The organism is Anoxybacillus sp. ST4 (assembly GCF_019448545.1).
In the GTDB taxonomy this organism is placed as follows: domain Bacteria; phylum Bacillota; class Bacilli; order Bacillales; family Anoxybacillaceae; genus Anoxybacillus; species Anoxybacillus pushchinoensis.
This window is the reverse complement of record NZ_JAHZOE010000001.1, coordinates 1-113,560: the sequence shown is the minus strand read 5'-3', so window position 1 is coordinate 113,560 and position 113,560 is coordinate 1. Positions and strand designations below refer to the sequence as shown.

Below are 113,560 nucleotides of genomic sequence, written 5' to 3'. Positions count from 1 at the left end.
AAATGAAGCTGTATGAACAAACGGGAGTACAATTCATTCGTATGAATGAACATACGATTCATATTCCATCTCTTTTACGTGAACTTGGTAAGCGCAACGTCATGTCCATGTTCGTTGAAGGTGGAGCGCATGTGCACGGAAGCTTTTTATCTTCTCGCTCTGTTCAACAAGTCATCGCTTATGTCGCCCCGACGTTGATCGGTGGCAACGAAGCCCCTTCGGCAATCGGTGGGGAAGGTTTTGGTCGGATGATGGATGCGCTTCGCTTGCAAGTGAAACATGTTGAAATGATCGGATCGGATATTAAAATCGTTGCTAAAGGATGATCGCCATGTTTACAGGAATTATTGAAGAAATAGGAACCATTCAACAAATGAAACAAACAGGTGATGCGATCGTTTTTACGATCGGAGCGCATAAAGTGCTACAAGATGTGCAGCTCGGTGACAGCATTGCAGTGAACGGTGTTTGTTTAACTGTCACATCGTTTACAAATCGCTTCTTTACAGTTGATGTCATGCCGGAGACGGTGCGTGCAACGTCATTAAAAACGCTGACGGTAGGAGCGAAAGTCAATTTAGAACGGGCGATGGCGGCGAACGGTCGCTTTGGCGGTCACTTCGTTTCTGGGCATGTCGATGGTGTCGGACGTATCGTTCGCAAACAACCTGTCGCTAACGCGGTGTATTATGACATTGAAGTGCCGGGTCATTTGCGCAAATACATGATTTTAAAAGGTTCTGTTGCGGTTGACGGCACAAGTTTAACGATTTTCGGTTTAACGGATCGAACGTTTACGATTTCACTCATTCCGCATACGCGAGAAGCGACGATTTTAGGGGCAAAAAAGGTTGGCGATATCGTCAATATTGAATGTGACATCATTGGTAAGTATGTAGAACAGTTCGTTGCCGGTAAGCATGACGGGTTGACGTTGCAATTTTTGCAAGAGCACGGATATAAGGAGTGAGCGAAATGTTTCATACAATTGAAGAGGCGATTTATGATTTAATGCAAGGAAAAATTATTATCGTTTGTGATGATGAAGATCGTGAAAACGAAGGTGATTTTGTGGCGCTTGCAGAAAAAGCAACGCCGGAAGTGATCAACTTTATGATTACGCACGGTCGCGGTCTCGTTTGTGTACCGATTACAGAAGAATTGGCCGATCGGCTCGATTTAGCACCGATGGTCAATCATAATACAGATGCGCACGGCACAGCGTTTACCGTCAGCATCGACCATAAAGCAACGACGACAGGCATTAGCGCGTTTGAGCGCTCGTTGACGATTCAAGAAATGTTAAATCCAGAAGCGAAAGCAAGCGATTTTAAAAGACCAGGGCATATTTTTCCGCTTGTGGCGAAAAAAGGTGGCGTGTTGCGGCGGGCAGGTCATACGGAAGCCGCTGTAGACTTAGCGCGTCTTTGTGGGGCAAAGCCGGCAGGAGTCATTTGTGAAATTATAAAAGATGATGGGACGATGGCGCGTGTGCCTGATTTAAAACAAATAGCGGAAAAATTTGATATGAAAATGATTACGATTAAAGATTTAATCGCATATCGCAATCGGAAAGAAAAATTGATTAAACGTGAAGTGGAAATTTCGTTGCCGACCGATTTTGGCGAGTTCAAAGTGATTGGATATTCCAACACGTTAGACGGTAAGGAACATATCGCAATTGTGAAGGGAGAAATCATTCCAGATGAGCCAGTGCTCGTGCGCGTCCATTCGGAATGCTTAACAGGGGACGTGTTCGGTTCGCATCGTTGCGATTGTGGTCCTCAACTTCATGCAGCGTTAGCGCAAATTGAAGAAGAAGGTCGTGGAGTGTTGTTATATATGCGCCAAGAAGGTCGCGGCATCGGCTTGTTAAACAAATTGCGCGCATATAAGTTGCAAGAGCAAGGCTATGATACGGTCGAGGCAAACGAAAAGCTCGGCTTCGCCCCAGACTTGCGCGACTATGGAATTGGCGCGCAAATTTTAAAAGATTTAGGTGTGACAAAAATGCGCTTATTGACGAACAATCCGCGCAAAATTACTGGGTTAAAAGGATACGGATTAGAAGTTGTTGAGCGCGTTCCGCTACAAATGCCAGCGAAGCGCCATAACGAGCGCTATTTGCGGACAAAATACGAAAAACTAGGACATATGTTGCATTTTTAAGGAGGAGAATGGCATGAACGTATATGAAGGAAATTTAGTTGGAACAGGGTTGAAAGTCGGAATCGTCGTTGCGAGATTTAATGAGTTTATTACAAGCAAGCTGCTCGGTGGTGCGCTCGATGGCTTGAAACGTCACGGGGTAACGGAACATGATATCGACGTCGCTTGGGTGCCAGGAGCGTTTGAAATTCCGCTTGTAGCGAAAAAAATGGCAGAGTCGAAAAAATATGATGCAGTGATTACACTTGGTGCAGTTATTCGCGGGGCAACGAGCCATTACGATTACGTATGTAATGAAGTGGCGAAAGGAACGTCCCATGCTGCCCTTTCTTCAGGCGTACCGGTCATTTTTGGGGTGCTGACGACAGATACGATTGAACAGGCAATTGAACGGGCTGGGACGAAAGCAGGAAATAAAGGATGGGAGGCAGCATTAAGCGCCATCGAAATGGCGAATGTGATGCGTACATTTTCTTAAGTAAGTAAATAGCCAATATATGCTCGCGATAAAAAAGGTTTAAAAAAGCGACAAGACCGTTTATAATAGCAATAGCGAGTAAACAATAAGTCTTGTCGATAATGAGGGATTCATATGCTAGTTCGCTATCGAAAAAACTATGAGAAAATTGCCATGGGTCTTTTGTCGTTTATGCCAAACGAAAAAGACTTAAAGCAGCTTCAACAAACGATGAAAAATTATGAGACAAACGACGATTGGCAGCTGTTTCTATGGAAAGAAGGAGAAGATTTTATCGGCATTATCGGTGCGATTGTGCGCGAACATGCGGTTGAAGTGCAACATATTAGCGTTAATCCGTCCCATCGCCATCAAGGAATTGGGAAGCAAATGGTGAAAGCGTTAAAAGAATTGTATCCAAATCAGACGTTATGTGCCAATGACATGACCGCTCCATTTTTGGATAAATGTGAACAATGACAGGGATCAACGTCCCTGTCTTTTTTGTTTTTGCCGTTCTCGCTCAGCGATGACGTCGCTTCGGTCGCGCAACATATGTTTATGGATGATATATTCGTTTGACATGTCGCTTTTTTCTCCCCATATTAGCCCTTTTTGTTCGCATTGTCGTTGGCATATATGTAAGAGCGAACGATCGACAATAGGTAAACAAGCACTTTCATACGTCTCCCTATTATCCATTCGTCTTATATATGTATGAATGAGAGCTAGCAGTTGCTCAGCATGAATGCCTAGCGATTCGTACGCCAGCTTTTCTTTTTCACATGCGTTTACCGCTTTCGTTAACATTCGTCTTGCTCCGGCGATATTTCCTCGGCGATAATGGTACATTCCGACAGCGAGCTGAATAAGCCCGATCCATACTTGTTCATTCGTTCGTTTCCAATGTTCTTCTAACACTTCATGGCATTCAAAATAATCGCGCGTCGCGTGAAAGTGAAGCAAATAGTCGATATATGCCTTCGGATACAATATAATGCCCCCTTTTTTTCGTATGCTTATCTGTATTATACTATTAGTTATGAATAAAGGTGGGATTGATGTGCACTATCATGTGAAACTAGACCAATTTGAAGGGCCGCTTGATTTATTGCTCCATTTAATTCATCGGTATGAAATTGATATTTATGATATTCCTGTTGCACAAATTACGGAGCAGTATATGGCTTATATTCATGCGATGAAAGAATTGCAGCTCGATGTAGCGAGCGAGTATTTAGTGATGGCAGCAACACTCATTGAAATGAAAAGCAAAATGTTGTTACCGAAACATGAGGATACACTGGAAGACGACATATTTATTCCAGAAGAAGATCCGCGTGAACAATTAATGCAACAGTTAATTGAGTATAAAAAGTTTAAAGAAGCGGCGAAACAGTTGCGCGGGCGAGAAGAAGAGCGCGCGCTTTTATTTACGAAGCCGCCAAGCGATTTAACCGCTTATGCGAAAAACGGTGCGCCGCTTGCTCTCGATGTCGATGTATACGATATGCTTGGGGCGCTGGCGAAGTTGTTGCGGCGCAAAAAGTTACAAAAGCCGCTTCATACGAAAGTAGCACGTCAAGAAATTCCGATCGGACAGCGGATGGAAGAGATTTTACACATATTGAAAAGTGGAGAGCGAATGAACTTTTACGATTTATTTCCGTATGACGATCGCGAGCAAATTGTCGTGACGTTTTTGGCGTTGCTTGAACTGATGAAACGAAACGAAATCATTGTCGAGCAAGAAAACAATTTTGCTGATTTATACATTCGACGAAAAGGTGATTGAGATGAATGAATTCGCAGTAATTGAGGCGTTATTGTTCGCGGCAGGTGAAGAAGGATTGACGTATAAGCAATTAGCTGATGTACTCGATGTAGAGGAAGAGCGAGTATATGAGCTTATTCAACGAGCAAAAGATATGTATGATGCGGATGAGCGCGGGATTATGATCGTGGAAATGGCAGGAACGCTTCAGCTTGCAACGAAAAAACAATGTGCGCCGTATTTACAAAAGCTTGTCGAGTCACCAACGACATCATCGTTGTCGCAAGCTGCGCTTGAAACGTTAGCGATCATCGCGTACCGTCAACCGATTACGCGCGCAGAAATTGAGCACATTCGCGGCGTCAAAAGCGACAAGCCGCTTCAAACACTGTTAGGAAAAGCGTTAATTAGAGAAGTAGGTCGCGCAGAAGGAACAGGTCGTCCAATTTTATACGGGACAACGAAAGAGTTTTTAGATTACTTTGGCTTAAAAACATTAGACGAACTTCCACCTCTCCCAGAATGGGACGAGCAAGAGGAAGAACGCGAAGCTGACCTATTTTTCGAACGTCTTAACGAACAACTGCAAGAAGCAGGCGAACAGCGGTGACTGAACTTGAAAAAACAGGTATCTTTGTGTGCCTGTTTTTTCTTTTTTATAGGAATGATAAAATTTTTCGCATGATTCATAATTTATGGTAAAATAAATGTAGCTTCGTTGTTGAAAAAAAGGGGTGTATTGTTTGTGAAAATTATTTCTTGTCATGGCTATGAACTGCAAAAAGCACAGCCGAATACGTCGGAAGATTTTTTTAACCGTTCGGAAGTGACGTTTGTTGACGACGATGGAACAGAGCGAACGTTGCATGTGCTATATGTTCGTTATTTTGATGAACGTTTTTTTGAATGGACGCCTTATGAACAAGATCCTGTATTTCAAGCAAGCGGGAAAGATGTATATTTTAAAGATATTGTCGCGCTCGTCTGTTTGCTCGTCGATCCATCACTTCGGACGCGAAAACGTGTATATGTAAGTGAGGAAGAAGAGCTTCGTCGCTATTTTTCAACGATCGACTTCGCCAAACTGCCGGAAGTTTTTGAGTCGCTTGCGAAGCAACAAGCGTACGATGTGAAATCACCGCTTTTATTTATTGCGCAACCGTAAAGGGAGGATGCATATGGGTAACACTATTGTTTTGAATCAAACGAAGCAAGTCGAGCAATTGTTGAGTCGCATTGTCAAGCAAATTACTCGTTATTTAAACGAAACGACGATTGAACAAATGCAGGTGGAATGTGCGGGCGATCGTCATTATTATGAAGGGGTGCTTTCGGATTTACGCCGTTTAGCCGTATATGGTGAAGAGGGGATTGACGCATGTCGCATCGTCCTTCAAGAAGAGCCGTTTCGAAAAGCTGCCGCGGAACAAGCGTTATACAAAATTTATCATTCATGTGTGGCAGAATTTTTTACGCCAAAACGCGATTTATGGTATGAAGATAGCCGTTCTGCATACACGGGGAGACATTCAATTAAATTGCGGCAACGTGCCCCTCAATCGTTGCAACAATTACTTCATTCCATCGAAGCCGACTTTCAAACGATGCGTGAAGAGCTTGAATTTTATGAAACAGACTACCGAACAAAAATGATTCAATCACAATAAAGAAGCTGCGAGTGTCAGCTTCTTTTTTATTGCATATGATGCCGAAGGAGGTGTGTTTGTATGCGACAATATATTTATAACGTGCAAGCCTGGCTTGAACGTGTAAAGCCATTTGTAAATGAAGAGGCGGTTGAGCAATTAAAGGTGGAACTCGAACGGGGAGATGTCGCGCGCATTCATGAGCAAGTAACAAACATATATGAACAATTACAGCGCAAGCGCGTACCCATTGGGGGACATACGCTACCTAGGTTACCGTATGCGTACAACGCATTAGAGCCGTATATTGCTGAAGAGATTATGCGTTTGCATCACGAAAAACATCATCAAAGTTATGTTGACGGTTTAAATCGTGCGGAGAAAATGATGCAACAGGCGCGCGAAAAAAATGACTATGCGTTATTAAAACATTGGGAACGGGAAGCTGCGTTTCATGGTTCAGGACATTATTTGCACACAATTTTTTGGAACAATATGAAACCTCGGGGTGGCGGACGCCCGACAGGGGAACTACTTCAACAAATCGAACGTGATTTTGGGAGCTTTGAAGCGTTTCAACGACATTTTACAGAAGCGGCAAAACAAGTAGAAGGAAGCGGATGGGTGCTCCTCGTTTGGTCGCCGTTTGCAGGGCGATTAGAAATTTTACAAACCGAAAAACATCAACATGGGACACAATGGACGACTGTTCCGCTTCTCGTATTAGATGTATGGGAACATGCATATTATTTGCAATATAAAAACGATCGCGCGACGTACGTCCAACAATGGTGGAATGTTGTCAACTGGGATGATGTCCAACGGCGATTGGCAAGAGCGAAAGACCGCGTCATGTAGCGGTCTTTTTGTCATACATCATTGACTGGCGCATACACTTGTACAAAACGGACAAAGGGATGAGAGTGTATGCGACGGCAATGGTTCATATGGATGATCGTGCTTTGTTTTTTTTGTTCGCTTTTTCCGAATGAAGCAAAAGCGATGTCGGTTAGTGCGAAAAGCGCGATTTTAATGGAACAAACGACAGGACGAGTGCTATTTGAAAAAGATGCCCATACGAAACGACGCATTGCGAGCATTACAAAAATTATGACAGCCATTTTAGCAATCGAATCGGGAAAATGGGAAGAGCTTGTGACGGTAAGTGAACGGGCAGTTCGCACAGAAGGGTCCTCTATTTATTTGAAACAAGGGGAGAAAATTGCGCTCAAACATTTAGTATATGGGCTTATGCTTCGTTCTGGAAATGATGCAGCGGTGGCGATCGCTGAGCACGTGGGTGGCAGCGTTGAAGGGTTCGTCTTTTTAATGAACGAAAAAGCAGCGGAAATCGGGATGACAAATACACAATTTGCGAATCCGCACGGGTTAGATGATGCCGAAAACCATTATTCCACTGCGTATGATATGGCGCTACTTATGCGATATGCAATGCAAAATGAACAATTTCGCGAAGTGTCGGGAACGAAATTGTATCGTGCCCCAAATCCGACGGAAGATTGGGATCGGGTTTGGCGTAACAAAAATAAGCTATTGACGCATTTATATGAATATTGCACAGGTGGAAAAACAGGCTATACGAAGCGGGCGAAGCGCACATTAGTGACAACTGCTTCAAAAGATGGTCTTGAACTGATTGCAGTCACCATTAACGCAGGGGATGATTGGAACGATCATATTGCTATGTATGAGCACGGATTTGCGAACTATGAACTTGTGACGATTAAAGCAACTACGATCGTTCAAGATATAAAAGATCCTTTCTATGGTGATCATCTATTCGTTGTGCGTGATTTTATATATCCGATTACAAAAAAAGAGGGGCAGTTGCTTCGTTTAGAGCGAAAATTGCTTCGTCCACAAGAGCGCTGGAAAGAGACAGGCGTGCCGTCTGTCGTTGGAAGGGCTGAGCTATACATCGGAAACGAAAAAGTTGACGACACCCCTATTTTTTATAAGCAGGAAAAGAAAAAGCGTTCTTTTTTTGATTGGCTGTTAGGGGTGGACAGCGATGGTTAATCTCATTTGGGTTGCGCTTTTAATCATTGGGCTCGTATTCGCTACGATAAACGGCACGATCAAAGATGTGAATGAGGCGATGTTTCAAGGGGCGAAAGAAGCGGTGACAATTAGCATTGGGCTTATTAGCGTGCTCGTTTTTTGGCTCGGTTTAATGAAAATTGCCGAACAGTCTGGGCTACTTTCGTTTTTTGCCCGTTTGTTTCGACCAATTGCCAAAAAAATTTTTCCGGAAGTGCCGCCTGACCACACTGCGCTCGGGTATATATTATCGAACATGATCGCAAATATGTTTGGGCTCGGCAATGCTGCGACTCCCCTTGGCATTAAAGCGATGGAGCAATTGAAGCAATTAAACGGTCGAACAGACGAACCGAGCCGTTCGATGATCACGTTTGTCGCTTTAAATACGGCAAGCATTACACTTATTCCGGCAACGGTCATATCGATTCGAATGACATATCAATCCGCTTCTCCCGGGGAAATTATCGGCACAACGTTTGTTGCCTCGCTTATTGCGACTATATCAGCCATTATGATCGACCGTGCATTTTACATACGGAGGCGTAAAAAAGGAGGGTTGTGATGCACGTTATTCAATTTTTGTCGTTTTGGCTTATTCCAACGTTAATTGCGTGCATTTTGTTGCACGGAACGTACAAGCGTGTACCGACGTATGAAGCGTTTGTTGAAGGGGGAAAGGAAGGGATTCAAATCGCCTTTTCTCTCATTCCGTATTTAGTCGGTATGCTCGTTGCTGTTTCTGTTTTTCGCGCTTCCGGTGCGCTTGAATTTTTCATGTCGTACATGAAACCGCTCATCGCGCCTATTGGTTTGCCGCCTGAAGTCGTACCGCTTGCGCTCATTCGTCCGATCTCAGGCACCGCTTCGCTCGGAATCGTTACTGATTTAATCGCGACGTATGGTCCAGACTCATTTATCGGGCGATTAGCCTCTACGATTCAAGGAAGTACAGAAACGACGTTATACGTGCTCACCGTTTACTTCGGTGCTGTCGGCATACGCAAAATGGGCGATGCATTAAAAGTCGGCCTGCTTGCGGACTTTGTTAGCTTTATTGTATCATTTGTTGTTGTATTATGGATGTTTGGAAAGTGAAGCGGTCCATTGCGATCGCTTTTTCTTATTTTTGAACTCCTGTACCGAATATGGTAAAACTATATAGTGAGGTGAATGAAATGGAACGATTACAGAAAGTAATTGCTCATGCTGGCATCGCATCGCGAAGAAAAGCAGAGCAATTGATCGTCGAAGGAAAAGTGAAAGTAAATGGAAAAGTTGTGACGGAACTTGGGGTGAAAGTTAGTCCACAAGATCGCATTGAAGTGGATGGCATTCCGCTCGAACGCGAAGAGCCGGTATATTATTTGTTATACAAGCCGCGCGGTGTAATTTGTAGCGTAAAGGATGAAAAGGGAAGAAAAGTAGTGACCGACTTTTTCAAACATGTAAACAAGCGCATTTATCCGATCGGACGGTTAGATTACGATACGTCTGGATTGTTGCTGCTGACAAACGATGGGGAGTTTGCTAATTTATTAATGCACCCGCGCTATGAAATTGAAAAAGTGTACATTGCAAAAGTAAAAGGCATCCCAGCACGTGAAAAAGTGAAACAGCTTGAAAAAGGTGTTGCGCTAGAAGATGGGGTAACAGCGCCAGCGAAAGCGAAAGTATTGTCAATTGACAAACGGAAACAGACGGCGATCGTTGAACTTCGCATTCATGAAGGGAGAAATCGTCAAGTGCGCCGCATGTTCGAAGCGATCGGACATCCTGTTTTAAAGTTAAAGCGGGAACGTTATGCGTTTTTAGACTTGAAAGGGATGAATCCGGGAGATTATCGAGAACTGTCGCCGCATGAAGTGAAGCAATTGCGTGCGCTTGCATTAGCTGGTTCGCCGTACGTATCATAATTTTGTCACATTTTGTTCAAATAATTTTCATTATTTATATAGTGGTAACTTGTATAATGAGGTTGATGAAAACGGTTTATAGGAGAGTTGGCGATGAAAGAAAAGCGATTTTGGCTTCGAACAGTCATTTTAGCCATCATGCTCGCGGCTATTGGTTATACGATTTATTCGAACGTTTTTGTCGAGAAAAGAGCAATTCAAGTAGGCGATTCGGCGCCAGACTTCGTACTTACCGACTTAAACGGCAACAAAATTCAACTATCCGATTATCGTGGAAAAGGTGTATTTTTAAACTTTTGGGGAACGTGGTGCAAACCGTGTGAAAAAGAAATGCCGTATATCAATAGCCAATACAATGTATACAAAAATGAAGGAGTAGAAGTGATTGCGGTTAACGTAGGGGAAGCGAAAGTAACAGTACAAACGTTCGTTGATCGCTTTCAGCTGACGTTTCCAGTCGTCATCGATCAGCAAGATCAAGTCATGAATGCATACAACATCGGTCCGTTGCCAGCGACATTTTTAATTGACAAAGAAGGCAAAATTGTAGATATCATTACAGGGACGATGACGGAAGAGGATGTAAAAAAATATATGGAACGAATTAAGCCGTAAGGGGTTTTCGACATGGAACAAGTAAAATGTGAATGCGGGCACGTGAATCCGATTGGTACAGTTCTTTGCGAAGCATGTGGTAAGCCGTTAGAAGAAGTGCCAATGTTATTGGACATGCGTTATGAAGGAAGCGCTCGCCGTTCGCAAACGTACAACCAAACGATTGTTGATAAAATATGGAACTTCTTTTCGTCTGTTAAAGTTGGGGTTTGGCTTATCGTTATTACGTTAGTCGCTTCGGCCATCGGCACAATTTATCCGCAACAAATGTACATTCCGCCAACAGTGTCGCCAGCTGAATATTATGAGGAGCAGTACGGTTGGCTCGGGAAATGGTATTACGCGCTAGGATTTCACGATTTATATAGCTCATGGTGGTATATGTTGCTTATAGCGCTCATTGGTGTATCGCTCGTCATTTGTAGTTTAGACCGTGTTGTACCGCTATATCGGGCGTTAAACAATCAGCGGGTGACGAGAAATGAACAATTTTTACAACGCCAACGTCTATTTAGCCGTTCACAAGTGAAAGACTACGAAAATGCTTTACCTCGCGTGGTCGATCGGTTAACGAAACGGGGCTATCGTATTCGTGAAGAGGATGGAAATATTTTGGCCGAAAAAGGCCGCTTCTCCCGTTGGGGACCGTACGTCAACCATATTGGGCTTATCGTTTTTTTAATTGGCGCGATGCTTCGCTTCGTTCCAGGAATGTATGTCGACGAAAACATGTGGATTCGTGAAGGTGAAATAAAAGAAATTCCGGGAACGAATGGGAAATATTTTTTAGAAAACAAAACATTTATTTTTGAAGTATACGAGAAAGAAAAGGAAAAAGAGGCGTTTCAAGCTGCCATTGACCGTGTCGGTAGCGGAATGATGGCGAAAAACTATCAAACAGATGTGGTGCTATATGAGCGTGTTGGCCCGGTTGTTGCCGGTGAAGAGCCGAAGTTAAAAAAAATAAAAAGCTTTTCCATTCGTGTCAACGAGCCGCTCAAACACGACCACTATGCATTGTACCAAGTGGACTTTAAACTGAATGAGCTAAAAAGTATGTCGTTCCATTTGACAGATAAACAAACGGCCAAGTCTTTTGGGACGATTACAGTTGATTTAATCCAACCGGAGAAAGAATATGATCTTGGCAACGGTTATAAAGTACAACTATTAAGCTACTTTCCAGATTTTTATTTTGATGAAAATGGAAATCCGAATACGCGCTCGAAAGTGCCAAACAACCCGGCGTTTGTATTTAAAATGTTTGCCCCAGATCGTCCGAAAGGGGAAGTCAGTTTTACTGCTATTCGTCAAACGATCGAACCGTTCGGTGATAACAAGTATAAAATGGCGTTTGCTGGTGCTGACACACGACATGTATCGGCGTTAACCGTCCGTCGTGATTTTACGCTCTGGATTTTAGGTATCGGGGGCACCATTTTTATGATTGGCCTTATACAAGGAATGTATTGGAACCACCGGCGTGTATGGATTCAGCGGATCAACGAAGATGTGCTTATTGCAGCACATACGAACAAAAACTGGTTTGGATTAAAAAAGGAGCTTGAAAGAATATTTAACGATACACCGTTTGTCATGCCAATCGATCAATTGGACAAGCGGTCATAAGGGGGGAACATCGTGGTTCAGCTAAGCAGCACGTTACTGTACGTTGCATTTGTTCTTTATTTAGTCGCAACATTCTTCTTTGGGGGCGCGATTCGTCCTAAAAAGAGAGAAGGAGTAGACCGTTGGGCAACGCTCGGAATTTTTGTAACGATCGTTGGGTTTCTCGCTCAGCTTGGTTATTTCATCACGCGCTGGATCGCAGCCGGACATGCACCTGTCAGCAACTTATTCGAATTTACGACGTTTTTTGGCATGATGCTTGTTGGCGCGTTTATTGTCATTTATTTTATTTATAAAACGAGTTTACTCGGCTTATTTACTTTGCCAATCGCCATTTTAGTGATCGCGTATGCAAGCATGTTTCCAAGGGAAATCTCTCCGCTCATCCCAGCTTTACAAAGCGATTGGTTGCATATTCATGTCATAACCGCAGCAGTTGGCGAGGCCATTTTAGCTATTAGCTTTGCAGCGGGGCTCATTTATTTAATTCGAGTAGTCGATCAGTCGAAAGCGAGCAAACGTACGTTTTGGCTAGAGTTTGTGTTATTTTTCTTAATTAGCACGCTCGGTTTTGTTATCGTAACTACATCGTTTCGTGTGGCTGGTTATGAAGCTACGTTTGAATGGATTGACAAAAATGGACAGCAAAGTGAAATGGTGTACCACATGCCAGCGCTTGTCGGCCCGCATGAAGGGGTGTTAAAAACGGAAGGACGGATGGAACCGTTCGTTCATATGCCTGCAATTATTAATGCTCGCAAATTAAATACAGTGATTTGGTCATTGTTTGCAGGTGGTGTATTATATGGATTGCTTCGCCTTTTCTTACGCAAACGTATTGCAGCCGCATTGCAGCCGCTTGTGAAAAACGTAAATTTGGACTTAGTTGATGAAATTAGTTATCGTTCTGTGGCGATCGGCTTCCCTGTATTCACGCTTGGTGCGCTTATTTTTGCGATGATTTGGGCACAAATTGCATGGACGCGCTTTTGGGGTTGGGATCCGAAAGAAGTATGGGCGCTCATCACATGGTTGTTTTATGCAGCGTTTCTACATTTACGATTGTCAAAAGGTTGGCATGGCGAGCGGTCCGCATGGCTTGCGGTCATTGGATTTGCGATCATTATGTTTAACTTAATAGCGGTAAACTTAGTGATTGCAGGCCTACACTCTTATGCTGCGTCTTAACGCCTTCATAAAGAAGGCGTTTTTTTTATGAGGAGTAGAAAAAAGTATGGCAGTTTTGTACAATAGTGAACGAGGAGGGAATGACATCATGGAGAAGGAAATTAAAATTTTAGTTGTCGATGACGAAGAGCGCATTCGTCGTTTGCTTCGTATGTATTTAGAACGTGAGCAATATATGATCGATGAAGCAGAAAACGGTGAAGAAGCGCTAGCATTAGCGCTTGACAATGATTATGACTTGATTTTGCTTGACCTTATGTTACCTGGAAAAGACGGTATTGAAGTGTGCAAACAGTTGCGTGAGAAAAAAGCGACACCCGTCATTATGTTAACAGCGAAGGGAGAGGAAGCTAATCGCGTGCAAGGATTTGAAGCAGGAACGGACGATTATATCGTTAAGCCGTTTAGCCCGCGTGAAGTGGTGCTCCGCGTGAAAGCGCTGCTTCGCCGTACAGCGAACTCTCCATATGTAACAACGGATACGACAGCACGAGATGTGCTCGTATTTCCTCATTTAACAATTGACCATGATGCGCATCGGGTGACAGCAGATGGGCATGAAGTTAGCTTAACTCCGAAAGAGTACGAGTTGCTTCATTTTTTAGCGAAGTCACCAGATAAAGTGTTTGATCGCGAGCAATTGTTAAAAGAAGTATGGCATTACGAATTTTTTGGTGATTTACGAACAGTTGATACGCATGTCAAACGGTTGCGCGAAAAGTTAAATAAAGTATCGCCAGCAGCAGCGAAAATGATCGTCACCGTTTGGGGCGTTGGGTACAAATTTGAGGTCGTGAATGAATGATGGCACTATGGCGTAGTGTAGTCGGCAAATTATGGCTGACAATTTTATTGCTTGTTGCTTTCGTCCTCTTTATTTTAACCATTTTGTTGCTAAGTTTTTTTGAAAAATATTATTTGGAAAAAACGGGAGAGCAACTCACTCAACAAGCAGTAAAAGTTGCCCGCGTCGTCGCCGAGCATGATGAGCAGTTTGCTCGCTCAATTGCATGGACGATGGTTGATGATGTATCCAAACTAATGATTATTATTGACGATCGTCATTATTGGTACTCACCAAATGAACAGCTCGTTGATTTGCCGCTTTCGTTTGTTCAACAAGATAAGCAGTTGTCGCGCGTATTTGATGGAAAGAAAGTAGTGAAACGGGCGATGATGCCAAACGAAACGATGCGAAATCGGGTTTATAACGAGTTGTTTATTGTTGGTGTGCCGCTTCGCACATCTGATGGAAACGGTGCTGTGTTCGTATATCAATCGCTAAAAGCTGTAGAAGAAACGACAAAACAAACGACGAAGTTTATTTTTCTTGCTGCATTTATTGCTATTGTGTTAACGACGGTATTTGCCTTTTTCTTATCGACAAGAATTACGGCACCGCTTAGAAAAATGAGACAAGTCGCGTTTGAAATGGCGCGCGGAAAATTCGATTCCAAAGTGCCGATCGTCACCCATGATGAAATTGGGGAACTGGCTATGGCGTTTAACCAGATGGGTCGGCAATTACAATTTCATATTAATGCGTTAAATCAAGAAAAAGAGCAACTAGCGAGCATTTTAAGTAGCATGGCAGACGGGGTGATTACACTTAATCGAAATGGCGAAGTGCTTGTTACGAATCCGCCTGCCGACCGCTTTTTGCAAGCTTGGTATTATGAACAAGGGAATCGTGAAGACTTGCTGCCGCTTCCTCCCCAAGTGAATGAACTGTTTACAAAGGCCATCATGGAGGAGAAAGAACAAGCAGCAGAAATTGCTTTACAAGGTCGCAATTGGGTCATTGTTATGACGCCGTTGTACAATGGCAAAGTGATTCGCGGGGCGGTTGCAGTGCTTCGAGATATGACAGAAGAACGCCGGCTCGATAAGTTGCGCAAAGATTTTATCGCCAACGTCTCGCATGAGTTGCGAACGCCAATCGCCATGTTGCAAGGGTATAGTGAAGCCATTGTCGACGACATCGCGGCGACAGATGAAGAAAAGAAAGAATTGGCAAAAGTCATTTATGATGAATCGTTGCGCATGGGTCGCCTCGTTAACGACTTGCTTGATTTAGCGCGTATGGAAGCAGGACATTTAACGCTTCATAAAGAGCGCGTGCCGCTTCGTTCATACACCGAGCGCATCATTCATAAGTTTCAAGCGTTAGCGAAAGAAAAAGGAGTTCGCTTGCTCGTGGACATAAATGAAGAATTTGTCGTGTTGCTTGACCCTGACCGTATCGAACAAGTGCTGACGAATTTAATTGATAATGCTCTTCGTCACACAGATGACGGTGGGGAAGTTCGTGTCATAGTCGATGGGGACGAAGAGGCGGTGCGCATTTCTGTTCGAGACTCAGGCTCTGGCATTGCTGAAGAAGATTTGCCGTTCGTGTTTGAGCGCTTTTACAAAGCGGATAAAGCACGTACACGCGGTCGCTCTGGCACAGGATTAGGTCTTGCGATTGCGAAAAACATCGTTGAGGCGCATAAAGGAACGATCGCCGTTCATAGTAAGCTCGGCGAAGGAACGATGTTTACATTTACACTTCCATTGAAATAGAAAATTTTTGTTGTCATAAGCGATGTTTTCGGCTATGATAGAAACGTAAAAATTGTTCGACAATTGTATACGTTCGTTGCAAAAAGGTGTCGAATGGGAAACCTAGTAGACTTAATAGGGAATCTGGTGCAAGTCCAGAACTGTCCCCGCAACTGTAAATGCTGACGAAATGAAGGACGCCACTGTACAATTCGTATGGGAAGGCTTCAAAGTAGGATGACGCATAAGTCAGTAGACCTGCCTTTTTGCATCGTCATTCGCGTCTTCGGGGAGTGAGACGTCGAAACGACAAAGGTGACGGTTGTCTTTTGTTGTTTCCAGCTCATTCCATTCGGGGTGAGCTTTTTATTTTTATATACATAAAGAGGGGGAAAAACGATGAAAAAGTGGAAACAGTATGTATGGCTTTTGGTGCTCGTGCTGACGCTCGGATTAGCGGCGTGCGCGAATAACGCAGAGCCGGCAAAAGAGACAAAGCAAGAGGAGAAAGTAGCGGAGGTCGCATTTCCTGTCACAGTAAAAGATGCGTTTGGTGACGTGACGATTGAAAAGGAGCCAGCGAAGATCGTTTCGCTTATCCCGAGCAATACAGAAATTGCGTATGCGTTAGGACTTGGTGACAAAATCGTTGGTGTAAGCGATTTTGATAACTATCCGGAAGATGTGAAAAATAAAGAAAAAATCGGCGACATGGAGTTTAATGTTGAAAAAATTATCGCACTTCAGCCGGACGTTGTGCTTGCACACGCGTCAAGTGCACATAACTCTGAAGAAGGATTAAAACAATTGAAAGATGCGGGCATTACAGTCATTGTTGTGCCAAATGCTACATCGTTGAATGACGTGTATGCTTCCATTGAACTAATCGGTAAAGCGACAGGGAAAACGAAAGAAGCATCGGACGTTGTGAAACAAATGAAGCAAAAAATCGATGCCATTGCTGAAAAAGCAAAAGAGGTGAAAGAAGAAGCAACCGTTTGGATCGAAGTCTCGCCTGCACCAGAAATTTATACAGCTGGAAAAGGAACATTTATGGATGAAATGTTAGCGATCATTCATGCGAAAAATGCGGCAGGTGATCAAGAAGGATGGCCGATGTTTACAGAAGAAGATGCAGTGGCGTTAAACCCGGATGTCATTATTACGACGTACGGTTATTACACGCCGAACGCAGTTGAGCAAGTGCTCGCTCGCCCAGCATGGAAAGACGTCCCTGCCATTAAAAATAAACGCGTATATGACGTCAATTCGGATTTAGTTTCTCGTCCAGGACCACGTTTAGCTGAAGGGGTCGAAGAAATTGCCAAAGCCGTTTATCCAGACATTTTTCAATAATTACATCGTTGCATCAATCATTGCGATAGCTGCCATATTGTTAGGGATATCGATTGGATCACAATCGATTCCCTTTTCTTCTATATGGGGGACATTGATTCATACACCGACAGTGCCTGCCACCGATTCGCAAATCATTGTTTCGATTCGTCTACCGAGGGTTGTGCTCGCTTTTCTCATCGGAGCAGCTTTAGCTATAGCGGGCGTTGCTTTTCAAGGACTATTGAAAAACGTTTTGGCTGACCCGTACACGATCGGTGTCTCATCTGGGGCAGCTGTCGGAGCGGTCATCGTTTTTTTCTTTCACCTTTATCTGCCGTTTCTTGGGCGTTTTACGTTGCCGATTGTTAGCGTTATTTTTGCACTCATCACATTGTTGTTCGTTTTGTTGTTCGCTCGTCTTGCCGAGCCAAATATGGCAATGGAGACGATTGTTTTAATTGGTATTATGATGAACGCTTTTTTCGGTTCGCTCATTTCGCTCATGGTTGCCCTAAGTGGAGAAGAGCTACGTCAAGTCATCGGCTGGCTTATGGGGAGCGTAGCGATGCGCGGTTGGTCGTACGTTTCCTTGTTTTTTCCGTTTTTCGTGATCGGTTCTATCGGTCTATTTGTTCACACTCGCGAGCTAAACGCATTTTCGTTTGGGGAACAAGCAGCTGCAAGCATTGGCGTGCATGTGTTACAGCGCAAACTATTTATTTTGTTGAGCGCATCGCTACTTACAGGAGCAGCTGTGGCAGTATCAGGAACGATCGGGTTTGTTGGTCTTGTCATCCCTCATATGACGCGTCTCATTTGTGGAGCTAATCATAAAAGATTATTGCCGCTTTCTTTTTTGTATGGGGGAACGTTTCTCGTATTAGCAGATTTAGTTGCGCGAACGATCGTTGCCCCGCGGGAGTTGCCGATTGGAGTCATCACATCATTTATTGGCGCACCATTGTTTGCAATATTGTTATTTAAAAGTTTAAGACGGAAGACGTGATCGATATGATAGATGTAAAGCACGTTTCGTATCAATATGGGGAAAAAAAAGTGTTGGAAGATGTTTCGTTTACCGTTTATGAAGGGGAGTTTTTCGGTATGTTAGGACCGAACGGAAGCGGGAAAACGACGCTAATGAAACTGATGAGCCGTGAACTTCCTTTGCAACAAGGGGATATGTTTGTTTACGGTCAACCGATTCAGACGTATAAACCGAGACAATATGCAAAGCTCGTTGCGACGTTACCTCAACATACAGATATTTCGTTTGGTTATACAGTAAAAGAAATGGCTGAACTCGGTCGTTATCCTTATCAGTCATCGCTTTTGCCGCGCTGGACAAACGAGGATGAACAAACTGTTACTGAAGCGATTCATTCCGTTACATTGACGCATAAACAACATGTACGGTTAGAACAATTAAGCGGAGGGGAACGGCAACGCGCTGCACTCGCACGGTCGTTAGCGCAACAACCACGCGTATTGCTTTTAGATGAACCGACGAACCATATGGATGTGGCGCAGCAGTTTAAGTTGCTCAATTTATTAAAACAATCAGGGCTTACCGTTGTAGCTATTTTTCATGATATAAATATTGCCTCGCTTTATTGCGACCGACTTCTTTTATTGAAAGATGGAAAAGCTGTTGCATGCGGAACGCCGCGGGAATTGTTGAGCGAATCAATGATTGAGTGCGTATTTGAAACAAAAATGAAACGTCACGAACACCCGGTTTTACCGAAGCCGCTCGTCACATTCGTTCCATTTTCTATGCCGCATATAGACGAGGGATTATGGCACGTCAAAGAACACGAAACGATGCTCGTCGTAGAGACAGCTAAGCCGTTTAAAGTGCTTTCATCTGCCCTTGTTGGCGGCGGTATACGTTGGGCGACGACGTTCGTCAATCGGCATGTTCCGCTTGATTATCGTTGTGACGATGCCGAGCAGGAGATGATTCAATTTTTGAGGCAACACGGTTTTGATGAGCAATGGACGGTCGGAATGATGACCGCTGTCGATGTGAAAGATGTGGCGTTTTCATTTGTTGATGAAGATATTCGGTTGTTTGTTGCGGTGACCGCTGGAGTTGGAAATGCGGTAGATAGTGCAAATGCTTGGCGGCGTACAGATGTAGTCGCTTCTCCAGGGACGATTAATACGTTCGTTTTTATCGATGGTCATTTATCAGAAGCTGCGTTCGTGCAAGCGCTAATGACTGCAACAGAAGCAAAAGCAAAAGCGTTGTATGATAAACAAGTCGTCGATCCGCAAACGAATACGATCGCGACAGGAACATCAACCGATTCTATTGCCATCGCCGCTTCTCAACAAGGAACATGTTATGCATACGCTGGAACGATTACACCGATCGGTAAACAGCTTGCACGTGCAGTATATGAAGCAACGCAAACAGCTATTGACCGCTATCGAAAGCGAAAGGGGGAAAGCCGATGACGCACGTATGGGCTGTGATCATGGCCCTTTTGCTTGATCGGCGATTTGCTGACCCTCATCGTTTTCATCCGGTATGTTGGATTGGATGGTGGATTGCTTATATTGATCGCCATTGGAATAAAGGAAGATGTCGCAAATGGAAGGGAGTAGGGGCATCATTTATCGTTTGCGCGTTGACGTTTATCGTTAGCTATGCAGTTATCGTTATTTCGTATCGACTGTCGACAATATTTGGTGTTTTCATGGAAGCGCTTATCATTTTTACTTCTATTGCCCCGACAAGCTTAGCAAAAGCGGCATATGATGTGCTCCGTCCATTAGAAAGGGGCGACATAAACGAAGCAAGAAAAAAAGTAGGAATGATCGTTGGACGCGACACCGAGGCGCTACAAGAAGAAGAAATTGTGCGAGCATGTGTTGAGACAGTTGCAGAAAATACGAGTGACGGAGTGACAGCACCATTGTTTTACGCGTTCATTGGCGGTGGAGCTTTCGCAATGTTGTATCGGGCGGTAAATACGTGCGATTCGATGCTCGGATATAAAAATGAACGGTATGCCCAATTTGGCTGGGCTTCAGCCCGTTTAGACGACGCGTTCAATTACGTTCCTGCGCGACTGACAGCGTGTGTGATGTTGCTTATTCATCGCGCAAACATACGCATGTGGAAACTATTATTTCGCGATGCTCGCAACCATCCAAGCCCAAATAGCGGATGGTGCGAGGCAGCGATGGCTGCCCTATTAGGTGTTCAACTCGGAGGGGTGAATACATACAACGGGGTCATATCCGTTCGTCCAACGATTGGCGATGCATCCGTTCCGTTGAAATGTGAGCATATTAAGCAAGCGGTGGCGATAATGAGACGTACAACAATAGCTTTTACGATCGGGGGGAGTTTGCTTGCAGTTGCCTGCACATGGGGCTAATCCGCGTCGTTTATACGAAGCGATGCACATGGATATGCCGAGTTCGTATATCGATTTTAGCGTAAATGTGAATCCGTTCCCGCTTCCAGACGAATATATGCCAACCGAACAACAATGGGTTCGCTGGATGAGCGTATACCCTGAAGAGCGAAGCGAAACGCTTCGAGCAATCATTGCCGAACGAGAACATGTAACGCGCTCCAACGTATTTGTCGGCAATGGTGCTGCAGAATGCATTTATTTGCTTGCTCAACAGTTTGCTAAAAAACATATCGGTATCATCGAGCCGACGTTTTCAGAATATGAGCGCGCATGCGAGACGTACGGTTGTACGATCCATTCGTTTTTGTTAGATGAACATGGACAACCGCCAATTGATCAAATCATTGAGTGCTTATCGTCTTTACACGCACTATTTCTTTGCCATCCGAACAACCCGACGGGGACGGTCTGGCCAAAAGAAACGATGTATGCTTTGTTGAAAGCCGCACACGATGAAAAAGTATTTGTCATTGTCGATGAAGCTTTTTACGATTTTTGGCTTGATGGCTATTCCGTTTCGTATGATTTGCCTATGTTTGACCACTTAATTGTATTGCGCTCGTTAACGAAAATGTATCGATTGCCAGGTGTACGGCTCGGTTATGTGCTCGCACATGAATATGTCATAAAAAAGATGATGGAAAAGCAGCCACCGTGGAGCGTCAATACGGTCGCGCAACAACTAGGCGAACGACTGTTGCGAGATGATGAGTTTGTGCGCCGAACAAAAGTGCATATCGCATCGGAAAGAGATCGGCTATTTACGCAATTTGCTAAACTTGGATACATTCATTCTCCGTCTGTTGTAAACTTTTACATATTGCAAGATGAGACGATGACGCTTTTTCCATTTCTTTTGCAACATGGCATTGTTGCGCGTCATACGTTGAACTTTCGCGGGCTTGCCGGGAAATATATTCGTCTCGCCGTTCGAACGAAAGAAGAAAATGACCGCTTACTTTCTTATTTAAGAAGGTGGAATACGTGATCGTATTTATTAGCGGTGGGGTGCGTAGCGGTAAATCTTCCTTTGCGGAACAATGTGCCAAAACGATCGCACAAGAAACATGCTCACTTCATTATATCGCGACAGCGATGCGTACCGATAAGGAAATGGAAGCGCGCATTGCCCATCATCAACACGAGCGGCAATACGATCGATGGCAAACGTGGGAACAACCGTATGATCTTGATGTGCTCCTTCCTATTTTTTCTGAGCGTCATGTCGTTTTGCTTGATTGTTTAACGAATTTATGGGCAAATGAGTTATTTCGCGATGACGAATGGAACGTACATGTAAAAGTGCCGCGCATCGCCCAGCAAATAAAACAATTAGGCGAAAAAGTGAAAGCGCTCATTGTTGTGAGCAACGAACTATTTTGCGATGGTGTGCCGCATGAGCGAGGGACGTATGCATATATGCACGGACTCGGTTTGCTTCATCAACACATTGCGGCATGGAGCGATGTGGCTATATTGATGAAATACGGTTTGCCGATCGTAAAGAAAGGAAGATGGCCATGTGGCGCGGAATCATATTAGCGGTACAGTTTTTAACTGTTCTCCCGCTACGAATGCAAGTGGACTGGAATGAACGAACAGGTCGCATAGCTGTGTTGTCGTTTCCGCTCGTCGGTGCAATGATTGGGGCACTTCTCGTTGCCCAACATGCGTTATTATTCGGTCACATTTCTTTGCTCGTTTTATCATTTTTACTATTATTTTCATCTATCTTTTTGTCAGGTGGATTGCATGCGGACGGCTGGATGGATTGTAGCGATGCATATTTTTCGTATCGCGATCAACAACGACGTCTCGAAATTATGAGCGATTCGCGCGTCGGAGCGTTTGCGGTGCTCTCGCTTTTCTTTTTGCTCGGCTTTCGTTTCATTTTTATGTTTGAAACGATCGCACATTTCTCGCTATTTTCTCTTTTTTGCCTTCCGCTCCTTTCGCGTCTCGGGATGACGTTGCTTTTATTGACTGCGCCGCTCGCGAAACAAACCGGAATGGCATCATCTTTTCGTCAACATGTTGACCGTCGCTTTGTGCCGTTTGTTGCTATGTATGGGGGTGTTTGCTTATTTTCGCGTGAGACGCTCGTTTTGTTTTTGGCGCTTATGTTGTTTTATGTGATAGCGAAAGCGTTTGTCGTAAAACAGTTTGGTGGAGTAACTGGCGATGTGTTAGGAGCGTTTATTGAAGGGAGCGAAACGTTTTTATGGTTCGTCATGTGGCTATTACATGCATTCGCCATTTTGTAACGAAGGAAAATGAGGAGAAACGATATATCGGATGGACGAATGTACCGATTGTGAAAAAGCCGAATGTGTCGCACTCGCTACACGCCGATGTCGTGATTACAAGCGACTTGCTTCGTTGTCGACAAACAGCTCATCTTCTTTTTCCTCATGCTTTAATCGAATGTTCGTATCGTTGGCGCGAATTGAATTTTGGCGATTTTGAAGGAAAAACGTACGCCGAGTTACAGACGGTCGAGTCATATTGGCGATGGATAGATGATCCCATTCACCATTCACCACCAAATGGCGAATCGTTTCGCCATTTTCAAGGGCGTATCGAACGAGCGATCGATGATCTCATTAGCCGCTCGGCTTCTCATATTGTCGTTGTGACGCATGGGGGAGTCATACGTTACTTATTGTCGCAGTACGCTCCTAAAACACGTCCGTTTTGGGAATGGCACGTTCCGTTTGATGAAGGAGTAACACTTTACAATACGAACGAGCGATGGAAGGAGAGAAAACGATGCATTTCGTTAGCGGCGGTGCGTTTCAAGGAAAGCGAAAATGGGTAAACGCATATTATTCACTCACGCATACCCCGCATATTTGGCATTGCGCATATGAACGACCACTTCCGCCTCCCCATGATGAAAAAACGGCGTCTGTTGTTGTGCTAGAAGGAATAGAACAATGGATTCGCGAAAGGTTTCTTCCTTACACAGATGAGCAAAAAAAAGCGATGATGTCGTATGTGCACGCATGGGAGCAATGGGAAAAAGAAGGGGAGCGGACGGTCGTTTGGATCGGATGCGATATCGGACAAGGGATCGTCCCGATTGAGGCACATGAACGAGCGTGGCGAGATGCGGTCGGTTGGTCGTATCAACAATTGGCGCGCATATGCAGCCGTGTTGATTACGTATGGTGTGGGATAAATGAACAAATAAAATAGGGGTGGTTCATATGAAATTGTACACAAAAACAGGAGATCAAGGGCAAACAAGTTTAGTTGGTGGGAGAGTCGATAAAAATCATGTGCGTGTCGAGGCGTATGGAACGATTGACGAAGCAAATTCGGTCATCGGTTGGGCGATGACATTATTACAAGATGAACAGTTTCGCGATATTTATCAAGAATTACAGCGCATTCAACATGAATTGTTTGATTGTGGCGGCGATTTAGCCATCGTTGGCGAGAAAATGCCATACAAAGTAAAGCCCGATATGGTCGCGTTTTTAGAGGAACGTATCGATGTATATATTCAGCAAGCACCGCCGCTTGAACGATTTATTTTACCAGGGGGGTCCCCGCAAGCTGCGGCGCTGCATATGGCGCGTACGGTGACGAGACGGGCGGAACGTTGCGTTGTCGCGCTTATGAAGCAAGAAAAAACGAACGACGTCGTTTTGCAATATATGAATCGTCTATCGGACTATTTATTCGCTGTTGCACGCGTCGTGAACGCCCGTTTACATGTAAAGGACGTAGAATATGAACGAAGCGCCATTGTGTTTCGTGACAAAGGGGAGAAGAAAGGGGAATGATGATGCGTCGACTTACTTTTCTTGTTATGTTTGTTAGTTTATCTGTTATCGGTTCGCTCATTAAAATCCCGTTTACGATCGGAAGCATCGCGTTAGATAGTGCGCCTGCCGTTGTTGCTGCATTTTTACTTGGCCCAACGGCAGCCGCGCTCGTAGCGTGTATTGGTCATATTGTATCTGCGCTATTTGGTGGATTTCCACTCGGACCTTTTCATTTGCTTATCGCGTGCGAAATGGCCGCCCTTCTATATATCGTCGGTTTGCTCATTAAGAAGGGTTGGCTCGTTCGCAGCTATATATGCTTTTTTGTAGGGAACGCATGTATCGCCCCTTTACCTTTCGTATGGATCATTAGCCCGGCGTTTGTATTGTCTATTTTTCCGTCGCTCGCATTCGCTACTGCAGTCAATTTAGCGATTGCTGTCGTTGTTTCAAAAGCGTTGCAACGTGTATGGGGGGAGCGGCATGCGTGACGTATTATGTGTGCCGCTTGACGAAAAGACGGAGCTTGTTTTTGCGGCGGATTGTTCCGGGGGAATCGGCTTAAAGCAACATGATGTTGTTCAAGTACCGTACGATGTTGTCGGTTATTATGGGGCTCGCGTAGCGCTCATGGAACTCATGAGTATCGGTGCGATCCCGAAAGCGTTCATCATGCAAAATTTTGTGTCTGACGATGTATGGGGCGCGCTCATTTCAGGAATTGAACAAGCGATGAGGGAGCTGCAATTGTCTCTACCGATCGTAGGAAGTAGTGAATCGAATATGCCGCTTATGCAATCGGCTGTTGGCTTTGTCGTTGCTGGAACGGTAACAATAGATCGTAAAAAAATAGGTGTAACGCCATATGATGCTTGTTGGGCGGTCGTCGGTGAGCCACTCGTTGGCGAAGACGTTATGAAAAGAAAAAATCGTGTGTTGCCGCTTTCGCTTTTTCGCGAACTTTTACAATTAGATGGTGTGTATGAAATCGTCCCAATCGGTTCAAAGGGGATCTACTATGAATGGAAACTCGTTTGCGGCGATCGTCCTATTCATTGTTCTTTACCGCTCCATGCGTCTGCTGGTCCAGCGACATGTGTATTAATCAGTTATGATCGAAAACAAGAGTCGTTGTTGCGGTCAATCGCTCAAACGCTTTTTTATCCAATTGTAAATAAATTGTAAACTATCGTTTCCCGTTGTTCTAACCGTTCATATTTTCGCATACAACATATATGGTTATCGTGAACGGGAGGGAATGTACGATGGAAGATATGTTGAAGCGTGTGCTTGTTGTTGTTGGTATGGCAGCTTGTATTCATTTATTGTTTCTCGTTGGTTTAAACAACTAGAAAAAGAGAGCAATGTGCTATATAATGTAGAACAATACGAGAGGGGGAGAGAATGATGTTAACAGATTACCATAATCATTTAGAGCGTGGGACGTTGACGCTCGATTATTTAAAGCAATTTACGGACGAAGCAGCGCGAAAAGGCATTGAGCATTTCGGCATCTCCGAGCATGCGTATCACTTTTATCAGACGAAAAACATTTTATCTAACCCGTGGATTGAGGAGCGCCGCTATTATGATATGGCTGATTATGTTCGGCTGTTTCACGAAGCGTGGGATGCGGGAATAGATGTAAAAATGTCGATTGAAATGGACTACACGCCGGGGAAGCATGACGAAATGGCGCAATTTATTCGCGCTTACGATTTTGATTATGTCATTGGTTCAATCCATTGGGTTGATGACTTCGGTATTGATTTAGCCGAGTTTCGAAAAGAATGGGATCGTCGTGACGTATACGATACATATCGAAAATATTTTGATCAAGTTGTTACGCTAGCCGAATCTAATTTATTTGACATTATAGGTCATTTAGATTTAGTGAAAATTTTTAAATATGTACCGGAAGATGAGGAGTTTTTGCTTGAACAATACGATCGTGCAACAACAGCTCTAGCAAACTGTAAAACGTGCGTGGAAATTAGTACGGCAGGATTGCGGAAACCTGTCGGGGAACTGTATCCTGATCCGCGCCTGTTGCAAATGTGTTACGACAAAGGTATTCCGATTGTCCTATCTTCTGATGCGCACGTTCCGCAAGATGTCGGCGCTGATTATGACAAAGCGGTTGCCCTTGCTAAAAAGGTCGGTTATACCGAAATTATGACATTTTCGAAAGGGGAACGGAAGGCCGTTCCGCTTGGATAAAAAAGGTTCAGCCTGATAGCTGAACCTTTTATACTTCCAATCTTTTTACAACATCAATATCTTCAATGCTCTCAAGCGTGTCAACGAGTGCATCATCAAGCGGTTTATCGAGCGAAAGCATCATAATCGCTTTCCCCCCTGCTTCTTGACGACCAACTTGCATCGTAGCGATGTTTACTTGGTGGTCGCCTAAAATATTTCCGACTTTTCCGATCATTCCTGGCTTGTCGTGATGTTGAATGTACAATAAATGTCCTTCTGGGGCAAAGTCGATCGCAAAACCGTTAAAATGGACGATACGATCTCCATAATGGGCGATATGCGTTCCTTTCATCGTAAACGTTTTGTTCTCACCATATACTGTCAATGCAATACTATTGTTATAGTCGTTTCCGTTTGCTGAAAATTTTTCGCTAAAAGCAATGCCTCGTTCTTTTGCAATCATCGCGGCGTTCACTTCATTGACCGTTGAAGCTACGCGCGGTTTTAAAAATCCGGCAAGTAAGCTGCGCGTAATAAATGTCGTTTCTAAATCAGCAACGGAGCCGGAATACGTAATAGCAATTTCTTGAACAGGTTCACTCATATATTGCGACGCAAGTATGCCCATTTTTCGGGCAAGTGTGTAAAACGCTTGAATTTTTTCATACACATCTTTTGAAAGCGTCGGTAAGTTAATAGATGACGTAACGGGTTTACCTTGTAAAAATTTTAATACTTCTTCAGCCACTTGTGTTGCTACGTTTACTTGCGCCTCCACAGTAGACGCTCCAAGGTGCGGAGTGACAATGACGTTATCGAACGAAAGAAGCGGATGATCCCCCGGTGGTTCTTGTTCAAATACATCGAGGGCAACCCCGGCCACATGTTTATTTTCTAAAAATGGGATGAGCGCCTGTTCATCAATGATTCCCCCGCGGGCGCAGTTAATTAAGTACACTCCTTTTTTTGTTTTTGCTAAATTTTTTGGGCCGAGAAGTCCTTTCGTTTCTTTTGTCAGCGGCGTATGTACAGTAATGATGTCCGCCTGTGCAAGCAGCTCATCGAGCGTACACACATCCACGCCAATTTTTTCTGCTCGTGCCTTCGTTAAAAATGGATCGTAGACGTGAACGTGCATACCAAACGCACGAGCCCGTTTCGCCACTTCTGAACCGATGCGCCCAAAGCCGATAATGCCTAAATGTTTTCCGAACAACTCGACACCGACGAAAGCGGAACGATTCCATTCGCGTGATTTCACGGAGATGTGCGCTTGTGGAATGCGACGCACTAACGAAGCCATCATCGCAAATGTATGTTCCGCTGTAGAAATTGTATTGCCGTTTGGAGCGTTAATAACGACGACGCCGTATCGTGTCGCTGCATCGACATCAATGTTGTCAACTCCGACTCCAGCACGCCCAACAATTTTTAAATTCGGCATTTTTTGAAGTAACTGTTCTGTTACTTTCGTTGCGCTACGAACGAGCAAGGCATCAAATTGGTGAAGTTCTTCTTCTACTTCGTTTACCTTTTTTTGCACTACTTCAATAGTTGGATCAGCAAGGAGAGGCGCGAGACCTTCTTCGCTCATTGCATCTGATACTAAAATGCGCACCACAAATATTCGCTCCTTTCAAATAACAAGTTTTTAAATTTCTGATAATTTAACATAACGATATACAAGTGTCAATAACTTTCGGAAAGGTCATACAAATGAAAGCGTTTTTATATATAAACGTTCGGAAAAAAGACAAAAAGCTGGCATATGGCCAGCTTAGAAAATGAAAATTATTTATTTTGCTCGTTGTAACGTGCAATGCATTCGTCAATAAGCTTCGCAGCCGCTTCCGCACCTTCCCACGTGCCGATTTCTGTTTTCTTTCCTTCTAAGTCTTTGTAGCGTTCGAAGAAATGAGCAATTTCTTTTAGTTTATGCTGTGGAAGATCTTCAAGGCTGCGCACATCAGCGAAGCGAGGATCATCAACAGGAACGCCGATTAATTTCGCATCTTCTTCGCCGCCGTCAACCATATTCAAGTAACCGAGCACACGCGTTTCGATGACGCAACCAGGGAATGTTGGATTTGTTACGATAACTAAAATATCAAGCGGATCGCCATCTAACGCAAGCGTATTTTCTAAATAACCATATTCCGCAGGATAAAACATTGGCGAATATAACACGCGATCAAGCTTAAATACACCGCGCTCTTTGTCATATTCGTATTTGTTTTGGCTTCCTGTTGGAATTTCAATAAACGCTTCAACAACTTTGTTTTCAAACGCCATGCCAAATTCCTCCTTCTTCAATTATGTATACTTTTTTATTATAGTCGATTGGACAAGTTGTGACAACGATAGAGGAAAAGAAAAGGGCAAGCTTCACATGAAGTTTGCCCCTCGTTGTTTTTATTCGAACTTATTTGGATCGCCGTCAAATGGCTCGTCCGCAACTTTGATTGAGTCTGTTGGACAGCCTTCAAACGCGTCCATCATATCATCAATGAGGACGTCCGGCACTTCAACGATTCCTTGGTTGTCGTCTAATGTGACGTACGCAATACCTTCATCATCGTAGTCATAAATGTCTGGTGCAGCTGCCCCACAAGCACCACAGGCGATACATGTTTCTTTGTCAACAATTGTGTACTTTGGCATACAATGACCCTCCTTAATTATATGGAACCAATCGCTTCATATGAAACGTTGGAAACGTATTCCTCACACTTTTATAATAAATGTGTTCCGGTAACTTTTCAATAAAAAACTCCATTGAAAATGCTTATCAGTACATAGTTTCCCCTCACACCTTCTCGCTTAATCTGGTAAAATGAAAGAGAAAATGGAGTGAATGTTTCATGTTGCAACATATCGTTTTATTTTGTATCGATCGTTTTCGCGGCGAACGGTCTATTGCCGCGATTGATCATTTGCTCAATGGAAAAAAAACAGCGCAAACGTTACAAGATAGTAAGTGGTACAACGTTAGCCGGCTGTTTGGAACAGTGCCGATTGATCGTTCTCGTTTGCTTCATATTGCGCGTCAATTAGAAGCGAACGGATGGATTTACGAAGTGGACGAGCATATATATCGTATAACCTCAAGCGGAAAAGAGGAGCTTCGTTATTTTGTCTTTCCTCCTCACGTGGACGGATGGAAATATATGAACGAGTCTTCATTATTTTGGAAGCGATTTTCTTTGCTTATTCAAACGGTCACAAACGTTATTTATCGCACGCCGTTTGAGCCTGTACATCGCGATGAGCGCATTCAATCATTTGTGAAGCGCTGGCTATTTCAACATAAACATATGCAGGCGCTCGTTCGGTCGTTATATGAAGAAATGTATGGGCTACTCAGCCGTGTAGAAGAGAAAGAAGCAAACATTTTTGTTTGGCGTTTGACGACCCGTGATCGCATCGGATGGACGAACGAACAAATTGCCTACGCTATAAAAGAAGAAGATGTAGCCGTATGGCTATCGTTTCAAAACGTTTTGCATTTTATACTTGGGACGATAGAAAAAGAAAAGGAAACGTTTCCGCTTTTATATTCCTTGCGTGAACAAAAACAAATACCATTGACAACGTCAGCTAAAAAAACATGGGACTTATTAAAAAAAGGGTATGGTCTGGAACAAATTGCGCAGCTACGCCGATTGAAAAAAGGAACAATCGAAGATCACATTGTAGAAATCGCGACATATGTTCCATCTTTCGTTACAACGCCTTTTTTGGAAGAAAATAAACGTAAACGCATTATTCAGCAAGCATATCAATTACAAACAAACAAATTGCGGGCGATAAAAGAGGCGCTTCCTGATGTGTCTTATTTTGAAATTCGCCTCGCATTAGCAAGATGGGAGAAGGAAGATGTTTGACGTATTAAAGGAGCGATTCGGTTACGATTCATTTCGCACAGGACAGAAAGAAATTATTGAAGATGTGCTTAACGGATGGGATTGTGTTGCTATGCTTCCGACTGGGGGAGGGAAATCGCTTTGTTATCAGCTCCCTGGCTACATATTAGAAGGTAGCGTGTTAATTATTTCTCCGCTTGTGTCACTTATGGAAGACCAAGTGCAGCAGTTGCGAAACCGTGGTGAAAAACGGGTGGTGGCGCTCAATCGGTTTCTTTCTTATCGCGAAAAACAAGACGTATTGCGCGAATTAGCATCGTACCGTTTTATTTACGCTTCCCCAGAAATTTTACAGTCTCCTATGCTTATTGAAGCGTTAGCGCGTATACGTCTTTCGTTGTTTGTTGTAGATGAGGCGCATTGTATTTCGCAATGGGGGCACGATTTTCGCCCTGATTTTTTAAAGCTCGGTCTTCTTCGGGAGATGTTCGGCGATCCTCCTTGCTTAGCATTAACAGCAACAGCTACCCGTCAAGTCGTTGAAGATATTGTGAAGACGTTAAACCTTAAGCATGTAAAACATCATATATATCCGCTCGATCGTCCAAATATTTGTTTATACGTCCAATACGTTCATACTGTTGAAGAGAAAATCGAGGCGTTGAAAGAGCTCGTCGCCTCGTTGCCTAAGCCGGGCATTGTGTACGTATCGAGTCGTCACTGGGCAGAAGCGTTAGCGCAAACGTTACACGGAGAGTACCGTGTAAGTTATTATCACGGTGGGATGGATGGTGAACAGCGCCTTCTCATCCAACAGCAGTTCGTTTACGATCAGCTAGATGTTATTTGTTGCACAAATGCTTTCGGTATGGGCATTAATAAATCTAACGTTCGCTTCGTTATACATTTTCATTTACCGACACAGCCGGAAGCATATTGGCAAGAAATCGGACGCGCTGGGCGAGATGGAAACGAAAGCATAGCCGTATTATTATATGCCCCAGGTGATGAACAGCTCGGACAAGCGATGATCGATATAGAATTCCCAACGATAGAGCAAATTGTATATGCGCTGCACGCTTTACGAAGTGAACAAAAAGAGACGGGATTAACAGACGTACAACAACGTCTCCTTTTATATTGGCTAGAACAAATGGATACTCAAGAAGATGTGAACATATTAGCAAAGCAACTGTATGTTCATATCGAACAAAGAAAAAAAGAGAAAATGAACAAATGGATATTTATGCAACAATGGGTGAACGAACAAACATGTCGTCGACGTGCGATGCTTTCCTATTTTGAACAACAACCACTTCCGAATGAACGTTGTTGTGACCGATGCGGCGCCCATATATACGTAAATGCTCCCACAACACATATTCAACCTATCCAGTTGCGTCCATGGCGCGAAGAGCTTCGTTCAATGTTTGCGATAAAGGTGGAGACGGAATGATTAAAAAACAAATGGATATGGCTAGTCAAATAAGCGAGCGGGAAATTGTATATCATTTATATATCACACAAGCGCTTATTTTTCTCATTGCATTAGCATTAGGTTCATATTTATTTACACGAGATACATTCATGGCGATATGGCAATGGGATGTTCGGGAAATATTATTATATGGTGGTGGATGCGCCGCACTCGTTCTTTTTGTCGATTTTTTACTTATTCGCTATGCTCCTGAACATTGGTATGATGATGGAGGAATTAATGAAAAATTATTCCGTTCTCGCTCAGTCCCACATATTTTTATGATGACCGCGGTCATTGCGTTTTGTGAAGAACTGCTGTTTCGCGGTGTCATTCAGACGCATGCTGGCTTGTTTTTTGCGAGTGCTATTTTTGGTTTATTGCATATTCGCTATTGGCGAAAGTGGCTTCTTCTTATTGCTGTCGTTAGTTTAAGTTTTTGGATTGGATTCGTATATGAGTGGACAAACAACTTATGGGTGACGATTTTTGCCCACTTTCTCATTGATTTTATTTTAGCGTTACACATCCGGTATCGTGTGGAAGAGGTGAAAGGCGATGCGTGAAGATCAAGCAGAAAATTTACGTAAAAAAATGGAGAATATAAGTAATCAACAAGAGAGCAATGAATTTCATTTGCCACCGCGTAGCCAAGTGCATAATAAAAAGAAGAAAACAAAATGGAAAATCAAACATCCGCTCGTTCGCATACTTGCTCTTTTTTTCATTTTGTTACCTATTGCGATTTATAGCATGTATCACCTAGTTGATAAACGACCGATTCAAGTAGTTACGATTGATGGCGAAAGCTACGAAACGGTTGATGTCGATCAACAAAAAGAAAAAGCTCCGCCACGAAAGCCGCTTGAAAATGAAGCGAAAGAGGAGGAGCGTGCGCCGGATGAAGCGGAGTCGTCATTTACTTATCACACCGTACAAGAAAACGAGACGCTATACAGTATTGCGATGAAATATTATGGAAATGAAAAAGGGATGGACCTTATTAAAGAATGGAACAATTTAACGAGTACGAAGCTGCAAAAAGGTCAAGTGTTAAAAATCCCGAATATGAGTGGAAAATAGGTATACGACCCTACCGATGGACATACAATTGTAATAAAACGTGATCGGTAGGGGTGGCTATGATTTTCCCGATAGATTTAGATGAAGTGACGAAGGTTATTTTACAGCGCATAATTGCTCATAAAAAAGAATGGATCGATATGGAAAAAAGAATGAAATGGGCACTTATTTTGTTTTTGTTTTCTCTTATTTTGTTCGGATTATATACATATCAAACTATTTTTATTCCGAACCATACATCGATACAACGAATGATTGGGGCAATCATTCATGATGAACGCATGCTTTCGTTTGTCGCATTCGTTAGTTCGGTTGGGTGGCTTGTTTCGTTTTATAAAAAGAAAAGCGAAAAAGCAGAACAAGATTTTCATGCTCTTCGTTGCGAATTTATTCAAAAAAGTAGCGAATTGCTTCAAGAAGAGGCGTGGAAAAAACGACATCTCCTTTTTACGTGGATGAAGGAAACGTACGATATTCAACTTTATCATGAAAACAAGTGAACACACTCTCGCTCATTTCATATGCTAATGGCGGGAGGGAGTATAAAATGTGGCTTTCTTTATTAATCGGGTTCGTATGTGGATATTTTATGATTGCTTGGACGCCGATGGTGGAACCGTTCGTGTTTGAAGTGTTTTTGACGGATATGATTTTTGATCCGTTAAAAACATTTTTTGCGCTCGTCAGCTTTTTTATCGGTTTTATCGCTAACGGTGTGTTAATTCGCACTGCCGTTTGGCATACGTGGCAAGCATGGCGAAAAGAAGCAACGGGTCGAAAAGAACAATTTTTGTCATACGGTGTGTTGCTCATATTTATTGTATTAGCAATGATTGATGTGAAAAAAACAGCAATCTTTTTCCTCTTTTCTTTTTTATATGGTATGATGGCCATGAGTGCATATAAAGAAAGGGAAATTTGAGATGGTATATGTTGTAGCAGCGTTTGTCGGGGTCATTATAATATATATGTGGATCGAAGCGCATCGCAATCGTGTTATTTTTCATTCGTTATCGTTTCCCACGTTTCCAAAAAGCTTTTCTCGCTTGCGAATCTTTTTTATCTCTGATATTCATCGTCGTCGCGTATCCGAAACATTCATTGACTCATTGAAAGGAAAAGTCGATCTCGTCATCATTGGTGGCGATTTAACGGAAAAAGGAGTCCCGTTTTCACGCGTCAAACGAAATATTGAGTTGTTCAAGCAGCTCGGCCCTGTTTATTTTGTTTGGGGAAACAATGATTATGAAGTAGACTACCATGAATTAGATGCGCTATTGCTTGAGAACGGTGTGAAAATATTAGATAATACAGCGGTCATATTTGAAAGTGAACAAGGTGATCGGGTTGCTTTGCTTGGTGTAGACGATATGAATCAAGAAAGGGAGCGGCTTGATCTTGCTTTAGAAGACGCAGGAGATGTAAACTTTCGCATCGTTGTCAGCCACGATCCGCGTATCATTCAAAAAATAGCACCAGAACATCACATTGCCCTCGTTTTAAGCGGGCATACACACGGCGGGCAAATTCGCTTCGGTCCATTTGGTTTGTATGAAAAAGGACGTTTACAAAACGTAAATGGCACGATGTTGCTAGTTAGCAATGGATACGGAACAACGACGCTTCCCCTTCGGTTAGGAGCGCGAGCAGAAACACACGTAATCGAGCTAAAACATAAAAAAGGTTAAGCAAAACTTATACAAATTTTACACACCTCCTTCATATCCGCTATAATGTTGACAGAATGACGCGAGATATGGAGGATTTTGTATGTCAACGCAAGAAGGAAAATATAATGTAAAAGCCGTATCGAATATGTTAGGGGTGCAACCTGGGACGTTGCGTGCGTGGGAACGCCGTTATCAAATTATCGCGCCACCGCGCAATGAAGCTGGCCACCGATTATATACAGAGGAACAAGTGCAAATATTAAAATGGCTCGTTGATAAAGTGAATCAAGGGTTCACGATTAGCCAGGCGATTTCCCTTCTAGAACAACGCCATACAGATGTGCGCGTCGAGGCGGAAGATCACGTCTCCGCCCTTCGTGAACGATTGTTGCAGGCGCTTTTATCGTTTCAAGAATGGACGGCACATGAGTTGCTAAATGAGGCATTTAGTTTATATACGGTTGAAAAAGTTGCGCTCGACTTATTAACCCCGCTTCTTGTGCGAATTGGGGACTTATGGGAACATGGTAAAATTACGAGCGCACACGAACATTTCGCCACCGCTTTTTTACGTTCACGTCTCGGTATGGCGTTTTCTATGCTTCCAATTAATCGATTGTTACCGAAAACGATTTCGGTATGCGGACCGAACGAATGGCACGAGCTCGGATTATTTATTTTTACATTATATTTACGGAGAAGGGGATACGAAACGATTTATTTAGGGGCTAGTGTTGACCAACGCGATTTACCGATCGTTATTAACGAAGTGAAGCCTGCTTGCATCTTTTTGTCTTGCACGTTGCAGCAAAATGTCGCAGCGACATTACAACTTGTTGATGAATTGAAACAAACATGCCCTCATATTCGTATTGGAGTTGGAGGACGGGCGTTCGATGAAGTTGATGAACAAATAAAAACGAAGTATGGTGACCATCTCCTTGGACAGTCAAAAGAACAATGGGATGAATGGTTAAAATCCAATGAAAAATACTTGTCTAAAAGGGAGAAAACGATGTAAACTCATTAGTAATATGATGAACGTTTTTACACGTTTATCATATGCTAACAGTAAAGTCTGTGTAGGTAAGGAGGGATGTTTATGCGGCTTGAACGCTTAAACTACAATAAGATTAAAATATTCCTCACATTTGACGATTTAGTCGAGCGCGGTTTAACGAAGGAAGATTTATGGAAAGATACGTTTAAAGTGCATGAACTATTTCGTGATATGATTGAGGAAGCAAGTGAGGAGCTCGGCTTTGAAATTAACGGGTCGGTCGCTGTTGAAGTGTACTCTTTACCGGCACAGGGCATGGTCGTGATCGTAACGAGCGAAGGTGAGATGACAGATGAGGAAGACGAGTTTAGCGATGATTATATTGAAATGCAAGTCACGCTAGATGAAAGCGACGATATATTTTTTGAATTTCAAACGTTTGAAGACGTCATTCAATTAGCTACGCGTCTTTATTCGCTCGGTTGTCATGGCGGCTCGCTTTACAGTTATGAAGGGCGCTTTTATTTACATTTCGCTGAATCTATCATTCCAACGGACGACTTTGTTGCGATTTTAGCGGAATATGGAAGTCCGTCTACATTAACGATTTATCGTGTCGAAGAGTACGGCAAAAAATTGATTGCACATGAAGCGATTGCCGAGCTATATAAATATTTTGTTCAAAAATAACCTTCGCGAAGTAAGCGAAGGTTTTATTTTTAAAACGGGTAAGATAGGTTGTTTTCTTTTGACCATGCACGAATGAAATACTCTCGATTTTGAAACTTATGGAATGACTCGTTATGAACAGACGGGAATACGCGCTCAACGGATAAATGTTGCGTTCGGTGCGCAAGTAAAGCTTGGCGCACTTTTTTTGCTTCCTCTTCCGTGAATGTGAAGACGATGTCGATGTTTTCTATCGGATCGCCAAAGCGATCAGGTCGGCCGACAACAGTTACGTAATACAATTGTTCGACAATATGATCCATCGCTGTCACCGCTCGATATGTCGCCCGTTGAATCGCTTGATGGTCTCGATGCCCAGAGATACCGTGCGGTGGGAACGTAACGACAACAGTTGGTTTATATCGTTCAATGATGTGACAAATGTCCCGAACGAGTGGCTCCTCATATTCAGGTAACTTTCCATCGGGATATGTACCAGTAATGAGATGATCGACACCTAAAATGTTCGCTGCTTGCTCTAATTCCTTTTTGCGCACTTGCGGTAGCTGCTCTTTTGTGCAAACAGGTGGGTTTCCACATTTCCCTGCATCACCAAGCGTCGCGCTGTATACGATCGTTTCCACATCGTCTCGTTTCGCTAACGAGGCAAGCAATCCCCCAACAGTAAACGTCTCGTCGTCAGGATGTGCAAAGGAAAATAAAATGCGTTTTTTCATCTCTTTCGCCCCTTTCTGTCGTACGTCCATTATATCGCTTTCGTTTTCTTATGTGAATGATCGATTTTTTGAAAACGATTACAAAAAATCGATAAAAACTTCTTTGCATATGCGCATAGAAGGTGTATACTATGACATGAAAGGCGGACAATATTTTACAAAAGGTTATGGGAGGTTTACAAATGGTAGCCGAAAAGCATACCAATGATGAAAAACATGATGTTTTACGAGCGACGCAAATCGTCATACATAGAGCGCTTGAAAAGCTCGGATATCCTGAAGAGGTGTATGAGCTGTTAAAAGAGCCGTTGCGCATGTTAACGGTCAAAATTCCGGTGCGCATGGACGATGGCTCAGTAAAAGTGTTTACTGGCTACCGTGCACAGCATAATGATGCGGTCGGTCCAACTAAAGGGGGTATTCGCTTTCATCCGAACGTCACAGAGCGTGAAGTGAAAGCACTTTCTATTTGGATGAGTTTAAAATGTGGCATTGTTGATTTGCCGTACGGTGGTGGAAAAGGTGGAATTGTGTGCGATCCACGTACGATGTCGTTTCGTGAGTTAGAGCGACTTAGCCGAGGCTACGTTCGCGCCATTAGTCAAATTGTTGGTCCAACAAAAGATATCCCTGCGCCTGATGTGTTTACAAACTCACAAATTATGGCGTGGATGATGGATGAATATAGCCGCATTGACGAATTTAACTCACCGGGATTCATTACAGGAAAACCGCTAGTGTTGGGCGGTTCACACGGTCGTGAAACAGCAACAGCTAAAGGGGTTACCATTTGCATTCGTGAAGCGGCGAAAAAGCGCGGCATCGACTTGAAAGGCGCGCGTGTTGTTGTGCAAGGGTTCGGTAATGCCGGAAGCTATTTAGCGAAGTTTATGCACGATGCAGGGGCGAAGGTGATTGGCATTTCCGATGCGTATGGCGGTTTATACGATCCGAACGGTTTAGATATTGATTATTTATTAGATCGTCGCGACAGCTTTGGTACCGTGACGAAGCTGTTTAAAAATACAATTACAAACAAAGAGTTGCTTGAACTAGATTGTGATATTTTAGTTCCAGCTGCCATCGAAAATCAAATTACAGAAGAAAATGCGCATAACATTAAAGCAAAAATTGTCGTTGAAGCGGCAAACGGCCCAACGACGCTAGAAGCGACAGAAATTTTAACAGAGCGAGGCGTATTGATCGTTCCGGACGTTCTTGCAAGTGCTGGTGGGGTGACTGTTTCTTACTTTGAATGGGTGCAAAACAACCAAGGTTATTATTGGACGGAGGAAGAAGTAGAAGAAAAGCTTGAAAAAGTGATGGTCAAGGCGTTCAATAACGTATACGAAACAGCGCAAACACGCCGTGTTGACATGCGTTTAGCTGCGTACATGGTCGGCGTACGCAAAATGGCAGAGGCGTGCCGTTTCCGTGGCTGGATTTAATGTTTGCATGAACAAGCGAAATCTCCTATCATTGTATGATAGGAGATTTTTTGCTGAGGTGATTGTCAAGTGGAAAAAGAAAAAGTCATTATCGTCGGTGGAGGTCCTTGCGGGTTAGCTGCTGCCATTGCGTTGCAACATGCGAACGTTTCTCCGCTCGTTATTGAAAAAGGGAATATAGTTAATTCATTATATCATTATCCGACGCATCAAACGTTTTTTAGTTCGAGTGATCGTTTAGAAATTGGCGGTGTGCCGTTTATTACGGAAAACCGAAAGCCGAAGCGCAACCAAGCTCTTGCGTATTATCGGGAAGTTGTAACGCGCAAAAATATTCGTGTTCATGCCTTTGAAAAAGTCGAACGTGTCATGAAACGAGAGAGCGGAATGTTCATCGTTGAAACGAGCAAACGTACGTATGAAGCAACGTATGTCATTATTGCGACAGGATATTATGACAATCCAAACTATATGCATGTGCCTGGGGAACATTTACCAAAAGTGACGCATTATTTTAAAGAAGCACATCCGTACTACAATACAGATTGTGTCGTGATCGGTGGGAAAAACTCGAGCGTTGACGCCGCGTTAGAACTCGTTAAAGCAGGTGCACGCGTCACCGTTTTATACCGGGGTTCACAATATTCCTCGAGCATTAAACCATGGATTTTGCCAGAGTTTGATTCGCTCGTACGTCAAGGAATTATCACGATGGAATTTAACGCTCATGTGAAAGAAATTACAGAAGATGCAGTCATTTATACAGTGAACGGCGAGGAAAAGAAAATAAAGAATGACTTTGTTTTTGCGATGACAGGATATCATCCAGATCACGATTTTTTAAAAAACATGGGCGTTCACATTGATGAGGAAACAGGGCGACCGATGTACAATCCAGAAACGATGGAAACAAATGTGGAAGGTATTTTCATCGCAGGTGTCATTGCGGCCGGAAATAACGCAAATGAAATTTTCATTGAAAACGGTCGTTTTCACGGTGACCTCATTGCCGCATGCATCGCCGAAAGAGAGAAAAAAGTGTCCGAGTAAACGTTCGGACGCTTTTTTTATTGCTTTATATTGTTAACTTTAATAAAATATTAGTTAACAAAAGTGAAGGGGGTAGAGGATGAAAGCGTTTTTTATTACAGGAACAGATACGGACGTAGGGAAAACATTTGTTACCGTTTGTATGTTGCGCACCCTTATAAACAAACAAATACGTGCAACAGCTTATAAGCCGATTCAAAGCGGGGCGCAATGGCAAGGGGGGGAATGGATTGCACCGGATGTGGAAATGTATCGACAAGTGATTGATGTGACGGATGAAGAAGGATATACATACTTATTGCAAACTCCTTGTTCTCCGCATTTAGCTGCGCGTATGGATGGAGTAACTATTGAGCCAAACCGCATTGTAGCACATGTGAAAAAACTTCAACAAACGTATGACTTCGTGCTTGTTGAAGGAGCGGGTGGAATTGCTGTTCCACTCGTCGATGAATCGTTTCTTGTTGCCCATTTAGCACAAGCATTATCTTTGCCGCTCATTATCGTGGCGCGAGCGAGTGTTGGAACGATTAACCATACGGTGTTAACGGTTGAATATGCTAGAGCGCATGGCTTACATATTGCTGGCATTATTATGAACGGATTTTCTACTCCAACAAATGAAATTGAGCGAGACAATATACGTATGATCGAAACGATGACAGGCGTGCCGGTCATTGGAAACATTCCACATATGCCGGACGGTAGTTGCGGTGAAGTTGTATGGAGAAAGGAATGGTGGCAATGAACGAGTGGATTGAAAAAAGTAAAACGTATTTATGGTTGCCGTTTACGCAAATGAAAGATTATGAACAACATCCACTCGTTATTGAAAGTGGCGACGGGATTTTTTTAACAGATGTGAACGGAAAAACGTATTATGATGGGTATTCATCGCTTTGGCTAAACGTGCATGGGCATCGAAAAAAAGAAATTGATGATGCCATCCGCGGACAGCTTGAGCGAATCGCTCATTCGACTCTTCTAGGTGCAGCGAATATTCCTGCGATCGCATTGGCGGAAAAATTAATTGAATGGACACCGAGTCATCTTACGCGCGTGTTTTATTCCGACAGCGGGGCAGAAGCGGTGGAAATTGCGCTCAAAATCGCCTTTCAATATTGGAGAAATATCGGGGAAAATAAAAAGCAAAAATTTGTGACGCTCACAAACGGTTATCATGGGGATACGGTCGGTGCCATTAGCGTCGGAGCGATCGATATTTTTCACACCGTATATGAACCGTTAATGTTTACGAGCTATAAAGCACCGTTCCCGCTCGCCTATCGCCATCCGAGCAACGATCCGAACGTCGTACGCGATGAGGCGCTAAGCGCATTAGAAACGTTATTCATTGAACATCATGAAGAGATTGCTGCGATGATTGTCGAGGGTATGATTCAAGGGGCTGGTGGGATGCATGTCATGCCAGCAGGATACTTAAAAGGAGTAGAACAGTTATGCCGACGCTATAATATTTTGCTTATCGTTGATGAAGTTGCTACTGGATTTGGACGGACGGGAAAACGATTTGCGATCGAACATGAAAATATCAAACCAGATATGATAACTGTTGCAAAAGGAATGACAGGCGGCTATTTGCCTGTTGCAGCTACGTTGACGACGGAAGCCATTTATGAAGCGTTTTATGGGGACTATGCGGAGTTTAAAACGTTTTTTCATGGACATTCTTATACAGGGAACCAGCTCGGTTGCGCAGCTGCTTTAGCTAATCTAGAGATTTTTGAACGGGAGCGATTAATTGAACAAGTGGAGGAGAAAGTAGTATTTGTCGCTGAGCAGCTCGCATCATTTACCGAGCTCGATCATGTTGGGGACGTGCGGCAACTAGGGATGATGTGCGGCATCGAACTTGTGCGCGATCGCCATACTCATGAACCGTATCCGTGGATGGAACGGATGGGGTATAAAACGACATTAAAAATGAGAGAAAAAGGAATGCTGACACGCCCGCTCGGTGACGTCATCGTCTTTATGCCTCCGTTAGCTAGCACGTTTGAACAGCTTGAAGCGATGATTCATATTATGCGGAATTCCATTATTGAAACGACGGAAAAGAGGGGCTGAATGATCAGCCCCCTTCATATTTCGCCATATACCGGTTCAGGATTTTGAAGCTTCTCGACCTTCTCCTCTATACCGTTTTGTGCATTGATGAAGATGCGATATGTGTCGTCTCCGAGCGTTCCTAAAAATTCATAGCAAAGCACTTCTTGATTGATGTTGTTCATAATGATCGCTTTTCTTTCTTCCATAATGGTTACGTTCGGATTAATTTTTTTTCGTGCTTGCTCGACAGAAATTTTCGGTTTTGGAATCGTTCGGTCCCGCTTAGATGATAAGTAATCACGTGCGGAAAAGCCAATGATGTTCCCGTCATCTAGCGCGATTTTCATTTTAATGGATTCTGGATAAATACGCACCCCATCTCGTGCTGTAACGAATGTTAAGACAGCTACGTGATCGTACTGGGTGCTTTCGTATAATTCAAAGTTGTTAAATTTATGTTGTTTTAAAAACTGAAGCCCTCGCATCGTTGCCTCATTTAAACTCACGTTTTGCTTGTTGACTGGACGGTTTTCAATTACCCAAATTGGATATCCGCCTTTTTCAGTAACATCCATATACGTTTCGCTTTTTGTTTTTGGGTTTTTTATTGTTATGCTATAAAAGGCATCGCTTGCCCCTTCTCCGCTATGAACGACTTGAATTTCTTCATTCCCTTTTAATCCGAGAAATGTTTTGGCGATTTGCTTTGCTTCTTCTTCACTAATTTTTTTTCCGTTTATATGTGAAAATCGTTGTTGGCGTTTTTCTACACTTGTAAATGAAGGACCGAAGTCCGTTTCTTGATAAGACTGTACATTTTTTTCTACCGTTTTAAACCCGTCGATAATTGTATTGTCGTTTGGACGATTATTTGTTGCAAGCGCCAATTCGACATCCATCCACCGTAAGTTGTTTTCTAGTACGAGATGTTGCACATTCCGCAGCTCTTGTTGAATGTCAGCAGACTTTTTGTACAGTTGTTGTAACGTTTTATATTCTTCAGCATCCAACGGTTGTTTATCTAAATCGCGAATGGCTGCACGGTAGCTGAACGCACCGATATTTGATAAAAATTCCTCTGTTTTATTGAACGGCAATAGAGAAAGTGGTAATTGCCCGACAGTTGCGTGTGCTTCGGAAGCAAGGCGCCATACTTCCGCAAGCGCAGGTGATAGCGATTGTCGGGAGTTCATCGCTAATGTCGTTCCAATTTGATCGTGAAGTAAATCAATTTGATAAGTTAAATCATGAAACGCGCGTTGATAATTGTTTTCTGCGTGAATTAAAATCGCGTTTTTTTGTTGATGTTCCCGATATCCCCAATATGCTGTTCCGGCGATGCCAACAGATAGTACCGCAATAAGTAAAATACGTAGCAAAAAACTCCCCTCCTATTTACAGAAAATGTGTTTTCCAATTCGTTTAATTTGTGGTCGGCTCCATATCCAACCGTTTGTCGCTGTGTTCGGGTTAAAGTAGTATAACGCGCCACTTGACGGGTCCCATCCATTCAATGCATCGAGCACAGCCTTACGAGACGTTTCGTTCGGAGTAAGCCAAATTTGTCCATCTGCTACGGCGGTAAACGCCCCTGGTTCAAAAATGACGCCGGCTACTGTGTTCGGGAAAGAAGGGCTATTTATGCGATTTAAAATGACTGCCGCAACAGCCACTTGTCCAATGTATGGCTCACCGCGTGCTTCCCCGTGTACAGCGTTGGCCATAAGCTGTAAATCATTTTGTGAAAAGCCATTCGGGACGTTGACGGCCGCTGTTCTTGCGTTTCTTGTAGCCGTTTGTTGTGGATTAGCTCGTTTTTTTAGTTGTGTATTTGCTGCTTTTTGAGTAGTCGCACGGTTGTTTGTCCTCGTTTGCCGAACTTTTACTTGTTTACTTAACGGAACGCCGCCATAATGAGTGAAAGTGTTTCCTTTTCGTAAATTTTCATGGACAAACGATTTGTAATATTTTGAAGCTCGAACGAGTTTTTGCTTTGTTGTTTGTCCCGCTAAACCGTCTACAGGCAATTGAAATTTATATTGAAAGTTTCGCAACGCCCAGTACGTTCGCCAGCCAAATACCCCATCGATCTTGCCCCTGTAGAAGCCGAGGTATTGTAGTCTTGCCTGTAATTCAATAACATCATCACCTACCGCTCCGCGTTGAATTACTTGTTTTGAAAACGCGTGTGCTTGCGACGTATAACTAAACGAGAAGATAAGGAATAAGCAAATAAACCATTTGTGCATTGTGACTCCTCCCTTGATGTGTAAACAATACCTTTTGACGCTATTTTTTGTCACAATGACGTTTTTATACATAAAAAAGAAACCAAGCGTTACGCTTGGCTTGATGTTTGAGTAATATCGACTATCATGCTTCTCGCAAGTTTTACTTTTCGTAAAGCGAGCCACCATAAAAAAATCATAAACGGAAGCATATAATATATCCATTGTTCTTGTGTTAATAAAATATAGTCGTATATCCCATGAAATAAGAATGGGAGAAGAAAAGATAGACATATATATCCTTTTTCTTTTGTAGCTAAACCGAATTTTGCCTTCCCTAAATAAAAACCCATAATTACACCAAACAAAGCATGGCTTGATACAGGCAACAGCGCGCGAGTAACAGCAAACTCCACTCCGTTTGCTAACAAGTATAAAATGTTTTCAAGCGTAGCGAATCCGAGCGATACGCTTACGCCGTAAACGATGCCGTCATAAGGTTCATTAAACTCGCGATGATCATAAATCGCATAGTAAAACACAAACCATTTAAAAAACTCTTCAAGCAAACTAGTTGATAAAAATGCCTCAACAAACGCGTTTGGCAACATATGTTCAACTTTTAATACGTGCTGAATAAACATAAGCGGAAACACTAAAAACGTTCCATATAAAAACATGCGCAAAACAAGGGATAACGGTTCTGTTTCGTATTCATCTCTTAAATAAAAGTAACTGAGCAACGCCAATCCGGGGGCAATCCCCGCAGAAATAATAGCCCACATAATTTCTTCCTCGTTCCCAATTCTTTTCTTTTCATTTTGATGGTATCATGTTATTGTCAAATTGAAAATGCTTTGAGGTGTATTTTTTATGCAATAAAGGTAAAGAAGGAAATGTTTTTAGCGAGGGGGAACATACGTTGATTAAAATTGGGGTGCCATTGACGCTTGAACCGAAATATAGCGAGCAAATGGAAAAATACAAATGTAAAGTCGCAGAGATGGAAGACGGGAAAATTTATATTGATTATCCGATTGATATGAGCACGAATCGCACCGCATTTTTGTTAGACGGAACGCAATTAAAAGCGAGCTTCGTCGGGGAAGATGAGGCGGTTTATGCGTTTGAAACAGAAGTGCTAGGAAGAACGAGACGCAATGTGCCGTTGCTCATTTTGTCATACCCCGGAGACAATCAGCTCCTTCGCATTCAACGTCGACAATTTGTGCGTGTCGATGCCATTACGGACGTGGCCGTTCATCCGTTGAATGAAGAGTTTGCTCCATTTACGACAGTCACAAGCGACATGAGTGCCGGTGGGGCAGCCATTGTGCTACCGCATCATGAAACGGGATTGAAACATGGAATGACAATTGAAATTTGGCTTGTGCTTCATATGCGTTCAGGGGACTATCATTATTTACGCTTTCCAGCGCGCGTTGTTCGTATATTTGAAGAAAACGTCCCGAAAGCATCTTTGCAATTTTTAGAGGTGAGCGATGTTGATCGCCTCACGTTAATTCGCTATAGTTTTGAAAAGCAGCTTGAAACGAGAAAAAAGGAACAATTTGAAGCATAAGTATACGTATTTTCTCCCATAATAAAAATAAAATGACAGGGAGGAAGAGGCGAATGAAGACAATTGAACGGATGTTGTGGAAGCTTGCTATTATACAGTTTATTTTTTTATGTATCGCTCAATATGTCGTTTTCCATTCGTCATTTGCACCTTACGTCGTGAAAGTGATTCGTTACGAAGGTGTCATGAAAAATTCTGAAACAAAAACGATTGAAACATTCGACCAACGATAAACGGTATGATACAATATAGAAGCAGGAACGTTCCTGCTTTTTTGTTGAAACGAAAACGATTGACAGGAGGCATTATGAAGAAGAAAATTTCGATCGCGATTGATGGACCAGCAGCTGCTGGCAAAAGTACGGTCGCGAAACGACTAGCTGAAGCGTTGTCTTACGTTTATATTGATACGGGAGCGATGTATCGCGCCTTAACATATTGTGCGCTCCGGCGCGGTGTAGACGTTCATGATGAAAAACAATTAATGAACGTGCTAAATGATACATATATTGAATTAAAACCTTCGCCAGCTGGGCAACTTGTATTTGCAAATGGCGAAAATGTTACAGAAGAAGTCCGAAACAACGATGTGACAAACAACGTGTCATATGTAGCGAAACACCCAGCGGTTCGCGAAGAAATGGTTAAACGCCAGCGTGAGCTAGGTCGACACGGCGGCGTTGTCATGGATGGCCGCGACATTGGAACACACGTGCTCCCGCATGCGGAAGTGAAAATTTTTTTGCTTGCGTCTGTTGAAGAGCGGGCAAAACGTCGTCACGAAGAAAATATGGCGCGCGGCATTCCGTCTAGCTTAGAGCAACTAAAAGAGGAAATTGCTCGCCGCGATCAAATTGACTCACAACGTGCAGTAGCTCCGCTGAAAAAAGCGGAAGACGCCATTGAAATCGATACGACGTCATTATCGATTGATGAAGTCGTTGATCGTATTATGTGCATTGTCCATGAAAGGGTGGAGGGGCAGTGAGCTTTTACACGTTTGCTCGCACAGTTGTTAAACATGTACTTACTCCGCTTTATCGCATAGAAGTAAGCGGAGTAGAGCATATTCCAAAAGAAGGCGCTGTCCTCATTTGCGCCAATCATATTAGCAACTTAGACCCACCAGTTGTCGGGATCACATGTCCGCGTCCTGTTCATTTTATGGCGAAAGAAGAACTGTTTCACACACCTATTGTGAAGCAGCTCGTTTCTCGTCTGCATGCGTTTCCTGTTCGTCGAGGAATGGGAGACCGAGAGGCGTTGCGGACAGGGCTAGCTTTATTAAAAGAAAAAAAAGTGCTCGGATTATTTCCGGAAGGGACGCGAAGTAAAGACGGGAAATTGAAAAAAGGGTTAGCTGGTGCAGGCTTCTTTGCGTTGCGTAGCGATGCAGTTGTTGTGCCGTGTGCCATCATCGGACCTTATCGTGTCGGAAAGCGATTAAAAGTCGTATACGGTGCCCCAATTGATTTCGCTCCATGGCGGGAAAGAAGAGCGAGCGCTGACGAGGTCACAGCTGTCATTATGGAGCATATTCAACAACTTTTAGATGAACATCAGTAGTTATGACTTGACAAAAACAACGTTTTAATACAGATTAGTAAAAAAGGAAGTTTTTTCTTTGTGGTTAATGGACGAGCACATCGTTGTTCGCCCATTCAACATATATTTCTGTCGTCGAGCAGGTGTGGAGTGTAAGGAGGTATTCACTATGGAAGAGATGAATCAAGTTGATGTACGCGTCTATGAAGTAGGCGACACAGTAAAAGGTCAAGTGACAAAAGTAGAAGACAAACAAGTGCTTGTTGATGTAGAGGGAAGCAAGCTTGTCGGCATTATCCCGATTAGTGAGCTGTCAAGCCTTCATATCGAAAAAGCAAGTGATGTGCTGTCGGTTGGGGATGCAGTCATCGCAAAAGTGAAAAAAGTAGAAGATGAAGCAATCATTTTATCGAAGAAAGCTGCAGATGCGGAACAAGCGTGGGAAGATCTTGAGCGAAAACTTACAAACGGCGAGACGTTTGATGTAGTCGTGAAAGATATTGTAAAAGGCGGGCTTGTGGCTGATGTCGGCGTCCGTGCCTTTATTCCAGCATCGCTTGTTGAGAAAGATTTTGTCGAGGATTTCACAGACTATAAAGGACGTACGTTAGCTGTGAAAGTCATTGAACTTGATCGAGAAAAAAATCGCGTCGTTTTATCTCATCGGGCTGTTGTAGAAGAAGAAGAAACATCGAAAAAGAAGGCGGCATTGCAGTCGCTTCACGTCGGTCAAGTGCTTGAAGGAACAGTCGCGCGCATTACAAACTTCGGCGTGTTCGTCAATGTTGGTGAGATTGATGGTCTCGTACATATTTCTCAGCTTGCCCATACACGTGTAGATCATCCGTCAGACGTCGTGAAAGAAGGCGATGTCGTAAAAGTGAAAGTGCTTGCGATTGATGAACAAAGCGGTCGCGTTTCTTTATCGGTGAAAGAAGCATTGCCAGCTCCATGGGATCATATCGAACAAAAAATAAAAGAAGGCGATGTGTTAGAAGGGACAGTGAAACGTTTAGCGCCATTCGGAGCGTTCGTTGAAGTGTTACCAGGTGTTGAAGGTCTTGTTCATATTTCGCAAATTTCAACAAAGCATATCGGGGCACCGCATGAAGTGTTAAAAGAAGGCGATGTTGTAAAAGTGAAAGTGCTTGCAGTAAACGAAAAAGAAAAACGCTTATCGTTAAGCATTCGTGAATTGCTCGAAGATGACGTACAAGAAGACTATCGTGAATATACAACTTCAACAGAGACGACGACGGGATTTCAAATTGGTGAAGTGATTGGAGAACAGCTAAAAAAATTAAAATAAATGGTGATTGCAGTGGATCGTGCAAAACGAAAATTACAACATATTGAATATGCTCTTGCAACAGGACAGCACCGCTTGCACGGGTTTGAAGATGTGACATTTGTACACAATAGCTTGCCGAATATTTCCACTGCTCATATTGATTTGCAAACGACAATCGGCGAACTTTCTTTACGTTCGCCGATTTTTATTAATGCAATGACGGGCGGTGGAGGCGACCAAACGGCGAAAATTAACGAACAGCTTGCTTACGCGGCTAAACAGTGTGGTATAGCTATGGCTGTTGGTTCACAAATGGCTGCTTTAAAGGATGAGAGAGCGCGCTCGTCGTTTACTGTGATTCGGGAAGTAAATAAACATGGACTTGTTTTTGCTAACTTAGGTAGCGAAGCGACGGTCGAACTGGCAAAGCGAGCAATCGATATGATTGAAGCAAATGCCATCCAAATTCATTTAAACGTTGTTCAAGAGTTAGTTATGCCTGAAGGTGACCGAGATTTTTGTGGAGCGCTTTCACGCATTGAACAAATTGTTTCTGCTGTTGATGTACCGGTCATTGTAAAAGAAGTTGGCTTCGGTATGAGCAAAGAGACGGCGCGGAAGTTAGAACAGATCGGCGTATGTGCAGTTGATGTTGGCGGCTTTGGAGGAACGAATTTTGCGCAAATTGAAAATGAGCGGCGCAAACAACCATTGACGTATTTTAATGAATGGGGAATGACGACGACCGTATCGATTGCCGAAGTGGCAACAACTACCGAGCGATTGTCCATTATTGGCAGCGGTGGCGTGCAACATGCCCTAGATGTAGCTAAATGTATTGCGCTTGGTGCTTCTGCGGTAGGAATGGCAGGCTATATGTTGCGTTTCCTTATCGAGCGAGGGGTGGAAGCATTAATTGAGGAAATTGAGCGTCTGCATAATGATTTAACACTTATTATGACAGCGCTAGGTACTTCGACAGTTGCCGATTTGCAAAAAGCTCCCCTCGTCATCACAGGGAAAACACATCATTGGCTGCGTGAGCGAGGCATTGATACGACGCGTTATAGCCGACGACCATAAAGAAAAGGTGTCCTAAATGGGCACCTTTTCCGTTTATTTTTCCGTTTTTGTACTTCCTTTAAAATTTTTAGCTGGATCGCGATCGGACTCAACGCGTCGCGATTGTTTTAGCTTTTTCTCTTGGCGATCTCTTCCCATGTTTGTTTATCCCTCCTCCGTTTTTTATTTTGTCCATTCCTTTTTTCCACATACAGAGATTAAATTTTTAAAAATAAGACATAATGGAAAGTGGAGGTGTTACGGTGGAAGGAGGTTATTTTTATTGGCTTTCTTGGTTTTTATGGATCATTTACACGTTTTTCGCTCCCAAAAATCGTGCGCGCCTATGGATTTGTGTATGTATCTTATTGTTAATTATATTGTCTGCGCATGATGTGACAATTCATTCGTTTCACATTTCACTTGCATACGTCTTCATGCTTTTTGTTAGTTATTTTTTCGTCATGAAACAAACGGGGATGACGTTCATGTATTTTGCATTGGCAAGTGCAAGTATGACGATGTTATATGCTTCCTTTCATTTCATGTTATTGTTTGACCCGGTTTGGGTGTTTATAGATGCGACATGGTTGCTTGCATTCGTCCTTTTGCTTGCATCGTTTTCATTATATCGAACATTTCATGATCGTTTGCTCGTTTTGACGGTCGGTTGTTGTCAAGGAGACTTTTTGTACGCATTTGTGTTAAAGCAATTTTCATTTCCCCACGTCGTTGGCTCATTGTTATTTTTAGATGGATGGGCGTTTGCAACGACATGTTTATTTATATGGAAGTGGCTTGAACAATTACCGATGCATATCGATACGAGATTTTACAAGCGGACAAAGGAGGCTAAAACGTGAACGAATATACGTATCCAATTTTATTTGGTGTCATTGTCGGGGTGTCAACGAGATTATACTTACTAAAAACAGATTACCGCCAATATCCAACATATTTGCACGGAAAAATTATTCATATTGCGCTCGGCTTTATTGCAGCAGGACTTGGAACTGTGGCGGTGCCGGCCATTATGGAAAAAGAGTTCGCTGCCATTACTTTTTTAGCATTGGCGGCCTCTCAGTTTCGCGATGTGCGAAACATGGAGCGAAATACGTTAAATGAGCTCGATCAGTACGAACTTGTGCCGCGTGGTAAGACGTACATTGAAGGGATTGCCATCGTCTTTGAAGGGAGAAATTACTTAGTTATTTTTGCGTCATTTTTAAGTACGTTTGCATATTTAGTTTGGAACGTATGGCTTGGGATCGTTGCTGCTGCGCTTTCGTTTATTATGGCTCGTAAATTCATGTCCGGCAGCCGGCTTGGCGACATTGTCGAAGTGGAGTACGTGAAACCCCATTTTAAAGGGGCAGGGTTATATGTCGACAATATTTACATTATGAACATCGGCCTAGAAGCGAGGAGAGAAGAAATTTTACGATATGGCATGGGATTTATTTTGAAGCCAAAAAATTTTAATGCCCGCTCCACAATCGCTAATCTTGGACAACGGCAGGCGATTTTGCACGATATTTCGACCGCGTTGGGCGTATACCGCGATTCAGGCACGCCAGCGCTCGTTCCGCTCGCCAAGCGGGATTTAGATGATGGACGAGTCGGCATCTTTATTTTACCACAGGAAAAAGATGTGGAAAAAGCAAAAGCAATTATTCGGAATGTGCCGACGTTAGAAAACGCGATTCGTATGCCGACGAAATCGGAAACGAACCAAGCAGGGAAGGTGTTACGATGACTGTGGAAAAAATGATTTTAGCCGTCATTACAACGTCGCCTCATAAAGTGGCTGGTGGCGTGACATTTATTTGTGAAAACAATGAGGAAATGCAGCGAGTTGCCGCGAACTTAGAAGCTATTTTAGACGGCATCGCCCACGCGCTAAGCGACGATTTGCTCATTATTGTGAAACATTGATTTTTTTGATAAAATGGGAAAGCTAGACCCTTCAATGGAAGGGCTTCTTTTTTGTTCGGGTTTCGAAACTTAATGAAGGAGTGTGAGCGTATGACGAAACCAGTTGTAGCGATCGTTGGTCGCCCAAATGTTGGGAAGTCGACGATTTTTAACCGCATTGTCGGAGAACGTATTTCCATTGTAGAAGATGTGCCGGGAGTGACCCGTGACCGAATTTATAGCAGTGGTGAATGGTTAAACACAACGTTTAACATTATTGATACAGGCGGTATTGACATCGGCGATGAACCGCTATTAACGCAAATTCGTCAACAAGCAGAAATTGCGATCGATGAGGCGGATGTCATCATTTTTATGACGAATGGTCGAGATGGCGTCACAGCTGCTGATGAAGAAGTAGCGAAAATTTTATATCGCTCGAATAAACCAGTTGTGTTAGCAGTGAACAAAATTGATAATCCAGAAATGCGTGAAAACATTTATGATTTTTATACGCTCGGATTCGGAGAACCGATCCCGATTTCTGGTACGCACGGATTAGGGATCGGAGATTTGTTAGATGCAGTCATCGCCCATTTTCCGAAGCGTGAAACGAAGGAATACGATGCCGATGTCATTAAATTTTGTTTAATTGGTCGCCCAAACGTTGGGAAATCATCGCTCGTTAATGCCATTTTAGGTGAGGAACGCGTCATCGTTAGCGATATTGCAGGGACGACGCGCGACGCGATCGATACGACGTTTAAACGCGATGGTCAAGAATATGTCATTATTGATACAGCAGGGATGCGCAAAAGAGGAAAAGTATATGAAAGTACCGAAAAATATAGTGTGTTGCGCGCGCTAAAGGCGATCGAGCGATCCGACGTTGTGCTTGTCGTCATTAATGCGGAAGAAGGCATTATTGAACAAGATAAAAAAATTGCGGGGTATGCGCATGAAGCTGGTCGAGGTGTCGTTATTGTCGTAAACAAATGGGATGCAATTGAAAAAGATGAAAAAACGATGATCGAATTTGAGAAAAAAATTCGTGACCATTTTCAATTTCTTGATTATGCACCGATCGTATTCGTATCGGCAAAAACGAAGCAACGGTTGCATAAGCTGTTGCCGATCATTCAAATGGTAAGTGAAAATCATGCGATGCGCGTTCAAACGAACGTATTGAACGAAGTGTTGATGGATGCGATTGCTATGAATCCGACACCGACACATAACGGCCAACGATTAAAAATTTATTATATGACGCAAGTAGCGGTAAAGCCACCAACGTTCGTTGTATTCGTCAACGATCCGGAATTGATGCATTTCTCATACGAACGCTTTTTAGAAAACCGAATTCGTGATACATTTGGGTTTGAAGGAACGCCAATTAAAATTATTGCACGTCCGCGCAAGTAAGGAGGGATTCAATGGTTACTGTATTAGGAGCTGGTAGTTGGGGTACGGCTTTAGCAATCGTTCTTGCTGATAACGGACATCATGTTCGACTTTGGGGACAGCGCCAGGAACAGATTGATGAGATTAATGAAAAACATACAAACGAAAAATATTTGCCAAATATTCATCTTCCAAAAGCGATCGTCGGTTATGTTGATCTTGCTCGAGCGCTTGAAGGAGTGGAAACGGTCGTATTAGCTGTGCCGACGAAAGCGATCCGCGACGTATTACAGCGCGTACGAACGTGCGTGAAACAGCCGATTACCATCGTTTCCGTCAGCAAAGGAATTGAGCCCGATACAAATAAACGTATTTCTGAAATTATTGAGGAAGAAATGCCAGCCCATTTGTTGCGAGATGTCGTTGTTTTGTCAGGTCCGAGCCATGCGGAAGAAGTGAGTTTACGCCATCCGACGACGGTGACGGTGTCATCGAAAAATATGGAAGCTGCCGAGCGCATTCAAGATTTATTTATGAATCATCAATATTTCCGCGTATACACAAACCCGGATTTAATTGGGGTAGAAATTGGCGGGGCTTTAAAAAATATTATCGCGTTAGCAGCGGGGATTACGGATGGGCTCGGTTACGGAGATAACGCGAAAGCGGCGCTTATGACGCGCGGGCTTGCAGAAATGGCGCGTCTCGGTAGCCGACTAGGGGCCAATCCGCTCACATTTGCAGGATTGACAGGCATTGGTGATTTGATTGTGACGTGTACAAGCGTTCATTCGCGCAACTGGCGCGCTGGCAATTTGCTCGGCAAAGGACAGGCGCTTGACGATGTGCTAGCGAACATGGGAATGGTCGTAGAAGGGGTACGGACAACAAAAGCTGCCTATCAATTAGCGAAAAAAATGAATGTCGATATGCCGATTACGAATGCGCTTTACGATGTATTATTTAACGGCAAAGATGTAAAGCGTGCAGTTGACTCTCTCATGGCGCGTGGCAAAACGTCAGAACTTGAAGATTTAGCAAACATTTCGTTATAATTTTGTTTGAAATGGGCATGTGAAGAGTGCGTTGTTATGAATATTGCATACAATGCTATGAAAACATTCTCAGGCTTAAATGGATGGTGCAAGTTAGTCATCGTCTGAAGTAAAGAAGCCCCGCTTTACTTCAGCTTTTTTATGTATTGACAAAATGGGAGAAAGCGAGGGAGAGCGATGTCACCGGGTTTGTTAAAAATGTGGATTTCTTTAACGGGAATTGGGTTAATGTTTGTAGCTGTATTTTCCATTTATTTCAGCCGATATAAAGTGAAAAATAAAGTGCTGAAAGTCGTTTTAGCGACGATTGCGTACATAAGTATGATGATCGCTGGTCTTATTATTGTGTTTGTCGTATTTAGCGGACCAGTGCAAGAGTAAAAGGATGGATGAATGATGAAAAAGTGGCTGCTTTCTGCAATGGTCGTTAGTATAGTGATGCTGTTATCCGGATGCTTATATCCGCAAGAGCGTTTAGCGCAAAATCAAATTCCATACAAAGAACAAGTCGAGCGCGTTCAACAAGCGGTAAATGAATATCGTCAAGCGACAGGCGGACTGTTGCCAATTCGGACGCGCGACATGTCGACGCCGATTTATCAAAAATATCCGATTGACTTTAACATGCTCGTCCCGAGATATATGGCAGAACCGCCAGGCAATGCGTTTGAAAGCGGCGGTGTATACCAATATGTTCTCGTTGATGTTGAAACAAATCCGACGGTGAAGCTGCTAGATCTTCGTTTGGCGGAAGCCGTTCGTGATTTGAAGTTGCGCATTCGCATGTATCAAGATGCCCACGGTTATCCACCGTTTAAAGATGTGTTGGCTAAAGGTGTGTTTACGCTTGATTATAAAAAGTTGCGTTTAAATGCTCCTCCTCACGTCGTCAGCCCTTTTTCAGGGAAAAATCTTCCGCTTATTATTGACGGCAAAGGGGAAATTTACGTTGATTATCGTATCGATTTGTATGAAAAGTTGCAAACAGAAACGCACAATTATCGCTACGGAGACGATATTCGCGACTTGCTTGTGAAAAATTCCCTTTTTGTTCCAGCTTATTCCCTTCCGTACACAATTGATGAAAAGAAAAAAGAGCCTATTTTTCTCGTAAAATAAGTCATAATCCCTTCTCTAAACAAATACATTTTAGAGAAGGGATTTTTTTAGTCATAAACAAATAGGACAACAACATATGCATATAGTGTCCTCATATGTTTTAAATATAAGGGAGGGAAGGCAGTTGGAAAAGGTCGATCTTTTTAAAGATATTGCTGAGCGAACAGGCGGAGATATTTATTTAGGGGTTGTGGGCGCCGTTCGAACAGGAAAATCGACGTTTATTAAAAAGTTTATGGAACTTGTTGTCATTCCGAATATTCAAAACGAAGCAGATAGAGCTCGGGCACAAGATGAACTGCCGCAAAGTGCAGCGGGGAAAACAATTATGACGACAGAGCCGAAGTTTGTTCCAAATCAAGCTGTGAAAGTGAAAGTTGATGATGGACTTGAAGTGAACATCCGTCTCGTCGATTGTGTCGGTTATACGGTGCAAGGGGCGAAAGGGTTTGAAGATGAAAACGGTCCGCGCATGATCCATACCCCGTGGTATGAAGAGCCAATTCCGTTTCAAGAGGCGGCTGAAATCGGCACGAGAAAAGTCATTCAAGAACATTCGACGATCGGTGTCGTCATTACAACGGATGGAACGATTGGAGAAATTCCGCGCGAAAATTATATTGAAGCGGAAGAACGAGTTGTCAATGAGTTAAAAGAAGTAGGTAAGCCGTTTATTATGATTATTAATACGGTGCGTCCGCAACATCCTGAAACGGAGACGCTAAAGCAACAGTTAAGTGAAAAATACGATATTCCAGTATTAGCGTTAAGCGTTGAAGGAATGCGTGAAGCGGACGTGTACCAAGTGCTTCGTGAGGCATTATATGAGTTCCCAGTGCTAGAGGTGAACGTCAATTTGCCGAACTGGGTCATGGTGTTGCGTGAAAATCATTGGCTGCGTGAAAGCTATCAAGAAGCGGTGCGCGATACAGTGAAAGATATTAAACGATTGCGCGACGTAGATCGAGTCGTACAACAATTTAGCGAATATGATTTTATTGATGAAGCTCGTTTAGCTGGCATTGAAATGGGGCAAGGTATTGCAGAAATTGATTTGTATGCCCCAGATGAGTTGTACGATCAAATTTTAAAAGAAGTTGTAGGCGTTGAAATACGAGGAAAAGATCACTTGTTGCAATTAATGCAAGACTTTGCTTATGCAAAAGCAGAGTACGATCAAATCGCGGATGCGCTTCGCATGGTTAAACAAACAGGATATGGCATCGCCGCCCCATCGCTTTCTGATATGAGTTTAGATGAACCGGAAATCATTCGTCAAGGATCGCGTTTCGGTGTGCGGTTAAAAGCGGTGGCACCATCTATTCATATGATTAAAGTCGATGTTGAATCAGAGTTCGCTCCAATTATCGGAACGGAAAAACAGAGCGAAGAGCTCGTTCGCTACTTAATGCAAGATTTCGAGGATGATCCGCTCTCCATTTGGAACTCTGATATTTTTGGGCGTTCACTTAGCTCCATTGTTCGCGAAGGCATTCAAGCGAAGCTCGCCCTCATGCCAGAAAACGCGCGTTACAAATTAAAAGAGACGTTAGAGCGCATCATTAATGAAGGTTCTGGTGGATTAATTGCTATCATCTTATAAAAAGACTCCATGTGGGGTCTTTTTTGTTTTAGATGAAAAATTTCTCTTGCAGTCAAAAAGAGCGATATGATAATCTTTATTCAGAAAATGTTAGGCTCGTTGGAGAATAATAGGCAAATTGCATGATTTTGTTGAAAAAATGTTGAATTATAAGCAAGAATCAGTTAATATAAGGCGTGTTAATGTATAGAAACAATAGAAAGTGTAAACAACTGAAAGTAACGTATAGCGCATACGCTTTGGGAGGAGGTGAATGGCATGAACAAAACGGAATTAATTAATGCAGTCGCTGAAGCAAGCGGTCTTTCTAAAAAAGATGCATCTAAAGCAGTTGATGCTGTTTTTGACGCAATTACAGAAGCGCTTAAAAACGGCGATAAAGTGCAATTAATCGGTTTTGGTAACTTCGAAGTGCGTGAGCGTGCAGCGCGTAAAGGACGCAACCCGCAAACAGGAGAAGAAATCGAAATTGCTGCAAGCAAAGTTCCTGCTTTCAAACCTGGGAAAGCGTTAAAGGATGCTGTAAAGTAAGCAATTACATACAGCGAAAGAGGTAGCCGATTGCGAGCTGCCTCTTCTTTTTTGCCTTTTTTCCGTTTGGTATGCTAGAATCGGATTACGTGAAGTTGAATGTTAGGAGGATGCTGTACATGAATATGCAACAAATCGAACAGGCGGTTCGCTTAATTTTAGAGGCGATTGGTGAAGACCCGAATCGTGAAGGATTGCTAGACACACCGAAACGAGTGGCAAAAATGTATGCTGAGGTGTTCTCTGGCTTAAACGAAGATCCAAAAGTGCACTTGCAAACGGTGTTTAGTGAAGACCATGAAGAACTTGTCCTCGTCAAAGACATTCCGTTCTATTCGATGTGTGAACATCATCTCGTTCCGTTTTTTGGTGTTGCCCACGTCGCATACATTCCACGCGGTGGCAAAGTAACAGGGTTAAGTAAACTAGCACGAACAGTAGAAACGGTGGCACGGCGTCCGCAGTTGCAAGAGCGAATTACGGCAACGGTAGCTGATGCGATTATGGATACGCTTGAGCCGCATGGAGTCATGGTCGTTGTCGAAGCGGAACATATGTGTATGACGATGCGGGGTGTGAAAAAACCAGGAGCGAAAACAGTTACGACTGCTGTGCGCGGAACGCTTGCAGAGGATGAAAAAGCGCGCGCTGAAATATTGGCACTTATAAAGTAGGAGGGTGTTATGATGCAAGGGGATTATGTGGTCATTAAAGCGTTAGAAGATGGAGTAAACGTGATTGGATTAACGCGTGGTTCAGATACACGTTTTCATCATTCAGAAAAGCTCGATCAAGGAGAAGTGCTCATCGCTCAATTTACAGAGCATACATCAGCCATTAAAGTGCGCGGAAAAGCGCTCATTCAAACACAGCACGGCGAAATTCAATCCGATGCGAAAAATCATCGTTAACGTGAAGATAGTTTATGATATAATAGAGCCTGAGTTTTCGGGAAGCAAGGGTGATGAATCATGGATATACGACAGCAAATGGAACAAATACGAACGCGCATTCAGCACGCAATTGCCCATTCGTATGTAGATCGCTATATACAGCCACGCACGATAGACGAAGATCGCATATCGTTTGCTCTTTCTATGTTACGTTCAGCTCGAGTGGAAGCAAGCACCGCACTCGATTATGTATTCGCCATGATGTTAATTCAACTCGCCCTTGATACCCATGATGAAGTAGATAAGCAGCAAATGATGCAAAAAAAGCAATTAACAGTGCTTGCGGGAGACTTATATAGCGGATTGTATTACGAGTTTTTAGCGCAACGGCATGACATGTCACTCATTCGCCGCTTTGCCGAGGCGATTAAAGAAATCAATATACAAAAGATTCGTTTGCAACAGCTGTCGCCAGATGACGTTGAACGTTTTCATTGTATCGGTGTAATCGAATCAGCATTGCTTCGCAAGCTTTCAGAACACGTGCATGCTCATGAGTGGGGAGAGCTTGCATATTACTTGTTTTCGCTCAAGCGCATTCAACGCGAAGAGACAAAATCGAAAGCAATGGTCGATTATACCGATCATTGTAAACGAAAAGTACAAGACCTTTTTCATTTGCATCATGAAGAAGTGAAAGAGCGATTTTCTCATCTCCTCGCTTGATTTCAGTTGAAAGAAGGGGATTTTTATGCACCAGTCAAAAGAAGAACGTGTCCATCGCGTGTTTGAAAAAATTTCTGATCATTACGATCGTATGAATTCAGTCATTAGTTTTAAACGCCATGTCGCATGGCGCAAAGATACGATGAAGCGAATGAATGTGCAAAAAGGGGCGAAAGCGCTCGATGTATGTTGTGGGACAGCCGACTGGACGATTGCGCTAGCAGAAGCTGTTGGACCTAGCGGAGAAGTATACGGGCTCGACTTTAGCCGCAATATGTTAAAAGTTGGGGAAGAAAAAGTAAGAGAGCGCGGATTTCAGCATGTTACCCTCGTCCACGGCAACGCGATGAGCTTGCCGTTTCCCGACAACACGTTTGACTACGTGACAATCGGCTTCGGATTGCGCAACGTCCCTGACTATATGACCGTACTAAAAGAAATGTATCGTGTTGCCAAGCCAGGTGGAAAAGTCGTCTGTTTAGAAACATCCCAACCAACATTGATCGGTTTTCGACAATTGTATTACGCATATTTCCGATATATCATGCCTTTTTTTGGAAAGATTTTTGCAAAAAGTTATGAAGAATACTCATGGTTACAAGAATCAGCACGTGAGTTTCCTGGAATGGATGAGCTGGCAGACATGTTTCGTGAGGCTGGCTTTGTGCGCGTACAAGTGAAACCGTATACGTTCGGAGTGGCGGCGATGCATCTCGGACATAAACCTGATGAATATTAAGGTGAATAGTGATGAAGCTAAAGGCGATGTATTCGTTTTTAAATGGGGACTTAAACCGAATTGAAGAACAATTAAAAACAACGGTTCAGGCGTCCGATCCGCTCGTCAACGAAGCGTCGTTGCATTTGCTTGAGGCGGGTGGAAAGCGCATTCGTCCAGTATTCGTTTTACTCGGTGGCCAATTTGGCACATATCATTTTGAGCAGATGAAACGAGTGGCTGTCGCTCTTGAGCTTATCCATATGGCTTCGCTCGTTCACGATGATGTCATTGATGGGGCGACGTTGCGGCGAGGAAAAGAGACGATTCAAGCGAGATGGGGAGATCGTTTTGCCATGTACGTCGGCGATTATTTATTTGCCCGCGCGCTTGAACAAATGTGCGAAATTGACGATCCGATTGCCCATCAAATTTTAGCGAAAACCATTGTTGAAGTATGTCGTGGAGAAATTGAGCAAATTAGTGACAAATATCGATTTGATCAAAATTTGCGGCGCTACTTACAACGAATTAAAAGAAAGACAGCTTTACTCATTGCGGCAAGCTGTCAACTTGGCGCCGTCGTCGCTGGGGCACCTGAAGCTGTTCATAAAAAGTTGTATTGGTTCGGCTATTACGTCGGGATGTCATTTCAAATTACGGATGATATTCTCGATTTTATCGGGACGGAAAAACAGCTCGGTAAACCAGCAGGAAGCGACTTGTCACAAGGGAATGTGACGCTTCCTGTTTTATATGCGATGGAAGAACGGACGTTAAAAGAACAAATTATGAAAGTAAACGAACATACGACAAGTCGTGAGATGGCTCATGTCATTGATGGCATTAAACGAACAAACGCCATTGAAAAATCGTATGAACTCGGTGACCGCTACTTGCAAAAAGCGCTCGATATGCTTCAAAAGTTGCCGCGCAACCGCGCTTGGACGGCACTTTATAACATCGCAAAATACATTGGAAAGCGGAAATATTAAAAGAAAAATTAAATCGTTTTCATGGCGAATATTGCTAATTTGCATGCACAATGATATAATTGCGGAGGAGTCATTTCCAATACATAACGTATCAGGGGTGGAGAATTCGTCATGGAAAGAACGTTTCTAATGGTCAAACCAGATGGGGTACAGCGCGGTGTGATCGGTGACATCGTCGCGCGCTTTGAGCGCAAAGGATTTCAGCTTGTTGGAGCTAAGCTCATGCAAGTATCGCGCGAGCTTGCTGAGCAACATTACGCAGAGCATAAGGAGCGCCCATTTTTCGGTGAGCTCGTTGGGTTTATTACGTCCGGCCCAGTATTTGCGATGGTATGGGAAGGAGAAAACGTCATCGCCACCGCTCGTCAAATGATGGGGAAAACAAACCCACAAGAAGCATTGCCGGGTACTATTCGCGGTGATTTTGGCTTAACGGTCGGAAAAAATATCATTCACGGTTCCGACTCAAAAGAAAGTGCGGCTCGTGAAATTCAGCTGTTTTTCAAAGAAGAAGAACTCGTTTCCTACAACAAGCTAATAAACGAGTGGGTATATTAAAAAAAGCGCAAAGCGCTTCCCTTTCGCTTAAAGACAGTTTTTTGCTGTAGTAGCAAATCGTATACTTTTTATAGATAAAGGTAGGCGTATGCCTATCTTTATTTTTTTATTTCTGTTTTCTCGCATTTTCGTTATACTGGATGTATGAAAGAAAAGGAAAGAGGAGTTTGTGTATGAGTGATTATCAACAATTTATTGCGAACGTCAAACGAAAAACAGGAATTGATTTGGCTCTATATAAAGAGGCACAAATGAAGCGCCGATTAACTTCTCTTTATGAAAAAAAAGGGTTTAACAATTTTGATGAATTTTTCAAGGCGATGAATCATGACCAAGCATTGTTTCATGAGTTTTTAGACCGCATGACGATCAACGTATCTGAATTTTTCCGCAACGCGAAACGGTGGGAAGTGCTCGAGAAAAAAATCATCCCTAAGTTGCTTGAGAAAAACAAGCGTCTAAAAGTATGGAGTGCGGCTTGTTCGACAGGGGAAGAGCCATATACGCTAGCAATCATTTTGTCCAAGTTCATGCCGTTATCACAAGTGTCTGTATTAGCGACAGACATTGACGATAATGCGATGGCCCGGGCGAAACTTGGCATTTACATGGAACGATCTCTTCAAGAAGTTCCAGAAGATGTGAAGAAAAAGTTTTTTATAAAAGAAGGATCTCATTACAAAATTATTGATGATATTAAACGAACGGTCACATTTAAAAAACATAATTTGCTTGCTGATCCGTTTGATACGAATTTCGATTTAATCGTTTGCCGCAACGTGCTTATTTATTTTACGGAAGAGGCAAAACATGAGTTGTATTTCAAATTTAATCGCGCCCTTCGTTCGGGAGGGATATTTTTTGTCGGCAGCACAGAACAAATTTTTAATCCGACAGCATACGGCTTTGAAGTAGAAGATACGTTTTTTTATCGAAAAATATAGTTGCGACCGAACGCGGTCGCTTTCTGTGCAATTCAGGGGTTACGTCGGTGAGAAAAATGTGCTATATTCATACATAATCGCTTTAAAGAGTTGAAGGGAGAGAGAACATTGCGGTACTTAACGGCAGGTGAATCACACGGTCCACAATTAACAACAATTATTGAAGGTGTTCCAGCAGGATTGACGCTTTTAGCAGAGCATATTAATGAAGACTTGGCGCGTCGTCAAAAAGGATACGGTCGCGGACGACGAATGCAAATTGAAAAAGACGAAGTGAAAATTTTAAGCGGTGTTCGTCACGGAAAAACGCTCGGTTCTCCAATTACACTCGTTGTGGAAAACCGCGATTGGAAACATTGGACAAACATTATGGGCGTTGAGCCGCTCAACGATGAAACAGAAGAAGTCAAGCGAAAAGTGACACGTCCACGTCCAGGACATGCGGATTTAAACGGGGCGATTAAATATGGTCATCGCGATATGCGCAACGTGCTCGAGCGCTCTTCTGCGCGTGAAACGACCGTGCGCGTGGCAGCTGGAGCGGTAGCGAAACGCATTTTATCGGAGTTGGGCATTCGCGTCGCAAGCCATGTCGTTGAAATTGGAGGGATAAAAGCGGAACATACGGCGTATACATCGCTTGAACAATTGCAGCAAGTGACAGAGCAATCTCCTGTCCGTTGTTTTGACGCGGAAGCGGAGAAAAAGATGATGGCAGCCATTGACGAAGCGAAAGAAAAAGGTGACTCGATTGGAGGAGTCGTTGAAGTGATCGTTGAAGGTGTTCCTGCGGGTGTCGGAAGCTACGTTCATTACGATCGAAAGTTAGACGCAAAAATTGCCGCTGCTGTTGTCAGTATTAATGCGTTTAAAGGGGTTGAATTTGGTATCGGCTTTGAAGCGGCACGCCGTTTCGGAAGTGACGTGCACGATGAAATTGTATGGAGTCCAGAAACAGGATATACGCGTAAAACGAATCGACTTGGCGGATTTGAAGGTGGAATGACAACGGGAATGCCGATTGTTGTGCGCGGGGTGATGAAGCCGATTCCGACGTTATATAAGCCGCTCATGAGTGTCGACATTGAAACGAAAGAACCGTTTGCAGCAAGCATCGAACGTTCGGATAGTTGTGCTGTTCCGGCAGCGAGCGTCGTCGCTGAAGCGGTTGTGGCGTGGGAAATTGCAAATGCGATTGTCGAACAATTCGGACAAGATCGTCTCGATCTTATTATTGAAAATGTTGAAAATATGCGTCGATACGCAAAGGAGTTTTAACGATGAAACGCATTCATATCGCTACGCCGTCGAAACGATACGACGTTGTCATTGGGAATGAACTGTTGCACATGATTGATCGTATGATCGATCGCGTCTGTCCACATGTTACAGCTGTGCTTATTGTTGCAGACGAAACGGTCGCTTCGCTTTATTTATCCGATGTGCAGCATGCGCTTCGTCAAACGTACGATCGAGTGTATACACATATTATTCCAAGCGGGGAAGAAGCGAAGTCATTCGAGCAATTTTATGCGTGCCATACCGCTGCGTTAACGAACAATTTAGACCGTGATTCGTTAATCGTTGCCTTTGGTGGAGGGGTCGTCGGAGACTTAGCTGGTTTTGTTGCAGCAACGTATATGCGCGGCATTCGGTTCGTCCAAGTGCCGACGACATTGCTCGCACATGATAGTGCTGTGGGCGGAAAGACAGCGATTAACCATCCACTTGGAAAAAATATGATTGGTGCTTTTTATCAGCCTGAACTCGTCATCTATGACATTTCCTTGCTTTATACACTACCAGAACGAGAAATGCGGTCGGGTTTTGCAGAAATTATTAAACACGCTTTAATATACGATCGCGCTTTTTTCGGTTGGTTACAAGCGAACGTACAAAAGCTAGCAGATTTGCGTGGCGATCGACTACAATACGCTATTCAAAAAGGAATTGAAATTAAAGCGGCCGTTGTCGCACAAGATGAAAAAGAGCACAGCGTTCGCGCGCACTTAAACTTCGGCCACACGCTCGGCCATGCGTTAGAGAGCGAGCTCGGTTATGGGGTGATGACGCACGGAGATGCGGTCGCGCTCGGCATGCTATTTGCGATTTTTGTGAGTGAACGTTTTTACAAGCAACCGCTTTTTTATTCGTCGTTCCGGGCGTTATTTCACCGTTACGGTTTTCCGACATCGCTCCCATCACACGTATCGCCTGAACGTCTACTTGCAAAAATGAAAAAAGATAAAAAATCAAAAGAGCAAACGGTGCGCATGGTGCTAATGAAAGAGATCGGGACTGTATGCGTCGAGCGCATAAGTGACGACGAATTATTGCAATGGCTATATGCGTTTGTCGAGGAAGGGGGGAGGCAAGGTTGATTCGAGCGATTCGCGGAGCAACGACGGTGAGCGATAATGACGAGCAAGAAATTATAGCGGAAACGGAACGTTTGTTAGTAGAAATGGTACGCCAAAATGATGTTCGTGCAGAAGATGTCGTATCCGTGTTGATTTCAATGACCGATGATTTAAACGCTACCTTTCCCGCCAAAGCGCTGCGTCATCTTGACGGTTGGACGTACGTCCCCGTCATGTGCATGCGCGAAATTAACGTGCCACAAGCATTGCCGAAATGTATTCGCGTCATGATGACCGTACATACGAAGCGAGCACAGCAAGACATTCAACATGTATATTTGCGCGATGCGATCCAGCTTCGACCAGATTTGCAGTTGACAAAAAAGTCAGAAATATAATATGATGGTTTGTAAGTTAGCTGAGTAGAGTAAGAGTTGAGTAGAGAATGAGTGAGAGCGGAGCAGAGGATCGTTACGTGACGTACGCCTAAGGACTGCCCGTCTTTAGGCTTTTTTGTTTCCTCTTTGTTTCCCCTCGTGTTCATTCTCCAAGAAAGGAGAACGACCATGAATATAACTGCATTTTTACAGGCAGCTTCCCAATTTCGAACGATTCCGATTGTGAGGCGATTTTTTGCCGACACGTTTCAGCCAATTCAACTATTTACGGCTTTACGTGATGAGGCAGCGTTTTTACTTGAAAGTGGGGACGACATGTCGCCTTGGTCGCGCTATTCGTTTATCGGTATTCAGCCATTCATATCGATTGAAAGCGATGATGGAAAGCGGTTTTTTGTTAAAGAACAGCAGCGCACACTTATATGCACATCGACGATGAAAGAAGCGTTCGCGTTTATGCAACAACATGTAAACGTTCAGCCGTTGGCATTGGACGTTCCGTTTCGTGGGGGAGCTGTCGGTTATATAAGCTACGATTTTATTTCTTCTATTGAGAAAGTTCCGTATCATACCTATAACGATTTACAAATGAAAATCATCCATTTTGTCGTTTGTGAGACACTATTTGCTTTCGATCATGTAAAAAAGGAATTGCTGCTCATTCATTATGTTCGGTTAACCGAGAAAGACAATGAGCAAACGTGCATTCAAAAATACGAAGTTGCTTGTCAAAAAATCGATAAGTTGGCGCGCAAAATGGTTCACGGTTGTGATGAACAGGCGCATATGATGTTCGAACGACATATCCCTGTTTCATTTGATCGTGTGCGCTCAAATATGGATAAAAAAACATTTTACGAAGCGGTTGAGCGCATTCAATCATACATTGCAAGCGGGGATGTTTTTCAAGTCGTTTTATCACAACGGTTTGCTATTGAAACGTCGATTGACGGACTTGAACTATATCGTTTGTTGCGTTTATTAAATCCATCACCTTACTTATTTTATTTAAAGTTTGGTGAAGAACAAATCATCGGTAGCTCTCCAGAAAAGCTCATTCAAGTGCGGAATCGGGAACTTGAAATCGATCCGATCGCAGGCACGCGTCGACGCGGGAAAAATGAACGAGAAGATGAGGCTCTCATGCATGATTTGCTTCATGATCCGAAAGAGCGTGCAGAACATTATATGCTTGTCGATTTAGCTCGCAACGATATTGGGCGCGTCGCTATGTATGGGACGGTACGCACCACGCAATTTATGCAAATTGGGAAGTTTTCGCACGTCATGCATCTCATTTCTAAAGTGAAAGGGACGCTTCGAGATGATGTTCATCCGCTTGATGCGTTGACAGCTGCTTTTCCTGCTGGAACGGTTAGCGGAGCACCGAAAATTCGGGCGATGCAAATCATTCAAGAACTAGAGCCGACAGCGCGCAACGTTTATGCAGGCGCCATTGCATATATCGGCTTTGATGGCAACATTGACTCATGTATTGCCATTCGTACGGCCGTATTAAAACAAGGGGTAGCATACGTACAAGCGGGGGCGGGAGTTGTTGCCGACTCGCTGCCTGCGTTGGAATGGAAAGAAACGCGCAATAAGGCGAGCGCCTTAATTCACGCGATTCAACTAGCAGAACGTGTATTTCGAGGAGGGGAGCAACGTGTTTGAACAGTTGTTGCATAAATGTGCTTCTCAACAAACGTTGACGGAACGAGAAGCGTATGAAGCGATGCACGTAATGATGAGCGGAGAAGCGGATGAAAGACAAGTAGCTGCTTTGCTAGCTTTGTTGCGTTTTCGCGGTGAAACGGTCGATGAGCTTGTCGGATTTATTCGAGCGATGCGTCAACGCATGCACACCGTTTCTTTTGATGAGCCGGTAATCGATACGTGCGGAACAGGAGGAGATGGCAAAGGAACGTTTAACATTTCGACAGCTGTCGCTTTGCTTATCGCCTCGCTTGGCGTTGCGGTGGCGAAGCATGGCAATCGCGCTGTTTCTTCTACGAGCGGGAGCGCCAATGTGATTGAACATTTTCGCATCCCGATGCCGAAAACAGAGGAAGAGGCAAAACAAGCGTTGCAAAACTATCGTCTCGTTTTTTTATTCGCCCCATTTTACCACGAGGCTATGAAACATGTAGCTCCTGTTCGCCAAAGTTTAAAAATGCGCACCGTGTTTAATTTGCTCGGTCCGCTTGTTAATCCTGCTCAGCCAACAAGACAGGTGATCGGAGTGCATCATGCAAAAGATGCGTTAAAAATGGCTGAAGCGCTGCAACGAATCGGAACAGAACATACAGTGTTTGTCACAAGCAGTGACGGTTTAGATGAATGTAGCGTTGCTTCAGAAACATTGTTAATTGAGTTGAAAGATGGACAGCTGTCGCAACGCGTTATTGTTCCTGAAGATGTCGGATTATCTCGCGGTTGCTTATCTGACATATGCGTCGGTAGCGTAAGCGAGAGTGCCCAACTCATTGAACGTGTGTTTGCAAATTGTGCGAACGAAAGTGCAACAAATGTCGTTTTGCTCAATGCAGGTGTTGCTTTGTATGTTGCCGGTGTCGCACCCGACATTGCAAATGGAGTGAACATGGCGAAACACGCGATTGAAACAGGTTGCGCGCATGCGTACTTACAACGTTTGAGAGGTGAAATGTATGCTTGAACACATTTTGCGAACAAAAAGGGAAGAAGTGGCATCGTTACAATTGCCAGAGGCATGCGAACACCTTCCTCGTCGTTCATTTTATGACGCTTTAGCCAAACCGCATCGCTTTTTAGGATTGATTGCGGAAGTGAAAAAAGCGTCGCCATCGAAAGGAATCATTCGACAACAAATGAACGTCGTCGATATTGCGTGTGCGTACGAACGGGCGGGCGCTGACGCCGTGTCGGTGTTAACAGATGAACAATATTTTAAGGGACATCGATCATACGTGACGAAAGTGAAAAAGCATATTCATATACCGATTTTACGTAAAGACTTTATTATCGACCGCAAACAGCTTGTAGAAAGCGTTCGTATTGGTGCAGATGCGATTTTGCTCATCGGTGAGGCGCTTGATCCGTCTTTTTTACACGAATTATATGAAGAAGCGCACGAAATAGGATTGCAATGTTTAGTGGAAGTACATGCTCCTCAGACGGTAGAGAACATTTTAAAGCGGTTCACGCCGAAAGCGATCGGCATTAATAACCGTGATTTAACGACGTTTCGTACGTCGCTTCATGTGACAAAACAAATCGTTCCGCTTTTACCGGATTGCATTATTGTAAGTGAGAGCGGCATTCATACGTACGATGATGTTCGGACAGTACAACAAGCGGGTGCTCATGCGATGCTCGTCGGTGAAGCGTTGATGAGAAAACAAGATGTTCGTGCAGCTATTTATGAATTGTTTGGGGAGCGTGAAATATGACCGTTTTAAAATATTGTGGCAATCGTTCGTTGCAAGATGTGCAACGTGTTGCCAAAAGCCAAGCAGATTATATCGGGTTTGTTTTTGCTGAAAGCAAGCGAAAGGTCGAGCCGAAAGACGTCAGTCGATGGTTAGCGTCTGTCGAACTTCGTGACAAACAAACAGTTGGGGTGTTCGTTCATCCAACGATTGCTTCTGTTGCTTCTGTTCTCGAGCACGTGCCTTTATCGATCATTCAGTGTCACGGTATGGAAAGTGTTCAAATGGTGAAGCAATTAAAACAAACATTTCAAATTCCTGTTTGGAAAGTGATCCATCATGCACATAAGGCGTGGATATATATGCGCGTGTGGGAAGGAATTGCAGACGGGTTCGTTATTGATAGCGGAAGAAAAGGAGCGTGGGGAGGAACGGGCGTCTCATTCGATTGGGAGCATGTTCCTTATTATATCGAAGAAGCGAAACGGCAGCATGTTCCTTGTCTTATTGCAGGTGGGATTACCCCAGAAAACGTGGAACAACTGCTAGCATATGAACCGTTTGGCATAGATATAAGCAGCGGAATTGAAGAAGACGAACGAAAAAGTGACCAAAAAATAAAAAAAATCGAACAGAAGGTGAAAACATGTTGACAGTACCGAATGAACGTGGTCGTTTTGGAACGTTCGGTGGAAAGTTTGTTCCGGAAACATTAATGCGCCCGTTAGCCGATATGGAACGCGAATGGCATAAGGCGCTGACTGACCCTTCGTTTCATGCCGAATATATGCATCATTTATATGAGTATTCAGGACGTCCGACCGCTTTAACGTTTGCAAAAAACTTGACAGAACGATTAGGCGGGGCGAAAATGTACTTTAAACGCGAAGACTTGAACCATACAGGCGCCCATAAAATTAACAATGCCATCGGTCAAGCGTTGTTAGCGAGACGAATGGGAAAACGAAAAATTATTGCTGAAACAGGTGCAGGTCAGCACGGTGTAGCTGCGGCTACCGTTGCCGCCCGTTTCGGCATGGAATGTAAAGTGTTTATGGGCGAAGAAGACGTAAAACGGCAAGCATTAAACGTCTTTCGTATGAAATTGCTTGGCGCGCAAGTCATTCCAGTAACAAGCGGCAATCGAACGCTAAAAGATGCGACAAATGAGGCGATTCGCTATTGGGTCGAGCATTGTGATGACCATTTTTATATGATTGGATCTGTTGTGGGTCCGCATCCGTATCCGATGATGGTGCGCGAATTTCAACGCATTATTGGCGAAGAAGCGCGCGAGCAAATGTTGAAAGTAGAAGGAAAACTTCCAGACGTGATTATCGCATGTGTTGGCGGCGGCAGCAATGCAATCGGCATGTTTCATCCGTTTTTAGATGATGACGTCGAATGCATCGGCGTCGAAGCAGCAGGAAAAGGAGTGCATACGACTGAACATGCCGCAACGATAACGAAAGGGACAAAAGGCGTCATTCATGGCTCGCTCACATACGTATTGCAAGATGAACACGGTCAAATTACGGAACCGTACTCTATTTCAGCAGGGCTAGATTACCCAGGCGTCGGACCGGAGCATGCATATTTAGCTACAATCGGTCGTGTCCGCTATGAAAGTGTAACGGATGAGGAAGCGATCAACGCGCTGCAAATGACGGCGGAAGCGGAAGGGATCATCCCTGCTATCGAGTCAGCGCACGCGCTCGCCAAAGCGTTTCAAATTGCTCCCCTTCGCTCATCGGATGAAGTCATTCTCGTTTGTCTATCAGGAAGAGGCGATAAAGATGTGCAAACGGTAATGAACTACTTAGAAGGGAGTGAGCCGAGATGAAACATTTTATTCCGTTTATCGTTGCGGGTGATCCGTCTGAAGAAGTAACGATTGATTTAGCGATTGCTCTTGAACAAGCAGGTGCGACGATATTAGAACTCGGCGTTCCTTACTCAGATCCGCTTGCAGATGGACCAATTATTCAGCGAGCGGCGAGCCGGGCGTTAAAACAAGGGATGACGTTGACGACAGCGCTTGAACTCATCGGTCGCATGCGAAAAAAAGGTGTAAAAATTCCGATTATTGTCTTTACGTATTATAATCCTGTGTTACAATTAGGAGAAGAACGCTTTTTTGCTTTAGCGCAACAAAACGGCGCAAACGGCGTACTTATTCCCGATTTGCCGTTTGAAGAAAGCGAACATATGAGAATGTTAGGTGACGCATATGACATCCCATACATTTCACTTGTCGCCCCGACGTCGCATGAACGTATTGCAATGATTGCATCACAAGCGAAATCGTTTTTATATTGCGTATCATCGTTAGGAGTAACGGGTATTCGGGATTCATTGCCGACGCAATTGCACGAATTTTTACAACAAGTAAAGCGATATAGTCGCGTCCCTGTCGTTGTCGGATTCGGCATTTCGAACGCCCAGCAAGTGGAGCAACTCCAACATGTATGCGATGGCATCGTCATCGGGAGCGCGATCGTACAAAAAATCGAACAGCTTCAAGACGAATTAATCAATATCGATACACGTCAACGTGCGCTCATCGCTTTCTCGCAATATGTTGCTGCGCTCATTGAACCATTGAAGATGAGGGTGAGAAAAAATGAAAGTGAAACAACAATTACAACAACTAAAACCGTACCAACCGGGCAAACCGATTGAAGAAGTGAAACGGGAATATGGACTAGAAACGGTTATTAAGCTTGCATCAAATGAAAATCCGTACGGATGCTCACCGCTTGTTCACGATGCGATCGTTAGTGAACTAGATCATTTAGCCTTATATCCTGACGGATATAGTCGGTCGCTGCGCGAGGCGCTCGCGGCCCATTTGGGAGTCGAGGGAAAGCAACTTATTTTCGGGAACGGCTCAGATGAGATCGTTCAAATCATTTGTCGTGCATTTTTGCAAAAAGGGACGAATACAGTCATGGCTACACCGACGTTTCCACAATATCGCCATAATGCGATCATTGAAGGGGCAGAAGTGCGCGAGATTCCTTTGCGAGACGGACATCATCATCTTGAAGCGATGCTTGAGGCGATCGATGACAATACGCGCGTCGTTTGGATTTGTAGCCCAAACAATCCGACAGGTACGTATGTGAATGACGCTTCTTTGCGCTCGTTTTTAGCCAACGTGCCGAAACATGTGCTTGTCGTTATTGATGAAGCGTATTATGAGTACGTGCAAGCGGAAGATTACCCAAATACGGTCGCTTTACTCCAACAATATGAAAATATAATGATTTTGCGCACGTTTTCGAAAGCGTATGGACTAGCGGCACTTCGCATCGGATATGGCGTGGCACACGAGCATGTTTTACGAGCGATCGAGCCAGCTCGCGAGCCATTTAATACATCGCGTCTTGCGCAAGTCGCAGCCTTGGCAGCATTAAACGATCAACCATTTATTCAACAATGTGTCCAAAAAAATAAACAAGGATTAAACCAATTTTACGCTTTTTGCGATCAACACGGTTTGCGTTACTACAAGTCTGAAGGAAATTTCATCTTAATTGATTTTGGCTTTAGTGGTGATGAAGTGTTTACGTACTTGCTTCAGCGTGGCATCATCGTCCGCTCCGGATGCGCTCTTGGCTTTCCGACAGCTGTGCGCATAACAGTAGGGTCGACAGAACAAAATGAAATCATTATTCATGCTTTAACGAACATGCTGAAAGAAAGAAGGGAGCGTTTTTGCGGGGAAACATTTTAATTGCTGGTTTAGGTTTAATCGGAGGTTCAATCGCGCTTGCGATGAAGCGCGCACATAACGATGCGAAAATTTTTGGATATGATGTGTCGAGCGAATCGTTGCGTTTAGCGCGCTCGCTCGGCGTTATTGATGAAGCGGTGCCGTCGTTTGCTCATGCGGCACAAGAGGCGGATGTAATCGTGCTTGCCGCCCCGGTTGTCCAAACAGAACAATTGCTTTGTGAACTGCTCGAGCTTTCTTTACGCCCTCACGTTATCGTTACAGATGTAGGAAGCACGAAAGAGCGTATCGTCAATCAAGCGATGCCGCTATTAGAAAAAGGGGTCGCGTTTATCGGCGGGCATCCGATGGCCGGCTCCCATAAGAGCGGTGTTGCGGCTGCGCGTGCGCATTTGTTTGAAAATGCCTTTTATATTTTAACGCCAACAAAACATGTGAAAGAAGAAGACGTTACGCGATTAAAACAGTGGCTTGAGGGAACGAAAGCTCACTTTGTTACATTAACACCGAAAGAGCATGACCGAATTGCTGGAGTCATTAGCCATTTTCCGCACATCATTGCAGCAAGCCTCGTTCATCAAGCACAGCAGTACGAACGGGAAGATGAGCTTGTGAGTCGATTAGCGGCAGGTGGTTTTCGTGATATTACGCGTATTGCTTCTAGCAATCCAGAAATGTGGCGCGATATTTTCATACATAATAAAGAGGAATTGCTACATTTGTTTGATCGTTGGATAGAGGAAATGAAAAAAATTCGTATGTACGTTGCGGACGGTGATAGCGAGCGTCTTTATCAATACTTTCATGAAGCGAAACAGTTTCGTGACGGGCTGCCTGTCCGAACGAAAGGGGCTATTCCTTCCTTTTACGATTTATATGTGGATGTACCAGACTATCCGGGGGTTATTTCTGAAATTACAGGTTATTTAGCAAAAGAGCGTATTAGCATTACAAATATTCGCATTATTGAAACGAGAGAAGATATTTACGGTGTGCTTCGTTTAAGTTTTCAAACAGAAGATGATCGGCAACGCGCGAAACATTGCATTGAAGCGAATACGAACTACGAGACGTACGTTGTGTAAAAGAGGGTGAAATTGTGAATTTAAAAACAAATGTCCATGCATTGCGAGGAGAAATTGCTGTTCCAGGTGATAAGTCTATTTCCCACCGTGCCGTGATGTTTGGAGCATTGGCGAATGGAACGACACGGGTGACAAACTTTTTAACCGGGGAAGATTGTTTAAGCACCATCGATTGTTTTCGGAAAATGGGTGTAGCCATTACGCAACAAGGAAATGAAGTGATCATTGAAGGAAAAGGAATTGATGGTTTCAAAGAACCGACACATATATTAAACGTCGGCAACTCAGGTACAACGACACGTTTATTGTTAGGCATTTTAGCTGCTTGTCCGTTCCATGCTTGTTTAATTGGGGATGATTCGATCGCTAAACGGCCGATGGATCGTGTCACAAAACCGTTAAAACAAATGGGCGCACACATCGATGGAAGGGAACAAGGACGATACACACCGTTAGCGATTCGTGGTGGACAACTCCAGCCCATCACATATCATTCGCCAGTTGCAAGCGCGCAAGTGAAATCGGCTATTTTGCTTGCAGGATTGCATGCGAACGGAACGACGACAGTCATCGAACCACATCAGTCGCGCGATCATACCGAGCGAATGTTGCGTGCATTTGGTGCAGATGTGCGCGTGGATGGATTGAGAGTTTCCATTACGGGACGGCAGACGCTTCGCGCGATCGATATAGAAGTGCCAGGGGATATTTCTTCAGCCGCTTTCTTTTTAGTCGCGGGCGCGATCGTTCCAAACAGCGAAATTACGCTAAAGCATGTCGGAATAAACCCGACGCGCACAGGTATTATTGATGTGTTAAAAGACATGGGCGCAGACGTTTCCATCGAAAATGTTCGCCACGAAGAAAGTGAACCGGTAGCTGACATCACTGTTCGCACATCGACGTTAAAGGCAACCCGTATTGGTGGTGACATCATTCCGAGATTAATTGACGAAATTCCTATCATTGCTCTTTTAGCGACGCAAGCAGAGGGAACGACAGTCATTACAGATGCGAGCGAGTTAAGAGTAAAAGAAACAGATCGCATTGCGACGGTCGTGTCCGAATTGCGTAAGCTCGGCGCTCATATCGAGGCGACGGAAGACGGAATGATAATTCACGGGAAAACGCCACTTCATGCGAACGATGTTATTGTCGATAGTTATGGTGACCATCGCATCGGGATGATGTTAGCGATCGCAGCGTGTGTGGCAAAAGGAAATGTGACTTTACAACGTCCCGAAGCCATTGCAGTGTCATATCCGACATTTTTCGACCATCTTCGCATGTTGCAAAGCTGATTCTAACGAGGATCAGCTTCTTTTTTTGCATGCTTATTCGTTCAATGATATGATAAAGCGTGATGATATGAATGATAAGGGTGAGATTCATGGAAAAATTAAATCAAATTGTTCAACTCGTTGAACAAGGCGATGTAGAGCGCGCACTAGCGCTTGCCGAACAAGTGAAGCAAAACGGAAACGATGAAGAACGATATATGTTAGCTGATCAACTATTTTCGTGGGGATTGTTAGAAGAGGCGGAGTCGCTCGTTCGTATGTTGCTTACACGTTACCAAGACGAACGTGAATTGCAACTGTTTTTAGCAGAAATATATACAGAAATGGATAAAGAGGAAGAAGCGCTTGAGTTGTTGATTGATATAGAAGAAGACGATCCGTATTACGTGCGCGCATGCTTGTTAATGGCAGATCTTTATCAAATGCAAGGGTTGGATGAAGTAAGTGAGCAAAAACTATTAAAAGCGTACGAAAAAATGCCTGATGAACCACTTGTTCAATTTGCGCTAGCTGAGCTATATTTTACGACCGGTCAATATCAAAAAAGCTTGCCATATTATGAGCAAGTTATGAAGCAAGCAAAAACGATAGCAGGTACAGTGATCGCCCAGCGCATCGCGGAAGCATATAGCTTGCTCGGTGAGTTTGAACAAGCGATGGTTTATTATGAACAAGCATTAAAAGAACGTTTCGATGCACATACGTTATTTCAATATGGATTTACTGCATATCAAGCGGAAGCGTATAAAACAGCAATTACGAAATTAAGTGAGTTAAAAGCGCTCGATCGTGAGTACGTACCACTTTATTTATTTTTAGCAAAATCGTATGAACAAGAAGGAGATATACAACAAAGTTACGAAATAGCAAAAGAAGGATTAACGATTGATGAATGGAATAAAGAATTGCTTCTTTATGCAGGAAAAATAGCTTTAAAGCTTGGAAAGCGGGAAGAAGCGCTTAAGTACATTGAACAAGCGTTGGATATTGATTCGGGTTATTTAGAAGCGCTATTTGTTCAAACGAGTTTACTGTTTCACGAGGAACGTTACGAAGATGTCGTTCGCGCGATTCAACAAGCAATTGATCAAGGTGAATACGATCCGCAATTTGAATGGGAGCTCGCTAAGGCAAAACAAAAGCTTGAGATATATGATCAGGCATTAAATCATTATGAAGAGGCATATACTTTTTTTAAAGAAGATCCAAACTTTTTATATGATTTTGGCTATTTTTTATTTGAGGAGGGAAGAAGAGATAGAGCGAAGGCTATATTTGAACAACTATTGCGTCTCGATCCGACGAACGAAGAGGTTGCCCATATGATGTTGCAGTTTGAATGAAGTTGTCATTCGGATGCAAGGGGGGAAGGGAATGGTTTCTGTCCGGGAGAAAAAAGAGTTTGTTCGCTGGTTTTTAAACAATTATCAATTGAAGCGGCGCGAATGTGTTTGGATTTTAAACTATTTATTAAGCCATGATGCGCTCATGGAGAAAGTGCACTTTGTAGAACATGCTGAATATTGTCCGCGCGGCATGATGATGTCGACTCATTGCGTTGATGATGTGCCATTTCGGTTTTATAAGCAAAATGTTGTCACGACAGATGCAGAAAAATCATTTCATGATATTCGTTTAAATCGTGACGAGGATATTTACATTCAGCTTAATTTTCGTGGAGCATTTCATTCACCGCAGTACGTGGCGGTGCTCGAGGAAAATCCGTATATGCCTAATAAAACGAACAAGCAAGACGAGCAAGTTGCTGAGCACGTATTAGCGGAGGCCATTCATCGCTTTCAGCGACAAAAAATTATGCGTCTCATTGATGATGCTCTCGACCGTCAAGATGAGAAACAGTTTCGCGAGCTGACGGAGCGGCTAAAAACGTTGCGATAACTTTTCCGTGTCGCAACGTTTCGTTTTTATACAAATGTCACAAAATGTTCAAAAAAATACATACGTATTTCGTGTAAGATGGAAACATAAGGAGTGGTTTCAATGAAATGGACAGCAAAAGATGTAGATATGTATGAACAAACAAAGGAGTACGTGGACACTGCACTTATTCCGTGTATACCAATTGGCGGCACAAACATGAAAGCGTTTGCTGAAATGAGCGAGCATGTGTCGCTTATTGCAAATGAAGTGGAACGGCAATTTAAAGGGAGGGTGATGCTATTTCCGCCGTTAACATACTTCGTACACGAGCAAGTGCAATCGCGTGTACGAGAATGGACAAACATGTTTAAAACATTCGGGTTCCAACATATATGTTTTCTTACGTCACATGCCGATGTTTCGGACGAGACGTTCATTTATATTCCATCCCTTCCGCTTGAACATGTCGATGAATCGTATAAGCAAAAAATTGTGCGTCAACAAGTTGAGCAAGTGATGGATGCATTAGTGACAAAATGGACGTTAAAAAATTAGATAGCGTTTACACTATCATTATATTGACCTTGGTGGAAACATGATATATCATTAGGTTGTCCTAGTTTTATATATGTGTTATAACAATTCGTCCGAATGGACTTAACTTCGTATAGAGGGGGGAAAACGATGAGCGAGAAAAAGCATCGCGTGTCAAGACGGCAATTTTTAAACTACACGCTAACAGGTGTAGGCGGATTTATGGCAGCCGGCATTTTGTCACCAATGGTACGCTTCGCCTTAGATCCGATTTTAAAAGAGGAAGCTGGGCAAGATATGGTTGCTGTAGCCCAAGTGAAAGACATTACGACAGAGCCACAGCGCTTTGACTTTAAAGTAAAAGTAAAAGATGCGTGGTACGAGTCGGAAGAGCCAAGATCAGCTTGGGTGTTTAAAGATGAAAATGGGGATATCGTTGCCCTATCACCTATTTGTACCCATCTTGGCTGTACGGTGAACTGGAACGGTGATAAAAACAATCCAAACCGTTTCTTTTGCCCTTGTCACTATGGGTTATATGAGAAGGATGGAACGAACGTACCAAATACGCCACCGACATCTCCATTGCACCGTTATGAATACGAAATAAAAGACGGTACGTTATATTTAGGCAAAGCGAAACCACGAGGGGAGGCGTAATACATGCTTAACAAGATTTATAATTGGATTGACGAGCGTTTAGATATTACGCCTTTGTGGCGCGATATCGCAGATCATGAAGTGCCTGAGCACGTAAACCCTGCGCATCACTTTTCAGCATTTGTTTACTGCTTCGGCGGCTTAACGTTTTTCGTCACAGTTATTCAAATTTTATCTGGTATGTTTTTAACGATGTATTACGTACCAGACATTAAAAACGCTTGGGAATCTGTTTATTACTTGCAAAACGAAGTAGCATTTGGACAAATTGTGCGCGGTATGCATCACTGGGGAGCTAGCCTTGTCATTGTGATGATGTTTTTACATACGTTGCGCGTGTTTTTCCAAGGTGCTTACAAAAAACCACGTGAATTGAACTGGATCGTTGGTGTTCTTATTTTCATGGTCATGATGGGACTTGGCTTCACAGGTTATTTATTACCATGGGACATGAAAGCTCTTTTTGCTACAAAAGTAGGATTGCAAATTGCTGAAGCAACACCAATCATTGGTCCGGCAATTAAAACGTTGTTAGCAGGTCATCCTGAAATTGTCGGTGCTCAAACGTTAACGCGTTTCTTTGCTATTCACGTATTTTTCTTGCCAGCAGCATTATTAGGATTAATGGCAGCCCACTTCTTAATGATTCGGAAACAAGGAATTTCTGGTCCACTGTAAAATTTAGTATAAAGGAGGGAATGCTATGCATCGGGGAAAAGGAATGAAATTTGTCGGTGACTCGCGCGTGCCAGCTGTGCGTAAGCCGAACATCCCGAAAGACTATTCTGAATATCCCGGAAAAACAGAGGCGTTTTGGCCAAACTTCTTATTAAAAGAATGGATGGTCGGTGCTGTTTTTTTGATCGGTTTTTTATGTTTAACTGTTGCGCATCCTTCACCGCTTGAGCGGGTTGCAGATCCGACAGATACAAGCTATATTCCGCTTCCAGACTGGTACTTTTTATTTCTATACCAGCTGTTGAAGTATTCGTTCGCATCTGGACCTTATACTGTTATCGGAGCTATTGTCATTCCTGGACTTGCATTTGGAGCGTTATTACTTGCACCATTTTTAGATCGCGGTCCGGAGCGTCGTCCGTCGAAGCGCCCAGTTGCTGTCGGTATGATGTTGCTTACACTTGCTGCAATCGTTTTCTTGACATGGGAATCAGTTGTTACACATGACTGGGAGGCAGCAGCTGAACAAGGAAAAATTCGTGCGGAAGTAGAGATTGATACGAATGCAGAGGGGTATAAGATTTTAGAAGCGAACACATGTTTAACATGTCACGGTGAAAATTTACAAGGCGGTCCAGCTGCGCCATCGCTTGTTGGCACAGGTTTATCTCCTGAAGAAGTTGCTAATATTGCGAAAAACGGTGTAGGAAGTATGCCAGGCGGTCTTTTCCAAGGAACAGATGAAGAATTACAAAAACTTGCAGAGTTCGTCGCAGGTTTAAATGCAGAATAATTTGTGAAAGCTGACTGAACATCAGTCAGCTTTTTTGTACATGCGGGAGGTAACATCATGCTATACATACGTGAATGGTTGATGCATCGCTCGTTTCTTACACTACTGCTCATTGTCAATATCATCGGTACGATTTACGGGTATATATGGTATGGACAGCAACTAGCGGAAACACCAACGATTTTTCTTCCGTTTGTCCCTGATAGTCCAACAGCAAGCTTATTTTTTGTTTTTGTTTTAATGGCATGGCTCCGTCATACACATTGGCCGCTAATGGAAGCGTTAGCGGTTGTTACGCTCGTCAAATACGGCATTTGGGCTGTTGTGATGAATATGCTTGTATTTGTTATCACAGGACAGCTCGGTTGGGCAGGATGGATGCTTGTTGTGTCCCACGGGGCAATGGCTGTGCAAGCGTTATTGTATGCTCCCCATTACCGCATGTCTTTTATTCACGTTGCCATTGCTGCGATTTGGACGCTACATAACGATGTAATTGATTACGTGTTTGGCATGATGCCGCAATATCAAATGTTATCACAATATACGCTACAAATTGGATATTTTACATTTTGGTTAAGCATCTCGTCCATCGCTGTTGCGTACATTTTTTCCCGTCGACGATAAATCGTGGTCTATGTCTCTTTTTGCGGTCATATATTCAATAGTAAGATCGTAAGGAGGGACAAGGAGATGCGCATTCGACTCGTCATGATGTTTATCATCATTTACTTATTTCCGTATGCAGCATATGCAACAGGGCATGAATGGGACAAACTTGATCAAATTTCTGATGAAGCGCTTCAGTTAACAAAAAATGCCCGCTTACAAGAAGCGAAGCAACTGTTGGAATATTTCGAACAACAATTTACGTTATTTCGTGAAGACATTCATTCGATGGATGTCATATATGTGTTAACAGCTACGCATGAAGAAGCATTAAAAGCGGTAAGTGCATCGAGTGTGCCGATGGAACAACGGGTCAACCAGCTGACGCAATTTCGTCTCGCGGTCGATGCAGTTCAGGCGAAACATCAACCGCTTTGGAAAGAAATGAAGTTCGCTGTCATGTCTGCGTTCGAAAAAATGAAACAAGCGATGGAACAAGAAGACGAGCAATCGTTTCAACAAGCTTTTCATCAGTTTTTACAGCGATATCAACTCATTGAACCGAGCGTGAAAATTAACGCGGATCGTGAACATGTGCAACGTGTATCCGCCCACATTTCTCTTTTAGAAGCGCCTGCCTTTCAGCAATTACATGCAACGGAGCGAATGAAAGAGTTGCGTCAAATGGAAGAAGACTTGCAAGCATTATTCGCCGATGAAAAAAAAGAGGCAGCGCTCCCATCGCTTTGGTGGGTGATGACGTCAATTGGTGGAATGATTATTATGACGTTAACGTACGTCGGTTGGCGAAAATACCGCGGTGAAAAGGAAAGAAGAATGGTGCGAGATAAACAATAAAAGCGTCCAGCGTTGGACGCTTTTATTCATGTAGCGGCTGTTTATTTTCATCGAGCGTAAACCCTTCACCATGTACGTCATGCACATCGCTAATCGCAACGAACGCATATGGATCGACAGACGTAATAATCGATTTTAAACGGGATAATTCGTTTTTCGCAACAACGCAATATAACACATCGCGCTCTCGTTTTGTATACGAGCCAATTCCTTTTAAAATGGTCACTCCTCGCTCCATCTCTGTCATAATTTTTTCCGAAATTAAATCGCTTTTTTCGGAAATAATCGTTGCTCCTTTTGCTGCATATGCCCCTTCTTGCAAAAAGTCGATGACGCGCGCACCGACAAATACTGCAACAAGCGTATACATTCCTTCACGATATGGCAAATATGTGAGCAAAGAAAGAAAAATGACGCACGAGTCAAAGAGAAACATCGTTTTCCCCATGCTGACACCTTTATATTTGTAGACGAGGCGGGCGATAATATCAACGCCTCCTGTTGTTCCCCCGTATCGAAAAATAATACCGAGACCCACCCCGATAAAAACCCCAGCAAATAACGCAGCTAACGTTAAGTCATTATTGAGCGGAATATGAAATCCGTATCGTTGAAAAACCCAAAGGAATACAGATAAACTGACGGTTCCGAGAATCGTATAAAAGAACGTCGTACGTCCAAGCAATTTCCATCCAATAAAAAAGAGAGGGACGTTCAATATCAAGTTGGAAATAGAAGGATCAATACCAAACATAAAGTACAAAAGAAGGGTGATGCCTGTGAACCCGCCTTCTGCTAATTTATTTTCCATATTAAAATGGACAAGTCCGAATGCAAAAATAGCCGAACCTAACAAAATGAATGCGACATTTTTTAGCTTCATTATCTTCACCTCTTGAGTATGACTGCGTTTTTTATTATAGAGGAATGTTATGATGTCCGTCAAAAACATTTGTCAAATGTCCCACTTTTAGCTAACATGAATGTAAGAGGTGAAAGCAATGGAGAAATCGATGCGGCAAATGCAACAAGAGGTCGATGCATATATTGGACAGTTTAAAGAAGGATACTTTAGCCCATTGGCGATGCTTGCTCGTTTAACGGAAGAATTGGGTGAATTAGCTCGTGAAGTAAACCATTATTACGGAGAAAAGCCGAAAAAGAAAACGGAACGAGAAAAAACGATTCAAGAAGAACTAGGAGATTTATTGTTTGTCCTTATATGTATGGCCAATTCATTACATATCGACTTACAAGAGGCGCATGATGCGGTCATGCACAAATTTCAGACGCGAGATCGCGATCGTTGGACAAGAAAGGAAGAGGAACAATGATTCGAATTGTTATCGCAGGACCACGTGGACGAATGGGACGCGAAGCTGTCTCCCTCGTTCATCGTACAGAACATTTTAACCTCGTCGCCGTCGTTGACCGAGTGAATGAAGGAAAAACGTTAGCTGAACTGGACGGTTTTCCTGCCATCGAAGCCCCAATTTTTATTGATTTAGAACGATGTTTGCAAACAGTGCAAGCGGATGTGCTAATTGATTTAACGACGCCGGAAGTCGGAAAACGTCACGCGGAAGTTGCGCTGCGCTACGGCGTTCGTCCTGTTGTTGGCACGACAGGGTTAACAGACGATGATTTAGCGCGGTTAACACAAATAGCCGAAGAGAAAAAAATAGGTGCGATCATTGCTCCAAACTTTGCTATAGGTGCAATTTTAATGATGAAATTTGCACAAATGGCGGCAAAATATTTTCCACATGCAGAAATCATTGAACTTCACCACGATCAAAAGCTTGATGCCCCATCAGGTACGGCATTAAAAACGGCTCAGCTTATTCAACAAGTCCGTTCTTCATTCATGCAAGGGCATCCAGCTGAAAAAGAGACGATCGAGGGGGCCCGCGGTGCGTTATATGATGGTATGCGCATTCATAGCGTTCGCTTGCCGGGGCTTGTCGCGCATCAAGAAGTCATTTTTGGCGGCGATGGCCAAACGTTGACGATTCGCCACGATTCGTTTAACCGCGCATCGTTCATGTCGGGCGTTCGCTTTTCTGTTGAAACGGTAATGAAACTAGAAACGCTCGTATATGGATTAGAGCATTTAATTGAATAAGGGAGGCGTTGCTAATGAAAATTGCATTAATTGCGCACGACAAGAAAAAAGAAGAGATGATCCAGTTTGTAACTGCTTATCAACACGTTTTGGCTGAGCACGAGTTATATGCGACTGGAACGACAGGATTGCGCATTCAAGAGGCAACAGGGCTTTCGGTTCACCGTTTTCAGTCCGGTCCACTCGGTGGTGACCAGCAAATAGGTGCGATGATTGCGAATAACGACATGGACATGGTTATTTTTTTCCGCGATCCACTGACAGCGCAACCGCATGAACCAGATGTCAGCGCTCTCATTCGTCTTTGTGACGTTTACGCCATTCCGTTAGCGACAAATATGGGAACAGCTGAGGTACTTATACACGGTTTAGAGCGCGGCGATTTTGCATGGCGAAATATTGTGAAGCGAGGACATGCATAATGCATATGTTAGCGTTTGGCGCCCATCCCGATGATGTGGAAATCGGAATGGGTGGAACAATTGCGAAATACGCCCAACAAGGATATGACATCGGGATATGCGATTTGACGCTTGCGGAATTATCGTCAAACGGAACGATACATACTCGTCAACAAGAAGCGAAGCGAGCAGCGAATATTCTTGGCGTTCGCACGCGCATCCAGCTAAACCTTCCTGATCGCGGATTAGTAATTCAAAAGGAGCATATTGATCCGATTGTAACGGTTATTCGTACGTACCGTCCGAAAATTGTATTTGCCCCATATTGGGAAGATCGTCATCCTGATCACGGACAATGCGCGAGGTTAGTGGAAGAAGCGTTGTTTTCTGCCGCTATTCGCCGATACGAAGATGGCCGAAAGCTACCTCCGCACCGCGTACATGCTGTTTATTTTTATATGATTAACGGATTTCATCGCCCGCACTTTGTCGTAGATATTAGCGATACGATCGATCAGAAACTAGCGAGCTTGCGGGCATACGAAAGCCAGTTTCAACGAACGAGCGATTCGGTTGACACACCATTGACGAACGGCTATATTGAAACCGTTGAAAGCCGTGAGCGATTGCTCGGAAAGGAAGTCGGGGTTTCGTTTGCGGAAGGATTTATTTCGAAAAAACCACTTATACTTGCACACGATTTGTTAGGGGAAGAACGATGAGGCTGAAAATAGGAATTGTTTGCTATCCGTCGGTCGGCGGCTCAGGAGTCGTTGCGACGGAATTAGGGAAAATGCTTGCTGAGCGTGGTCATGATATACACTTTATTTCATCAAGCATTCCGTTTCGATTGAACAAGGTGTATCCAAACATTTATTATCATGAAGTAACGGTGAACCCATATTCGGTATTTCAATACCCGCCGTATGATTTGGCATTAGCTAGTAAAATCGCGGAAGTCGCTAAGCGTGAACATCTTGACATCATTCACGCACATTACGCTGTTCCGCATGCTCTTTGCGCCTTTTTAGCGAAGCAAATGGTCGGTGAACATTTGAAAATTGTGACGACATTACATGGTACAGACATTACTGTTCTTGGATACGATCCGTCGTTAAGCGACTTAATTAAATTTGGCATTGAACAGTCAGATGTCGTCACAGCTGTGTCAAATGCATTAGCGTCGCAGACATATGAGCTGTTAGACGTGCAAAAGCCCATCCAAACAGTGTATAACTTTGTTGATGAACGCGTATACAGCAAACGACGAAACGATGAACTTCGTCGCCAATACGGCATCGCTCCGCACGAAAAAGTAGTTATTCACGTGTCGAATTTTCGTAAAGTGAAGCGGGTATGCGATGTCGTTCGCGCGTTTGCTCTCGTTGTCAAACAAGTGCGGGCAAAATTGCTTCTCGTCGGCGATGGACCAGAAATGACGGTCGTCTGTCGTCTAGTGAAACAACTCAATTTATGCGATCATGTGCGCTTTTTAGGCAAACAAGAAAACTTAGCGGACTTATATTCGATTAGCGATGTAAAATTGTTGCTATCAGAAAAAGAAAGTTTCGGACTCGTCTTACTTGAAGCGATGGCTTGTGGCGTGCCTTGTGTAGGAACGGCGATCGGCGGCATTCCTGAAGTCATTGAAGATGGAAAAAACGGCTTTTTATGCGAACTAGGTGATGTAGACGGTGCGGCGCATCAAGTCGTTCGTTTACTGACGGATGAAAGTGTTCGTGAAGCAATGGGACAAAAGGCGTATGAGACGGTGTATGAAAAATTTTATTCTGAGCGAATTGTGGCACAATATGAACAAATTTATTTTCAACTTAAAGGGGATGAATGATGAACGAACAATTTCGCCAGGCGCTCCCCGTTATCGAAACATTAAAACGTCACGGACATGAAGCGTATTTTGTCGGTGGGGCGGTGCGTGACTATTTATTAAAGCGGCCGATCGGAGATATTGATATTGCCACGTCAGCTCATCCGCATGAAGTTATGTCCATCTTTCCAAAAACAGTTCCTGTCGGCATTGCGCACGGAACGGTCATGGTCATTGAACGCGGTGTGTCGTATGAAGTGACGACTTTTCGAAAAGAAGGGCGGTACGAAGACTATCGAAGGCCGAAAGACGTCACGTTTGTCCGTTCTCTTTATGAAGACTTACAGCGGCGTGATTTTACAATCAACGCTATCGCCATGAATGAACATGGTGACATGATCGATCCGTTCGGTGGAATGGAGGCGTTAAACGATCGTATTATTGAAACGGTTGGCGATGCTCGCGAACGATTTAGCGAAGATGCTTTACGAATGATGCGGGCGCTCCGATTCGTTAGCCAGCTTGGATTTTCTTTATCCGCCGAAACAAAACAGGCGATCGTGCAGTACGGCCATTTATTGCAACATATCGCTGTTGAACGCATCGCAGTTGAGTTTGAAAAACTGTTGCTCGGTTCATTTATGTCAAAGGCGATAGAGCTTCTAGTCGAAACGAATTTGTTTTCTTACTTGCCAGAGCTTGCGACAAAAAAGAAGGAGCTTGCTCAACTAGCCGCATATTCGCTCGTCCCCGTCCATCGTATCGAGGCGTGGGCGCGATTTGCATACGTCGCTCGTCTCGATAGCCAAGGGTTAAAACAATGGAAATTATCGAACCATTTGATTCGTGATGTTTCGATTTGTTTAGAAGCGCTTGAACGTATTCATTCGCTTCATGACTGGACAACGGATGCTTTGTATGAGTACGGGCGATACATTCCACATATCGAGCGTCTACGCGCGGTGCTTCATGGTGATGAACCGCACGTGCAGCATTTGTTGAAACGATGGGAAGCATTGCCGATTCGCGAGCGAAAGCAATTAGCAATTAACGGTCACGATTTGCTTGCTTTATTTGAGCGGAAAGCGGGGCCTTGGTTAGCAGAAATGATCGGGAAAATAGAGCGTGCCGTGCTTCGTGGCGAAGTGGAAAACGAGAAAGAGAAGCTGAAGGAGTGGGCGGTGTGCAATCAGAAACGAGAAAACAATTGTTGAAATTATTTACAGAAGCAGGCGATACGTTTTTGTCTGGGCAAAAAATTAGCGAGCAACTCGGTTGTTCTCGAACAGCGGTTTGGAAACATATCGAAGACTTAAGAAGAGAAGGATTTGAAGTGGAAGCTGTTCGCCGGCTCGGTTACCGTCTGAAACAAATGCCCGACAAGCTCAATGCAAATGAATTGCAACTAGGCTTGAAGACGAAGCGATTCGGTTGGAACGTGTACGATCAAGAAAGCGTTCCGTCTACGCAACAACTTGCGCATCAACTTGCCCATGAGGGAGCGGAAGAAGGAACGATTGTCATCGCGGAAGAGCAAACGGCAGGGAGAGGACGTTTAAACCGAATATGGCATTCACCGAAAGGGACAGGCATTTGGATGAGCGTCATTTTACGTCCATCCATTCCGCCGCAACAAGCCCCTCAGTTGACGCTTCTAGTTGCTGTTGCGGTCGCTCAAGCTATTCAGGAAGTGACGAATATCGTTCCGGATATTAAATGGCCGAACGATATATTACTGAATGGGAAAAAAGTCGTCGGTATTTTAACGGAGTTGCAAGCTGATCCTGATCAAGTGCGAGCAGTCATCGTCGGGATTGGTATAAACGTGAATCAAAAACAATTTCCAAATGATATCGCTTCGCTTGCCACATCGCTAGCGATCGAAACAGGACGAACGTTTCATCGTCCGAAGATCGTTCAAACATTGTTGCAAAAATTAGAACAGTTATATGAGCAATATTTACAGCACGGATTTTTACCGATTAAACTATTATGGGAAGCCTACGCCATAACGATTGGTCAACAAATTGTAGCGCGCACGTTAAACGGTGCTGTTCGTGGCACCGCCCTTGGAATTACAGATTCAGGAACATTGAAATTACAAGCAGAAGATGGAGCGATCCATTATATTTATTCAGCAGACATTGAAATAAAAAAACAGTAGGAAAATTTCGAAATATTTGTTAAAATGAAAGCGATTGAAATTGGGCGGTATCTTTGTAAGAACTGCACCATGTATATTCACACAATTTATCGTTGTTTCTGCCTTGATCCGATTGAACGGACTGGGACAGAGGGATGGAGTGAAACAAAAAGTCCTTCTTTCTCTTTTTGGCAGAAAGAAGGCTTTTTTTATCCATTTCCTCTGCATATGAGAGGAGGATGTATATGAAAACAAAACTTGATTTTTTAAACATGAAAAAAAATCATGAACCGATCGTGATGCTGACTGCTTACGACTATCCGTCAGCAAAGCTTGCGGAAGCAGCAGGCGTCGATATGATTTTAGTCGGCGACTCGCTCGGCATGGTCGTATTAGGATACGACTCAACGATCCCTGTAACAGTTGAAGACATGATTCATCATACGAAAGCTGTTCGACGTGGTGCACCGAATACGTTTATCGTCACCGATATGCCATTTATGTCGTACAGTACGCTCAATGATGCGCTCACGCATGCGAAGGCGATCATGCAACAATCGGGAGCCAATGCAGTGAAAGTGGAAGGAGCGGGCTCGGTATTGCAAATTATTTCTGCTTTAACAGAAATGGGAGTTCCTGTTGTTGCACATCTTGGCTTGACGCCACAATCGGTCGGCGTATTAGGAGGATATAAAGTGCAGGGGAAAGATGCCGAAAGTGCGAAGCGCCTTTTAGAAGAAGCGAAAGCGTGTGAACAAGCAGGGGCAATCGCGCTCGTTTTAGAATGTGTGCCGAAGCAGCTCGGGGAAGCGATTACGAAGCAGTTGACGATTCCAACGATCGGCATCGGAGCGGGGATTGGCACGGACGGACAAGTGCTTGTTTATCATGATGTGCTCGGATATGGCGTTGGCCGTGTGCCGAAGTTTGTTAAACAATATGCAAACGTTCAGCAAACGATACAACAGGCGTTAGCCGAATACGTTGCCGACGTCAAGACGCGTCAGTTTCCGGGCGATGAACAATCGTTTACAATGAATGAGCAACAATGGCTTGCGCTATATGGAGGGAAATAGGCGTGATTACAATCGAAAAAATTGAACAAATGCAAGCGCACATAATGGCTGAACGGCAAAAAGGAAAAACTGTCGGCTTCGTGCCGACGATGGGCTATTTGCACGAAGGTCACGTTGCGTTATTAAAGCGAGCGCGTCAAGAAAACGATATCGTTGTTTTAAGCATTTTTGTCAATCCGCTTCAATTTGGACCGAATGAAGATTTCGACCGTTATCCGCGCGATTTTGAGCGCGATTATGCGATCGCTCAACAAGCAGGTGTTGATATCATCTTTTATCCATCGGTTCATGAAATGTACCCGCATGAGCCGTCCGTCACGGTTCGTGTTCATGAGCGCATCGACGTGCTTTGCGGAAAATCCCGTCCTGGTCATTTTGATGGGGTGGCAACCGTTGTGACGAAACTATTTCATATTGTCATGCCGCATCGCGCGTATTTTGGAATGAAAGATGCTCAACAAGTGGCGGTCATAGATGGGCTCATCCGCGATTTTCATTTTCCGATTGAACTTATTGCTGTTCCGACAGTGCGTGAGGAAGATGGACTTGCGAAAAGCTCGCGCAACGTGTATTTAAGTGACCGTGAGCGACAAGAAGCTTCTGCGTTATATGCTGCTTTACAAAAAGGGAAAGCGACCATTGAGGCAGGGGAACGCGATGTAGAGACGGTACGAAAAGCGATGATTGACTATATTGAGCGACATACGAGCGGCGTCATCGATTACGTTGAAGCTTATTCGTATCCAGAGTTAAAGCCACTCGAGACGTTACAAGGAAAGATCATCCTTGCGCTTGCTGTGCGGTTTACAAATGCGCGTTTGATTGATAATATCGTTATGAACGTACAATAAGGGGGAAACATGATGTTTCGCACATTAATGAACGCTAAAATTCATCGTGCTCGCGTGACGGAAGCGAATTTAAACTATGTCGGCAGCATTACGATCGATGAAGATATTTTAGATGCGGTCGGCATGGTGCCAAATGAAAAAGTACAAATTGTAAACAATAACAATGGGGCACGATTTGAAACATATATTATTCCAGGTGAAAGAGGAAGCGGCGTATTTTGTTTAAACGGGGCAGCCGCTCGTCTCGTTCAAAAAGACGATATTATTATCGTTATTTCGTACGTGCTCGTACCAGAAGAAAAATTAGCTTCGCACCGTCCAAAAATTGCAATTATGGACGAGCATAATCGGATTAAAGAATTGATCGTGCAAGAGCCGGCGGCGACCGTTTTATAACGGGAGCCATGCCGCCTCTTTTTGTTTGTCATTCAACGTGTTGTACAGATGTGAGGTGGAAAAAGATGAACGATCGCTTTGTCGTCGTCGATATTGAAACGACAGGAAACGCACCGAAAAAAGAAGATCGCATCATTCAAATCGGTTTTGTCGTCATCGAAGACGACAAAGTTTGCGAACGCTTTTCAACATTCGTTCAGCCAGAGCGGGATATCCCGCCGTTCATTCAACAGTTAACGGGTATTGATCATACGATGGTGCACGATGCTCCCCCATTTCATCATATCGCGCCAATGCTTGTGAACAAATGGGAAGGGGCCTATTTTGTTGCACATAACGTTCATTTTGACTGGGCTTTTTTACAGGAGGAATTTATTCGTAGCGGAATACAGCCACCGACGTGTCGTCTTTTAGATACGGTTGAACTAGCTCGCTTTCTTATGCCAACCCAACCAAGCTATAAGCTCGGTCACTTAGCTGAAGCGTTGTCGCTAACACATGATCGCCCGCATCAAGCAGATTACGATGCTGAAGCGACCGCTCAACTTTTTTTATTTTTGCTGCGCAAGTTATCTCATTTACCGCTCGTCACGTTAAAACAACTGCGGCGACATAGTCGACCGTTAAAAAGTGAGTTGACCGCTCTTTTTGATCGAGTCATTGCGAAAAAAGAACGGTCGCTTCAAACGGACGAATCCGTTGTTGAATATGAAGGAATTGCTATAAAAAGGTGGCTTTCACCGAAACGAGACGATCGCCCTGAACATGTTCCGTCTTTTTCACAATGGCTTGCGTCCCGTCCATTTGTTTCGCCGTTTGAATATCGCCAAGGGCAACAACAAATGATGAGCGATGTCAACGATGCGTTTCAAACGTGTCAACATGCGTTAATTGAAGCGGGAACAGGTATTGGAAAAACGATGGCGTATTTACTCCCTGCTGCGTTTTATGCTGTGCAACATGAGAAACCAATTGTTGTCAGCACGCATACGTTGCAGTTGCAAAAGCAAATGATAGAAAAGGAATTGCCGCGCATGGCACGGCTCGTACCTTTTTCATTCACAACTGCTGTTTTGAAAGGGAAACGAAACTATATTAGCGTACGGAAATTTGCCCGTACGTTAAAACACGTAGACACAAACTATGATATCGCCCTAACAAAATGTCAGCTGCTCGTTTGGCTGACAGAAACAGAAACAGGAGATGTAGACGAACTGAACTTGACGGCGGGAGGTGCGCTATTTTGGGAAGATGTGCATAGCGATGAAACAAACGAGGAGCACGATTTTTTTATACGTGCGAAAGAAAGGGCGAAACACGCTCATCTGATCATTACAAATCATTCATTCGTTATGCATGATTTAACAGCGGACGACACATTTCTCCCCCCATATGAACAGCTTATTATTGATGAGGCTCATCATTTAGAAGATGTCGCAGCCCATTTTTTTGGCAGGCACGTTTCATATGAGTATGTTCGTTTATTGTGGACGCGGATGAACGACACGGCTATCATGCATCAGATGGGTGCACTCCGCTCGCTTTTGGCGGATATGGAGTATGAACTGAATCAACTGTTTCAGTCTCTTCGCCATTATGTGTTGCGTCGACAAAAAGGGGATGGACGCATTCGCTATCGTTTCATTCCTTGGAAAGAATATGGAAGAGAATGGAGCGCGATAATCGAATTGCTTATGCGCATCATGAACGATGTACGGCAATTGGCACAGATGAAAGAAGATGTACCGCGGGAAGATATGAAACCTTTTACGACGTTTATAGATGTGTTATCGACGCTACAACATTTATTAACGAGCGATGACGATCATATTGTTCGTTGGTTAGAAATGGATACAAAGGCTGCCATCAATGCTGTTACAGTCATTTCACAGCCGATCGATTTAGCTCATTTTTTTGCTGATCAATTATTTGCTCGTAAAAGAAGTGTTGTTTTAACTTCTGCTACGTTAACGACGAACAATTGTTTCTCGTTTATCATTGAGCGTCTCGGTCTTCACGATTTTTATCCGTTCACGCGTATCATCCCGTCACCATTTTCTTATGAAAAGCAAGCTGTGCTTATGGTACCGAGCGACTTGCCGATGTTTCCGACTGCGACGGTTGAACAGTACGCTGAGCAAGCAGCTCAACAAATTATCTGCATCGCTGAACGTATAAAAGGGCGCATGCTCGTGCTATTTACGTCGTATGAGCTATTGAAACAAACGTATGCGTTCGCCAAGCAAAATGATGAGCAATCATTTGTATTACTTGCCCAAGGGGTAAGCGGAAGCAATGCGGCGAAGTTGACGCGACATTTTCAACAGTTTGAGCAAGCTGTACTATTCGGTACGAGCAGCTTTTGGGAGGGAGTGGACTTTCCAGGGGATGAAGTGACGTGCGTTGTCATCGTTCGACTGCCATTCGCCCCACCGGACGACCCGGTGGTAGCTGCAAAAAGTGATTACATTCGCGCAAAAGGAGGCAACCCATTTTACGACTTATCGTTGCCGCAAGCTATTTTACGTTTTAAACAAGGATTCGGACGACTCATTCGCACAAAAGAAGATCGAGGGATCGTTTTCGTTTTAGACCAACGTTTATTCACTGCATCATACAGCAAATACTTTTTACAATCGTTGCCGCCCATTCGTATATATCATGCTCCACTTGCGGAACTTTTACAACATGTCGATGAGTGGCTATAATTTTCCCTTCATCAGTAAAAGATAAGAGATGTAGATGAAGGGAGTGGACGGCTTGCAATGGGTGTTATTTTTTATGCTCGTCAATAGTTTAATGCACCCCTCACCTGAAGAGCACATTCAAAAAATTGATATGATGCTTGAAGAGGAAGAAATGGCGATCATTTTTTTGCCATTGAGTGATGGGGAAGCGACGTTGTTTAAACATGCAAGCGGAAAGACCGTGTTGCTAAATACAGGTGCGCCACATACGGAACGCGAATTAAAAAGATGGTTTGAACAGTTTCATGTGACAGAAATTGATGAACTCATTTTAACGAGTGATGATCGAGAATATACTGGAAATGTAGACTGGGTCATGAAAACATACGAACCAACGGTAATTAAAGAATGGGAAGAGAGTAAAAAATATGAGCCTTTTCCAAATTTTAAAATAAGCCCGCTTTATGTTGCACATGGAGATGTAACAATGTCGCTACAGTATGGGCGACTTCGCCTCTTATATATGGCGCATGCTGATGACGATGTGGAGCAAAAGCTTATGAAATTGCCGCTGAGTGACGTAAACATATTGAAAATTGCCCATTTCGGTTTAGTTGACTATCCACGTACGTCTTTTTTAAAACATGTTGATCCGCAAGTGGCAATCATTTTTAAAAAGCATGGGAGTTGGCCGAATGAGCGATTGCTTGAACGGCTGTACGCGGCTTGGATTGATTGTTATGAAACAAGTCGCTTTGGTGTCATCGTTGTCAAATGTAACTTAAAGGAATACGATGTGATGACGTTTTAAAAAAAGGGCCAACGTTCGGCCCGTGGTGTGTACGATAGGAATTTTTTTAATTCAAATTGACCAATGTAGGAAACCGTTGCTACAATGAAGATGTTTATACACCTCGGAAGGTGTGTAATTGTATTGTTTCCGTCGAGAAGAGACGATATAAGTAACAAAATTTGTGCACATGGAGGATCGGGTCGTGGAAAGTAAAATCGAAGTATTAGCAACTGTCAAAGTTCAATACTCATCAGACTTATACAAAATTGTCGACTGCTTAAATCGAACGTTAAAAGAGAAAGACTTAATGTTCGGATTGGCGCTTGATGAAGAAAACAAAGAGAAGGCTGTGTTTACGATTTATCGAACGTAAGAAGGGATGAGGGTGAAAAAGGGAATCATTGCTTTTGCATGCATGTTGTTTGGCGCGCTGTTGTTATATGCGAACGCCTATAGCGATGCGATGTCGTCGCAACGGGCGAGCGAACAACGCGCCGTACAACAAGCTGAGAAAGAAGGGATTGTTCAAGTAGATGACGTATATACGTATCGAGGAAGCGATGTATATGTGATCGTCGTCGGTAAAAACGAAGAAGGCGAGCAACGGATCGCATGGGTGACGGAAAAAGGGAAAGTCGTTGCGACACGACGTGCCTCGGAAGGAATAACGAAACAGCAAGCGTTATCTTTCGTACAGCCGTACCGTCCAAAAACGGTAGTTTCGGTGAAATTAGGCATGGAAAAAGGTGTCCCGCTTTGGGAAATTACATATATTGACGAGCGAGATCGTTATTCGTTTTATTACGTTCGTTTTGAAGACGGGGCATTTTTAAAAAGATATCATTTTGCGAGGGGGAAGGATGTATGAAATTAGCGAAGCGTGTTGCAGCGTTGACGCCATCATCAACGCTAGCCATTACGGCGAAAGCGAAAGAATTAAAAGAAGCAGGACACGATGTCATTGGGCTCGGTGCCGGAGAGCCAGATTTCAATACACCGGAACATATTATGGAAGCAGCTGTAAAGGCGATGCACGATGGACATACAAAATATACGCCATCTGGTGGGCTAGCGACGTTGAAACAAGAAATTATAAAGAAATTTCAACGAGATCAACAATTGGATTATAAACCATCTGAAATCATTGTGTGCGTTGGGGCAAAACACGCGCTTTACACACTATTTCAAGTGATTTTAGATAAAGGCGATGAAGTCATTATTCCAACGCCGTATTGGGTGAGCTATCCAGAACAAGTGAAGCTAGCTGGCGGGGTACCTGTTTATGTGGAAGGACTTGAAGAAAACGAGTTTAAAATTACACCGCAACAATTAGAACAGGCGATGACAGATCGCACAAAAGCGGTCATTATTAACTCGCCAAGCAACCCAACAGGCGTCATTTATACGAAAGAAGAGCTACAAGCGCTCGGTGAAGTATGCTTAGCTCACGATGTGCTTATTGTGTCGGATGAAATTTATGAAAAACTAATATACGGTGGACATGAACACATTTCGATTGCCCAGCTTTCACCTGACCTAAAAAAACAAACGATCATTATTAACGGGGTATCTAAATCGCATTCGATGACAGGATGGCGAATCGGTTATGCGGCAGGGGACGCTGATGTGATTCGTGCGATGACGGATCTCGCCAGCCATAGTACATCGAATCCAACATCTATCGCTCAATATGCAGCAGTTGCAGCATATAGCGGGCCGCAAGAGCCAGTCGAGCAAATGCGTCAAGCGTTTGAAGAACGTTTAAATATCATTTATAATCGTCTAATCCAAATTCCTGGATTCTCATGCGTGAAGCCACAAGGTGCATTTTATTTGTTCCCGAATGCAAAAGAAGCAGCAACGATGACCGGATACGAAAGTGTCGATGCGTTTGTCGAAGCGCTGCTTGAAGAGGCGAAGGTAGCGCTCGTTCCGGGTTCAGGTTTTGGTGCACCGAATAACGTGCGTTTGTCGTATGCGACATCACTTGATTTACTTCATGAGGCGCTTGATCGTATCGACACGTTTATGAAGGAAAACATGCGCGGCTAGTCACATCGACTAGCCCTTTCTTTCAAATATGTACGTTTGGATAACAAAAAGGATCATCTTGCGTTTTTTTGTCGAAATGTATTAATATTGATGATGTACATAATAGTTGAACGTCTTTGGAGGGACTTTTTGTGAAAACGACAATTGCAGAAGTACATAAATATGTAGGACAAGAAGTAACGATTGGTGCTTGGCTTGCTAACAAACGGTCGAGCGGAAAAATCGCTTTTTTACAATTGCGTGATGGCACAGGCTTTATTCAAGGAGTTGTGGAAAAAGCGCAAGTGAACGAAGATGTATTTCAGGCGGCAAAAAGCATGACGCAAGAAAGTTCGCTCTATGTCACAGGTGTAGTGCGTGAAGATGCACGTTCTCCATTTGGATACGAGCTTTCCGTCACAAACATTGAACTCATTCACATGGCTGTTGATTACCCAATTACACCAAAAGAGCATGGCATTGAGTTTTTAATGGATCATCGCCACTTATGGCTTCGCTCGAAACGTCAACATGCCATTATGAAAATTCGTAACGAAGTCATTCGTGCGACGTATGAATTTTTTAATGAAAACGGCTTCGTGAAAGTTGATCCACCGATTTTAACGGGAAGTGCACCGGAAGGAACGACGGAATTGTTCCATACGAAATATTTTGATGAAGATGCATACCTTTCTCAAAGCGGACAGCTATATATGGAAGCAGCAGCGATGGCGCTCGGCAAAGTATTTTCATTCGGTCCGACGTTTCGTGCAGAAAAATCAAAAACGCGCCGTCATTTAATTGAGTTTTGGATGATTGAGCCGGAGATGGCGTTTTATCAATTTGAAGATAATTTGCAAGTGCAAGAACAATACGTCTCTCATATTGTGCAGTCCGTATTAAAACGTTGCCAACTAGAGTTGAAAACGCTCGGACGCGATACGTCTAAACTAGAAAATGTAAAACCGCCATTTGCGCGCATTACGTATGATGAAGCGATTCAACTTCTTCATGAAAAAGGGTTTAATGATATTCAATGGGGCGATGACTTTGGTGCACCGCATGAAACAGCCATTGCAGAAAGTTTTGATAAACCAGTATTTATTACGCATTATCCAACGACGTTAAAGCCGTTTTATATGCAGCCAGATCCAAATCGCCCAGAAGTTGTTCTTTGTGCGGATTTAATCGCTCCAGAAGGATATGGCGAAATTATTGGCGGTTCGGAACGTATTCATGATTACGATTTGTTGAAACAACGTTTAGAAGAGCATCAACTTTCGCTTGATGCATACAAATGGTATTTAGAGCTTCGTCAATATGGCTCTGTACCACATTCTGGATTCGGACTAGGACTTGAGCGGACCATTGCTTGGATTTGTGGCGTTGAACATGTTCGTGAAACGATTCCTTTCCCACGTTTATTAAATCGTTTATATCCATAAACAACAAATCCCCCGTGCCGACATGGGGGATTTGTTTTATGGTATAATAGGGCGTGAGGTGTTTAACATGAACAATGAAATGATTCGTTTTTTTCGTGAAGGAAGTGTCGCGATTCCGCGACTATTATTAACGAACTATAAAACGCTTGGGTTAAATGAAACGGAGTTTATGTTGTTGTTGCACATCCATTCGTTCGTCGAGCAAGGCATTTCATTCCCAACGCCAGATGAAATTGCGGCACGCATGACCATTTCTCCAGAAGTGTGCATGCAACAATTGCGCAAGCTTGTGCAAAAAGGATTTATAACGATTGAAGAGCGCATAGAGAATCATATTCGCAGCGAGCGTTATTCGCTTGATCCGCTCTGGGAAAAACTAATTCGCACCGTTTTTCAAGGACAAAAGCAAGACGAGCAGCACGAGGAACAGTTATATACCGTTTTCGAGCATGAGTTTGGGCGTCCGCTTTCACCGATGGAATGTGAAACGTTGGCGATGTGGATGGATCAAGATGAGCATGATCCTACGATCATTAAAGCTGCATTGCGTGAAGCCGTGCTATCAGGAAAATTAAATTTTCGTTACATTGATCGTATTTTATTTGAATGGAAAAAGAACGGCATTAAAACGATTGAACAAGCGCAGCAACATGCGAAAAAGTTCCGAAAAAACCAGGGTAAGCAAAGCGAACCGTATAAACCAACCGTTCCTATTTATAATTGGCTTGAACAGTCGTAGAAAGGATGGTTATATGTTGACGAAGCAGCAAATTCGTTTCTGTTTAGATGAAATAGCAAGCATGTTTCCAAACGCGCATTGTGAGCTTGTTCATCGCAATCCGTTTGAGCTATTAATCGCGGTCGTTTTATCGGCGCAATGCACAGACGCGCTCGTCAATAAAGTGACAAAGCAGCTGTTTGAAAAATATAAAAGGCCGGAAGACTACATCGCTGTGTCGTTAGAAGAGCTTCAACAAGATATTCGTTCGATCGGGCTATATCGCAATAAAGCGAAAAATATTCAACAATTATGCCGTATATTACTTGAGCAGTATCATGGGGAAGTCCCGCAAAGTCGCGATGAATTAATGAAGCTCCCAGGTGTTGGTCGCAAAACGGCGAACGTTGTCGTGTCTGTGGCGTTTGGCGTTCCTGCCATCGCTGTCGATACGCATGTTGAGCGTGTAAGCAAGCGGCTCGGTATTTGTCGTTGGAAAGATTCAGTGTTAGAAGTGGAAGAAACGTTAATGCGTAAAATTCCGAAAGAAGAATGGTCGGTGACCCATCATCGCCTTATTTTTTTTGGACGCTATCATTGCAAAGCTCAATCGCCAAAATGTCATATTTGCCCGCTCCTTCATCTTTGTCGGGAAGGAAAAAAACGGATGAAAGGAAAGATGTAAATGATCGTTCCACATACGTTTCAGCATCCGCTTTTTTTTACGACTAATTTTGTGGCCGTTCCTCCGCTTCAACCGTTTCCGCTTATGATGAAGCACGTGCCGTTTTATTATGATATGACGCAAGAGGAAAAGCCGTGGCAACAAAAAGAGCAAGCTATTCCCGCTATATTCAGCTTGTGGGAGGAAGAGAAAAAGGATCTCATTCCGCTGTTTGCGGCACGGCAACCGAAACAAGCGAAAGACGCGATGGTTCGAGGACTAAGCTATTTTTTATGTGCGTTATGTTGGCTTAATGGACGAGCGGTCAACAACGTGAATGGTTGGGAAAAGGAAGTGGAATCGTTATTGCTTCGGCCACTTAATGTCGTTGATCGTCTCTCGTTTATTTTCGCGCGCCCCGCGCTCCATCATTCGTTCGTTCAATTGGATGAGTTATTTATTGAATTAACAAAACTGTTTTACAAGCAACTCGCGAAACAAAAAAGAGACTGAGAAAATACCCAGTCTCTTTTTTGTTATTGCCGATTTGCTGCACCGCCATTGTTTCCGTTTCTTTGTTCGTTATTCGTCCCGGTTGGATCGTTCGGGTTTGTCGGGTTTGTCGGGTTTGTCGGATTTGTCGGATTTGTCGGCGTCCCCGGATTGCCTTGGTTCGGCTCGTTCGGATTTGTCGGATTTGTTGGCGTCTCCGGGGTGTCTTCGTTTCCCGACTGTCCTGGTGCTTCATTTTCTTCTGGCTGTTGAGGCTCTTCTTTCGGAATTTGAACGAGCGCTGTAGCAGGAGCGCTACGCGTTCCATCTGCTGTTACAACGTATACTTCAAATAAGTATACCGAACCTTCTTTTGCCTCAACGGTAAGCTGTGAATCTTTTGTCGTCGCGATAACGGTTGGGGTGCGCCCGTCTATCGTTTGTCGCACTTCAAACGACGTATCTTTTTCTGGATCGATTGTATACGACCATGATAACGAAATCGTTTTTGTCGTCGGATCGTATTGTGCGCGCAAGTCTTTTACTGGTTCTACAACTTCAGGCTCATCTTGGGCAACTTCATTCGGCTCTTCATATCCGCGGACGAAATATTCATACGTAATTTCGTTTTTCGGCGTATGTTCGCTCGCTAACTTTGGTGGATTTGTCCCTTTTTTTACAGCGAGCTTGACAACGCTTTTCGGCTGTTTAAAATCGCCTCCGCTGCCGTCATCAATGTGAGAAATGACGCGTTTAAACAGTTGTTTTGCATATTGTTGTTCAGTTTTTGATAAATATGCTTCGCTACTTTTTTTGCTGAAACCTGTCCAAATGGCCGCTGTATAGTTTGGCGTATAGCCGACGAACCAGCTGTCAGGTACTGCCCCTCTCGCAAGCCCATATTTTCGACGATCTTTTTCATCATAGTTTGTCGTTCCTGTTTTCCCAGCGATATGAAGACCTGGTACGTTTGCTGCTGTCCCTGTTCCAGATTGCACGACCGTTTTTAACATATCAGTAATCATAAACGCTGTATAGTCTTTCATCGCTGCTTTTGGCTCCGGGCGAAGATCCATTTCTGTTCCATCTGGAAATACAACTTTTTTCACTGCATGCGGTTCAATGTAAACTCCGTTGTTTCCGAATGCGCTATATGCTCCCGCCATTTGTAAAGGGGAGACGCCTTTCCCAACGCCGCCAACGGCATACGCCTCATGCACTTCGTCAAAGCCCATACCGAGCTTATTCGCAAATTCTTTTGCTCGCTCTAATCCAACTTCTTGAAGCGCCTTTAATGCCGGGATGTTACGTGAACGAGCGAGGGCAGTCCGCATCGACATTTGGCCTTCGTATTTGCCGTCCCAGTTTTTAATTGGCGTACCGTCCGAATATTGATATGGTTCATCTTTTAATTGATGGTACGTTGACCATTTTAAATATTCAATGGCCGGGCCGTAATCAATAATTGGTTTAATCGTCGATCCTGGCTGCTTCCGTGTATCTGTTGCATAGTTGAACCCGAATGTTACACCTTCTTCTTTTCGGCCACCGCCGAGGGCACGAATTTCACCTGTTTTTGTATCTACAACCGCAATGCCAGCCTGAAAATCTGTTTTGTTTGTGCGAATGACTTCATTGGAATTCAACAACTGTTCCACGTATGATTGAGCGTTCGGATCTAGCGTTGTATAAATGTGCAATCCAGCCGTAAACACGTCTAAACCTGTTTTTTCTGTTACTTCGTCAATGACTTGATCAATAAATGAATCATACGGAATATCGCTTTGCTGCTTATTCTCAGTTAATAGTGATTGAACAGGTACTTTTTTCGCTTCCTCTGCTTCTTCTTTCGAAATAAATCCGTGCTTTACCATTAGCGATAACACTGTGTTTCGACGTTTTTCAGCTGCCTCAGGATGTGTGAACGGGTTGTAATTGTTTGGGCTTTGTGGAATGCCGGCGAGCAATGCTGCTTCTGGAAGCGTTAATTGCGACAAGTCGCTCTTTCCAAAGTACGTTTCCGCCGCTTTAGCGACACCGTATGCTCGGCTTGAATAATAAATTTTGTTTAAATACATCTCTAAAATTTCATGCTTTGAATATTTTTGCTCTAGTCGAATCGCAAGCCATAACTCTTGCACTTTACGCTTCAACGTTTTTTCAGGCGTTAAAAAAGAAAGTTTTACGACTTGTTGTGTAATTGTGCTCCCACCTTCTGCTCCAAACCCTTCTCGAACGTTAGCTAGTACCGCTCCAAAAAAGCGCACAATGTCAAATCCGTGATGTTTATAGAAGCGCGCATCTTCTGTAGCGAGCACAGCTTGTTCAAGCACTTTTGGAATATCGTTATACGATACGTAAATTCGTTTTTGTTGTCCTAGTTCTGCCACTTTTTGTCCGTTTCCATCGTAAACGATCGAAGCTAAAGGATCGCGCAACAACGTCTCATCGAGCGGTGGAGCGTCTTTAATCATCCAAGCAAACGCCGCCACGCCCGAGAACATCCCGATCGTCATAATAAGCAACATGATAAGCACAATTTTTTTCATAATCGATCGCCCCCGTTCGCGCGGACGTTGTTTTTTTTGTTCTGCCTGTTTTCGTTCTGTTCGTGAACGATAATTCGCCATATCGTTCCTCCTATTCTAAAAATATAGTTTGTCCACAATATGAATATAATCGATTCGTGGGTGATAGCCAAGCGGAATGAGATGGCCGCGCTGTTCGACTTCCGCTTTTGTAATCGATTTACGACCACCTTTTTGCTTTCGCTCCCAATATTCAAGGAGGTGATGTGCGTCCAATAAATATGTTTCGTCAAACGTCGTAAAACGCAAAATCACGAAGCAAATGGCTCCGTGCGTTAACACTTGTTTTATATGTTCAATTTGGTGTTCGTGAAAGTTTTGAAGCGGAAATGATGTGCGATTCCGTGTTTCTTTCGCTTCAAAATCGATATATTTCCCACGATATATGCCGTTATAGTCTGTCGTGGACGGCTGTTTAAAATACGCCTCTTTAATGACGGCAGCACTTCGTTTTGGATAATCGACACGCACAATTTGCACAGGTGTCGGCTTTTTATGAATGACAGCAATGCCTTGAGCTAAGTAATACGTGTTTGTTTCATTTAAATCAGCCTCAAGTGTCATCCCGCGGTTCCCGTACGTATCAGGAGTACAAGCGCGCAACGTCTTTCCATCTTCTTTTTTTTCATACGTCCGCCCATTCGGATATTTAAACATATCATCCCCCCTTGAATGTTCATCATTATACCATATGTTTTTATGCTCGTCATTTGCCCGAAAATTAGAAAAAGAAAGATGCTTTGACAGGAAGATAAGAAAGTGATGTAATTGATGCGATTTCCATTTTAGGTAAAATGAATGAAGAGAAGGAAACAGGAGAGGTGTAACCTCTCCTGTTTCTTTATGTAGAAGGACGGTCTGGACCTTCTAGCTTTTTGTCGCCAAAGCCTGTTGTTTCTTCTTGTTTCGGCTTTTGTTTTTTCTTTTGTTCTTTTTTCGCCATCGGAATGCCTCCTTTCGCTTTTTTATTTTGGCCGACCGTATAAAAAACATGCGCATCTATTTGTCGAATTTTGTACGTATACGACTTTGTTTGCCGAATTTCTTCTAGTTTTGTCAATCGAGAAGGGAGGAAAGCACAGATGGCGAATGTGTATGGCAAAGGGCGAAAGGGGAGTTGGAGGATGGAACATATTCAAATGCAATTACAACAATTGTTTGATGAAATCGAACAATTAGAGAACAAATTAAAAGAGCGTACGACCGAGCAAATGAATACTCATTATGATATGCAACAACATAGTTTACAAGACATTGAACGCCAACTCGACAACATTGAACAACAAATTGAAAAAAAGGAAACGTATATGTTCGCTCCGGCGATATAACAAAAGGTGGCGCGCTGGCCACCTTTTATTCTTTCACACGTTCAATTGTCACTGGGCGATGCGTTTCGCTTCCTACCGTGTCAATGGCATAGTCGACGACTTCACGCTGTTTTGATGTTGCTGGTTGGCCATGTTTTGGCTTCTCGCTTTCATGTCCTTTTTTCTTATGGTGAAAATGAACACCACGACCCATATTTATCGGCCTCCTTTTCCATGCTATCGTCTCACTTAGCATGGCACAAGAGGGGACAAATCATTCAACATGCGATGAATATTGTTTTACACGTTCATCATCAGGCTTGTAAGCCCCGAGCTCCTCTAATTCGCGTACAAGATGACGATACATGCCAAGCGGCAATTCGTTGCGCAAATAAAGTTGGCGCGCAAAGTCAAGCAGCTCGTTTGCATCGATCGGTTCATATTGTTTCATTGCGATAAATTTGTTTTTTAATTCAACAATTGTCATAATTATTCCCTCCCCCTTTTGCACTTATCATAACATAAAAAAAGACGACATGTTAAATTCAAAAAATTGAGAATTCCGACATCAATTGACACGGTTAGTCATGAACCATTTTGCGAAAAACGAATACGATGTAGTGAAAGGGGAGAGAAAATATGTACCAGCCGTGGTCTACGATGCACACGCCACATGTAGTACCTGTTCATTATCATCCGTATTATTTCCAACCGACTTCGTTTCCTGTTCCACCAGTCGTTCCACCTGTTGCACCGACAATGTCCCCGTTCGCCCCACTTCCGTTTGTACCGCCTATGTCTCCATTCGCTCCTGCAAAGCCACCAAGCTTGCTTGAGCAATTTAAAACGAAAGAGGGGACGTACGATATTACAAAAATGATGAATACAATGGGGCAAGCAGTGCAAGTGATGAATCAAATGACTGGTATTGTAAAAGGATTAACGCAAACGTTTAAATTGTAACGTTTGCGTTTTTTCACCTACTTATTCAATTGAAATAAATGTTTTCTTTTGTGGGAGGCGAATAATGAGTTTACCATCTTGAAACGATGCTTGAATATTTGTTTGTGACACAGGATAAGGGAGGAAAATGCTTTTCGTTGCTCGCTCATACGTACGTTGGCGATGAACGAATTTGTTTTCATCATCGATCGTTTCTATTTGCTCATCGTAAACGACAGACAACAAAAGGCGAGTATCATCGACAAATTGTAAATGAATATTTTCCCGTTTCGCATTTGGAAGATGGGCGACGATGACGTATTCTTCATTTGTTTCGCGTACATCAACGCGAATATAGACGGGTGAAAATGTACGATGCACATACTCATCGAGCGTATGCAACAATTTTTTTAATGATCGATCATCGAAAAACGATTCAAACATATGAGATAAATCTTTTTTCATACATATCACTCCTTGCGACATACGTTTGTTCGTAATATATGCAGGAAAAAATAAATTGTTCGCGAAACTTTTTATGACGGCATTCGTAAATATTATGGGAAAGAGATGAGAAAGGAAGAGATCGTGTGCGTAAAAAAGAGGAGAAGAAAGAGCGGCCTAATGTGAGGAGTATTGTAAACAAATATAAAGAAAAAGGAATGAATATTAGCTTATGCAAGCCACGTTCAGCGATGAAATGGTTTTTTGTGCAAAATAGTTGCCTTTTTCCACATGTATGATACAATGAAGATAAAGTTCATATACGTCAAGAGATGTAGAGAGACCGTACATGCATAGTAAGCGAGTGCTTATTATGCTTGTTTCGGTCTCTTTTTATTTTTTGAATAAGGGAGAGATTGCGATGTTTTCTGCAAAACAGCGTATGGAAGTCGTGAACGAAATGAGCAAAACAACATATGACGTGCTCGTCATTGGAGGGGGAATTACCGGTTGTGGCATTGCGCTAGATGCGGTGACGCGCGGAATGAAAACGGCGCTCATTGAGATGCAAGATTTTGCAGCAGGAACGTCAAGCCGTTCAACAAAACTTGTTCACGGTGGTTTGCGCTATTTAAAGCAGTTCGAAGTGAAAATGGTCGCTGAAGTAGGGAAAGAGAGAGCGATTGTGTATGAGAACGGTCCGCATGTGACGACGCCAGAGTGGATGCTCCTTCCTATTCATCGCGGAGGCACGTTTGGAAAATGGAGTACATCAATTGGCTTATGGCTGTATGATCGTTTAGCTCGCGTCAAAAAAGAAGAGCGAAGAACGATGTTATCCGCACATGAAACATTGCAAAAAGAGCCGTTAATTAAACGGGATGGATTGCTTGGCGGCGGTTATTATGTTGAGTATCGGACAGATGATGCACGATTGACAATTGAAGTGATCAAAAAAGCGGTTGAGTGCGGTGCACACGCTGTAAACTATGTGCAAGCAGAATCGTTTCTATATGATGAACATGGCCGCGTCATCGGTGTCATGTGCCGCGAGCAAATGACGAACGAGTCATTTGCGGTTTATGCTAAAAAAATCGTCAATGCCGCAGGTCCGTGGGTCGACACATTGCGTGAAAAAGACGGCTCAAATGTCGGGAAGAAGTTGCGTTTGACAAAAGGCGTGCACATTGTCATTGATCAAGCGCATTTTCCGCTCAAGCAAGCAGTATATTTTGATACGCCTGACGGCCGCATGGTATTTGCGATTCCGCGCGATGGAAAAACGTACGTTGGCACGACAGATACGTTTTATGATGGGGATCGCGTCCATCCGAAAATGACAAGCGAAGATTGCGATTATTTATTGCGCGCCATTCGTTACATGTTCCCATCCGTTCATTTGACGCAACAACATATTGAATCAAGTTGGGCTGGATTGCGGCCACTCATTTATGAAGAAGGGAAAGATCCATCTGAAATTTCACGGAAAGATGAAGTTTGGCAATCGCCATCGGGTCTGATTACGATTGCCGGGGGAAAATTGACAGGTTATCGAAAAATGGCCGAAACGGTCGTCGATCTTATCGCGAAACAGCTAGAAAAGACGTATCGCCCTTGTCAGACGAAACATCTTCCTATTTCTGGAGGTGATATAGGTGGCGCAAACGAATGGCATACGTTTATAGCGGAAAAAGTGACAGAAGGAATGAGTCTCGGCTTTACCGAAGAACAAGCGAAACAGCTCATTCAACGATACGGGACGAATGTCGATCGTTTGTTTGCGTTTGCCCGCACATATGATCGAAATAGCGCGTTTCTTCCGATCGACTGGTACGTGATGTGTATGTACGCCCTTGAATATGAAATGGCAGTCACCCCGCTTGACTTTTTTATTCGCCGCACAGGGGCGCTCTTTTTCGATATTCATGCCGTTCGGCAATGGAAAGGTGCAGTCACTCAGCTTATGCAATCTTATTTCAACTGGACGGACGAACAGCGAAACGAATATGAGCATCAAGTAGACGTTGCGCTTCACGACGCAATAACTCCTTGCGACGAAGCAAAACATTAGTTAGGCGGGTTCTCCTGCCTTTTCTATTTCTTTTAGCTTTTCAATAATGCGCCGTTTACGATAAAACATTGCGCCAGCTTCAGCGATGTCGGCAATCATTGCTTGATTTGTCCACGCGCCAAACAGCATCCCTACTATTGGAATGGTTTGAAATAGCTTTTTCCAACCGTATTGGTCGCGAAATGCCCAAACGATTTCTCTCCATCCTTGCAATTGAGCAATCGTTTGTTGTTCGTTTTTCATCGACCATTCGTTTAAAACAGCTTGTTTTCCAACGACGTCCGCAAGCGCAAACTGCAGACATTTCACAATAAATAACCGTTCCTCTTTTTGATGAGGATGAAATCCGTATATGATCGCAATCTCTTGCAACGTTTTTAAAGCCGTTCCGAGAACGACAACAACGTCAAGTAATAACGTGAACGCCCCTCCAAGGCCTGTCGTTGCCCCTTGATATGTCGCGAATGTTTTACGCTTTATGATCAGTTTTTCACAGGCATCGTTCATTGTTTGTAAAGGAAGTGAGCGAACAGCATCTAACGTCACATTCCCATAAAATGATGATAAAACAGCTTTTTCATTTACTAAATATTGTCCACCTGTTTGAATATATTGTCCGAGCTCATCAAGCAATTGCGCCATTTTTTTATGTATCCATGATGGCGTTAAACGGTCAAGTAAAATAAATGGAAGACGGCTTATTTTCTCCCAAAACCAAATGTCTTTTTGTTCTTTCTCCCATTGCTCAATATGATGGAGTTGCTCAATTAAAAACGATTTATCATCCATTTCCCTCACCTCGTGTATACATACGTATGAAAAAAAGAAAGTTTCACGAAGAACACCGGCGAGTTGCCGGTGTTTAATGAAATTGTACGTCAATTCGTTTTTTGCCGTCCGCTTGGGCTTTCGGGATGCGAATTTCAAGCACCCCATTTTTATACGATGCTTGTACGTTTTCGTGCGCTGCAGGGGAAGGGAGAGGGATCGTGCGATAAAACCGCCCGTAAAACCGTTCCTGCCGATGCATATGCTCATCGTGTATATCGTGTTGTTTACGCACTTGTCCGCTAATCGACAACGTTTGATGATCAATACGAATATCGACATCTTCTTTTCGTTCTAATCCTGGGATGTCGCAAGTAACAATCATTTCTTTTTCGTTTTCATGCACATCGACCCGCGGCATACGAAAAGCGTCGTCAATATGTGAAAAAAGGGAAGGGAAGTTTGAAAACATACGTTCAACATCCCGGCGCATCACATCTAATGAACGAAATGGATCCATCGTAAAGCCTCCTCGTATCATATTCGGTACGTATTTTGTGCAAACGGCAGGATATTATACAAAAAACTTGCCTTAACGGGAAGGCAAGTTTTCCAATTGCTGTACGTATAAACGAACGAGTTCGTATTGTTGTTTCACATCAAGCGATGATGTTGCAATGCGTTTTATAGCTAATGAAAATTTTTCATAAGGCGACTTTCTTAAGCGCGGATGCGTCATTTCATCTAGTAAATCACGTCGAATGGCATCGAGTAATACGTCCTCCGCTTCATTTTCTGTTGCAGGCAATGAACGGTTCGACCATAACGACCGATATGCGTCTAGCAGCTCCAAAACAATCCCCTCCCTTAATCAATCCGTTCAACCGTTTCTGCCATTTGTAAAAACGGATCTAGTTCATTTTCTTGTTGTACAAAAATCGTCAGCCGCATCGGTGTTCCATTTTTTACGACAAACACGTATACTTCGCCATCTTCAATCGCGCTTTTATATACGTCTGATCCGTTTAAACGCGCTCCTTTCGTCCATGTTATTTTCTCGACATGTCCATCTTTACTGCTCGCTTTCACATATTGTTCGGCTTGCTCGGCGACAAGAGACCAGTCTGCCCCTTCATCAATGAGCTCGACAGTCATCGACGCTTTTTCTTCATCAAGGAAAATCATATCTTTTCCTGGCTCGATTGCCTCAGCCATATATCCGTTTAAAATATTTGCTTGAAACGGTTGATTGCTACTTTTATATGTGAAAAATTGTTCTTTCGTTTGTTCATTCGTTTCAGTCTTTTTCCGTTCGATCGTCTTGGCCATCGTCATAAACGTGTCCAACCAATTTTCTTCTTTTTTTGTAAACACCGTTAAAAACATCGGCGCATCTTCTGTTACTCCAATGACGTAAACGACACTGTCATCAACATGTGCTTCATAAGCGATCGCATTTTCAAACGGTAGTGTGCCTTCAAAAAGGACAGCTTGTTCAGATATCGCTGCTGCTCGCTCTTTTGCATACGTTTCCATTTCGTTAGATGCATCTTTCGGCAACAGCTCAATCCGCATCCATTGTTCTTGTTCACTCTCATGCATAACGACATCTTTTCCTGGTTCTTCTGCTTCTAAACTAAATTTTGGTAATAGCGAAATGCTAAACGGCTGATTTGTGCTTTCAACGAGTGTGAAGTCAACTGGCGTTTGTTCTTTTGTTTGCTCTTTATTCGCAACTGGTTGTTTGGCCGGTGCTGTTGTTTGCTCGCTGCAGGCAGAAAGCAAAGCGACAGCCGCTACGATGCTTATCCATAACTTCGACTGTTGTTTCATCTTTGTCGCTCCTTTAATTGTTTTTACTTTTATTGTCGTATAGTTTTACGTTTCATGCAAGTATTCCTTTTTATACACGACCGTTCGATTTCGTCCTTGTTTTTTCGCCTCATATAAAGCAATGTCTGCTTGTTTAAACAAATCCGTTTCATTTGCTGCAAACGTCGGGAAAATTGAAATGCCGATGGAAACGGTAATATGGACCGTCTGTTTTTGTAATAAAAAGGGGTGATGCTCAATTGTAGTGCGCAACTGTTCGGCAAATTGGAACGCTTCCTGCTCACAACCCGACAATAAAAATGAAAACTCCTCGCCACCATTGCGAAAAGCTAACCCATGCTTCGGAGTAAGTGAACGAATGAGTTCGCCAAGGTCGCGTAAAATGATGTCACCGCCATCATGTCCATATAAGTCGTTAATGAACTTAAAGCGGTCAATATCAAATAAAATGAGCGATAAACAACTGTTTTTTTGCTTCACTTGTGCTATGTTTTCATGCAGTAGTGTATGAAACTGGCGAACGTTATACAGCCCGGTTAAGAAGTCGGTCGTTGCCCAAGTTTTATAATGTTGCAATAAATGTTTAGATTGGCGAATATCTTTGCAAATATGAGCGGCGATATATGTGGCGATCATCGAGATGGGCCAAAAAACAAATAGCGTTTTCATGTAAATGTCGAGGTCTCGCACATTAATAAATAACGCAAGCGAAATGAAACACATGCTGTAGACGTTCATCCAAAACGTTGTCATCAGTAGATGTTGCTTTAGCGAGCGGCTCATTAGTCCACAGCCGATTGCAATAATAAGCGAGATAAAAAAAGATGTGATGGATGCAGATACATTGCCGAATAAAAATCGTCCTGTTCCCATCATCATGCCTGCTGCGAGTGCGCTTGGCATACCTCCGTAGTAGCTAATGATCACGAGCGGAACGTGGCGCAAGTCCGCAATCACTCCATGTTCGAGCGGAATCGAAAAAAACATGAGCACGAGGCTAAGTAAACCGCAAGAAACCCCTGCGAGTAGGCGTATATGAAAAGGGGACTGTTTATGAATAGTTGCAGGAAAAAATTTGCTAATTAAATAAAAACCAGCAATCAGTATGCCGCTATTTGCGATAAACTGCTTGATCATCGTCCGCTCCTCCTTCCTTTAGCCAATATATGCGGACGAGAAAAAATGTTGCGGACAAACGCCGCAACATTTTTAAATCGAAATGGCCCACTCGCCGTTTCGCATAATCGGCTCGCGAACACCGTCTTTTGTGACGCCGTCGACGTTCAATTCATGAGAACCGATCATAAAATCTTCATGCACTAAACTATCGTTCGCCCCACGCTCAAGCAACTCTTCGGTGCGCATATGTGTTCCGTTTTCGATATTTGTCGGATATGCCTTTCCGAGCGCTAAATGCGACGCCGCGTTTTCATCAAATAACGTATTATAAAATACGAGATTTGATTGTGAAATAGGTGAGCGGTGTGGAACGAGCGCAATTTCTCCTAATCGGCGAGCCCCTTCATCTGTATCAAGTAAATGTTTTAACGTGTCATAGCCGACTTCTGCCGTAAAGTCAACGACTTTTCCATCTTGAAATGTAAGCGTAAAGCCGTCAATAATATTGCCGCCATAGTTAAGCGGTTTCGTATTTCGAACGACCCCGTTCGTTCCATCTTTATGAGGCATCGTAAATACTTCTTCGGTTGGTATGTTTGGATTAAATATAATGCCATCTGTGCTCTTCGCTGCACCGCCAGCCCAAATATGCCCATCTGGAAGCTCCACCGTTAAATTTGTTCCTGGCCCGTTATAAATGAGCTGTTTATATTGCTTATTGTTTAAATAATCAACGATGCGAGCTAATTTTTCATTGTGCGCTTTCCATGCTGCAATCGGATCGTCTTGATCGACGCGCGTCACTTGGAAAATGACATCCCATAATGCTGCCATTCCTTCTTCTTCGCTCATATGTGGGAACACTTTTTTTGCCCATGCTGGTGTCGGCACAGCAATTAATGACCAACAGTTATGATCGGCCATTAGGCGACTACGGTAGTTTTGCAGCGCCACGTTTGTTGCTTTTGTTGCTGCAGCTACCCGTGAAGGATCAATATCTTTTAATAAATCTGGATTTGGTGCATAAATGCTTAAAAACGCCCCACCTTTTTCGGCCACTTCTTCCCGTCCTTTAGCAAGCCATGATGGGTATTCATGAAGTGCTTCTTCGGGCGCATGTTTAAACTTTATGTACGTAATTTCTTCATCGCTCCACTCCACATGCACATGTTTTGCTCCTGCTTCGTATGCTTTTTGGGCGATTTTACGCACGAGCGGAGCGGACGGAAGCGGTGCGTTAATAAACAACGTTTGTCCTGGTTGAATGTTGACGCCGACACGTACAGCTAATTGTGCGTATTTTTCCAATTGTTTTTCTAACATAACAAAACCTCCTTATCGTAAAGCATACTACCATTCTAACAAAACGGATGATGTTGTGAAAACATTTTCGCCTGTATTATGATGAAGGAAGAAACATAACTAGAAAGGGAATGACTTATGGAATGTGGTGACCAACAATTATTTTATGTTGAAGGCATATTTATTCGTGCTTATGAACGAACAGTTGATGTGCAAGTGAAGGGAGAAACGCTTACGTTTACGACGAACGAGCCGATGATCGGCTTTTGTGCCGGTGACGATGTTGGGGTGGCGTTTTGCGAAATCGAAGGGGAAAAGAAACTGATTTCAATGGAACGAAAAGACGGTTCAGCACTTTCGTACGTCAATGGAGAATATTTTGCCGACATCATTTTTATTCGATGGGTAAATGAAACGTCGTTTTTATTTGATATGTATCGCTCCCCTTATCGAGATTATGAAATGATGACGACGAATGAATCGTTTTTATGTGAACGTGGAACAACGATGACTGTTTTGTTCGTTCGCCAAGACGGAAAAAATATATTGAAAAAGGTTGTTGCGAAATGAAAGTTGTCATTGCACCAGATTCATTTAAGGGAAGTTTATCGGCACATGATGTGTGTACCGTAATCAAAAAAGCGTTTTCCGATGAATATCCGGAAGCTGCAGTCACGACCGTTCCGATGGCAGACGGAGGCGAAGGGACGATGGAAGCGATCGTTTCAGCGATGAATGGCTTCGTTCAACCGGTAACGGCCCGCGGCCCACTTTTTAATACGCAGCAAGCAGCATACGGTGTTGTCGGTGATACAGCGGTCATTGAAGTAGCACAAGTCATCGGATTGCCGCTCGTTCCAAATGAAAAAAGAAATCCGCTCCATACGACAACGTACGGTGTAGGTGAAGTGATCATAGCGGCGCTTGAGGCAGGCTATCGCCGTTTTGTCATCGGGCTTGGTGGAAGCAGCACAAACGACGGAGGGTTTGGGATGTTATGTGCACTTGGTGCAACATTTACAAACGCATACGGGGAACGGTTGCCCCCGATGCCGTCTTCGCTACCTCATATTGCACACGTCGATATGACATCGGTTGACCGACGTGTGTATGAAAGTGAGTTTCTCGTTGCTTGTGATGTCGATAATCCGTTGTATGGCGAGCGCGGTGCTTCACACGTATTTGGTCCGCAAAAAGGGGCGGATCGTGAAACGGTTCGCATATTAGATCAGTGGCTACATACGTATGCACAAAAAATCGAACAACAAACAAATCTTTTTTATGCACAAGAGCATGGAGCGGGAGCGGCAGGAGGATTAGGATTTGCTTTTTTATTGCTTGGTGGAAAATTAATACGCGGGGCGCAACTTGTTGGCGAGACGGTGCAACTGCCACAAAAAATGAAGCACGCTCATATCGTTATTACCGGTGAAGGACAAAGCGACGAGCAAACGTTATATGGAAAAGTACCATTTTATGTCGCGCAATTAGCGAACGAATATCACGTTCCTGCCTTTTTGCTGTCAGGAAGTCTCGGTGACGGCTTTGACAAGCTATATGCATATTTCGTCAGCTGCGATGCGATTGCGACAAAGCCGATGACGTTAGAACAATGTATGCGTTCAGCAACCACCCTTCTTTATACGAAAGCACGCAACATCGCTCGAATAATTAAGCGGTTTTCTTAGTCGAAAACCGCTTGATTATGATTCTGCCTGTTCTACTAATTCGGTAGATAAGGAAGATAAGTGTTTCATGACGCGATGAATGTCTTCAATAGAGCGTAAAATATAATCGATTTGTTGTTGGCTTTCCCTAAACAGGTCAATATGGTGGTCGAGCTCCATTTTCGAAGCGACCATCGTCCCTTTTGTTTGCTCCATTTGACTAGCTGCTTCTTCTGCGATATGGCTCATCCCGTTCATTTTTTGTACAAGTGACTCGACTTGTCGATAATTCGTTTCGATCCCTTCAATAATGTCTGTACTCATTTGTTTTGTATATTCTGCTAGCTTTCGAACTTCATCTGCTACGACAGCAAAACCTTTTCCTGCTTCCCCCGCTCGTGCTGCTTCAATCGCGGCATTTAAAGCAAGTAAGTTCGTTTGATCAGCAATCGCTTGAATTTGAGAAGATGTATTTCGAATCATGTCTGATGAATTTGACAAATTTTTTAAGATAGAGAGCACATCGTTCACTTTATTGACTACTTCATCAAACGTTTTGCGCGTTTGCTCGACTTGATGTTCTGTTGTGTTCATGAGAGCGGACAAGTTTTGGCTACTTCGTTCTGTCATTTCTGTTTGTGTTCGTACATGTTTCGCCTTTTCTTCTGCTTCACTTAACCCTGCTTCTGTTTGCTCAATCGAAGCAGCAAGCTGTTGCCCCATATCGTGCAACCGTGAATGGATCGTGGCTTGTTTTTGATTTAATTGTTCTAGCTCGTTCATTCGATCATCCATGTAGGCACTCATAATGATTTGCGAATCGAAATTAATAAGATGAAAAAGGGCAACGAGCGTATGCGTCCATTTATCGAGGCGACCTTCTTGTTGCGCATATCGTAATAAATGTGGAATAAGCGATGTAGCGATTGCCTCGTACGTCGCAATCATCCATTCGATCGGTAAGCCACGCTCATGATGATTGCTGCCTAGCCGTTTACGAAAAACGATGTAATCATCATTAATTGTCGCAGAAAGTAAAGAATCAATATATTGGATAAAAACGTGTTTCAAACGTTCTCGCGTCGTTTTGGAGCTCGCGATCGATTGTAATAGTGGGAACGAATACAAATGATTAAGCACATCGTCAATCACCTCATCGATATGCTCCATTACGAGCGGCTTCACTTCGCGTAATAGTTGTAAATGCCCTTCTGTCACCCCCATGTAGCGTAATCGCTCTTTTATATCATCCGCTGTATGTACGAAGGCAACTCGCTCATCTAAGTGAAAAGGTAAAAGTGTTTGCTTCCGTTTAGAAAAAAACATAAAAACTCACTCCCTCTAAAAATGTTGATATATCAAGGTTTCTTGGCATCTTAGGGGTGCCAAAAAAATATTTTTCGACAAAACTCATCACATACTTTTTCATTTTTGTTTATATCTAACAACCCATAGGTACGCTTCGCGACCACTGGTTATTTTTGTATGTTAAAACCAATGGAAAATACATATGCGATGCACCTTGGATCTCTGCATTGCTGATGAGGACGAACCCTCCCATGTCTCTGGGCATCCTTGTGCCAAC

133 protein-coding genes, 1 pseudogene and 1 riboswitch (1 of these 135 cut by a window edge) are annotated in these 113,560 nt (G+C 43.4%); of the genes and pseudogenes, 111 read left to right on the top strand and 23 right to left on the bottom strand.

From position 1 onward, the window contains the following. The 5 genes from ribD to K1I44_RS00650 all read left to right on the top strand — a co-directional run. Positions 1-326, top strand: partial view of a bifunctional diaminohydroxyphosphoribosylaminopyrimidine deaminase/5-amino-6-(5-phosphoribosylamino)uracil reductase RibD gene (gene ribD, locus K1I44_RS00670; RefSeq protein ID WP_219984968.1) — the final stretch only. The gene continues 751 nt to the left of window position 1, outside the view; the window shows 326 of its 1,077 coding nt (coding positions 752-1,077); the start codon falls outside the window, past its left edge; the stop codon is at positions 324-326. A 5-nt stretch (positions 327-331) separates the two neighbouring features. Beyond that, complete coding sequence (gene ribE, locus K1I44_RS00665) at positions 332-970, top strand: riboflavin synthase (protein WP_003394390.1); 639 nt, start codon at positions 332-334, stop codon at positions 968-970. A gap of 5 nt (positions 971-975) precedes the next feature. Then, entirely contained in the window at positions 976-2,169 is a 1,194-nt protein-coding gene (locus K1I44_RS00660) for a bifunctional 3,4-dihydroxy-2-butanone-4-phosphate synthase/GTP cyclohydrolase II (RefSeq protein WP_003394392.1), read from the top strand. Between the two features lie 13 nt (positions 2,170-2,182). Next, entirely contained in the window at positions 2,183-2,647 is a 465-nt protein-coding gene (gene ribH, locus K1I44_RS00655; RefSeq protein ID WP_003394393.1) for a 6,7-dimethyl-8-ribityllumazine synthase, read from the top strand. A gap of 114 nt (positions 2,648-2,761) precedes the next feature. Next, positions 2,762-3,106, top strand: a complete 345-nt coding sequence (locus K1I44_RS00650; RefSeq protein ID WP_003394395.1) for a GNAT family N-acetyltransferase — start codon at positions 2,762-2,764, stop codon at positions 3,104-3,106. Between the two features lie 6 nt (positions 3,107-3,112). Here the strand turns inward: K1I44_RS00650 and K1I44_RS00645 are convergent, their stop codons facing one another. Beyond that, positions 3,113-3,619 (bottom strand): DUF309 domain-containing protein, encoded by a 507-nt coding sequence (locus K1I44_RS00645; RefSeq protein ID WP_219984967.1) that lies wholly within the window; start codon positions 3,617-3,619, stop codon positions 3,113-3,115. Positions 3,620-3,689: 70 nt separating this feature from the next. On the opposite strand from K1I44_RS00645, the gene K1I44_RS00640 reads away from it, so the two are divergent. The 27 genes from K1I44_RS00640 to K1I44_RS00510 all read left to right on the top strand — a co-directional run bounded on the left by K1I44_RS00640 (position 3,690) and on the right by K1I44_RS00510 (position 26,764). Continuing rightward, positions 3,690-4,421, top strand: coding sequence for a segregation/condensation protein A (locus K1I44_RS00640; protein ID WP_219984966.1), 732 nt, complete (start codon positions 3,690-3,692; stop codon positions 4,419-4,421). Position 4,422: 1 nt separating this feature from the next. After that, complete coding sequence (gene scpB / locus K1I44_RS00635) at positions 4,423-5,010, top strand: SMC-Scp complex subunit ScpB (RefSeq protein WP_219984965.1); 588 nt, start codon at positions 4,423-4,425, stop codon at positions 5,008-5,010. A gap of 135 nt (positions 5,011-5,145) precedes the next feature. After that, on the top strand, positions 5,146-5,565 hold the full coding sequence (locus K1I44_RS00630) for a hypothetical protein (RefSeq protein ID WP_003394404.1): 420 nt from the start codon (positions 5,146-5,148) through the stop codon (positions 5,563-5,565). A 13-nt stretch (positions 5,566-5,578) separates the two neighbouring features. Next, on the top strand, positions 5,579-6,067 hold the full coding sequence (locus K1I44_RS00625) for a YpuI family protein (RefSeq protein WP_219984964.1): 489 nt from the start codon (positions 5,579-5,581) through the stop codon (positions 6,065-6,067). A 60-nt stretch (positions 6,068-6,127) separates the two neighbouring features. Continuing rightward, positions 6,128-6,904, top strand: coding sequence for a superoxide dismutase (locus tag K1I44_RS00620; protein ID WP_003394410.1), 777 nt, complete (start codon positions 6,128-6,130; stop codon positions 6,902-6,904). A 69-nt stretch (positions 6,905-6,973) separates the two neighbouring features. Then, on the top strand, positions 6,974-8,086 hold the full coding sequence (locus K1I44_RS00615) for a D-alanyl-D-alanine carboxypeptidase family protein (protein WP_003394412.1): 1,113 nt from the start codon (positions 6,974-6,976) through the stop codon (positions 8,084-8,086). Then, positions 8,079-8,672 (top strand): nucleoside recognition domain-containing protein, encoded by a 594-nt coding sequence (locus tag K1I44_RS00610; RefSeq protein WP_219984963.1) that lies wholly within the window; start codon positions 8,079-8,081, stop codon positions 8,670-8,672. The genes K1I44_RS00615 and K1I44_RS00610 overlap by 8 nt, the downstream gene beginning before the upstream one ends. Further along, complete coding sequence (locus K1I44_RS00605; protein WP_003394416.1) at positions 8,672-9,205, top strand: spore maturation protein; 534 nt, start codon at positions 8,672-8,674, stop codon at positions 9,203-9,205. Before K1I44_RS00610 ends, K1I44_RS00605 begins: the two co-directional genes overlap by 1 nt. 80 nt (positions 9,206-9,285) lie before the next feature. After that, complete coding sequence (gene rluB, locus K1I44_RS00600; protein ID WP_003394417.1) at positions 9,286-10,023, top strand: 23S rRNA pseudouridine(2605) synthase RluB; 738 nt, start codon at positions 9,286-9,288, stop codon at positions 10,021-10,023. A gap of 93 nt (positions 10,024-10,116) precedes the next feature. Continuing rightward, positions 10,117-10,638, top strand: coding sequence for a thiol-disulfide oxidoreductase ResA (gene resA, locus K1I44_RS00595; protein ID WP_003394419.1), 522 nt, complete (start codon positions 10,117-10,119; stop codon positions 10,636-10,638). A 12-nt stretch (positions 10,639-10,650) separates the two neighbouring features. Further along, positions 10,651-12,267: a cytochrome c biogenesis protein ResB gene (resB, locus tag K1I44_RS00590; protein WP_219984962.1), complete on the top strand. Its 1,617-nt coding sequence runs from the start codon at positions 10,651-10,653 to the stop codon at positions 12,265-12,267. Positions 12,268-12,279: 12 nt separating this feature from the next. Continuing rightward, on the top strand, positions 12,280-13,455 hold the full coding sequence (ccsB, locus tag K1I44_RS00585) for a c-type cytochrome biogenesis protein CcsB (RefSeq protein ID WP_219984961.1): 1,176 nt from the start codon (positions 12,280-12,282) through the stop codon (positions 13,453-13,455). 88 nt (positions 13,456-13,543) lie between these two features. Further along, positions 13,544-14,260: a response regulator transcription factor gene (locus tag K1I44_RS00580; RefSeq protein WP_003394425.1), complete on the top strand. Its 717-nt coding sequence runs from the start codon at positions 13,544-13,546 to the stop codon at positions 14,258-14,260. After that, the gene (locus tag K1I44_RS00575) at positions 14,257-16,020 is read left to right on the top strand and encodes an ATP-binding protein (protein ID WP_304511202.1); all 1,764 of its coding nucleotides are present in this window, start codon (positions 14,257-14,259) and stop codon (positions 16,018-16,020) included. Before K1I44_RS00580 ends, K1I44_RS00575 begins: the two co-directional genes overlap by 4 nt. Positions 16,021-16,087: 67 nt before the next feature. Continuing rightward, positions 16,088-16,279: riboswitch (cobalamin riboswitch) on the top strand. A 119-nt stretch (positions 16,280-16,398) separates the two neighbouring features. Beyond that, a complete protein-coding gene (locus tag K1I44_RS00570) occupies positions 16,399-17,355 on the top strand; it encodes an ABC transporter substrate-binding protein (RefSeq protein WP_219984960.1) in 957 nt (318 codons plus the stop codon). Beyond that, entirely contained in the window at positions 17,321-18,343 is a 1,023-nt protein-coding gene (locus tag K1I44_RS00565; protein WP_219984959.1) for a FecCD family ABC transporter permease, read from the top strand. Before K1I44_RS00570 ends, K1I44_RS00565 begins: the two co-directional genes overlap by 35 nt. Positions 18,344-18,348: 5 nt before the next feature. Then, positions 18,349-19,800: an adenosylcobinamide amidohydrolase gene (locus K1I44_RS00560; RefSeq protein WP_219985118.1), complete on the top strand. Its 1,452-nt coding sequence runs from the start codon at positions 18,349-18,351 to the stop codon at positions 19,798-19,800. Further along, a complete protein-coding gene (gene cbiB / locus K1I44_RS00555) occupies positions 19,797-20,729 on the top strand; it encodes an adenosylcobinamide-phosphate synthase CbiB (protein ID WP_003394433.1) in 933 nt (310 codons plus the stop codon). The genes K1I44_RS00560 and cbiB overlap by 4 nt, the downstream gene beginning before the upstream one ends. After that, positions 20,704-21,759 carry a threonine-phosphate decarboxylase CobD gene (gene cobD, locus K1I44_RS00550; protein ID WP_219984958.1) on the top strand — a complete coding sequence of 352 codons (1,056 nt, stop codon included), beginning with the start codon at positions 20,704-20,706 and terminating at the stop codon, positions 21,757-21,759. The genes cbiB and cobD overlap by 26 nt, the downstream gene beginning before the upstream one ends. Continuing rightward, on the top strand, positions 21,756-22,313 hold the full coding sequence (locus K1I44_RS00545; RefSeq protein WP_003394435.1) for a bifunctional adenosylcobinamide kinase/adenosylcobinamide-phosphate guanylyltransferase: 558 nt from the start codon (positions 21,756-21,758) through the stop codon (positions 22,311-22,313). The genes cobD and K1I44_RS00545 overlap by 4 nt, the downstream gene beginning before the upstream one ends. After that, complete coding sequence (locus K1I44_RS00540; protein WP_219984957.1) at positions 22,286-23,035, top strand: adenosylcobinamide-GDP ribazoletransferase; 750 nt, start codon at positions 22,286-22,288, stop codon at positions 23,033-23,035. The genes K1I44_RS00545 and K1I44_RS00540 overlap by 28 nt, the downstream gene beginning before the upstream one ends. Next, complete coding sequence (locus K1I44_RS00535; protein WP_219984956.1) at positions 22,993-23,589, top strand: histidine phosphatase family protein; 597 nt, start codon at positions 22,993-22,995, stop codon at positions 23,587-23,589. The genes K1I44_RS00540 and K1I44_RS00535 overlap by 43 nt, the downstream gene beginning before the upstream one ends. Further along, the gene (locus tag K1I44_RS00530; protein ID WP_091700471.1) at positions 23,541-23,969 is read left to right on the top strand and encodes a bifunctional adenosylcobinamide kinase/adenosylcobinamide-phosphate guanylyltransferase; all 429 of its coding nucleotides are present in this window, start codon (positions 23,541-23,543) and stop codon (positions 23,967-23,969) included. Before K1I44_RS00535 ends, K1I44_RS00530 begins: the two co-directional genes overlap by 49 nt. Before the next feature lie 11 nt (positions 23,970-23,980). Beyond that, on the top strand, positions 23,981-24,562 hold the full coding sequence (locus K1I44_RS00525) for a cob(I)yrinic acid a,c-diamide adenosyltransferase (RefSeq protein ID WP_219984955.1): 582 nt from the start codon (positions 23,981-23,983) through the stop codon (positions 24,560-24,562). 2 nt (positions 24,563-24,564) lie between these two features. Then, positions 24,565-25,035 (top strand): ECF transporter S component, encoded by a 471-nt coding sequence (locus K1I44_RS00520; RefSeq protein WP_091700534.1) that lies wholly within the window; start codon positions 24,565-24,567, stop codon positions 25,033-25,035. Next, complete coding sequence (locus K1I44_RS00515; RefSeq protein WP_003394442.1) at positions 25,028-25,729, top strand: hypothetical protein; 702 nt, start codon at positions 25,028-25,030, stop codon at positions 25,727-25,729. Before K1I44_RS00520 ends, K1I44_RS00515 begins: the two co-directional genes overlap by 8 nt. Positions 25,730-25,951: 222 nt before the next feature. After that, positions 25,952-26,764, top strand: a complete 813-nt coding sequence (locus tag K1I44_RS00510; protein WP_003394443.1) for a histidinol-phosphatase — start codon at positions 25,952-25,954, stop codon at positions 26,762-26,764. A 28-nt stretch (positions 26,765-26,792) separates the two neighbouring features. On the opposite strand, the gene serA is transcribed toward K1I44_RS00510, so the two are convergent. The 3 genes from serA to K1I44_RS00495 form a co-directional block, all read right to left on the bottom strand. Beyond that, entirely contained in the window at positions 26,793-28,367 is a 1,575-nt protein-coding gene (serA, locus tag K1I44_RS00505; protein WP_219984954.1) for a phosphoglycerate dehydrogenase, read from the bottom strand. 170 nt (positions 28,368-28,537) lie between these two features. Then, positions 28,538-29,038: an inorganic diphosphatase gene (locus K1I44_RS00500; protein WP_003394446.1), complete on the bottom strand. Its 501-nt coding sequence runs from the start codon at positions 29,036-29,038 to the stop codon at positions 28,538-28,540. A gap of 120 nt (positions 29,039-29,158) precedes the next feature. Further along, on the bottom strand, positions 29,159-29,407 hold the full coding sequence (locus K1I44_RS00495) for a ferredoxin (protein ID WP_003394452.1): 249 nt from the start codon (positions 29,405-29,407) through the stop codon (positions 29,159-29,161). A gap of 200 nt (positions 29,408-29,607) precedes the next feature. Between K1I44_RS00495 and K1I44_RS00490 the strand changes: the two genes are divergently transcribed. The 9 genes from K1I44_RS00490 to K1I44_RS00450 all read left to right on the top strand — a co-directional run bounded on the left by K1I44_RS00490 (position 29,608) and on the right by K1I44_RS00450 (position 36,529). Then, on the top strand, positions 29,608-30,630 hold the full coding sequence (locus tag K1I44_RS00490; RefSeq protein WP_219984953.1) for a YpbB family protein: 1,023 nt from the start codon (positions 29,608-29,610) through the stop codon (positions 30,628-30,630). Continuing rightward, complete coding sequence (locus K1I44_RS00485; RefSeq protein ID WP_219984952.1) at positions 30,623-32,065, top strand: RecQ family ATP-dependent DNA helicase; 1,443 nt, start codon at positions 30,623-30,625, stop codon at positions 32,063-32,065. The genes K1I44_RS00490 and K1I44_RS00485 overlap by 8 nt, the downstream gene beginning before the upstream one ends. Beyond that, positions 32,062-32,652 (top strand): CPBP family intramembrane glutamic endopeptidase, encoded by a 591-nt coding sequence (locus K1I44_RS00480; protein ID WP_219984951.1) that lies wholly within the window; start codon positions 32,062-32,064, stop codon positions 32,650-32,652. The genes K1I44_RS00485 and K1I44_RS00480 overlap by 4 nt, the downstream gene beginning before the upstream one ends. Beyond that, entirely contained in the window at positions 32,645-33,169 is a 525-nt protein-coding gene (locus K1I44_RS00475) for a LysM peptidoglycan-binding domain-containing protein (RefSeq protein WP_219984950.1), read from the top strand. Before K1I44_RS00480 ends, K1I44_RS00475 begins: the two co-directional genes overlap by 8 nt. A gap of 59 nt (positions 33,170-33,228) precedes the next feature. Next, positions 33,229-33,669 carry a YpbF family protein gene (locus K1I44_RS00470; RefSeq protein WP_003394463.1) on the top strand — a complete coding sequence of 147 codons (441 nt, stop codon included), beginning with the start codon at positions 33,229-33,231 and terminating at the stop codon, positions 33,667-33,669. Between the two features lie 47 nt (positions 33,670-33,716). Next, positions 33,717-34,091: a hypothetical protein gene (locus K1I44_RS00465; protein ID WP_219984949.1), complete on the top strand. Its 375-nt coding sequence runs from the start codon at positions 33,717-33,719 to the stop codon at positions 34,089-34,091. A 1-nt stretch (position 34,092) separates the two neighbouring features. Then, positions 34,093-34,857 carry a metallophosphoesterase gene (locus K1I44_RS00460; protein WP_219984948.1) on the top strand — a complete coding sequence of 255 codons (765 nt, stop codon included), beginning with the start codon at positions 34,093-34,095 and terminating at the stop codon, positions 34,855-34,857. Positions 34,858-34,939: 82 nt separating this feature from the next. Further along, entirely contained in the window at positions 34,940-35,860 is a 921-nt protein-coding gene (locus K1I44_RS00455) for a MerR family transcriptional regulator (protein ID WP_003394469.1), read from the top strand. Between the two features lie 81 nt (positions 35,861-35,941). Then, positions 35,942-36,529 (top strand): genetic competence negative regulator, encoded by a 588-nt coding sequence (locus K1I44_RS00450; protein WP_003394473.1) that lies wholly within the window; start codon positions 35,942-35,944, stop codon positions 36,527-36,529. A 29-nt stretch (positions 36,530-36,558) separates the two neighbouring features. Here the strand turns inward: K1I44_RS00450 and K1I44_RS00445 are convergent, their stop codons facing one another. After that, on the bottom strand, positions 36,559-37,245 hold the full coding sequence (locus K1I44_RS00445) for a PIG-L deacetylase family protein (protein WP_003394475.1): 687 nt from the start codon (positions 37,243-37,245) through the stop codon (positions 36,559-36,561). A 182-nt stretch (positions 37,246-37,427) separates the two neighbouring features. Between K1I44_RS00445 and K1I44_RS00440 the strand changes: the two genes are divergently transcribed. The 4 genes from K1I44_RS00440 to bioA all read left to right on the top strand — a co-directional run bounded on the left by K1I44_RS00440 (position 37,428) and on the right by bioA (position 41,831). Continuing rightward, positions 37,428-38,693, top strand: coding sequence for a Glu/Leu/Phe/Val family dehydrogenase (locus K1I44_RS00440; protein WP_003394476.1), 1,266 nt, complete (start codon positions 37,428-37,430; stop codon positions 38,691-38,693). 69 nt (positions 38,694-38,762) lie between these two features. After that, complete coding sequence (locus K1I44_RS00435) at positions 38,763-39,743, top strand: YpdA family putative bacillithiol disulfide reductase (RefSeq protein ID WP_219984947.1); 981 nt, start codon at positions 38,763-38,765, stop codon at positions 39,741-39,743. A 79-nt stretch (positions 39,744-39,822) separates the two neighbouring features. Continuing rightward, positions 39,823-40,491, top strand: a complete 669-nt coding sequence (gene bioD, locus K1I44_RS00430) for a dethiobiotin synthase (RefSeq protein ID WP_219984946.1) — start codon at positions 39,823-39,825, stop codon at positions 40,489-40,491. Continuing rightward, positions 40,467-41,831: an adenosylmethionine--8-amino-7-oxononanoate transaminase gene (gene bioA / locus K1I44_RS00425; protein ID WP_219984945.1), complete on the top strand. Its 1,365-nt coding sequence runs from the start codon at positions 40,467-40,469 to the stop codon at positions 41,829-41,831. The genes bioD and bioA overlap by 25 nt, the downstream gene beginning before the upstream one ends. Positions 41,832-41,845: 14 nt before the next feature. On the opposite strand, the gene ypeB is transcribed toward bioA, so the two are convergent. From ypeB to prsW, 3 genes are all read right to left on the bottom strand, one after another. Then, a complete protein-coding gene (ypeB, locus tag K1I44_RS00420; protein ID WP_219984944.1) occupies positions 41,846-43,192 on the bottom strand; it encodes a germination protein YpeB in 1,347 nt (448 codons plus the stop codon). 12 nt (positions 43,193-43,204) lie between these two features. Beyond that, positions 43,205-44,062 carry a spore cortex-lytic enzyme gene (sleB, locus tag K1I44_RS00415; protein WP_003394486.1) on the bottom strand — a complete coding sequence of 286 codons (858 nt, stop codon included), beginning with the start codon at positions 44,060-44,062 and terminating at the stop codon, positions 43,205-43,207. Between the two features lie 89 nt (positions 44,063-44,151). Beyond that, the gene (prsW, locus tag K1I44_RS00410) at positions 44,152-44,826 is read right to left on the bottom strand and encodes a glutamic-type intramembrane protease PrsW (RefSeq protein ID WP_003394488.1); all 675 of its coding nucleotides are present in this window, start codon (positions 44,824-44,826) and stop codon (positions 44,152-44,154) included. Between the two features lie 137 nt (positions 44,827-44,963). Between prsW and K1I44_RS00405 the strand changes: the two genes are divergently transcribed. The 6 genes from K1I44_RS00405 (at position 44,964) to fni (ending at position 49,542) form a co-directional block, all read left to right on the top strand. Then, positions 44,964-45,623 carry a flagellar brake protein gene (locus K1I44_RS00405; protein WP_003394490.1) on the top strand — a complete coding sequence of 220 codons (660 nt, stop codon included), beginning with the start codon at positions 44,964-44,966 and terminating at the stop codon, positions 45,621-45,623. A gap of 53 nt (positions 45,624-45,676) precedes the next feature. After that, positions 45,677-45,856, top strand: a complete 180-nt coding sequence (locus K1I44_RS00400) for a YpfB family protein (protein WP_003394493.1) — start codon at positions 45,677-45,679, stop codon at positions 45,854-45,856. 74 nt (positions 45,857-45,930) lie between these two features. Continuing rightward, positions 45,931-46,611 (top strand): (d)CMP kinase, encoded by a 681-nt coding sequence (cmk, locus tag K1I44_RS00395; protein ID WP_219984943.1) that lies wholly within the window; start codon positions 45,931-45,933, stop codon positions 46,609-46,611. After that, entirely contained in the window at positions 46,608-47,189 is a 582-nt protein-coding gene (locus tag K1I44_RS00390; RefSeq protein WP_003394497.1) for a lysophospholipid acyltransferase family protein, read from the top strand. The genes cmk and K1I44_RS00390 overlap by 4 nt, the downstream gene beginning before the upstream one ends. A gap of 148 nt (positions 47,190-47,337) precedes the next feature. Continuing rightward, a complete protein-coding gene (gene rpsA / locus K1I44_RS00385) occupies positions 47,338-48,477 on the top strand; it encodes a 30S ribosomal protein S1 (protein ID WP_219984942.1) in 1,140 nt (379 codons plus the stop codon). 12 nt (positions 48,478-48,489) lie between these two features. Continuing rightward, positions 48,490-49,542, top strand: coding sequence for a type 2 isopentenyl-diphosphate Delta-isomerase (fni, locus tag K1I44_RS00380; RefSeq protein ID WP_219984941.1), 1,053 nt, complete (start codon positions 48,490-48,492; stop codon positions 49,540-49,542). A gap of 33 nt (positions 49,543-49,575) precedes the next feature. Here fni and K1I44_RS00375 read toward each other — a convergent pair whose 3' ends face one another. After that, positions 49,576-49,680, bottom strand: a complete 105-nt coding sequence (locus K1I44_RS00375; protein ID WP_219984940.1) for a YpzI family protein — start codon at positions 49,678-49,680, stop codon at positions 49,576-49,578. Between the two features lie 104 nt (positions 49,681-49,784). On the opposite strand from K1I44_RS00375, the gene K1I44_RS00370 reads away from it, so the two are divergent. The 36 genes from K1I44_RS00370 to ypjB all read left to right on the top strand — a co-directional run bounded on the left by K1I44_RS00370 (position 49,785) and on the right by ypjB (position 80,284). Beyond that, positions 49,785-50,384 carry a YphA family membrane protein gene (locus tag K1I44_RS00370; protein ID WP_219984939.1) on the top strand — a complete coding sequence of 200 codons (600 nt, stop codon included), beginning with the start codon at positions 49,785-49,787 and terminating at the stop codon, positions 50,382-50,384. Further along, complete coding sequence (locus tag K1I44_RS00365; protein WP_219984938.1) at positions 50,381-51,277, top strand: YIEGIA family protein; 897 nt, start codon at positions 50,381-50,383, stop codon at positions 51,275-51,277. The genes K1I44_RS00370 and K1I44_RS00365 overlap by 4 nt, the downstream gene beginning before the upstream one ends. Then, on the top strand, positions 51,274-51,456 hold the full coding sequence (locus K1I44_RS00360) for a capping complex subunit for YIEGIA (RefSeq protein ID WP_003394511.1): 183 nt from the start codon (positions 51,274-51,276) through the stop codon (positions 51,454-51,456). Before K1I44_RS00365 ends, K1I44_RS00360 begins: the two co-directional genes overlap by 4 nt. Positions 51,457-51,546: 90 nt before the next feature. Next, positions 51,547-52,857 carry a ribosome biogenesis GTPase Der gene (der, locus tag K1I44_RS00355; RefSeq protein ID WP_219984937.1) on the top strand — a complete coding sequence of 437 codons (1,311 nt, stop codon included), beginning with the start codon at positions 51,547-51,549 and terminating at the stop codon, positions 52,855-52,857. An 11-nt stretch (positions 52,858-52,868) separates the two neighbouring features. Beyond that, positions 52,869-53,891, top strand: a complete 1,023-nt coding sequence (locus K1I44_RS00350) for an NAD(P)H-dependent glycerol-3-phosphate dehydrogenase (protein WP_003394517.1) — start codon at positions 52,869-52,871, stop codon at positions 53,889-53,891. 177 nt (positions 53,892-54,068) lie between these two features. Further along, entirely contained in the window at positions 54,069-54,272 is a 204-nt protein-coding gene (locus K1I44_RS00345) for a DUF2768 domain-containing protein (RefSeq protein WP_003394519.1), read from the top strand. 15 nt (positions 54,273-54,287) lie between these two features. Then, a complete protein-coding gene (locus tag K1I44_RS00340; RefSeq protein WP_003394521.1) occupies positions 54,288-55,010 on the top strand; it encodes a hypothetical protein in 723 nt (240 codons plus the stop codon). Positions 55,011-55,134: 124 nt separating this feature from the next. Further along, on the top strand, positions 55,135-56,613 hold the full coding sequence (gene spoIVA / locus K1I44_RS00335) for a stage IV sporulation protein A (RefSeq protein ID WP_219984936.1): 1,479 nt from the start codon (positions 55,135-55,137) through the stop codon (positions 56,611-56,613). A 258-nt stretch (positions 56,614-56,871) separates the two neighbouring features. After that, positions 56,872-57,144 (top strand): HU family DNA-binding protein, encoded by a 273-nt coding sequence (locus tag K1I44_RS00330; RefSeq protein WP_003394524.1) that lies wholly within the window; start codon positions 56,872-56,874, stop codon positions 57,142-57,144. Between the two features lie 110 nt (positions 57,145-57,254). Then, on the top strand, positions 57,255-57,818 hold the full coding sequence (folE, locus tag K1I44_RS00325) for a GTP cyclohydrolase I FolE (RefSeq protein ID WP_003394525.1): 564 nt from the start codon (positions 57,255-57,257) through the stop codon (positions 57,816-57,818). A 9-nt stretch (positions 57,819-57,827) separates the two neighbouring features. Then, positions 57,828-58,055: a trp RNA-binding attenuation protein MtrB gene (gene mtrB / locus K1I44_RS00320; protein ID WP_004889838.1), complete on the top strand. Its 228-nt coding sequence runs from the start codon at positions 57,828-57,830 to the stop codon at positions 58,053-58,055. Between the two features lie 60 nt (positions 58,056-58,115). Further along, entirely contained in the window at positions 58,116-58,763 is a 648-nt protein-coding gene (locus K1I44_RS00315; protein ID WP_219984935.1) for a heptaprenyl diphosphate synthase component 1, read from the top strand. A 25-nt stretch (positions 58,764-58,788) separates the two neighbouring features. Then, positions 58,789-59,502, top strand: a complete 714-nt coding sequence (locus K1I44_RS00310; RefSeq protein WP_219984934.1) for a demethylmenaquinone methyltransferase — start codon at positions 58,789-58,791, stop codon at positions 59,500-59,502. Between the two features lie 11 nt (positions 59,503-59,513). Then, on the top strand, positions 59,514-60,476 hold the full coding sequence (gene hepT / locus K1I44_RS00305) for a heptaprenyl diphosphate synthase component II (protein ID WP_219984933.1): 963 nt from the start codon (positions 59,514-59,516) through the stop codon (positions 60,474-60,476). A gap of 111 nt (positions 60,477-60,587) precedes the next feature. After that, on the top strand, positions 60,588-61,034 hold the full coding sequence (ndk, locus tag K1I44_RS00300) for a nucleoside-diphosphate kinase (protein WP_219984932.1): 447 nt from the start codon (positions 60,588-60,590) through the stop codon (positions 61,032-61,034). Between the two features lie 173 nt (positions 61,035-61,207). Next, the gene (locus K1I44_RS00295) at positions 61,208-61,978 is read left to right on the top strand and encodes a CheR family methyltransferase (RefSeq protein ID WP_219984931.1); all 771 of its coding nucleotides are present in this window, start codon (positions 61,208-61,210) and stop codon (positions 61,976-61,978) included. A gap of 108 nt (positions 61,979-62,086) precedes the next feature. After that, positions 62,087-63,256, top strand: coding sequence for a chorismate synthase (gene aroC / locus K1I44_RS00290; protein ID WP_003394532.1), 1,170 nt, complete (start codon positions 62,087-62,089; stop codon positions 63,254-63,256). Positions 63,257-63,258: 2 nt separating this feature from the next. Beyond that, on the top strand, positions 63,259-64,359 hold the full coding sequence (gene aroB, locus K1I44_RS00285) for a 3-dehydroquinate synthase (RefSeq protein WP_219984930.1): 1,101 nt from the start codon (positions 63,259-63,261) through the stop codon (positions 64,357-64,359). Then, positions 64,356-64,736, top strand: a complete 381-nt coding sequence (gene aroH / locus K1I44_RS00280) for a chorismate mutase (protein ID WP_003394538.1) — start codon at positions 64,356-64,358, stop codon at positions 64,734-64,736. Before aroB ends, aroH begins: the two co-directional genes overlap by 4 nt. Before the next feature lie 168 nt (positions 64,737-64,904). Continuing rightward, positions 64,905-66,410, top strand: a complete 1,506-nt coding sequence (gene trpE / locus K1I44_RS00275) for an anthranilate synthase component I (RefSeq protein ID WP_219984929.1) — start codon at positions 64,905-64,907, stop codon at positions 66,408-66,410. Further along, positions 66,403-67,413 carry an anthranilate phosphoribosyltransferase gene (trpD, locus tag K1I44_RS00270; protein WP_219984928.1) on the top strand — a complete coding sequence of 337 codons (1,011 nt, stop codon included), beginning with the start codon at positions 66,403-66,405 and terminating at the stop codon, positions 67,411-67,413. The genes trpE and trpD overlap by 8 nt, the downstream gene beginning before the upstream one ends. Beyond that, on the top strand, positions 67,406-68,167 hold the full coding sequence (gene trpC / locus K1I44_RS00265; RefSeq protein ID WP_219984927.1) for an indole-3-glycerol phosphate synthase TrpC: 762 nt from the start codon (positions 67,406-67,408) through the stop codon (positions 68,165-68,167). The genes trpD and trpC overlap by 8 nt, the downstream gene beginning before the upstream one ends. Then, positions 68,164-68,799: a phosphoribosylanthranilate isomerase gene (locus K1I44_RS00260; RefSeq protein ID WP_219984926.1), complete on the top strand. Its 636-nt coding sequence runs from the start codon at positions 68,164-68,166 to the stop codon at positions 68,797-68,799. Before trpC ends, K1I44_RS00260 begins: the two co-directional genes overlap by 4 nt. Beyond that, positions 68,793-69,989 carry a tryptophan synthase subunit beta gene (gene trpB, locus K1I44_RS00255; protein WP_003394548.1) on the top strand — a complete coding sequence of 399 codons (1,197 nt, stop codon included), beginning with the start codon at positions 68,793-68,795 and terminating at the stop codon, positions 69,987-69,989. Before K1I44_RS00260 ends, trpB begins: the two co-directional genes overlap by 7 nt. Continuing rightward, positions 69,986-70,828 (top strand): tryptophan synthase subunit alpha, encoded by an 843-nt coding sequence (trpA, locus tag K1I44_RS00250; RefSeq protein ID WP_219984925.1) that lies wholly within the window; start codon positions 69,986-69,988, stop codon positions 70,826-70,828. The genes trpB and trpA overlap by 4 nt, the downstream gene beginning before the upstream one ends. Beyond that, entirely contained in the window at positions 70,770-71,885 is a 1,116-nt protein-coding gene (gene hisC, locus K1I44_RS00245; protein WP_219984924.1) for a histidinol-phosphate transaminase, read from the top strand. The genes trpA and hisC overlap by 59 nt, the downstream gene beginning before the upstream one ends. Further along, positions 71,867-72,970 carry a prephenate dehydrogenase gene (locus tag K1I44_RS00240; protein WP_219984923.1) on the top strand — a complete coding sequence of 368 codons (1,104 nt, stop codon included), beginning with the start codon at positions 71,867-71,869 and terminating at the stop codon, positions 72,968-72,970. The genes hisC and K1I44_RS00240 overlap by 19 nt, the downstream gene beginning before the upstream one ends. A 14-nt stretch (positions 72,971-72,984) precedes the next feature. Further along, complete coding sequence (gene aroA, locus K1I44_RS00235; RefSeq protein WP_219984922.1) at positions 72,985-74,271, top strand: 3-phosphoshikimate 1-carboxyvinyltransferase; 1,287 nt, start codon at positions 72,985-72,987, stop codon at positions 74,269-74,271. An 89-nt stretch (positions 74,272-74,360) separates the two neighbouring features. Continuing rightward, a complete protein-coding gene (locus K1I44_RS00230) occupies positions 74,361-75,614 on the top strand; it encodes a tetratricopeptide repeat protein (RefSeq protein WP_219984921.1) in 1,254 nt (417 codons plus the stop codon). A 31-nt stretch (positions 75,615-75,645) separates the two neighbouring features. Continuing rightward, entirely contained in the window at positions 75,646-76,170 is a 525-nt protein-coding gene (locus tag K1I44_RS00225) for a ReoY family proteolytic degradation factor (protein WP_091700355.1), read from the top strand. Between the two features lie 102 nt (positions 76,171-76,272). After that, positions 76,273-76,707 (top strand): YpiF family protein, encoded by a 435-nt coding sequence (locus K1I44_RS00220; RefSeq protein WP_091700353.1) that lies wholly within the window; start codon positions 76,273-76,275, stop codon positions 76,705-76,707. Between the two features lie 129 nt (positions 76,708-76,836). Next, a complete protein-coding gene (locus tag K1I44_RS00215) occupies positions 76,837-77,346 on the top strand; it encodes a Rieske (2Fe-2S) protein (protein ID WP_219984920.1) in 510 nt (169 codons plus the stop codon). 3 nt (positions 77,347-77,349) lie between these two features. Beyond that, positions 77,350-78,024: a menaquinol-cytochrome c reductase cytochrome b subunit gene (gene qcrB / locus K1I44_RS00210; RefSeq protein WP_091700349.1), complete on the top strand. Its 675-nt coding sequence runs from the start codon at positions 77,350-77,352 to the stop codon at positions 78,022-78,024. A 25-nt stretch (positions 78,025-78,049) separates the two neighbouring features. Then, the gene (locus K1I44_RS00205; RefSeq protein ID WP_219984919.1) at positions 78,050-78,817 is read left to right on the top strand and encodes a menaquinol-cytochrome c reductase cytochrome b/c subunit; all 768 of its coding nucleotides are present in this window, start codon (positions 78,050-78,052) and stop codon (positions 78,815-78,817) included. Positions 78,818-78,874: 57 nt separating this feature from the next. After that, positions 78,875-79,444 (top strand): lipoprotein heptaprenylglyceryl N-acetyltransferase LhaT, encoded by a 570-nt coding sequence (lhaT, locus tag K1I44_RS00200; RefSeq protein ID WP_219984918.1) that lies wholly within the window; start codon positions 78,875-78,877, stop codon positions 79,442-79,444. A 66-nt stretch (positions 79,445-79,510) separates the two neighbouring features. After that, complete coding sequence (gene ypjB, locus K1I44_RS00195) at positions 79,511-80,284, top strand: sporulation protein YpjB (protein WP_219984917.1); 774 nt, start codon at positions 79,511-79,513, stop codon at positions 80,282-80,284. 22 nt (positions 80,285-80,306) lie between these two features. Here ypjB and K1I44_RS00190 read toward each other — a convergent pair whose 3' ends face one another. Continuing rightward, the gene (locus K1I44_RS00190) at positions 80,307-81,167 is read right to left on the bottom strand and encodes a YitT family protein (RefSeq protein ID WP_003394583.1); all 861 of its coding nucleotides are present in this window, start codon (positions 81,165-81,167) and stop codon (positions 80,307-80,309) included. A gap of 118 nt (positions 81,168-81,285) precedes the next feature. Between K1I44_RS00190 and K1I44_RS00185 the strand changes: the two genes are divergently transcribed. The 19 genes from K1I44_RS00185 to K1I44_RS00095 all read left to right on the top strand — a co-directional run bounded on the left by K1I44_RS00185 (position 81,286) and on the right by K1I44_RS00095 (position 97,955). After that, positions 81,286-81,618 carry a nucleotide pyrophosphohydrolase gene (locus K1I44_RS00185; protein WP_003394587.1) on the top strand — a complete coding sequence of 111 codons (333 nt, stop codon included), beginning with the start codon at positions 81,286-81,288 and terminating at the stop codon, positions 81,616-81,618. Continuing rightward, positions 81,615-82,409 (top strand): 4-hydroxy-tetrahydrodipicolinate reductase, encoded by a 795-nt coding sequence (dapB, locus tag K1I44_RS00180; RefSeq protein WP_219984916.1) that lies wholly within the window; start codon positions 81,615-81,617, stop codon positions 82,407-82,409. Before K1I44_RS00185 ends, dapB begins: the two co-directional genes overlap by 4 nt. 14 nt (positions 82,410-82,423) lie before the next feature. After that, positions 82,424-82,831 (top strand): methylglyoxal synthase, encoded by a 408-nt coding sequence (gene mgsA, locus K1I44_RS00175; RefSeq protein ID WP_003394592.1) that lies wholly within the window; start codon positions 82,424-82,426, stop codon positions 82,829-82,831. Then, the gene (gene bshB1 / locus K1I44_RS00170; protein WP_003394595.1) at positions 82,831-83,532 is read left to right on the top strand and encodes a bacillithiol biosynthesis deacetylase BshB1; all 702 of its coding nucleotides are present in this window, start codon (positions 82,831-82,833) and stop codon (positions 83,530-83,532) included. Before mgsA ends, bshB1 begins: the two co-directional genes overlap by 1 nt. Beyond that, on the top strand, positions 83,529-84,659 hold the full coding sequence (gene bshA / locus K1I44_RS00165) for an N-acetyl-alpha-D-glucosaminyl L-malate synthase BshA (protein ID WP_003394596.1): 1,131 nt from the start codon (positions 83,529-83,531) through the stop codon (positions 84,657-84,659). Before bshB1 ends, bshA begins: the two co-directional genes overlap by 4 nt. After that, positions 84,659-85,852 carry a CCA tRNA nucleotidyltransferase gene (locus K1I44_RS00160; RefSeq protein WP_219984915.1) on the top strand — a complete coding sequence of 398 codons (1,194 nt, stop codon included), beginning with the start codon at positions 84,659-84,661 and terminating at the stop codon, positions 85,850-85,852. Before bshA ends, K1I44_RS00160 begins: the two co-directional genes overlap by 1 nt. After that, positions 85,822-86,802 carry a bifunctional biotin--[acetyl-CoA-carboxylase] synthetase/biotin operon repressor gene (locus K1I44_RS00155; RefSeq protein ID WP_003394598.1) on the top strand — a complete coding sequence of 327 codons (981 nt, stop codon included), beginning with the start codon at positions 85,822-85,824 and terminating at the stop codon, positions 86,800-86,802. The genes K1I44_RS00160 and K1I44_RS00155 overlap by 31 nt, the downstream gene beginning before the upstream one ends. A 224-nt stretch (positions 86,803-87,026) precedes the next feature. After that, entirely contained in the window at positions 87,027-87,857 is an 831-nt protein-coding gene (gene panB, locus K1I44_RS00150) for a 3-methyl-2-oxobutanoate hydroxymethyltransferase (protein ID WP_003394599.1), read from the top strand. A 2-nt stretch (positions 87,858-87,859) separates the two neighbouring features. Further along, positions 87,860-88,708, top strand: coding sequence for a pantoate--beta-alanine ligase (panC, locus tag K1I44_RS00145; protein WP_219984914.1), 849 nt, complete (start codon positions 87,860-87,862; stop codon positions 88,706-88,708). A gap of 12 nt (positions 88,709-88,720) precedes the next feature. Next, positions 88,721-89,104 (top strand): aspartate 1-decarboxylase, encoded by a 384-nt coding sequence (gene panD, locus K1I44_RS00140; protein ID WP_003394601.1) that lies wholly within the window; start codon positions 88,721-88,723, stop codon positions 89,102-89,104. Between the two features lie 65 nt (positions 89,105-89,169). Further along, the gene (gene dinG, locus K1I44_RS00135) at positions 89,170-91,812 is read left to right on the top strand and encodes an ATP-dependent DNA helicase DinG (RefSeq protein ID WP_219984913.1); all 2,643 of its coding nucleotides are present in this window, start codon (positions 89,170-89,172) and stop codon (positions 91,810-91,812) included. 43 nt (positions 91,813-91,855) lie between these two features. Beyond that, positions 91,856-92,602 (top strand): ComEC/Rec2 family competence protein, encoded by a 747-nt coding sequence (locus K1I44_RS00130; protein ID WP_370627948.1) that lies wholly within the window; start codon positions 91,856-91,858, stop codon positions 92,600-92,602. Positions 92,603-92,786: 184 nt separating this feature from the next. Further along, the gene (locus K1I44_RS00125; protein WP_003394607.1) at positions 92,787-92,957 is read left to right on the top strand and encodes a YpmA family protein; all 171 of its coding nucleotides are present in this window, start codon (positions 92,787-92,789) and stop codon (positions 92,955-92,957) included. Between the two features lie 6 nt (positions 92,958-92,963). Beyond that, a complete protein-coding gene (locus K1I44_RS00120; RefSeq protein ID WP_219984911.1) occupies positions 92,964-93,452 on the top strand; it encodes a cell wall elongation regulator TseB-like domain-containing protein in 489 nt (162 codons plus the stop codon). Then, positions 93,449-94,636, top strand: a complete 1,188-nt coding sequence (locus K1I44_RS00115; RefSeq protein WP_219984910.1) for a pyridoxal phosphate-dependent aminotransferase — start codon at positions 93,449-93,451, stop codon at positions 94,634-94,636. The genes K1I44_RS00120 and K1I44_RS00115 overlap by 4 nt, the downstream gene beginning before the upstream one ends. Positions 94,637-94,767: 131 nt before the next feature. After that, a complete protein-coding gene (asnS, locus tag K1I44_RS00110; protein WP_219984908.1) occupies positions 94,768-96,060 on the top strand; it encodes an asparagine--tRNA ligase in 1,293 nt (430 codons plus the stop codon). A 67-nt stretch (positions 96,061-96,127) separates the two neighbouring features. Continuing rightward, positions 96,128-96,799 (top strand): DnaD domain-containing protein, encoded by a 672-nt coding sequence (locus K1I44_RS00105; RefSeq protein WP_003394613.1) that lies wholly within the window; start codon positions 96,128-96,130, stop codon positions 96,797-96,799. 13 nt (positions 96,800-96,812) lie between these two features. After that, positions 96,813-97,463, top strand: a complete 651-nt coding sequence (gene nth, locus K1I44_RS00100) for an endonuclease III (protein ID WP_003394614.1) — start codon at positions 96,813-96,815, stop codon at positions 97,461-97,463. Beyond that, a complete protein-coding gene (locus K1I44_RS00095; RefSeq protein ID WP_219984907.1) occupies positions 97,464-97,955 on the top strand; it encodes a YpoC family protein in 492 nt (163 codons plus the stop codon). It begins immediately after the preceding gene. Positions 97,956-97,978: 23 nt separating this feature from the next. Here K1I44_RS00095 and K1I44_RS00090 read toward each other — a convergent pair whose 3' ends face one another. Both K1I44_RS00090 and recU read right to left on the bottom strand, forming a co-directional pair. Then, positions 97,979-100,564, bottom strand: a complete 2,586-nt coding sequence (locus tag K1I44_RS00090; RefSeq protein WP_219984906.1) for a transglycosylase domain-containing protein — start codon at positions 100,562-100,564, stop codon at positions 97,979-97,981. 15 nt (positions 100,565-100,579) lie between these two features. After that, a complete protein-coding gene (recU, locus tag K1I44_RS00085) occupies positions 100,580-101,179 on the bottom strand; it encodes a Holliday junction resolvase RecU (RefSeq protein ID WP_003394620.1) in 600 nt (199 codons plus the stop codon). A gap of 467 nt (positions 101,180-101,646) precedes the next feature. On the opposite strand from recU, the gene K1I44_RS00075 reads away from it, so the two are divergent. Continuing rightward, the gene (locus tag K1I44_RS00075; protein WP_219984905.1) at positions 101,647-101,850 is read left to right on the top strand and encodes a hypothetical protein; all 204 of its coding nucleotides are present in this window, start codon (positions 101,647-101,649) and stop codon (positions 101,848-101,850) included. A gap of 25 nt (positions 101,851-101,875) precedes the next feature. On the opposite strand, the gene K1I44_RS00070 is transcribed toward K1I44_RS00075, so the two are convergent. Further along, positions 101,876-102,043, bottom strand: coding sequence for a hypothetical protein (locus tag K1I44_RS00070; protein WP_003394625.1), 168 nt, complete (start codon positions 102,041-102,043; stop codon positions 101,876-101,878). 60 nt (positions 102,044-102,103) lie between these two features. Further along, positions 102,104-102,316, bottom strand: a complete 213-nt coding sequence (locus K1I44_RS00065; RefSeq protein ID WP_003394628.1) for a YppF family protein — start codon at positions 102,314-102,316, stop codon at positions 102,104-102,106. Positions 102,317-102,468: 152 nt separating this feature from the next. Here K1I44_RS00065 and K1I44_RS00060 point away from each other — a divergent pair, with 152 nt between their 5' ends. Continuing rightward, positions 102,469-102,792, top strand: a complete 324-nt coding sequence (locus K1I44_RS00060) for a YppG family protein (protein ID WP_219984904.1) — start codon at positions 102,469-102,471, stop codon at positions 102,790-102,792. Positions 102,793-102,813: 21 nt separating this feature from the next. Here the strand turns inward: K1I44_RS00060 and K1I44_RS00055 are convergent, their stop codons facing one another. Then, entirely contained in the window at positions 102,814-103,236 is a 423-nt protein-coding gene (locus K1I44_RS00055; protein WP_219984903.1) for an Hsp20 family protein, read from the bottom strand. A 400-nt stretch (positions 103,237-103,636) separates the two neighbouring features. Between K1I44_RS00055 and K1I44_RS00050 the strand changes: the two genes are divergently transcribed. After that, the gene (locus K1I44_RS00050; RefSeq protein ID WP_219984902.1) at positions 103,637-105,286 is read left to right on the top strand and encodes a glycerol-3-phosphate dehydrogenase/oxidase; all 1,650 of its coding nucleotides are present in this window, start codon (positions 103,637-103,639) and stop codon (positions 105,284-105,286) included. Here the strand turns inward: K1I44_RS00050 and K1I44_RS00045 are convergent, their stop codons facing one another. The 6 genes from K1I44_RS00045 to K1I44_RS00020 all read right to left on the bottom strand — a co-directional run bounded on the left by K1I44_RS00045 (position 105,287) and on the right by K1I44_RS00020 (position 110,329). After that, complete coding sequence (locus K1I44_RS00045) at positions 105,287-106,075, bottom strand: EcsC family protein (protein WP_219984901.1); 789 nt, start codon at positions 106,073-106,075, stop codon at positions 105,287-105,289. Positions 106,076-106,148: 73 nt separating this feature from the next. Then, a complete protein-coding gene (locus K1I44_RS00040) occupies positions 106,149-106,574 on the bottom strand; it encodes an Hsp20/alpha crystallin family protein (RefSeq protein WP_219984900.1) in 426 nt (141 codons plus the stop codon). A gap of 72 nt (positions 106,575-106,646) precedes the next feature. Next, positions 106,647-106,907: a hypothetical protein gene (locus K1I44_RS00035; RefSeq protein ID WP_219984899.1), complete on the bottom strand. Its 261-nt coding sequence runs from the start codon at positions 106,905-106,907 to the stop codon at positions 106,647-106,649. Between the two features lie 14 nt (positions 106,908-106,921). Further along, entirely contained in the window at positions 106,922-107,887 is a 966-nt protein-coding gene (locus K1I44_RS00030; RefSeq protein ID WP_219984898.1) for a hypothetical protein, read from the bottom strand. A 45-nt stretch (positions 107,888-107,932) separates the two neighbouring features. Further along, positions 107,933-109,024, bottom strand: a complete 1,092-nt coding sequence (locus K1I44_RS00025; protein WP_003394644.1) for a diguanylate cyclase — start codon at positions 109,022-109,024, stop codon at positions 107,933-107,935. 72 nt (positions 109,025-109,096) lie between these two features. Then, positions 109,097-110,329, bottom strand: coding sequence for an aminopeptidase (locus tag K1I44_RS00020; RefSeq protein ID WP_219984897.1), 1,233 nt, complete (start codon positions 110,327-110,329; stop codon positions 109,097-109,099). Positions 110,330-110,446: 117 nt separating this feature from the next. Here K1I44_RS00020 and K1I44_RS00015 point away from each other — a divergent pair, with 117 nt between their 5' ends. Together K1I44_RS00015 and K1I44_RS00010 are read left to right on the top strand one after the other, a co-directional pair. Then, positions 110,447-110,878, top strand: a complete 432-nt coding sequence (locus K1I44_RS00015; RefSeq protein WP_219984896.1) for a hypothetical protein — start codon at positions 110,447-110,449, stop codon at positions 110,876-110,878. Next, positions 110,875-111,996 carry a glycerate kinase gene (locus tag K1I44_RS00010; RefSeq protein WP_219984895.1) on the top strand — a complete coding sequence of 374 codons (1,122 nt, stop codon included), beginning with the start codon at positions 110,875-110,877 and terminating at the stop codon, positions 111,994-111,996. Before K1I44_RS00015 ends, K1I44_RS00010 begins: the two co-directional genes overlap by 4 nt. Before the next feature lie 15 nt (positions 111,997-112,011). On the opposite strand, the gene K1I44_RS15580 is transcribed toward K1I44_RS00010, so the two are convergent. Next, positions 112,012-112,569, bottom strand: a complete 558-nt coding sequence (locus tag K1I44_RS15580; protein ID WP_483297866.1) for a methyl-accepting chemotaxis protein — start codon at positions 112,567-112,569, stop codon at positions 112,012-112,014. Positions 112,570-112,770: 201 nt separating this feature from the next. Further along, positions 112,771-113,301, bottom strand: a pseudogene (locus K1I44_RS15575) (protoglobin domain-containing protein); the annotation flags it as partial. Positions 113,302-113,560 lie beyond the last annotated feature (259 nt).

What these genes read in the sequence shown, in the direction of transcription:
- K1I44_RS00575 (WP_304511202.1), top strand. Translation starts at nt 14,257, where the DNA reads ATGATGGCACTATGGCGTAGTGTAGTCGGCAAATTATGGCTGACAATT.
- dinG (WP_219984913.1), top strand. Translation starts at nt 89,170, where the DNA reads ATGAACGATCGCTTTGTCGTCGTCGATATTGAAACGACAGGAAACGCA.
- K1I44_RS00400 (WP_003394493.1), top strand. Translation starts at nt 45,677, where the DNA reads ATGAAGACAATTGAACGGATGTTGTGGAAGCTTGCTATTATACAGTTT.
- K1I44_RS00015 (WP_219984896.1), top strand. Translation starts at nt 110,447, where the DNA reads ATGGAATGTGGTGACCAACAATTATTTTATGTTGAAGGCATATTTATT.
- K1I44_RS00495 (WP_003394452.1), bottom strand. Translation starts at nt 29,407, where the DNA reads ATGCCAAAGTACACAATTGTTGACAAAGAAACATGTATCGCCTGTGGT.
- K1I44_RS00105 (WP_003394613.1), top strand. Translation starts at nt 96,128, where the DNA reads ATGAACAATGAAATGATTCGTTTTTTTCGTGAAGGAAGTGTCGCGATT.
- K1I44_RS00120 (WP_219984911.1), top strand. Translation starts at nt 92,964, where the DNA reads ATGAGGGTGAAAAAGGGAATCATTGCTTTTGCATGCATGTTGTTTGGC.
- resB (WP_219984962.1), top strand. Translation starts at nt 10,651, where the DNA reads ATGGAACAAGTAAAATGTGAATGCGGGCACGTGAATCCGATTGGTACA.
- K1I44_RS00465 (WP_219984949.1), top strand. Translation starts at nt 33,717, where the DNA reads ATGTGGCTTTCTTTATTAATCGGGTTCGTATGTGGATATTTTATGATT.
- K1I44_RS00225 (WP_091700355.1), top strand. Translation starts at nt 75,646, where the DNA reads ATGGTTTCTGTCCGGGAGAAAAAAGAGTTTGTTCGCTGGTTTTTAAAC.
- K1I44_RS00515 (WP_003394442.1), top strand. Translation starts at nt 25,028, where the DNA reads ATGCGTGACGTATTATGTGTGCCGCTTGACGAAAAGACGGAGCTTGTT.
- scpB (WP_219984965.1), top strand. Translation starts at nt 4,423, where the DNA reads ATGAATGAATTCGCAGTAATTGAGGCGTTATTGTTCGCGGCAGGTGAA.
- K1I44_RS00535 (WP_219984956.1), top strand. Translation starts at nt 22,993, where the DNA reads ATGGTTCGTCATGTGGCTATTACATGCATTCGCCATTTTGTAACGAAG.
- K1I44_RS00480 (WP_219984951.1), top strand. Translation starts at nt 32,062, where the DNA reads ATGATTAAAAAACAAATGGATATGGCTAGTCAAATAAGCGAGCGGGAA.
- rluB (WP_003394417.1), top strand. Translation starts at nt 9,286, where the DNA reads ATGGAACGATTACAGAAAGTAATTGCTCATGCTGGCATCGCATCGCGA.
- trpA (WP_219984925.1), top strand. Translation starts at nt 69,986, where the DNA reads ATGAAACATTTTATTCCGTTTATCGTTGCGGGTGATCCGTCTGAAGAA.
- ndk (WP_219984932.1), top strand. Translation starts at nt 60,588, where the DNA reads ATGGAAAGAACGTTTCTAATGGTCAAACCAGATGGGGTACAGCGCGGT.
- K1I44_RS00445 (WP_003394475.1), bottom strand. Translation starts at nt 37,245, where the DNA reads ATGAAAAAACGCATTTTATTTTCCTTTGCACATCCTGACGACGAGACG.
- K1I44_RS00060 (WP_219984904.1), top strand. Translation starts at nt 102,469, where the DNA reads ATGTACCAGCCGTGGTCTACGATGCACACGCCACATGTAGTACCTGTT.
- K1I44_RS00220 (WP_091700353.1), top strand. Translation starts at nt 76,273, where the DNA reads ATGAAATGGACAGCAAAAGATGTAGATATGTATGAACAAACAAAGGAG.
- qcrB (WP_091700349.1), top strand. Translation starts at nt 77,350, where the DNA reads ATGCTTAACAAGATTTATAATTGGATTGACGAGCGTTTAGATATTACG.
- mgsA (WP_003394592.1), top strand. Translation starts at nt 82,424, where the DNA reads ATGAAAATTGCATTAATTGCGCACGACAAGAAAAAAGAAGAGATGATC.
- lhaT (WP_219984918.1), top strand. Translation starts at nt 78,875, where the DNA reads ATGCTATACATACGTGAATGGTTGATGCATCGCTCGTTTCTTACACTA.
- bioA (WP_219984945.1), top strand. Translation starts at nt 40,467, where the DNA reads ATGGAGAAAGGAATGGTGGCAATGAACGAGTGGATTGAAAAAAGTAAA.
- K1I44_RS00525 (WP_219984955.1), top strand. Translation starts at nt 23,981, where the DNA reads ATGAAATTGTACACAAAAACAGGAGATCAAGGGCAAACAAGTTTAGTT.
- K1I44_RS00075 (WP_219984905.1), top strand. Translation starts at nt 101,647, where the DNA reads ATGGAACATATTCAAATGCAATTACAACAATTGTTTGATGAAATCGAA.
- mtrB (WP_004889838.1), top strand. Translation starts at nt 57,828, where the DNA reads ATGATGCAAGGGGATTATGTGGTCATTAAAGCGTTAGAAGATGGAGTA.
- K1I44_RS00650 (WP_003394395.1), top strand. Translation starts at nt 2,762, where the DNA reads ATGCTAGTTCGCTATCGAAAAAACTATGAGAAAATTGCCATGGGTCTT.
- K1I44_RS00560 (WP_219985118.1), top strand. Translation starts at nt 18,349, where the DNA reads ATGATAGATGTAAAGCACGTTTCGTATCAATATGGGGAAAAAAAAGTG.
- K1I44_RS00185 (WP_003394587.1), top strand. Translation starts at nt 81,286, where the DNA reads ATGGAGAAATCGATGCGGCAAATGCAACAAGAGGTCGATGCATATATT.
- K1I44_RS00340 (WP_003394521.1), top strand. Translation starts at nt 54,288, where the DNA reads ATGAAAAAGTGGCTGCTTTCTGCAATGGTCGTTAGTATAGTGATGCTG.
- K1I44_RS00475 (WP_219984950.1), top strand. Translation starts at nt 32,645, where the DNA reads ATGCGTGAAGATCAAGCAGAAAATTTACGTAAAAAAATGGAGAATATA.
- K1I44_RS00490 (WP_219984953.1), top strand. Translation starts at nt 29,608, where the DNA reads ATGTTGCAACATATCGTTTTATTTTGTATCGATCGTTTTCGCGGCGAA.
- aroB (WP_219984930.1), top strand. Translation starts at nt 63,259, where the DNA reads ATGAAACGCATTCATATCGCTACGCCGTCGAAACGATACGACGTTGTC.
- K1I44_RS00025 (WP_003394644.1), bottom strand. Translation starts at nt 109,024, where the DNA reads ATGATCAAGCAGTTTATCGCAAATAGCGGCATACTGATTGCTGGTTTT.
- cbiB (WP_003394433.1), top strand. Translation starts at nt 19,797, where the DNA reads ATGACGCACGTATGGGCTGTGATCATGGCCCTTTTGCTTGATCGGCGA.
- panD (WP_003394601.1), top strand. Translation starts at nt 88,721, where the DNA reads ATGTTTCGCACATTAATGAACGCTAAAATTCATCGTGCTCGCGTGACG.
- recU (WP_003394620.1), bottom strand. Translation starts at nt 101,179, where the DNA reads ATGTTTAAATATCCGAATGGGCGGACGTATGAAAAAAAAGAAGATGGA.
- hisC (WP_219984924.1), top strand. Translation starts at nt 70,770, where the DNA reads ATGAAAGTGAAACAACAATTACAACAACTAAAACCGTACCAACCGGGC.
- K1I44_RS00360 (WP_003394511.1), top strand. Translation starts at nt 51,274, where the DNA reads ATGACTGTGGAAAAAATGATTTTAGCCGTCATTACAACGTCGCCTCAT.
- K1I44_RS00030 (WP_219984898.1), bottom strand. Translation starts at nt 107,887, where the DNA reads ATGAAACAACAGTCGAAGTTATGGATAAGCATCGTAGCGGCTGTCGCT.
- K1I44_RS00190 (WP_003394583.1), bottom strand. Translation starts at nt 81,167, where the DNA reads ATGAAGCTAAAAAATGTCGCATTCATTTTGTTAGGTTCGGCTATTTTT.
- K1I44_RS00230 (WP_219984921.1), top strand. Translation starts at nt 74,361, where the DNA reads ATGGAAAAATTAAATCAAATTGTTCAACTCGTTGAACAAGGCGATGTA.
- dapB (WP_219984916.1), top strand. Translation starts at nt 81,615, where the DNA reads ATGATTCGAATTGTTATCGCAGGACCACGTGGACGAATGGGACGCGAA.
- bioD (WP_219984946.1), top strand. Translation starts at nt 39,823, where the DNA reads ATGAAAGCGTTTTTTATTACAGGAACAGATACGGACGTAGGGAAAACA.
- K1I44_RS00500 (WP_003394446.1), bottom strand. Translation starts at nt 29,038, where the DNA reads ATGGCGTTTGAAAACAAAGTTGTTGAAGCGTTTATTGAAATTCCAACA.
- K1I44_RS00160 (WP_219984915.1), top strand. Translation starts at nt 84,659, where the DNA reads ATGAACGAACAATTTCGCCAGGCGCTCCCCGTTATCGAAACATTAAAA.
- sleB (WP_003394486.1), bottom strand. Translation starts at nt 44,062, where the DNA reads ATGCACAAATGGTTTATTTGCTTATTCCTTATCTTCTCGTTTAGTTAT.
- K1I44_RS15580 (WP_483297866.1), bottom strand. Translation starts at nt 112,569, where the DNA reads ATGAACACAACAGAACATCAAGTCGAGCAAACGCGCAAAACGTTTGAT.
- hepT (WP_219984933.1), top strand. Translation starts at nt 59,514, where the DNA reads ATGAAGCTAAAGGCGATGTATTCGTTTTTAAATGGGGACTTAAACCGA.
- K1I44_RS00215 (WP_219984920.1), top strand. Translation starts at nt 76,837, where the DNA reads ATGAGCGAGAAAAAGCATCGCGTGTCAAGACGGCAATTTTTAAACTAC.
- bshA (WP_003394596.1), top strand. Translation starts at nt 83,529, where the DNA reads ATGAGGCTGAAAATAGGAATTGTTTGCTATCCGTCGGTCGGCGGCTCA.
- K1I44_RS00345 (WP_003394519.1), top strand. Translation starts at nt 54,069, where the DNA reads ATGTCACCGGGTTTGTTAAAAATGTGGATTTCTTTAACGGGAATTGGG.
- nth (WP_003394614.1), top strand. Translation starts at nt 96,813, where the DNA reads ATGTTGACGAAGCAGCAAATTCGTTTCTGTTTAGATGAAATAGCAAGC.
- rpsA (WP_219984942.1), top strand. Translation starts at nt 47,338, where the DNA reads ATGGAAGAGATGAATCAAGTTGATGTACGCGTCTATGAAGTAGGCGAC.
- K1I44_RS00615 (WP_003394412.1), top strand. Translation starts at nt 6,974, where the DNA reads ATGCGACGGCAATGGTTCATATGGATGATCGTGCTTTGTTTTTTTTGT.
- K1I44_RS00350 (WP_003394517.1), top strand. Translation starts at nt 52,869, where the DNA reads ATGGTTACTGTATTAGGAGCTGGTAGTTGGGGTACGGCTTTAGCAATC.
- K1I44_RS00295 (WP_219984931.1), top strand. Translation starts at nt 61,208, where the DNA reads ATGAGTGATTATCAACAATTTATTGCGAACGTCAAACGAAAAACAGGA.
- K1I44_RS00520 (WP_091700534.1), top strand. Translation starts at nt 24,565, where the DNA reads ATGCGTCGACTTACTTTTCTTGTTATGTTTGTTAGTTTATCTGTTATC.
- K1I44_RS00580 (WP_003394425.1), top strand. Translation starts at nt 13,544, where the DNA reads ATGGAGAAGGAAATTAAAATTTTAGTTGTCGATGACGAAGAGCGCATT.
- ribE (WP_003394390.1), top strand. Translation starts at nt 332, where the DNA reads ATGTTTACAGGAATTATTGAAGAAATAGGAACCATTCAACAAATGAAA.
- K1I44_RS00095 (WP_219984907.1), top strand. Translation starts at nt 97,464, where the DNA reads ATGATCGTTCCACATACGTTTCAGCATCCGCTTTTTTTTACGACTAAT.
- K1I44_RS00455 (WP_003394469.1), top strand. Translation starts at nt 34,940, where the DNA reads ATGTCAACGCAAGAAGGAAAATATAATGTAAAAGCCGTATCGAATATG.
- K1I44_RS00605 (WP_003394416.1), top strand. Translation starts at nt 8,672, where the DNA reads ATGCACGTTATTCAATTTTTGTCGTTTTGGCTTATTCCAACGTTAATT.
- panB (WP_003394599.1), top strand. Translation starts at nt 87,027, where the DNA reads ATGAAAACAAAACTTGATTTTTTAAACATGAAAAAAAATCATGAACCG.
- K1I44_RS00065 (WP_003394628.1), bottom strand. Translation starts at nt 102,316, where the DNA reads ATGACAATTGTTGAATTAAAAAACAAATTTATCGCAATGAAACAATAT.
- K1I44_RS00460 (WP_219984948.1), top strand. Translation starts at nt 34,093, where the DNA reads ATGGTATATGTTGTAGCAGCGTTTGTCGGGGTCATTATAATATATATG.
- K1I44_RS00205 (WP_219984919.1), top strand. Translation starts at nt 78,050, where the DNA reads ATGCATCGGGGAAAAGGAATGAAATTTGTCGGTGACTCGCGCGTGCCA.
- der (WP_219984937.1), top strand. Translation starts at nt 51,547, where the DNA reads ATGACGAAACCAGTTGTAGCGATCGTTGGTCGCCCAAATGTTGGGAAG.
- K1I44_RS00375 (WP_219984940.1), bottom strand. Translation starts at nt 49,680, where the DNA reads ATGGGAAGAGATCGCCAAGAGAAAAAGCTAAAACAATCGCGACGCGTT.
- bshB1 (WP_003394595.1), top strand. Translation starts at nt 82,831, where the DNA reads ATGCATATGTTAGCGTTTGGCGCCCATCCCGATGATGTGGAAATCGGA.
- K1I44_RS00115 (WP_219984910.1), top strand. Translation starts at nt 93,449, where the DNA reads ATGAAATTAGCGAAGCGTGTTGCAGCGTTGACGCCATCATCAACGCTA.
- K1I44_RS00625 (WP_219984964.1), top strand. Translation starts at nt 5,579, where the DNA reads ATGGGTAACACTATTGTTTTGAATCAAACGAAGCAAGTCGAGCAATTG.
- K1I44_RS00040 (WP_219984900.1), bottom strand. Translation starts at nt 106,574, where the DNA reads ATGGATCCATTTCGTTCATTAGATGTGATGCGCCGGGATGTTGAACGT.
- cmk (WP_219984943.1), top strand. Translation starts at nt 45,931, where the DNA reads ATGAAGAAGAAAATTTCGATCGCGATTGATGGACCAGCAGCTGCTGGC.
- K1I44_RS00660 (WP_003394392.1), top strand. Translation starts at nt 976, where the DNA reads ATGTTTCATACAATTGAAGAGGCGATTTATGATTTAATGCAAGGAAAA.
- resA (WP_003394419.1), top strand. Translation starts at nt 10,117, where the DNA reads ATGAAAGAAAAGCGATTTTGGCTTCGAACAGTCATTTTAGCCATCATG.
- prsW (WP_003394488.1), bottom strand. Translation starts at nt 44,826, where the DNA reads ATGTGGGCTATTATTTCTGCGGGGATTGCCCCCGGATTGGCGTTGCTC.
- K1I44_RS00070 (WP_003394625.1), bottom strand. Translation starts at nt 102,043, where the DNA reads ATGGGTCGTGGTGTTCATTTTCACCATAAGAAAAAAGGACATGAAAGC.
- ribH (WP_003394393.1), top strand. Translation starts at nt 2,183, where the DNA reads ATGAACGTATATGAAGGAAATTTAGTTGGAACAGGGTTGAAAGTCGGA.
- K1I44_RS00310 (WP_219984934.1), top strand. Translation starts at nt 58,789, where the DNA reads ATGCACCAGTCAAAAGAAGAACGTGTCCATCGCGTGTTTGAAAAAATT.
- K1I44_RS00540 (WP_219984957.1), top strand. Translation starts at nt 22,286, where the DNA reads ATGGCCATGTGGCGCGGAATCATATTAGCGGTACAGTTTTTAACTGTT.
- K1I44_RS00050 (WP_219984902.1), top strand. Translation starts at nt 103,637, where the DNA reads ATGTTTTCTGCAAAACAGCGTATGGAAGTCGTGAACGAAATGAGCAAA.
- K1I44_RS00260 (WP_219984926.1), top strand. Translation starts at nt 68,164, where the DNA reads ATGACCGTTTTAAAATATTGTGGCAATCGTTCGTTGCAAGATGTGCAA.
- K1I44_RS00315 (WP_219984935.1), top strand. Translation starts at nt 58,116, where the DNA reads ATGGATATACGACAGCAAATGGAACAAATACGAACGCGCATTCAGCAC.
- K1I44_RS00330 (WP_003394524.1), top strand. Translation starts at nt 56,872, where the DNA reads ATGAACAAAACGGAATTAATTAATGCAGTCGCTGAAGCAAGCGGTCTT.
- K1I44_RS00530 (WP_091700471.1), top strand. Translation starts at nt 23,541, where the DNA reads ATGCATTTCGTTAGCGGCGGTGCGTTTCAAGGAAAGCGAAAATGGGTA.
- K1I44_RS00620 (WP_003394410.1), top strand. Translation starts at nt 6,128, where the DNA reads ATGCGACAATATATTTATAACGTGCAAGCCTGGCTTGAACGTGTAAAG.
- ypjB (WP_219984917.1), top strand. Translation starts at nt 79,511, where the DNA reads ATGCGCATTCGACTCGTCATGATGTTTATCATCATTTACTTATTTCCG.
- K1I44_RS00570 (WP_219984960.1), top strand. Translation starts at nt 16,399, where the DNA reads ATGAAAAAGTGGAAACAGTATGTATGGCTTTTGGTGCTCGTGCTGACG.
- K1I44_RS00020 (WP_219984897.1), bottom strand. Translation starts at nt 110,329, where the DNA reads ATGTTAGAAAAACAATTGGAAAAATACGCACAATTAGCTGTACGTGTC.
- folE (WP_003394525.1), top strand. Translation starts at nt 57,255, where the DNA reads ATGCTGTACATGAATATGCAACAAATCGAACAGGCGGTTCGCTTAATT.
- trpC (WP_219984927.1), top strand. Translation starts at nt 67,406, where the DNA reads ATGCTTGAACACATTTTGCGAACAAAAAGGGAAGAAGTGGCATCGTTA.
- K1I44_RS00470 (WP_003394463.1), top strand. Translation starts at nt 33,229, where the DNA reads ATGATTTTCCCGATAGATTTAGATGAAGTGACGAAGGTTATTTTACAG.
- K1I44_RS00055 (WP_219984903.1), bottom strand. Translation starts at nt 103,236, where the DNA reads ATGAAAAAAGATTTATCTCATATGTTTGAATCGTTTTTCGATGATCGA.
- K1I44_RS00450 (WP_003394473.1), top strand. Translation starts at nt 35,942, where the DNA reads ATGCGGCTTGAACGCTTAAACTACAATAAGATTAAAATATTCCTCACA.
- K1I44_RS00045 (WP_219984901.1), bottom strand. Translation starts at nt 106,075, where the DNA reads ATGGATGATAAATCGTTTTTAATTGAGCAACTCCATCATATTGAGCAA.
- K1I44_RS00440 (WP_003394476.1), top strand. Translation starts at nt 37,428, where the DNA reads ATGGTAGCCGAAAAGCATACCAATGATGAAAAACATGATGTTTTACGA.
- K1I44_RS00485 (WP_219984952.1), top strand. Translation starts at nt 30,623, where the DNA reads ATGTTTGACGTATTAAAGGAGCGATTCGGTTACGATTCATTTCGCACA.
- trpB (WP_003394548.1), top strand. Translation starts at nt 68,793, where the DNA reads ATGTTGACAGTACCGAATGAACGTGGTCGTTTTGGAACGTTCGGTGGA.
- K1I44_RS00090 (WP_219984906.1), bottom strand. Translation starts at nt 100,564, where the DNA reads ATGGCGAATTATCGTTCACGAACAGAACGAAAACAGGCAGAACAAAAA.
- K1I44_RS00010 (WP_219984895.1), top strand. Translation starts at nt 110,875, where the DNA reads ATGAAAGTTGTCATTGCACCAGATTCATTTAAGGGAAGTTTATCGGCA.
- trpE (WP_219984929.1), top strand. Translation starts at nt 64,905, where the DNA reads ATGAATATAACTGCATTTTTACAGGCAGCTTCCCAATTTCGAACGATT.
- K1I44_RS00610 (WP_219984963.1), top strand. Translation starts at nt 8,079, where the DNA reads ATGGTTAATCTCATTTGGGTTGCGCTTTTAATCATTGGGCTCGTATTC.
- K1I44_RS00510 (WP_003394443.1), top strand. Translation starts at nt 25,952, where the DNA reads ATGTTAACAGATTACCATAATCATTTAGAGCGTGGGACGTTGACGCTC.